The following is a 92,348-nucleotide window of genomic DNA, read 5'->3' as shown; positions in this document are numbered from 1 at the left end:
GTAGGGGTAATGGTTACCACAAACGAGTCTTCAGTAAAACAGCCCAGCGCATTTGTAGCATATACATATACGGTTTGCGTAGTAGTAAGCACAGTACCCGGAGCAAGTGGAGTACCTCCACCCATGGTAGCGGTATAGTAATCACCTATTGTCAGTGCAGGAAGTGTATAGCTGTCGCACGATGCTACATCAGCCGGTTCTGCTACTACCGGTGTGGCAAGTATTGTTACATTAAAACTTGTCTCGGCAGTACAGTTTGGCGTAGTGCCACTGGCGGCGAAAATAAATATTTCCTGACTTGTTGTTATAACATTACCCGCTGTAAGTAAAATGCCTCCACCATTGGTTTCGGTATAGTAAGCATTATTTGCGCTAAGTGCGGGTAGCACATACTCGCCACAAATTGTAACATCAGCAAGGTCATCGGCTACTGGTATAGGGTTAACAATAACAGATGCAGTAGCAGTGCCAATACAACCAGTTTTATCAACAGTAACTTCATAGTCGCCTGCCTCGGTTACGGTAATCTCAGCAGTGTCTTCAGTCATAGGGTCGCCGTTATGTGTCCAGCTGTAGGTTACCTCCCCTGGGGCAAAGTTACCAGGAGTAACCGTTATGGTAGCGGTACTGCCATCGCATATCGTTACATCATCTGATATGGTAAACGTTGGTGGCGTTGTTTGAACAATAAGGTCAAATGGTTTTACACCAATACAGCCCGTAGCAGAGTTAAACGCACGTACATATACTGTTTGCAGGAACTGCACCGTATTTGTATAGGTAAGGTTAAGCGGTGTACCGGTACCTGCAAGGGCATCTGCCTCGGTAGCCCAGTACGTAACCTGGTATATCGAAGTATCAAGGCCTTCAAGCACAACTGCCGTATTCTCAGAAAGGTCAAACTCATCATATCCTGTAGTATTACAGTTAGTAAGGTCTACAGGGTCAGCAATAATAACGCTAACCGGGTCATAAAACTCTACTACTACAGTATCGGTAGTTTCACATGTTGAAGAGAAATAGTGTGCCACAACGGTGTAGGTACCCTCTTCTGTTACGGTAAGGGTAGGGCCGGTTTCACCTTCTATTTCGTCATCGCCGTTATACCATGTAAAGCTGTAGTCGTCAGGGTCAAGGCCGGTGCTAAGAACTGCCTCGCTGCCTGCGCAAAGAGCATTGTTAGCATCTACGGTTAGGTCAAGGCCAAGATCCGGAGTACCGATGTCAAATGGCCCTATGAATACTGCCGAGTCAAGTGCGTTGTCATTACGGTCGGCAATTACCAACTTAATGTGGTAGGTAGCACCTACAGTTACATCGCTTTCAGCAAACATTTTATGGGTAACACCATTATAGTTAATAGGTGCCGATGCCGGTTCTTCGCCCGCGCCGTCCATACCATAATAGGTATCAAACCATTCAGGGTTCTGGCTTTCACAGAAGTCGTTGTATTGGTCGTCCCTTATTGTCAGCACCGATACCGGTATGTCGGTGTCAGGAACTACCGCAAGGTTTGTTGTAGTACCATCCGGGGAGGTAAGGAAGAATGCGAAGGCATCTGAATATGAACATTGGAAGCCACCATATTCGTCAGAGGCAAATATGAAAGGGAATTTCATGTGCCCTGAAAGCGGTACAAAGTCAAACTCAAGTATGGTGGCATCGTTATAATCCTGCAAATCAGGGTCTATGCCGGATTCTTGTATGTAATTAAACAAATCGTCATCGCCACCCCAAATCTCTGCTGTAAAATTAGTGCCAAGGTTAGGGCCTACTGCCGTCATTGCATTACCGCTTACAAGGGCTATACCCTGTTCTAATTCAAAGTTTGAATTACCCTGGGTAAACTTGGCAATACCTGTAGTAAGGTTATTATCATCGCCGCCTGTGCTCCAGGTAACGTTGCTTATTGTGGCGCACAGCGAGTTAACCAATACTTCGGTTACCAGTTCAGGTACCGTATAGGTAGTATTGTCCAGGTCGATAACTGACGGTGTAGCAATACACAGGTCAAAACTTGTAGGTGCGGCAGGGTCGTTAATCCAGGTTACGTAAAGCATTACATAATAGGTTTGGCCCGGTACAAGCCCGGTTACACTGCCCTGGTTGTCAAAGCCGCTGCAATATATCTCTTCAAGTGTACCACACTCGCCGCTGTATACTGTAAACGTGGGTGATGTGCCTACCATATCACTTATCGTGATGCTGTGGGTAGTGTTTGAAGCTGTAAACTGATACCAAACATCGGCTACCGGGGTACTAAACTCCTGGCATGATGGCTGAAAGCCTGACGGCGTACCGCCAGACATGGTTCCGCTTATCGATTCAATACATTCAACACCCGTATTTACAGGTGCTTCTATAGCGCCTTCGCACTCATCGTTAGCAATAAGCGTTATAAAGGTGTGCGGCCCGGCCCAGCTGCTGTTACCGTCTTCGCCACCACATAGGGCACGCACGTAGAACTGGTATGGGGTGCCGGAAAGCAACCCGGTAGCAAGGTATGGGTTGTTATTGGTAACCACGCCCGTATCGGTATCCAGCGGTTCAGGAGAACCGTAAGGGAGTATAATTATTTCCCATTGGCTGGCATCGGCCATTTCATCCCATCCTAATAACGCTCCGGTAAGCGTAATATCAGTTGATGTAAGGTTTTGCGGCCTTGGGCACGGTGGCGGGTCGCATGATGGCACACCTACAAATATGGTTTCGCCAAGTTCTCCGGTTCCCGGTGCAAGGTTAAACAAATCCTCAAGATAAGGAGTATATACATTAAGACCTATATTATCGGTACTCCATCCGGTTTCGTTAAGCACTATCTCTACCTCTATACCCGGGCATAGCGGAATGGTATACTGCATGGAGGCACCCCACGTGAAATCTTCGCCTATTGTAGCTAATTCTACACCGGCCTGAGAGATGGTAAAGGTGTTGTTACTGCCGCCCCAGCCCTGTGAGTTTGTTATTTCAAATGTAAAGTCGCACTGGCTTTCTTCTTCACACACATCGGTATGGAAGAAAAACGGATCTGAAGGTTCGCTGTAGGTACCGCCATCACAAACAAGCCTTACATAATAATCATAATTAGTAGCGATTGTAAGGTTGGTTACCTCAGTAGGGTTAGTTGTAGTGCCCACCCATGCCGAAGCATCAGTAGGTGCTGGAGAACCCGCAGGTAATATTATATATTGCCAGTTTCCGGTAGGCTGGCCTAACCAAGACAATGTAGCCGTTGTAGTACCTATATTGGTAGCTGTAAGGTGTGCCGGAGGTAAACAAGGGGCGGTATCACAATCTACATCCCATGTAAATATTGTGGTGCCTTGTAGGCTTTCACCCGGCTCGTGTATAAATATCTGCTGGCCAAAATTATTAATTACTTCAATGCCTACATCACCACCCCAAAAATCACTTTCATTCCAGAAAAGTTCAAAAGGTACGCCGTCACAAAGTGGTACGGTAACGGTAAGCGGGGCTTCGTTCCAGTTAAGGGCAAGCGTAGCTACGGTAATACCGCTTTGTTTTACGGCAATGGTATTCTCGTTCCATCCGCCACCCCAGGTATCGGTAAGTATAAACGTGTAGCTACACTTGTCTTCCGGGTTACAAATAAGTGTGTTAAATTCTGTAGGGCCGCTCCAGAAGCTTTTATCATCGGGGCCACATATTGCACGCACATATACATGGTATAAAGTGGCCTGCGTAAGCAGTGTTGCCGTATAAGGGTTTTCGGTTGTTACCGTGCCCACAGTAGTATCTGTAGGGCCCGGTTCTGTAGCAGGAACTATATAAACTTCCCATGAGGTTGCCGTTCCCGGCTCATCCCAGGTTATTGTAGCTTCGGTAAATGTAGCGTCGCTTACTGTAACATCTACCGGCTGCGGGCAGGTAATAATGCTGATGTTTAGATTATCAATAGCCCCGGCAGGGTTAGTGCCTGCGGAAGTATCGTTGTGCCACTCAAATATCAGCCTCATGGTTCCGCCTGCAAAGTCAGAGGCATTATATATCTGGTTAAAGGTAGACCATGAACTGTTATCAACAAAATCGCCACCTATCTGCTCAATGCCGTCACCAGGAAACGTCTGGTTGCCTGCTACAGGTATATAAGTTACCGGCGCTGCATACACACGGATGTAGTCAAAGGAGCTTTCGCCTGCATTTCTCCAGTCAAAGCCTATGTTAATGTCGCTTGTGCCTGCGGGTACCGCAATATCCCTGTAGGCGTGCACAACCGAGTTAACATTGTTAGTATAGTTGTTAGATACGCCGTTATCGTTAGTTACATAAAGCGAGTGCGAAGGGCTGTTGCTTACAGCGGTGCCATAAAACCACTGGTTTGTTTCTGTACCGTTTACCAGCGTAAAGCCGTTTTCGGTTTCAAAATCATTAGAATAGTTAAGCGTTGCCGGAATTTGGGTGGTGCTGAATGATAGAGGCCCACTCCAGAAACTCTTATCGTCTGGCCCGCACACTGCCCGTACATAATACTTATAATTAGTTCCGGGGGTTAAATCAGTAATGGTAAACGGGTTTGTACCTGTTGTAAGTCCTGCTGTATCGGGAGTAGGGGCAGGGTCGGTAGAGGGTACCACATATACTTCCCATGATGTAGCAGGGCCTACGTTTGTCCAGCCCAGTATTGCCGAGTTTTGCGTAAGGCCGGATACGGTTAGCGCTTCAGGCTGCGGGCACGTAATAAGCGAGAACGAAACGTTATCTATAGCGCCTGCAGGGTTAGTCCCGAAGCCGCCATCGTTACGCCACTCAAATACAAACCTGCGCGTAGTGCCTGCCCATTCAGATACATCTATATTATTGTTGAAGTTTGTCCAGTTGTTGTTACCTGAAAGGTTGCCGCCTATCTGCACACGTTCTGTATTGGCGGTAGTTTGTGTGCCGGCCACAGGGGCGTAAGAGGTAGGTGTGTTCCAAACGCGTATAAAGTCACTTCCGGTTTCACCTAAGCCTTTCCAGTCAAAATTCAGGTTTATCTGTGTGGCGCCAGCCGGGATATTAATATCGCGGTAAGCCTGTACTACAGATGCTGAGTTATTTGTATAGTTGTTAGACACGCCCCCGTCATTAGATATATATAATGCATGTGTGGGGCTGTTAAATGTAGCAGTGCCCAGTACCCATTTATTGGTTTGGGTACCGTTTACAGTAGTAAAGCCGTTATTTGCGGTCTCAAAATTAGTGGCAAAATCAAGGTCAGCCGGCACCTGTGTAGTGCTGAATGAAAATGGCCCTGCCCATCCGCTGTTGTTGCCGTTAGGGCTACAAAGTGAACGCACGTAAAACACATAAGATGTGCCTGTCTGCAATGTTGTAACGGTATATGGGTTTGTAGTAACCACTGTGCCTGTGCCGGTAGGCCCTTGGGTAGCCGGTACAATCTCTACCTCCCACGATGTAGAACCGGCAGGGTTAGCCCAGCCCAGCGTGGCAGAAGTTGCGGTAATGGCAGTTGCTGTTAGTGTGGTAGGTGTAAAACACTGCTGAAAAACACCTACATTATCTATCAGCCAACGGTCGCCATTGTTGCCCTGCATTACAAAAGCTATAAAACGCTCCTGGCCGCTTTGCGTGGCGGGTATGTTAACCACTTTTTCTACATACTCATCCTGAACGGGGTTAAGGGTAAGCTCGGTCCAGCTTTGTAGTTCTGTAAAGGTAGTAAGGTCGTTCGCATTAGTACCTATCATTACTTTATATGTACTCAACTGGTCTAACGGCAGGGTAAGCCGTGAGAAAAAGTGGAGTTGTGCATTAGTTGGTACCGTAAACACCTTCGTTATAAGCCAGTCTTCAGTAACTTCGCCTACGGCTACAGTTTCCCTGTTAAGATATGCAGCCTTAGTGCCCTGGTAGGCAGGCTGTGCAGAACCGCCATTACCCTGTATCCATGTTTGAGCCGGTCCGGCCACATTGTTAATCGTCCACCCGGTGGGTGGCCATGATCCTTCAAATCCTTCTGTAGGCAGCTGGGCATAACCCATCAGCGAGACAAGGGACATGAAAATCATTAAAGTAATTCTTTTCATAGAAATCGAAAATTAGTAGTTTATGTTTATGCATCCGAAAATAAGAAAAAATCTTAATGAAAAAGAACAATTGTTAAACATAATGTAACTTTTAATTAAAAAAAACAAAATAGTAATTTTTTGTTAGAAATTTTACCCTTCAATGGCACTGGAATCAATGTGTTGATTTCTTAAATTATTATCAGCATTTACTTGCTATCTTTGTAGTACCAATACCTTTTCATGGATAAAGCCCTTACGATATATTTTGCATCCGACCAGCACTTTGGCGCGCCAACTGCTGAACTCAGTTTTCCCCGCGAACAGAAATTTGTAGCATGGCTCGACCGTATAAAAGAAGATGCGGACGTGCTTTTTTTGCTGGGGGACCTGTTTGATTTTTGGTTTGAATATAAAACCGTTGTTCCCCGCGGCTTTGTGCGCGTGCTGGGCAAACTGGCCGAGCTGAAGGACCGTGGCATAGCCATCCACTTTTTTACCGGTAACCACGATTTATGGATGCAGGGCTATTTTGAGAAAGAACTGGGCATACCCGTATACCACCGCCCAAAGGAATTTACCTTTAACGGTAAAACGTTTTTAATAGGCCATGGCGATGGCCTGGGCCCCGGCGATAAGGGTTACAAACGTATGAAAAAAGTGTTTGTACACCCGTTTTCTAAATGGCTCTTCAGATGGCTGCATCCGGATATAGGCGTAAAGCTGGCGCAATACCTGTCCGTTAAAAATAAATTGATATCAGGGGATGCCGACGTGAAGTTTTTAGGTGAAGATAACGAGTGGCTGGTGCTGTACAGCAAACGCAAGCTGGAAAACAAACATTACAATTATTTTGTTTTTGGCCACCGCCACCTGCCCATGACCATTAAGGTAGGCGAAGACTCTTATTACATGAACCTGGGCGACTGGATAGGCTATTTTACATACGCTGTTTTTAATGGTGAAACGCTGGAATTGAAGGAGTATAAAGACTAGCCCAATGTGCTGTGCCAGGGGAGTAGTTTATCCTTAACGGGTTCATTGTAAAAATCAACTACTAAAAACGGTAACAGTAAAAAGAGTTAGTGGGAATAAGTTTACAACTGGCCTTTCTCCCTTTCGGTAAACACGCCAGACTGTTTTATATACGCCCTTGCAAACGATTTAAGGTCTTCCGGCTGGGCGGCAAAGTTTTTAAGCAAAAATGCTTTATCATCTTTAATATCGCCGGTATAGCCGGTTATCCACGGTACATTATCCTGTATGTTAAGGCGTATAAGTCGGGCTTCAAAGTTAGTAGGGTCCTTTTTGATTACCGATTCCAGTAAATTTGTGCCCCGGTTAAATAAGCGGGTTTTGCTTATAAAATTACCTTCATACTTTGCCATCAACACTATGCTTGCAGCCTTATAGGCAAGCAGCGTGTTATCGGCATGGGTGTCGCTTACGGATGAGAATGATTTATGGAAATTCCCCGCGCTTTCTTCGGATATCGCTGCCTCTATATATTGGCGGCGCAATGCTGAAAGTTCGGGCACCGACATGACAAACAGCGACAAAAAACCAAAAAATAACAGCTTCATATAGTAAGGTTAAAAGTTTAGGGTAAAGCAAATATACTGCTTTACCCTTTTATATCAAGCCCTATGCCCTTAGTTTACGAGATTGTTTTTCTTCCGGGCACTTAGTGCCCTTATAGCAATACAATGGCGGGCAATTATGTTAACTACCCCAACAATCATCCGGGCAACGCGAAAATCATACCAGGCTTTCGCAATGATTACTTGGCTAAAGGTGCAAACCCTTTGGGTATATATTACCAAATTGTGAAGATTGCGCCAAAAATCCTAAAATTTTATTAAGGCGTTTCCTGATAACGGGCAAACTTTATAATTTTAAGTAATGAATTAGAAAAACAATTAATTAACCAAAAAAAGTACCGCCATGCACATCTCTATCTTTCGCACATTTTATAAAAACGTAATGGACAACAAGCGTATTGAGCGCTTACTGGGCAGGCACAATATTGCCTTTGAAAAAACCTTGACTGATAAAGGCTCACGCTACAAAATCAGTACTGACGATGAAGCCGCCATCAGGACGTTTAAACAACAGCTGAACAGCATCTATCCGCAAATCGCGCTATAAAAATTACTTTATGAAAAGGCTCCGCTAAATGCGGGGCTTTTTTTATGGAGAAAAGTTTTAAGGGAAAACGGATTCACGGAAGTTTTAATGAGATTTCTCTTTACACCTGTGAAACCTCCGTGTACTGCTGTATAATACTATCACATTTATTATATTTGTAAAAACAACTTACACTATGCTTTCTTTCCTTAAAACACTTTTTATAGGGGTAACTATGCTTTTATTTGCAGGTACAGCCTACGCCCAGCAAGCAAAAACCATACAAACGGCTACCATAAAAACAGCCATTTACTGCGACCACTGCAAGGCCTGCGAAACCTGCGGGAAAAAGTTTAACAGCACACTGCTGCGGGAAAAAGGCATACAGATGGTGGTGCTTGACGAAAAAGCCATGACTATAAAAGTTACGTATAACTCAAAAAAGACCGACCTTGCTGCCATAAAACAAGCCATAAGCAAACTTGGTTATGATGCAGACGATGTTAAGGCAGAGACCGTAGCATATAATGGGCTGGACGATTGCTGCAAAAAAAGCTGATTATTTCCAGCGGCTCTCGCGCCAGGCTTTTTGCTGCTCCGGGGTAAGCAGCGACCACGCTACTATGCGGGTACTTTTGTTGCCCGTACCCATAGGGATGGTTTTTACCCGTGTAGCTTTAATTTCATCAAGCGCTTTATAAATCCCTTTAAGGTTAGACTGCTTTGAGACCAGCGTGGTAAACCAAAAGCACTGGTTAGCAAACAACTTACTTTCGGCAATCATTTTGTGTATGAAGGCATGCTCGCCACCCGGGTAAACCAGTTCATTACCTGCACCCGCAAAGTTTAGTTCAGGCGTTTTTACCCGCTTGCCCGATAGCGAGCTTACCTTGCGTTGTGTGCCTTTGGCGGCATCGGCGGCGCTGGCATGAAACGGCGGGTTGCACATGGTTATGTCTACCTGTTCGGTATCATACAGTAATTCGTTAAAAATATGTGCCGGGTTTTCCTGCTGCCTGAGTTCGATCTTATCGGTTAGTCGCGGATTAGACGTGATAATCTTTTCGGCCGTAGTAAGGGAATCCGCATCAATATCAGCAGCTACAAAATTAAAGCCATATTCCATCACCCCTAATATCGGGTAGATGCAGCTTGCGCCCGTGCCGATGTCAAGCACGGTAATTTTTTCAGCTGCGGGCATGCGCCCAAAATTGGCCTCAATAAGCAAATCGGCTATGTAGTGTATGTAGTCTGCCCGGCCGGGAATGGGCGGGGTTAAGTTGCTGTCAGGAAACACCCAGTTCTCTACACCGTAGTAGTGTTTCAGCAGTGCGGTATTGAGCAGCTTTACCGCTGCCGGGCTCGAAAAATCTACCGAATCATCTCCGTATTTATTGGGCTTTACGTGGTCGGCGAGTTCGGGCATCACTTTAATAAGTGCCGCCAGGTCATACCGCTCGCGGTTTTTATTGCGCGGGTGCAATGTTGTTTTTTCCTTAGAGGCTTTATCTGATTGCATAATTTAGTATGGTTTTAAAGGCGCTGTGATTTTTGCAATTAGCGGCTAACTTGAAGTAGTTTAAAGGCTTCCGCCAGATTTACCCGTCTATAAAAACTTCCTTAAACTTTTGCATTACTTTTTGCGGGGAAAATTCATCAGAATACGCGTCCCAGTTTTTTGAAGTATCGGGGGTAAAGGTTGTCAGCAACTGCTCCAGGCCTTTTTTATCCTGATACAGCAGGGCTTTATCGCCCAGTATATCAATATGCGATTTTTCGCGCGACCCCGTCCAGGTAAGTACCGGCTTATTACACACCGAAAATTCGCCTATGGCTATGCCAAAGCTTTCTCCCTGCTTTCGGGCGTGCAGGTAGGCATCGCAGGTATTTATAAACTGTGCCTTATACGTCTCGTTTAAACTTGCGGGTAAAAAGATAATGTTTTTGTACGGCCTGAAAATCCACCTGAACACAAAGCTATCGGTACCCATAAACAAAAAATAAATGTCTTTCCGTTTTCGCGCCACCTGCTTTACCACCTTTTTTACAAAAGGGATGTCAAAGGTGTTGTTGCCGCCGTGCCGCCCAAATACAACAGCATCCGGGGGTATATTTAATTCCGCCCTCAAATTCCCTGTATTGGGCTCCACATAAATCATGTGGGGTACAAAAGGGGCTGTACCGTTAGTCATTTCCTGGCTAAGCCATTTTGATACATAGGCATATACAACGCCATGGGGGTCGTTGTTTTTAAATACGGTATGGACGCCCATTTTACAGTTGCTTACTATTACCTCATCCTTGTGGCCGGCTTTAATAGCATAAAGTAAATCGGCACCTTCACGTGCTACAATGCCTTCCAGCTCGGTTACCGAATCATAGCCTATTACCTTAAAACGTGCCTTAAAGCGGTCTATAGCCGGCTGAAAATTAGCTTTATTTGTACGGTCGTGCACAATGACCGACTCGTTGCCCAGCAGTTCTTCGTTAAAAAGGGCGTAGTTATATACCGCATTAGAGGTGCCGCGGTAACTGAGCTGGTTTTCGTGAAAGATAATTTTCATGCCGATGGTTTAGGGGTACAAAAATAAAACTCCTGCCGGTTAAACAATAGGCGGGTAATAAACTTTTAAAAGGATACTTACTGCAACCATTGTCTTAGGTAGGGAATACTACTTTGTAATAACGATTTTTTTATACGAGATGCTGTTGCGGGCTACCATACGGGCAATGTATACCCCTGCCGGTAACCGGCTTATATCAACGCTGGTTTGTGTACCGTAAACAGCCTGGCTCAAAAGCTGCTTGCCACATACATCTACAAAGCTAACAACCCCTGAAACGGCAGGATTTTTTAAATTTATGTACAGCAGCGATGAAGCGGGGTTAGGGTACACGCTAAACAAATCGCGGGTAGCCTGTGGTGCAGCCATGGTAGCCGTAACGCCATAGCGGTAACCGTTAAGCACGGTGTCATCGGTTATGGTTACGGTAAATGTATTGTCAGAACCATTAATTGTCCAGCCTTCAGGAACCTCAATGGCAAACGTATAAATGCCTACGCTGAGGCCGGTAATACAATAGCTGCCGTTTTCATCGGTAGTTGCATATTGAAATAAGTCCTCCGATTGGGGACCACTGAACATCACAATCATTATGCCGGGTACTCCGGGTTCGCCTTCGTTAAGTATGCCATCGCCATTAACGTCGTTAAATATTGTGCCACAAACAGCGCCGTTTTCCTGGGCTTGCCCTTGCAGGGCCGCAAACGTAAAAAGTAGTGTGAAAAGTAATTTTTGTATCATGATGGTTTGGTTTATAGAAAATTATAAATTTAAATACTAACTTAACCTTATTTAATTATCCCTGCTATAATGTTAACCGTTAATGCTACAATTATGGTGTTAAATACAAACGAAATAAGGCTGTGCAGCAACACAAAGCGCCGTACGGTTTTTGAGGTAATGGTAACATCTGACACCTGGAACGTCATGCCTATAACAAAAGAGAAATAGGCAAAATCTATATAATCTGGCGCTTCACCACCGGGAAAGTCGATGCCGCCGTTTTCGTCTTTTTTGTCCAGTCCGTGATAACTGTGGTACAGGTGGGCATAGCGTATGGTAAACAGTGTATGCAGCAGTATCCAGGAGGTGGTAATAGCCGCTATGGTGCAGCCGGTTTCAAGCCCCTTATCAAAGGCAGGTTCTTCGGTATTGAGTATCAGTAGCACGGTGGCCAGCAGGCTTACACATACCGCACTGAGCACTATGGTAAAGATTACCCGTATATCATCATCCTGGCGCTTCACAATGTCGTGCAGCTGCGCGGCTGTGGCACTATAAAACAGCAGCAGGTTAAGGCTTATCATTGAGAGGGCAAAAGCATCCCAGCCTATGATAAAACGCAGGCTGTTGCCCAAATCAAGCAGGTATGTTGCCGCAAATGCGCAGCCCGCCACAAGAAGTGAAATAAGCAATTTCTGGTAACCGCTTGTGCGGGCAATCCATTTTTGGGGCCTGGTGTTTGATGGCATGTTCCTACAATACGCTATTAGGCAGCGTAAACGCTACCCAAAGATAGCGTAAAAACATGAATTCCCGGCCGGTTTCATTTCCTGAAATTTGACGGATTAGTTGCCTTCCACGTATTCCTGTAGCATAGCCGCGGCCGCACTGTTGTGTTGCTGGTGGGCAATATCAAGGGCGGTGAGCCCCCTGTTGTCTTTAATAGTGGTATCGGCGCCGTTATTAACCAGAAGGGAAATCATATCGTTTCGGCCAAACATTACGGCAAACATTAATGCAGTTCCGCCGTTGCCGTGCGCAGCGTTTACATTAGCGCCATTGCTTATAAGCAGCTGCGCTATTTCCGCGTAGCCTTTAAAGCAGGCCCCCATAAGGGCGGTATTGCCGCTGGCATCCGTAGCGTCTATCGCCGCACCCGCATCCAGCAACGCCTGAACAGCCCCGGCTTGGTTATTATAGGCCGCAATGATGAGTGGGGTAAAACCACGCTCATCAGTTACATCTACATTATTTATAATGCAAAAAATTTCTTGTAAAACCGCCACATTGCCCTGCCTCGATGCCGAAAACAGTGCGTTTGTAATATCATCCATGTTGATTGTAATGTTTTTGAATTTATAAAATCCCCTGCTATACCTGCTTTAATCACCGATAGCCGTTATATATAAGATAAGCTAACATTAGTCTTTGCCATTGCCCAGGGCTTTGTAAGTAGGTACAGCAAATAGCGTAAAAATAATATGGGCAATAAACAGCTGCCTGTAGTAGCCGCGGCGGTAATTGCTGGGTGCATTATTGTGGTGCGCAAACATAAACTTCCATACGGCAATACCAAACGCGCCGCTTAGCGCACCAAGAACAAGCACTTTAAAAAAGGTGGGCTTGACGAGTGCTTTTTCCCACAGCAGGTAGTAAGCCGCCATAAAGCCTATACCGGTAGCATAGTGCAGCATATAGCCCGAAGCATTACTATGGTTATCATCAATTTCAGGCAGGTTAGCCGAATTATCTATCAGCTTGTTTATCATCACGGGCTCTACATACTCCTGGTGTTCTTTCCTGGCTTTCAGGTAGCTGTATAGCGTCATAAAGGTAGTGCCCACTATGCCCGCCACTACTATTTTTTCAACTGTCTTCATAAGCTGTTATTTAAAAAGGGAAGCTGTTGCCTCCCTTCGTCATTAATTTAATAAAATCCTCACCCCCAGCCCCTCTCCGAAGGAGAGGGGAGCCAACTGACGGGTACAGTTTGGTAAAAAGAATATTTTAAACCAATGCTAATCAGTAGTCAAACATCCGAGTGAAGCTACCCCCTCTCCTTCGGAGAGGGATGGGGAGAGGAATTCCTACTCCGAAATTTTAGGCTCGCGTTCCCATATGCGGTGCCTGCCCATCTGCGTGGTAAAATCGTCGGTAAAGCCTTTAGCGCCGTTGTTTATAAGTATGCCCGGCAGTGCAGTGTCCTTGCCGCCGGCCAGTTTATTGCCTATCGTGGTTTTTTCAATAAGCGCATCAAGGCCCGAATCAAAGCCGATTACCTTACAATGCCTGTAGGCATCGTTTATAAATTCAACAACATTATCGTTCTCTCCCAGTGCCGCATTGTTTTGCGACCCCGGTACGTATACCGCATCAAACAATACCGATGACGATGAAAAGAACGCGAAGTCAACTTTAATGGCAGTACCTGCATCGCCTGTAATGGTACCGGCATGCGGCCCAACGATTTTAGCGGCAGCACCTTTAGCTTCCAGGGCTTTTTTAAGCGCGTTGATTGATTTTTCGCTCACACCTTCCGCGCATAAAAAGGCTACCTGGCGTGTTTCTATACTATCTGTTGTAGTAGGGTTCTTTACCATACTTAAAGACGGGGAAGGCTCATAGCTTTTATCCAGTGGTTTAGGCTCGTGCTTATTTGGGTCGGCATCAGCGCCTACGCCGTGGTTCATGGGTTTTTCAGGCTGCGCGGGCACTGTAAGCCCCAGGCCTGAAGCCACTTTTTTAGCAAGGGTTTTATCTACCTGGCCCAGCAGCCCCAGCATACGCTCGCGGATGGCAACGGTTTCTACCTTACTCAGTTCAAAGCGCAGCGCCTTGATAATATGGTTTTGCTCAGGCTCTGTCTGGCTTTTAAAAAACAGGGCCGCCTGGCTAAAATGGTCGGCAAAGCTTTCGCTGCGTTCACGCACCTTATGGGCTTCTATACGCTCATAATGGCTTACAAACCCGCCTTCGGCCTCTTTAGCCTGTGCTGGGTAGCCATCGTTTAGCGAGTTAGGGCTGTAGCTTACGCGTCCCACGTTTATTTCCTGCCTCATGTGGCCGTCGCGCTGGTTGTTGTGCATGGGCGCTATGGTGCGGTTAATAGGGATTTCATGAAAGTTAGGGGTGCCCAGCCTTGACAGCTGTGTATCGGTATACGAAAACAGCCTGCCCTGCAATAGCGGGTCGTTGCTGAAATCGATTCCCGGCACTACATGGCCCGGGTGAAACGCCACCTGCTCTGTTTCGGCAAAAAAGTTATCGGGGTTGCGGTTAAGCACCAGGCGGCCTATTTTAGTTACCGGCACCAACTCTTCCGGGATAAGCTTTGTAGGGTCAAGCAGGTCGAAGTTAAACTTGTGCTCGTCTTCTTCCGGTACCAGCTGTACGCCAAATTCCCATTCGGGGAAGTTGCCCATTTCTATATTGTCATACAGGTCGCGGCGGTGAAAATCAGGGTCGTTACCCGAAATCTTCAGGGCTTCGTCCCACACTACGCCGTGCGTACCCAGCTTGGGCTTAAGGTGGAATTTTACAAACGTTGATTTCCCCTCTGCATTTATAAAGCGGAAGGTATGTACACCAAAACCTTCCATCATGCGGTAGGAACGGGGTATGGCCCGGTCGCTCATGGCCCACATAATCATGTGCATACTCTCGGGCATTAGTGAAATAAAATCCCAAAAAGTATCGTGTGCCGATGCCGCCTGGGGTATTTCGTTATGGGGTTCGGGCTTCACGGCGTGTATAAGGTCAGGAAACTTCATGGCATCCTGTATAAAAAATACGGGTATGTTATTACCCACCATATCAAAAATGCCTTCCTGGGTATAAAATTTTATCGAAAACCCGCGCACATCGCGGGCAAGGTCGGTAGAGCCGCGAAAGCCTGCCACGGTAGAGAAACGCACAAACACAGGTGTTTTAGTGGTAGTATCGTTAAGGAAACCGGCCTTTGTATATTCACCCACATTGCCAAAGGCTTCAAAAAAACCGTGCGCACCGGAGCCGCGTGCATGCACAATGCGCTCAGGGATGCGCTCATGGTCAAAATGCGTAATTTTTTCACGCATTATAAAGTCTTCAAGTAACGATGGGCCGCGCTCACCCGCTTTAAGGCTGTTGTGGTCGTTATTTATTTTAACGCCATGGTTTGTGGTTATAAACTCGCCGCCACTGTACTCCCTGTTTTTTTCAAGGTACTGTAGTTTGGCATTGTCGGTAGGGTTTACAGGTGTGTTGTTTTTTTTCATCGGTAGGTGCTTTTTTTAGATGCAGCATTAAAAGTACCCATTTAGCGGCAGCCGCTCTCCCTGATTAAGAAAACTTTAGCATCCATACTATCCTTATTATTAATGTGTGTTACCAGCCCTTAAAACCGGGTAAGTAAAATACTGCCAATTAACCGTGGCAACGTTTAACATAAGCTTACCACATCTTAACAAGTTAGTATTTAGTGGATAAGTAATTTTATAATCGTACAAAAACGTATAAACAAATAAAAACTATAACTATGTCAGTAATTCAAAACGACCATTCTGAAGGGCCTGTTGCAAAGGCTATCGAAAAACAGACTTCTAAACTTCCGTCCGATCTGTTTTTATGGGCGGCATTAGGCTCTATGGCGGCATCGGCCACATTAAAAATCCTTGCCAAAGATAAAACGGCGCTATTTGTAGGCCAGTGGGCAGCACCCTTTTTACTACTGGGCTTATACAACAAAATTGTAAAACTGGAAGGCAGTGATAAAAAGGATAAAGACCTTGATGCCGGTTACGGGTTTGATTCTGAATTTGAGGAGCACCCTATAAGCGATTATGCTGACCCCAACAGCGAATCGACATTTTAAGATATAAAGGCCGGCACGTTCCGGCCTTTATTATGCCCTTTCCGAAAAACCCTGATTTTCCCACTGTTTTATTGATAACGCATTTTATTGACAAATAAGATTGTAATTCATAGTTCAAATCCTGTCCGGCTCAACCTAAATTCATAATTTTGCAATCGCTAACTGTAATTGTATGTTCCGGAAAATACTCAGGTTCTTTTATAAAGTAATGTTGTGGTTTTTAGTGCTATCGGTTTTTTCGGTACTGCTGTTCCGCTTTGTCCCCGTGCCTTTTACCCCGCTGATGATAACCCGCGCCATTGAGCAAAAGGCCGCAGGGAAAGAAATGTACTGCAGCCACGACTGGGTGCCCATCGAAAAAATTTCGCAAAACCTCCAAAAAGCTGTTATTGCCAGTGAAGACGCTACGTTTTGCAGCCACCACGGCTTTGATTTCAGCGCCATGGCAAAGGCCTACAAAAACAACAGCAGGGGCAAGCGCATAAAGGGGGGCAGTACCATAAGCCAGCAAACCACAAAAAACGTATTCCTTTGGCAGGGGAGGAGCTACCTGCGCAAAGGGCTCGAAGCATATTTTACAGTATTGATAGAACTGCTTTGGAGCAAAGAACGTATAATGGAAGTATACCTTAACAGTATAGAAATGGGCGATGGCGTATATGGCGCACAGGCTGCGGCAGAACACTGGTACCAAAAAAGTGCCGGCAACCTTACCAGGTATGAGGCGGCGGGCATAGCGGCCATTTTGCCCAACCCGTTTAAATTTCGTGCCACGCGCTCATCGGGCTATACCGAGCGGCGCAAGAACCGTATAGTGCGGCACATGCGCTATGTAAAACTTGATTATTAATGCTGAAAAAATTGCTATTGCTGCTGTGTTTTTCCGGTGCTGCGGGCTTTGCCCAAAAACCGGCTGAAATAAGCATAATAAGCGATAATGATTTGTATACCTCTATACACAACGACCAGTATTATACTAACGGGCTCGAAATTATTTACCGCTACCTAAGCAACCCAAAGCGCGACAATATAGCCAAAAAAATTACCGCGTTCAGCGCCGGGCAATACATATACAACCCGCAAAGCCCGGAGACTCCCGAGGTAAACACACAAGACCGCCCCTTTGCGGGCTACCTTTTTGCCAAAGCTGCCATTACTGCTTTTTATACCAATGAAAGTGTACTTAAGGTAAGCGGTTCGGCAGGGGTTGTAGGGCCGGAAAGCGGCGCGGAACAAGCCCAGAAACTCTTGCACCGTATAATAAATTTCGGTAAGGTAGAAGGCTGGGACTACCAGATACGCACGGTACCCGCAGCCCAGCTTGAGGTGCTGTACAGCCATAAGGTTTTAAGGGAACGCTTTCATGAAAAAGTAGATTTTCACCTGATGGGTGAAGCCAGCCTCGGTACGATATGGCTTAGCGGGTCGGCAGGTGCAATGATGCGCATCAGCCTGGCAGGTAATTTAAAGCCCATGTATGAAAGCGCCCTGCACAACGCTACCCTTGCTAAAGGCGATAACCCCTACGATGGCCGTCGTGAGTGGCTGCTGTTCCTGAACCCCTCACTGCAATATATGCGTTTTGACGCTACCATACAAGGCAGCCCGTTTGATGATAAAAGCCCGGTAACCTTCCCTCTTATCCCTTTCCGGTTTAATGCCCAGGCGGGTTTAAAATACGGCCGCAATAAGTGGAACTACGCCTTTGTGTTTAACTACCGGGGCAAAGAACTCACTAATAATGTTGTTACCAGCTATTACTATGGGTCGGTACAGGTGGGGTATTTATTAGCCCCCTAACCCCCCGAAGGGGGAATAGCTACACTCGTGCTTTTTTAGGTGGGCACTTTTACTCCCCCTTCGGGGGCAGGGGGGCTTTCATATTAAACAACGTAAATGCCAGTACATCGGCCTGCTCTGCAATAGTCTGCGCGGTCGATTTTCCTGCGCCGTGGCCGGCATTCGTCTCTATGCGTATTAAAACCGGGGCGGGACTGGCCTGGCTTTCCTGTAGCGTAGCGGCAAACTTAAAGCTGTGTGCCGGCACCACCCGGTCATCATGGTCGCCGGTGGTAACCAGGGTTGCCGGGTAGTGCGTGCCTTTTTTGAGGCTCTGCACAGGAGAATAGGCTTTTATGTATTCAAACATTTCTTTGCTGTCGTCGGCAGTGCCATAGTCATAAGCCCATCCGGCACCCGCGGTAAACTTGTGGTAGCGCAGCATGTCCATAACGCCTACCGCCGGTAAGGCTACTTTAAACAACTTCGGGCGCTGGGCCATGGCGGCGCCCACTAAAAGCCCGCCGTTACTGCCGCCGCGTATGCCAAGAAAATCTGAAGATGTATATTTATTGCCGATGAGGTATTGTGCCGCGGCTATAAAATCGTCAAACACATTTTGCTTTTTCAGTTTGGTGCCCGCATCGTGCCACTTACGGCCATACTCTCCGCCGCCGCGCAGGTTAGGTACGGCATAGATGCCGCCGTTTTCCATCCACACCGCGTTAGAAAGGCTAAAGGCAGGGGTAAGGCTCACGTTAAATCCACCGTAACCATACAGTATGGTAGGGTTTTTACCATCGCGCTTCAGGCCTTTTTTATAAGTGATGATCATGGGCACCTTTGTGCCGTCTTTACTGGTGTAAAATACCTGCTCTGATGTATAATCGTCGCTGTTAAAGCCAATCTTCGGTTTTTGATATATGGCAGATGTACCTGATGTTACCTCAAACGAATAAATGGTTCCCGGCGATATATAATTGGTAAAAGAGTAATAGATGGTATTCTCTTCTTTCTTTCCGCCAAAACCGCTTACTGTGCCAATGCCCGGCAGCGCAATTTCGCGCACAAGCTTACCGCTGTAGTCATATTGCTTTACCTGCGATATGGCATCCTTCATATACGTAGCAAAAATATAACCCCCGCCATCTGAGGCCGACAGCACATTTTCGGTTTCAGGTATCAGGTCTTTCCAGTTGGCCTGCTGCGGAGCTGCCGCATCTACAGTCACCACGCGGTTATTCGGGGCTTTATAATCGGTTTGTATATATAGCGTACTACCCTGGTTGTCAATCACAAAACTGTTGTTGTCATAATTATCAACCATGGCAACAATAGGGCTGTTTGCTTTGGTAAGGTCTTTAATATACAATTTGCGGCCCGATGTGCTGTTTGCCGCCGTTATTATAAGGAAGCGTTCGTCTTCGGTAAGGTAGCCGCCTACATAGCGGTTTTTTTCGCTGCCGCCAAAGATTACGGTATCGTCTTTCCGGGGCGTGCCCAGCTTGTGGTAATACAACTTGTGCTGGTCAGTCTTTGCCGAAAGCAGGCTGCCCTCGGGAGTATCATAGGTGCTGTAATAAAAGCCGTCGCTGCCCTTCCAGGCCATACCACTGAATTTTACATTTTCTATGGTTTCGCCCAATGGTTTTTTAGTAATCGCGTCCATCAAAAGTATTTTGCCCCAGTCGCTGCCCCCTTCGGATATCATGTAGGCTGCCAGTTCGCCTTTTTTTGTAAAGCGTACCCCGCTAAGCGATGTGGTGCCGTCTTTGCTAAAGGTATTTGGGTCGAGGAACACTTCTTCGGTACCGTTTTTATCCTTGCGGTACAGCACGCTCTGGTTTTGCAGGCCATTGTTTTTATAATAATATGTATAGCCGCCCTCATTAAACGGGGCAGATATGCGCTCGTAATTCCACAGTTCCTCCAGGCGTTTTTTTATAGCATCGCGAAAGGGTATTTGCGCCAGGTAGGCATCGGTAACTGCATTTTGGGCGGTAACCCATGCAGCGGTTTCGGCGCTGCGGTCGTCTTCCAGCCAGCGGTAGGGGTCGGGCACCGGGGTGCCAAAATAGGTATCAACGGTATTGTCTTTGCGGGTTTCAGGGTATTTAAGGTCTTTCATTTGCGCGGAGGTTCCCAGGCCGGTGGCCAGGGTAAGTATGAGTATGGAATTTTTCATTTAGCGTGTGGGTTTACACAAAAATAAGCAAACAAACGGTTATAAGAAGCCGCTGGGCTTTGCGTTTCTTAAAAAATGTTTTCTGTGCGCCATTTTCCGCTTTAGGGTAACATGGCGGAGCATAAATAAAAATCATGAAAATAACATACCCATTGCTTTACGGGATATTAATTTTAACGCCGGTTATGGATTGGCTGTTTAATACGCCTCCCTGAACAGGGGAATATAGCTGCGCCTGTGCTTGTAAAGCAGTATGCAATTTAAGCCCACCACGATAAGGGCCGGGGCTATGCCGGGAACATCGAGGAACAGGTGAAACAGCAGTATGTTTAACGAAATGGGAACCAGTACCAGTAACGAAAAGGGTACATAGAGTTTAAGCAGCAGCATAACGCCAATGCATATTTCTAAAATGGCCACTACGGTAAGCATATAGCCGGTATCCATTAAAGAATGCAGGAAGCCTGCGGCATTTTCCGGAAGGTCTGGCAACGGGATGAAGGAGTAAATTTTGTTGGTTCCAAAAACTATTAATATAATCCCTAAGATTATTCGTACAGCATTAGTAAATTTTGAATTCATAAACAGTTCATTTATAGTGGCTCAATAATTCCTTACCTAAATTACTATAAATAATTTATTTTTTAACAAACATTTATGAGAAATTCACATTTATGAATAGTTTTATTAAAATTATAATTTTATGTATATTCTTTAAAATAAAATATATAACTGTTCTTTTTTTGAAGAAATGCCATTATAAGCGTTTATTAATAAATTAGTGTACCGCCCTCATGTTGAAAGCGGTACACATTTAGAACAGTTTTTATTGTATGGTAACGTTGTACGTAACCTCTGCATCGGTAGCCCCGCCTGCATTGGTTATATCGCCCGCAGCCACATTAGCCGCTGATTTATTCGGCAGGTGCCTCAGGGTAACGGTAAGCGTGCCTGTTGTGGGTGCAGCCGCCGCAGTATAGGTAAAGGCCAGGCCTATGGGTTTGCCGTCGGCATCGGCATCGGTATAGGTAAACGTGCCCAACCCGCTTTGCTGGAAAAACACCTGGTGGTCTTCGCCTTCTTCTTCTACCTCTTCGGTAATATTATCTGCCGGGCTGCTAAGTTCATTTAAAAAAGTTATGGTTCCGTTATAGGCAGTACCGGCTGTAAAGCTGCCGCTCGCGGTTACCACGGGCGCGTCGGGGCCATCGCCGTCAAGGTCGCGGCTGGCAAGGGTTATTGCACTGCCGCCGCCCTGGGGGGTAAAGGTTGCGGTAACGGTAGTTATCACTTCTTCTTCGTTTACCGGCTGTGCAGTGTCGTCATCGCTGCATGCCGATAAAGACACGATGGTAAAGGCTGCGATAGCCATTAATTTAAGGTTTTTCATTGTAAAAAGATTTAAATATAATTAATAACTGAACTTTAATTGTAGCTGTATGTTGCGGCCCACCTCATCGGTATACAGGCGCTGGCGGTTGAGGTAGTCCCGGTAGGATGTGTTTAAAACATTGTAAACCGAAAGATGTATCCCCAGGCTGTTTTTGCCAACGCTAAACTGCGTACCGGTACTAAAATGCAACAGGCTGTAACCTTTTGGCGGGGTGCTTATGTTTACATAGGTGGGTACTATAACCCCGTTTTGCGGTACGTCGGCATAAAAGTTATAATCGGGGTAGCGCTGCTGCGTAAAAACCGACTCGCTGCGTATTTCCGCAAAAAAGCCGTGCCACTGGCTGAGGGTATACCGCACGGTATGCGCAAGGTTGAGCGGCGGCATATCAATTAGCGCGATGTTATCGCTGGTGTTTTGTCCGTAAACATACGCGCCGTTAAAACTGTAAGAGAAGTTTTGGCTAAAATTATACCCCACATGCACATCGGTACCGGCCATAAGCGCATTGGCCTGGCGGTACCGGTATACCGGGAAGCTGCCGCGGATGGTATACTCCACGCCTGTAGGCTGCAGGTATATAAAATCGTGGATGGCGTTTATATAGGGGGTAGCCTCAAATGTAACATCCCCCTCAGTTTTTATCAGCGTAGCCGATGCCTTTACCGACCGCTCTTTCTTAGTCCGCAGGCTGCCCAGCTCTATGGTGGCATTGCTGTGGTGCAGGCCGTCGCTAAAAAGTTCGCCGGGGTTAGGGTTACGCATGGCAAGGCCCAGGTTGCCTAAAAGGTCCAGCCCGGCGGCCAATTGCTTCCGTACCCCCGCGCTTGCCGAAGTGTTATGGTAAGTGAATTTAGGGTTGGTAAGGTACTGGCTGCCCAAATCTTCCACGATAATGTGGTCTAACGAACCGTCGTTATAGCCCAGGTCATTCCACCTGCTTACCTGGTAGTATTTAGAGGCATCCACATGGCTAAAATCATACCGAACACCGGCCTCCGCTGTAAGGGTGTTGCTAAAGCGGCGGGTAAAAATGCCGTATGCCCCGGCATCGGTTTTGTTGTAGTTAGGTATCAATGGGCGTATGCCGGTTTCGGGGCTGGCGTTGTTATGCTGGTAGGCCCCGCTTATACCTGCGGTATAGGTGTTGTTTCCGGATAGTTTTTTCCAGTCGGCATTCGCCGAATGCGTTGCGAGCGTAAGGTCGAGCGCGGCTACATCCTCTAAGGCACCGCGTCGCAGGTCAAACTCCTTGCGGCGGTTCAGCTGGAAGGCATATTGCAGCGACAGTGTTTCATCATCACTCAGATTACGCAGGTAATTTACCTTGCCTATATGGTGCTGCACCTCCTGTCGTGGCACACCTATAGTGTAGGTAAACGGGCGAACCACACTTGGCTCCCGGTTGTTTATGGCGCGCACCAGGTCGGCCACATTGCCTATGTGGGTAGCCTGGGCTATGCCTACGGTGGCATTGTAAAAACTATAGGAAGCCCCCAGGGTGTACCTATCTGCCAGGTACTTTACATCACCCGAAAAATTTCCCTCCCGGTTGCCTGTGTTAGATAATACATAACCGGGTGTTTCCCTATCTCCATAATATTTAAAAGTACCCTGCGCATTCCAGGCCCAGCCTTTTTCGGCACCCTTACTCAGGGTTGTAGCCAATGACCCGCCGCGCCCGTTGCTGTCGGCCGTCAAGATGGTCTTCCCCATAAGCGTATCTTTTAATATCGATGGCGGCTCTACAATAACCAGCCCGCCCACGGCATCGCCGCTGTATTGCAGCCCCGCCGCCCCTTTAATAACCGATACTTTCCCGGCCGCGTTTACGTCGAGGTTAGGGGCGTGCTCCGTACCCCACTGCTGGTCTTCAAGCCGCACGCCGTTTGTAAATATGGGCACACGGCTGCTGTGCAGGCCGTTTATTACCGGCTTTACTATAGTACTGCCGGTGCGTAACGAACTCACTCCCGCTATCTCCCGCAGGGCATCGCCCAGGGTGGCGCCGCTGTATTTTTCCAGCGTTTCGGTTTTTAGCTTTTGCGAGCCTGTAGCATTATTAGCTACCACGCTTTCGGTAAGCACTACTTCTTCAAGCTGGGTAACCTTTGGCTTCAGCTTTATGTCCATCACCGTTGTGCCGTTAATGTTTATTATGGTGTCTAAGGCATAAAAGCCTATATAACTGGCTATAACGCGCTGGTTGCCCGCGGGTATATCGGGCAGCAGGTAACTGCCATCCGGCAGGCTTTCGGCGTGGAGTGCACCTATATGTATGTGGGTGCCTTCGAGCGGGCGGTTTTGGCTGTCAGTAACATTCCCGCTAAGGGAATTCTGGCTGTACACAAAGCCGTTTGCAGCCATTAGGGCCACAAGGGTATAATAAATATGCATGGTAAAGAGTGGACTTAGATAACATTAGTCCCCAGAGGCTGTAAGCAGGCTGTAAGCACATAGTGCTACAGGGCCGCATGCGGCTGTGCATTTCCATTGGGGAAAGAAATAGTAATTAGGCTAAGTCAGGGCAGGGGGCGCGCGAAGCGCAAAGAGGCTGCCGGTAAACCCGGTAGCAGTAAGGGTAGTGCCGCTTAAGAATGGTATAGCCTTAAACGGGAAGTACAGCCGTAGGCAAAACTGCGGCGGCGCGGTAAAACAATCGAAGTGAAAATCGCATACCGAACAATTATCGGCTTTGTTAACCGATGCTACGTTGGCCTTGTGCTTGTTAGTAACGGTTGTATGGCTTTCGCTTATGTGCGTATGCGTAAAGGCATGAAAAGACTGGTAGGCTATGGCAAACTGCACAATAGCCATCAGGGCCAGGTTAAATAAGGCAAACTTTCTTTTCATTGTGGCAAAAGTAGCAACAAATATTTTGCCGCGAAGTTAAAAGTTTAAAAAAGTTAATTTTATTTAGAATGAATATAAATAAATAATATATTTGTGGTGGTGCCAACACTAATGATTATGGATGAAGTAAAGCAATTATACTATAATACGTTTGGAATTTCTTTTTACTGGGTAAAAGAGGGTAAACCCCTGAGCCAGCGCATACAGGTAGTTTTTAGGGATACCGGCCTGTACCTCACCCCGGAGCAGGTGGTTGAATTTGCCGGGCTTATTAAAAACTGCGGGGGTAGCAAATGTGCCTCATGCAGCATGAGTAGGTACTGCCCTAAGTTTTTGCTGAAAACTCCTGTACCCGAAATAGACCTTGCGGTAGATTATAACGAATTTCTCCAAATTAAAGACCTGATAGACGGTACGTTATTCAAAATTGATTTGTTTAATTATCTTGATAGAGCGTGCCTTAACTGAGTCGAAAGTTCCTTTCCTCAATACTGTTACATACGGGTAATCTATTCCACTTCCTTAGTATAGTATTTGGATGAGGTTTATACTTCTTTAATAATTGTACTCCCCCATTAAAAATGGATAGGTAAATACCGGGGCCGGTCGCCCGGTTGTTATCATATCCTTAAACCAGGTGCGCCCTCAGCTCGTGCCGGTATTGCGAGGCACTCTTACCCGTAATCTCTTTAAACGATTTATTAAAGTGGCTAAAGTTGTTAAACCCGCTCTCATAGCACACTTCGCTTATGGGTATAGGTTTCTCTGCCAGTAGCTTACAGGCATGTACTACACGGTACTCGTTTACAAACTGTACAAAGGTTTTGCGGGTCATCTTTTTAAAGTAGCGGCAAAATGATGGTACGGTCATTGTGGCTATAGTAGCCATTTCCTCAAGGGCTATAGGCTCCTGGAAATTATCCTTTATATAGTTAAAAACCATATTTATACGGTCGTTATCCTGCATCTGGGTTTCGAGCGCAAAGCCTTCGGCGTTCAGTACTTTATAATCTTCGGCCTGTTCCAGGTCGTGCAGTACGCTTATCAGGCCCAGCAACCGCTCAAAGGGGTGCTGCCCGGCCATGGCTTCCATACGCCCGCCTACCAGGTAGCGGGTTTCAGTGCCAAAGGCAATACCACCCTTAGCCTTTTCAAACAACGCGTTTATATTTTTAGTTTCCGGTAGCCCCAAAAAGGATTCGCCCAGAAAATCAGGCTTCATCTGTATTACAGTTTCGTTCTTATTGCCCGTGGTATCATCGGTAAAGCCGCAATGGGGCAGGTGGCTGCCTATAAGTATAAGGTCGCCCTCAGTATAGTAGGATACGTGGCTGCCTATTTGCCGCTTGCCCGACCCGCCGTTTACAAACACCAGCTCTACTTCGGGGTGGTAATGCCATACGTGCGACTTAAGGTTAGTGTTTTTTGGGTAATGGGTATAGGTAAACGAACTGCCAAAAGAGGGTTCGATTACTTCAAAAGAGGGGCGCAAAGTTTTCATAAAATGATGCGATTTTCATGGCAAAGATAGCAAGAATAACTCAATATTCGCCTATTTTAACCAAAAAACGTTTTCGTAAGGTTAATATAGCATATAAATGTGAAAATATTGATGTAACTATTTCTGTATAACAAATGTAATTTAGCACCATAGAAATAAATGAATAACCAAAAAGGTTTAAGAGTATGAAAAATCTAATGAAATTCGCAGCAGCCCTTGTAATGTTTGCCTCAGTTGCAACTTACGCTAACGAGAATGACTTTAATGTAACAGTTAAAGAAGGCGCAGGTAAGGCCATCAGCTTTACAATGAACGACACTAAAGATGTACATGTTTCGCTATATGCCCAGGATGGTACCGGCATTTTTGACGAAGCAATTAAGAATAAAGAAGGCAAAATCAGCAGGACGTATGACCTTAACGCACTACCTGCGGGAACCTACTTCCTTGAAACTGAAACCACTGCTAAAGTAGCCCGTTACCAGATAACTGTTGAAGGCGCTAAAGCTGTAGTAAGCGAAGACGTTACCGAAATTTATAAACCGGTAGTGCTTAGCAAAGATGGTATTGTAACGGTAAGCATAGAAAACAATGCTACACCGGTTAAAATAAAAGTATACGACGATAGCAACGAAGAGGTTTATAACGAAACATTTGAAGGCGCAACCGTGGCAAAACGTTTTGATATGAGCAGGAGCATCGCGAAAAATTTCACGCTGGTTATGATCTACAACGACAGGCAATTCGTTGAGACTGTGGCCGCGAGATAAATGAGGTTTGGTTATAGCAGAAAAGCTCCCGCTTGCGCGGGAGCTTTTTTCATTTACAGAGGGTGGCCGTGTCTTATATATTACCTGATATCTTGTCCATAACCCAGTTAGTATGTGTTCCCGTTTCGCCGGTAGAGGGATGCTGACTCCTGCCTTCCAGGTGGTTACGCATGTTTTCTACATGGTGCAACTGTATGTTTTCCGGGTGCGGTATGGTAACTTCCTCCCGCGCGTCACCACTACTCAGCACTAACGGCACTTCATCAAAAACGGCAAATGTAATAGTGCCCTTGCTGCCATAAATTGTTACAGTATCTTCATATTTATCGGCGCCAAAATTCCACGTCCCGGTGCCTGTAACGCCCCCCTCGTGCAGCCAGCTAGCGGCAAGCGCATCTTTAGCGCTGTATAGCCCTTGCTGGTTGAGGCCCACGCCATTAACGGTTGTAACCTTGCCAAAATAGTATATAAAAAGGTCGAGCCCATGGCTTGCCAGGTCGTCAAAATAACCGCCTGTGGCTATAGCCCCGTCGGTACGCCAGTTGTATGCGCCGCTAAGGTCAACCGCCGAGGGCTGCTTGGTTAAGTGCCAGTGGATGTGGCGCACGGTGCCTATCTTGCCCAAATCTATCCATTCCTTAACCTTTAAAAATCGCGGCAACGACCGCCTGTAGTAGGCAACAAATAACGGAACTCCTTTATTTTCAAAACATTGTGTTATCTCTACGCATTCCTGCCATGTGGGTGCCATGGGCTTTTCTATACAGCAGGGCTTTCCGGCAGCGGCCACCTTTAGGGCATATTCCTTATGGCTATCGGGCGGGGTGGCTATATATACGGCATCAATTTCGGGGTCGTTTATAAGGGCGTCGGCATCGGTATACCATTTTTCTATGTTATGGCGGCGGGCGTAGTCTTCTGCTTTAGCGGCATTGCGGCGCATAACTGCTTTAAGTTCAAAGCCTTCAGTCTTTTGGTAGGCCGGGCCGCTCTTGCGTTCGGTAACATCGCCGCAGCCTATTATGCCCCAGCGGATGGTGTTTGTTTGGTTGTCCATGCAGTCTTTTTGGGTTTACGTACCGAATGTACATATTTTTTCTAAAACAGCTTTCCGGGGATGTTATTCCAAACAGAAAACAGCCGTATTTTGCCTAAAAACCACTATTTTGTGATATTTTTACATTGTTGATTTTCAATTGGTTGAATTTTTTTCTTACACAATCGGTAGTTTTTTTTCAAAAACATGTGTAATATGGGTGTCTGATTATCAGGTAGTTAAAAATGATACTTTACAATTGGTACTTTTTTTTAGGCTAAAATTGTGTAAAATCGCCACTGAACGGATGCCTTCAGTACAGGGTACCGTTAAATTTTGTATGTCGGAACTTAATTTACCACAAGCAATATTTGCTATCTTAGTTTTTCTAAAAAACGAAAATTAACCCGTTCCAAAATTATAAAAATAACTGCTTTACCTGCCCGATATGATACCGCAAACCCAACCCTTTTTTAAGCTCTCGCTCGCGCAATGGTCGCTCCACAAAACCATCCTCGAACACAAAACGCTCAGCCTTTATGATTTTGCGCTGCGGGCAAAACAGCTGGGCTTTGACGCGGTAGAATATGTAAGCCGCTTTTACCCTGTGGGAGATGGCGGCATCAACGCCTGGATGCGGCAGTTTACAACCGAAATTGCAACACGCAGCAGTGACGCGGGCATTACCAACCTGCTGATAATGGTAGACGGCGAGGGCGACCTGGCGGCGGCTAACAAAGCGGAGCGCGACACCGCCGTGGCCAACCATAGCAAATGGGTAGCTGCCGCGGCCGCACTGGGCTGCCACAGCATACGGGTAAACCTTTCCGGTGCAGAGGATTATGATGTTTGGAAGGATACTGCCCCCGAAGGCCTGGCAGCGCTTTGTGATTATACTTCAACATACGGCCTTAACATTATTGTAGAAAACCACGGCGGGCTCAGCAGCGACGCGGGCAAGCTGGCTGGGGTAATTAAAAAAGTCAATAGGGAGAATTGCGGCACCCTGCCCGATTTTGGTAATTTTTGCATACGCCGGGGTGGCGACGGCAAATGGCCAAACGAATGCCTTGAAGCGTATGACCGCTACAAAGGCGTGGCTGAAATGATGCCCTTTGCCAAAGGCGTAAGCGCCAAGAGTTACAATTTTGATGCAGAGGGTAACGAAACCACTATTGATTACCTTAAAATGCTGGGCATTGTAAAGGCAAGCGGCTACACCGGCCACATAGGCATTGAATATGAGGGCCAGCGGCTGGGCGAGGAGGAAGGGATTTTAAAGACGCGGGAGTTGTTGTTAAAGGTAGCGGGGATGATTTACTAACCTGCGTTGCACTAAAGCCACCCGTTCCGCTGCGGCGAACACCCCTCCGAAGGAGGGGAATCCGGATATGTGCTACGTGCGTCTTATCCGAAGGAGTATCATTTCACCTGTTGATTTACAGTAAGACGGTTGCGCTAAAATAATTTATATATTTGCCTTTATCATCATCAATCATCAAATCATCATGAGATACGTAATTGCATTTTTCCTGCCGTGGCTGTCACTGTTTTTGCAGGGAAAAATTTTAAGCGGCATCATCTGCCTTATTTTACAAATTACCATAATAGGCTGGTTACCCGCATTTATATGGGCGGTAGCGGCGCTAAACCGCATGTATGCCGACAGGCGGACTAATAGGATAATCAGGGAAATGAGAAGGGCTTAGGAGCTGCAATTTTAGATTGTTGATTCCAGATTTAAGATTGAGCTTCACTCCCGGCTAACAGTACGAATTTGGATCGGCTGGCGTACCGGGTGAAGCTCAAATCTTAAATCTGCATTCTTAATTCTTAAATAATTTCAATCGATAACAACACCGTTTTCATCAAGCGGGTGGATGCTTACTACCCGGTCGCTCAGGTACCAGCGCCCACGGAACACGATGGCATTAGGCACCACAAACGCATACTGCTTTCCGGCTGAAGTAAAGTAGAGCGAAATGATTTTATTATAAACAACCCCCACTTTTTTACCTGACTTCCTGATTTCAATATCATTTTCTACCGCCTCGCTTTTGCCAAAAACGATATCCTTTGGGTTAATGCCAAATTCTTTTATAGCTCTGGGAAATAAGGCGTAGCCAAACCGCGCGCCCTCTTCGCCCTTAGGGTATACCTGTTTTGTAACTTCCTTAGGGAACTCCTTTTTTGCATCAACCGACCTGAAAAAGGCTTCCTGTACTTCTTTTTTAGGGTACAGGTTCATAAACACTTTTTCCTTTTTGGTAAGGCAGGCGGCAAAAGCCTTTCGGGCAAGTTCCTCGGGCGTTTTTTGCGCAATGCACACAACTGATATAAAAAAGCATAACATGATATAGAGCGCCTTCATACAGTAAATAATTTTCAGGTTTTAAAATTAAAACGCCCGCCTTATTAAAAGATTGCAATGCAAGTTAACAAAAAATCCTGTAAACGGCATTTACAGGATTTTTGTTAACTATTTATTTTTTTAAGGGCAGCACTATTGCCGTGTGGCAGTGCACCGCTGCTTAAAAAGCGGTGGTTATCTGTAATGATACCCCGGTACTTTCCGGTACAAAGCGGCACACGCCACCCACACATACAAGGCCGCCGCGCTGCCGCCCGTAGTTAGCGGCAATACGTGTAGCGCCTATGCGGTATGCCCCGCCCGCGTTGTAGTAATGCGTGCGGTTATCGGGGTTATCGTTGCCATAGTTATAGATATCCCACACGTAAAACGAATATTTATCGTCTATGTTTAGCTCAAGCGTGGCTCCGGCCCAGTTTTTTTTATCGGCATCGGCCCACATGTGCTCGCCCTCCAGGCGAATGCTGCGGTTAGGCGTAAAATTGTAAGTAGCCTCACCGGTAACAATATTGGTATTTACCCTGTCGCCTCCTTCTATCCAGGCTTTGTTATAAAATTGCCTTATATAGTACAGCGCAGTGTGCAGGGTTTCGCTAAACTGCTTGCGTATTTCAATGTTATAATCGCTAAAATATTTTTCGCCTACGCCTAAAAATTTAGTTTCATAATAGGCCGGGCTAAGCCTGTAGGTGCCGGGCAGGTTGTACCAGCTGCTCAGGTTTACTGCCAGTTTGGTGCCATATTTGCCGCCTATGGGCGTTTCTTTTGCAAAATCATAAAACAGGTCAATCTGCCCGCCGGTTTCGCCGGCTTTCATAATTTCGGTAGTGGTATAGTCTACCTTGGTTTGTGCCTGGTATACATATATGTTAGCCAGGTTGCTGTGGTGCTGCTTGGTAAGCGCGGGGGTAAAGTTAAGCACCCGGTCGTTATAGTTAAGGCTTGATGAGCTTATATCATAGTTTACAGGCTCACGCTCGCTAAGGAACTTAAAGTTCTCGGTACGGCGCACCGTGGCATCTATGCCCAGGCCTTCTTTGCTGTAGCCAAAGTTAAGCAGCACGGCATTGCCCGGTTTTACAAAATTATAGTCAATAAGGTTCTGTACATTAAGCACGCCGTCCTTTTGCTTATAGTCAACTTCGCCGCTTAGGTAAAAGGCATTATGTATAAAATTAAAGCGTGCGCCCACGGCATTGGTAAGTTCATCAAAACCGGCGTTTTCTACGGGCAGCGCTTCATAGCGCCCCACATAGCTTGCCCCAACGGAGAGGTCAGACTGCTCAAAGCCCAAAAGCTTATTCAGTATAAAATCGGCATCAAAGCCGTAGATATCGCCCCTGGCAACATTAAAGCCGGTGCGCTGGCGGCCGTATAGCGCGGTAAGCCGTGTATTATTGCTAAGGCGGTACAGCACGCGCCCACCCCTCAGGGCGGTGTTTATGCCCAGGGCACGGTCTTCCCAGGCGCGCAGCAGCATACCGCTGCCAAACTGCTCATAAAAGTAGCCTCCGGTAATTTCGAGTTTACTGGTTTTGTAAGCGGCATACCAGGTGCCCACATCAGTGCCGTCAAAACCCGGGTTGTAGTTAAGGAGGGCATCGGGCGCATAAGATTCTGCCTGTATACCGGCGGTAAAGCCTTTGTACTGGTAGTTAACCAGCAGGTAATTATTAGAGCGCAGGGGCTTGCCGTTTATGGGCGTTGCATCCTGGTTAATGCCGGTACCCTTATCGTTAAGGTACCACTGGGAGTTACTCTCAAAGCCTCCGTATACACGCCCGTAATCTTTTTTTTGTTCAGGTATACTGTCGTTTTCCTGGGAAAAAGCGGGGGCAAAAGATAAGAAAGGCAGCAGCCACAATAGTTTTTTCATTATATTAAAGCTGCTTCAGTTTTTCATATAGTTCATTTTCGGCGCCCTGGCTGTAGCCGTTGTGCACATATAACACCTTTTTATTTTTTACCACAACGGTATAGGGTGGGTTAGCCACGGCCAGTGCGCGCTTAAGGTCCTGGTTGCCGTCAAGCAGTACCTCATACGGCCATTTTTTGCCGTTAAGCAGCGGCTTTACCCTTTTTTGGGTGCGGCTGTCGTCTATGCTTATGGCTATAACTTCCATATTAAGTTCTTTGCTCCATTCGGCATAATGCTCGTTTATGGCATCAAGTTCATTAATGCACGGCACACACCAGGTAGCCCAGAAGCAAAACACGTACAGCTTGTCTTTTTCGGCAAAGTCGTTCTTTACATTAAGGCTTTTATTGCTAACAGATTGTATTGTTACATTGGGCATTTCTTTTTGCGCGGAGGCAGCGGTTACCGCAAGTAAAAAAAGCAGGACAAGTTTTTTCATCGAGTTGTGTATTATATGTAAAAATGTTGCGTGGCAATATTAAAAAAAATTAAAGTATAAGCCCAGTAAATAGTGAAAAATATAATCCTATGGAGTATATAGGTTTTGTGGATATCACAATAATACTGCGTATATCATATTTTTTAAACATAATTCGTGCCAAAACGTTAATAATGTGTTTGTGGTCAAACATTTTTAGTTATTTATTTTTTGATAACATTTTTTTTACATAATTTTCGCTGCTGGTTATAAAAAACTAAATATAAAAACTATTACTCTACATGAAAAAAACTTTACTTTTAGGCTTGTTCCTTGCTGCGGGCTTTACCGCGCAAGCGCAGTTGCCGGACGGCAGCCAGGCCCCTGACTTTACAGCTATTGACCTTAGCGGTAATGAGCACCACTTACAGGAGTACCTTGACGAAGGTAAAACGGTAATCATAGATTTTTCTGCTTCATGGTGCGGCCCGTGCTGGAACTACCACAACAGCCACGCACTCGAAGATCTTTATGATACGTATGGTTTTGGCGCGTCTGAAGAGGTTGTTGTATTGTTTATAGAGGCAGACCCGGGCACATCGGTACAAAGCCTTTACGGAACCAATACACCCAGCGACCAGAGCACCACACAGGGCAACTGGGTAGCAAACACCCCATACCCTATTGTAGACGATGGAAACGGATCGATATCAAATGCTTATGATGTACCCTATTTCCCTACAATATACAGGATATGCCCTGAAGGAGACACAAAATTAATGAACCCTGAGGGTGTGGGAGCGCCATCATTTAATACACTTAAAAGTAGTATTGCTGCTGATTGCCAAACACTTAATGGTGTTATGAACCACCCTAGAATCACTGCCCCTACATTAAGGCTTTGTGAGAATACAGGAATTGTAAAGGCTAAAATGAAAAATTTTGGTTCTAACCCAATCCAAAGCGCTACGATTGTGGTGGAGCAGGGCGGCGAGATAGTTGCCACTAAACAGTATACCGGTAACCTTAACCAGTTTTCTACCGCTAATATCAACTTTGATACGGCTACCTTTGACGAGTCGCAGGATTATACCGTAAAAGCTACCGTGGTTAACGGTGCCACAGCTTTTAGCCCCGAGATGGCTGAAGAGGCATTTGATGTAAGTGTAGCGAACACTACAGGTAATAATATATCGATACACGTATATACTGACAGCTACCCGGGCGAAATGTCCTGGACGTTACGTAACAGCAGTAACGCGATTGTAGCATCAGGCGGTCCTTACCAGGGCAATGGGCAAAACGCCGGCGGAGCTGACGCTAACCTTATAAAAATTACTAACCTTACTTTGCCTGTAGGTACTATTGATTGCTACAAGCTTGTAATGAACGACAGCTATGGCGACGGATGGGCCCTTAACAGCAACGCGCAGCCTTTTACAGGGATAAGGATTTATGATGGTATAGGCGCCCTTGTAGACGAATTTACCGGCGACGTTAGCTTTAGCACACAGGAACTGGCAGGTGCTTTTAAAACCACCGGCCTGCTAGGCACGGCAACACCATCGCTTAGTAAATTTGCGCTGTACCCTAACCCTACAACAGGCGTGCTTAACTTTAGCACTACAGAGCCGGTTAGTATAACAGTTACTGACCTTACCGGCAAAACAGTATTTACTGCTGCTAATGTAGAAAACGGTAACAGCATTAACCTTAGCAGCCTGCAAAAAGGTATGTATATTGCCCAGGTTAAAGGTGCTACTACGCAAACCGTACAAAAAATTGTTATAGAATAATCGCCACAACGATTTAACAAATATAATATTACAAAAAAGCTATCGGATGCGGCGTGCCGCATCCGGTAGCATTTTTTACTTAAAAACAAATTGCACTAAATTACGATTACCATGAAAAAAATTATCCTATTAGCAGTACTTGCCCTTAGCGGCATTGCACAGGCGCAGCAAATTAAAGTAGTAAGGCCGGGCGGGGGCGAATTAACCGATGGCGCTACCTTTACAACAAACATACTCTCAGACGACATATCGGCACCAAACAGAATGCGCTTTAAAGTAACTAACCTTACCGATGAAACCATGATAGTGGGCGCAAAAGTACTGGGCTTTAGCGACAATGTAGACGGTACAGATTTACAATTTTGTTTTGGCGTATGCCTTACCAGTATAACTCCCGGTATCCTTATCCCGGGTTCAGGCATTGATCCCGGCGCAACTACCGATGCAGATGATGACCATTTTCAAAACAATAACCCCGGTACAGGCGGGCCGGTAAGTTACCACCTTGCTTTTGTAAAACTGGAGCAAAATGAGGATGGAGATTATATTGAGACAGAGGAGTTACTTGATTTTTACTACGTGTATGATGCTACAGCAGGTGTAACAGGTTTTGACGGCTTACAAAAACTTGGACTTACTATAGAGAGCACCATAGTTAAAAACAGCCTGAATGTAAACGCTACACAAAACGCGTCGCTACAGCTGTTTGATACTACAGGTAAACTTGTAAAAATGGCAACTATTAAAAGCGGCAGCCAGGCGGTAGAGCTTTCTGCTGTTAGTACAGGTATTTATATGGCAAAATTTACCACTGCCGATAATAAAACGGCAACTGTTAAAGTTGTTAAAAACTAAGCAGTTACCCCAATATTTTACCACGTCCGGCGTTTTACCGGGCAGATAAGCACTATAATGAAAATAAAAAGAATATTTGCGCTGTTATTTGTTTCGGCCCTTATTGTTTTGGGCTGCGCTTCAGATTATGAGATACTGCAGTCGTATGACTCGGTTATCCTTACTGCCGACAGCTCTAACAAGCTTGCCGGGCAAACCATAACCTTTACCGTAAAAGACAATAACGGTACAGACCACACGCAGGACGCGCGCTTTTTTGCCGATGGCCAGGAGATAGATGGTAACACGCTTACCTCTAACGAACTAAAATCGTTTGTAATAACGGCAGAATTCGGCGGGCTAACGTCTGAACCGCTTACCGTTACCTTTGGCGACGGCTCTGAGCTTAACTTCCGCAAGCGTGTGCTGATAGAAGATTATACCGGTACCTGGTGCGGTTACTGCACCCGTGTGGCCTATGCTATAGAGTTGGTAAAGGCACAAACAGATGATGTGGTGCCCGTAGCCATACACAGGCCCAGCAGTAACGAGAACAGTTCTGATTACGATCCTTATAATTATGATGCCAGCGTGCTGGAAGCTACCCTTAATGCCGTAGGTTACCCTAAAGGCTACCTTAACCGCCGCCGCCGCTGGAATAACCCCGAGCCGAACAACGTGGCACAGGTAATAGCCCTTACACAGGGCGAAAACCCTAAACTGGGACTTGCCCTTAGCCCTACGGTGGCAAATGGCAACATTACGCTTGATGTAAAAGTAAACTTCAGTAAAGATTTTACAGGGCTTAAACTGGTGGTGTATGTTCTTGAAAACGGCCTTCATTATGAGCAGCATAACTATACCGAGTACTATGACAGTGTAGATGTTATTGAAGACTGGGAGCATGAACATGTGCTTCGTGCCTGCCTTACCGATATTATGGGCGATGCCATAAGCAACGACCAGACCGCTATTTACAATACGTACACACGCAGCTTTAATGTACCCGTTCCTGCTAATGTAGCTAACGCCGCAAACGTGGAGTTTGTAGCCTTTATAGTAGATGAAAACGGCAGGGCGGTAAACGTGCGCAGCGCCCGCAGCGGCGACGTGCAGGAGTTTGAAATGCTGTAAATAATCTTTTATTATAAAATTTAGAAAGCCATCCGGAAAGGGTGGCTTTTTTGTTTAATCTATATTCTAATGTGCTTCTGTGTCAGATTACCATAACCCCCAGGTCGCGGTACGGCTGTAGCTTGGCGTTATCGCTGTCGGCTTCGGTTATCAGTACATCCACTTTAGTGATGGGGCAGATAAAAAAAGCCTCAGCTGTATCAATTTTTTCAAGCGTGGAAAGTGCAATAATCTGCTGTGCGTTTTCTACCATGTTACGCTTTACCAGGCTGTCTTCATAGCTGCGGGCGGTGAGGCCTATGGTGTGTATGCTGCTTACACCAAAGAAGTAAATATTGGCGCGCACGTTGCGTATCGTGTCTATAGCCTGCTGGCCTATGGTGGTAAAGGCGGTTTTATAAAGGCGGCCGCCGGCAAAAATCATTTCGGCATTGGGGTGGTCTTCCAGCGCCTCGGCCACGGGGAAACTGTTTGTTACCACCTGTATCTTAAGGTCTTTTGGCAGCATTTGCGCCACCGCGAGTACCGAGGTGCCCCCATCCATAAAAATGGTTTGCCCGTTTTTAATGTAGGGTATGGCTTTTTCGGCAATGCGCAGTTTATGGCTTATATCATATTTTTCGCGGTCGCGGTAGTGCTGTGGTATGGTAGAGTTAGCAATGGCGCCGCCACGCACGGCTTTTAAAAGCCCCATAACATCAAGCTCCTTAATGTCGCGCCTTACCGTATCTTCAGAAACGTTTAGCAGCCGGCTCATTTCGGCAAGCTGTACCTTATTGTCGCGGGTTAAGTGTTGTAGTATCAGCTGCAAACGCTCTTCTTTTACCATAGTGCAGATATATTTACGGCAAATATACAAAAATTTAATATTGCAAAACTTTGCAAAAATGTTGCAATATGTTGCAAAATATTTCTATCTTTGCTGCAAAATAATGCAACCATGAATACCTCAGTAAGAACAAGAAAATCTATTGCAATCGATATGGACGGTGTCCTGGCCGATGTAGAACCACAATACCTTGACTGGTATGAAAAAGAATATGGTACCCGCCCGCTGCGCGAAAGCATGCTGGGCCTGATGGAATGCGACGCGCTGCCCAACAACGCCATCGCTAAATTTTTAACAACCCCCGGGTTTTTCCGCACGTTGCCGGTGATGGAAGGCGCGGTAGAGGCGGTAAAAGACCTGATGAAAGATTTTGACGTTTACATAGTGTCGGCAGCTATGGAATTTCCGCTTTCACTTTACGAAAAAAAGCAATGGCTGGAAGAGCACTTTCCGTTCATACACTGGAGGAACATTATCTTTTGCGGCGATAAAAGTGTTATTAGCACCGATTACCTAATAGACGACCACCTGAAAAACCTTGATAACTGCAAAGGGAAGCCGCTTATGTTTACGGCGTTTCACAACATAAACCACGATCACCACCAGCGGGTAAACCACTGGAAGGAGATTCCGGGGTTACTGCGCGACCTTACCGAAGTGCGCCGCAAGCTGGAGGCACTGCCGCCGCTGCCCGCACAGGACAGGCCACGCTGGTAAGATTTCTGATTTTTTTATTTCCATTCCCGCTACGGCGGGTTTTTTTATGCCCTGATATCACTTAAATACGTATTTTTGGTATAAATCAGCACCTATGTTTTCGCTAGTATCTGCCATGCCGGAATTTTATGCCAAGCGTTCTGTGCAATGGCACCTCGCGCTTTTCTTTTTAGGGGTAGCGTTCTGTTTTGTGTTGCCTATGGCAGAGAATCCTATGGCATATTATTTTGTGGCGTTAACACTCCTTACGGCACTTTTTAACCTCATTCTTATAGTGCTTCTTTTTATCAGGCGGCCAAAGCTATACCTGCTGTATTGCTTATTTTTAATTTTGTTTCCCGTTATTTTAGGGTACTTTAGTATGATGGTTATACTAATCACTTCGGGATTTTCCTGCTAATGCCCAATGAGCCTTAAATTAAAACAGCAGCACATCCGCCCGGCCATAGTTATACTTGCAATACTTTGCGGGGTTGCAATGTATGTTATGCCGCAATATGCCGGTTATTTTCCATTGGCGCTTTTCCCGTTTTTCGCACTATTGGGAGTTAAAACGTTCTTAGTTGGCCGGGAATTGTACACCTATCTTGAGCGTAATTTCCCGGAGTATTACAACCGGCAGAAACTCTTTAATGGCTCAGTACCCGATGTATGGATGCTTTCCGAAAAAGAAATCCGGATGAAACTCGATGAAACTGTTTTAGGGTTCGTTAAAAAAGGAAAATTTTACTTAAAAACAGCTTTCATGGTATTTGCAATAATCCCCATACTTTGCGTTAGTTTAATTATCACCAAATGGTAACTTTGAATAATAATGCCGACATAAAAACCGCCCGCAACCTGCTGATTACCGAAGTGGTGCTCATTGCCGCTTTTGTGGGCCTGACGTTTGTAATTGATAACCTGCTGTATATGGTATGTGGCATAATAACAGTATCAATTCTCGCAAATTTGTTTTGGGGCATACGGCTGCTTATCAGGAAGCCACAGTACTATAAACTATATGCTGCGTTACTGCAATTACCGCTACTGATTATAATAGTGCTTTTTCTTATTATTTTAAGTGCCCTTAGTGGCGTAACATGTTAGGTATATCAAATGACAGAAACCACTAAACTTACGCTTGTAGGTAAAACGCTGTTACTTGAGGCACTGGCCTTCTTCCTGGGCTTGTTTTTTGTTATAGAGCCTATTGCGGGAATTTATTATTACCTGCTGTGGTTTAGCGTGGTAGTAGTGCTAAATGTTGTACTAATTGTCCCCCAGCTTACAAAACGCCCACCGGAATATTTATGGAATATAGCAGGATTGTTGTTGGCACCATTAGTTGCCGTGTTCATATTGTGTGGCGTTATCAGTATGATGATGTAGTACTGCCCACATTCTTCCGCTGCCACACCACCGTATACACTATAGCGATAACCACTGCAAAAGCAGCGAAATAAAACACCGCGGGTATACGCTCCAGCATATCGGCATAGTACCAGCCCGCGATGGCCGCGCCAAAGCCTATACCGGCTTCCATGGCCATATAGCCCGTAGCCACGGCTTTGCCACGGTGTTCGGGGCTGCTGAGCTCTACCATCCAGGCATTAATGGCCGGCGAGAGTATGCCCTGCGCTATGCCATACGCCCCTGCGGCTACCATAAAGAGGGTAGGGGTATTGGCATTGCCGGTAACCACCAGTGCTATGGTTAAGGCTACAAGCCCGTATTGCAATACCCGCACACGCCCGTAACGGTCGCTGGCCTTTCCGGCCAGGAAACGCATTACGAGGGAAGTTAGCGTAAGGATCATAAAAAATGTACCCTTATTATCTATACCCAGCGCTTCCGATTTGTCAGGCACCAGCGTAAGCATGGCACCGTAGGAAATACAGATGAGCAGGTTTACAAACGCGGCGGGCAGTGATTGCTTTAGTATAATATCGCGGCGGTTTATTTTAAGCAGGTGGGGGCGGAATTTTTCGCTGCCTGCAAGGGTCTCTTTCATGTTCATGATGATAAGGATGCTGCCCAGCGCCAGCGCCGACGATACATAAAACAGCACATCGATATCAAAATACAGCGTAATATACCCTCCCAGTGCAGGGCCCAGCGCCATACCGGTGCTAAAACACAGCCCGTGGATGCCCAGCGCCTCGCCCCAGCGGTCTTTAGGGGCTATGTCGGCCACATAAGCCGCCGTTGCAGTAGGCTTAAACCCGGTAGAAAACCCGTGAATGAGCCTCAAAAACAAGAACCCGGCCACCGATGTAAGCACGGGGTACAGCAGCCCGCACACCACACATACTATAGAGCCTATGGCCATAACGGGTACACGGCCTATGGTATCGGTCAGGCGGCCGCTAAAGGGGCGCGATATACCGGCGGTTAGGGTAAACAACGCGATAATAAGCCCTTTATATTCGCCACCCCCCAGGCTGCTCAGGTAGGCGGGCAACTCGGGTATGAGCATATTAAAGCTGGCTGAGAACAGTAGCGAACTAAGGCACAGCAGCCCAAACTGCAGGTTGTAAATGGGGTGTGGGGATTTTTTCATCTGTCCGGCAAAAATACTTCTTTATGTCGAAAGCTACAAGGAAGTGGTCAGTGATCAGTGGTCAGTCGCAGTTTGAAGTTTGCAGGTTTGAGTGAAGCTGCTGTAAACTGACCACTGCGTACTATCTTTGAGTAAAGCTCCTGAATACTGAAATATTGCGACTGAACAATAAATTTCACGATTGCAATATCTCCAGAAACTCTTCCCTTAAAATTTCCCGTGCACCCAGGCTTTCCAGGTGGTCGTTGTGCACCTGGCAGTCCAGCAGGCGGTAATTTTCGCGTTCAAGTTTTTGGGCCAGGGCTATAAAAGCCATTTTGCTGGCATTAGGCACTATGCTAAACATGCTTTCACCGCAAAATATATGCCCAAGGTCTACCCCATACAGCCCGCCCACCAGTATGCCGTCCTGCCATACCTCTACTGATTTTGCTATGCCCAGTTCGTGCAGGCGGCAATAAGCTTTTGTCATGTCATCGGTTATCCAGGTGCCGTGCTGCCCGTGGCGGGGTATGTCGCGGCAGTGGGCTATAACATCGGCAAAGGCGGTATTCCAGGTTATGGTAAAGCAGTTGCGGTTAATAATGTTGCGCATGCTCTTAGAGATTTTAAGCTCCGGGAAAAAAAGCACCATGCGTTCCGGCGGGCTCCACCACAATATGGGTTCGTCGTCTTCAAACCAGGGGAAAATGCCACTGCGGTAAGCCAGCATAAGGCGCTCGGGGCTAAGGTCGCCCCCTATGGCCACTATACCATCCGGTGACGATCGGTGCACAGGCGGAAAATAAAGCTCTCTTGAAAGGAAATACATAAAACGTAAAACAAATATCAACTGCCAAAATTACTGATTTTAGTTCTATAAGCATGAAACGCTCCTTTTTTTTATAAAAATACCCCTTAATGGGTATTTTTTAGCACTATTTTATAGGATAGATTTGCGGGTATGACAACAGTGTAGTTTTTTATTTTTTTAGTATTTTCTTTTTATTATTATGTTAGTTCGGCACCAGGCCCCGTTTCCCCAGACGGGGCTTGTTTGTTTTAGCAAGCAGGGTAATTCCCATAAAAACAAAACCCCCACTCATAAAATCAGTGGGGGTTTTTATAAAAATTATAATTTTCAAACTAAATTCAGATTTACGAGTGAAGCTCAATCTTAAATCTCATTCAAAAATCTTAAATCAATTAGTACCTGTAATACTCCGGCTTATACGGCCCTTCAACCGGCACGCCTATGTAGGCAGCCTGGCCTTCGTTAAGTACTTCCAGCTCTACACCCAGTTTGGCAAGGTGCAGCGAAGCCACTTTTTCGTCAAGGTGTTTCGGCAGCATATACACTTCGTTGCCATACGCCGCGCTGTTTGTCCACAGTTCTATCTGGGCAAGCGTTTGGTTAGTAAACGAGTTACTCATTACAAAGCTTGGGTGCCCGGTGGCACAGCCCAGGTTTACAAGGCGGCCCTCAGCCAGGATAAGGATGTCTTTACCGTTAATGGTATACTTATCAACCTGCGGCTTGATTTCGATTTTTGATGCGCCATGGTTGCCGTTAAGCCATGCCATGTCAATCTCGTTATCAAAGTGGCCTATGTTGCACACTACGGTTTTGTCTTTCATTTGCTCAAAATGGCGGCCTACCACAATATCCTTATTACCGGTAGTAGTAATAATAATATCGGCAGTAGCTATAACCGTATCAAGCCTTTTTACCTCATAACCGTCCATGGCAGCCTGCAGGGCACATATAGGGTCTATTTCGGTAACGGTAACTATAGAGCCCGCCCCACGGAACGATGCCGCGGTACCTTTGCCCACATCGCCATAACCGCATACAATAACGCGCTTACCTGCAAGCATAAGGTCGGTAGCACGGCGCACCGCGTCTACAGCGCTTTCTTTACAGCCGTATTTATTATCAAATTTAGATTTTGTAACACTGTCGTTAACGTTGATGGCCGGCATTACAAGCGTGCCGTTTTTCATGCGCTCATACAGGCGGTGCACTCCGGTAGTAGTTTCTTCGCTAAGGCCTTTAATGCCGGCGGCAAGCTCAGGGTAGCGGTCAAACACCATATTGGTAAGGTCGCCACCGTCGTCAAGTATCATATTAAGCGGCTGGCGGTCTTCGCCAAACCAAAGCGTTTGCTCTATACACCAGTCAAACTCCTCTTCGTTCATGCCCTTCCAGGCATAAACCGGTATACCGGCAGCGGCTATGGCAGCGGCGGCATGGTCTTGTGTAGAAAATATGTTGCATGAACTCCAGGTAACCTCTGCGCCCAGGGCTTTAAGGGTTTCTATAAGCACGGCAGTTTGTATGGTCATGTGCAGGCAGCCTGCTATGCGGGCGCCTTTAAGGGGCTGGCTGGCGCCATATTCTGCACGCAGTGCCATAAGGCCTGGCATCTCTGCTTCTGCAAGTTCTATTTCTTTTCGTCCGTATTCCGCAAGCGAAATATCCTTTACCTTATAGGCCACATACGGCGCTGTTGTTGTACTCATTGCTTTTATTGTTGTATATTTGTATTAGCAAAATCTCTGCAAAGGTAAGAAATAGAAAATTAATTTTTGCTTCAACATTTATTAAATGCCTTTATATAAATCGCTTATCATAGATGCCGATACTAAGCTGCTGGTGTGGCAAAACACCGAGCCGCTGGAGGAACTGTACAATGCGGTAAACCTTAAGGATGTTTGCGAACAAAAGCTGGCAAAAATGAAGAGCGAGCAGCACCAGAAAGGCTTCCTGGGCGTGCGAAAGCTTATGCAGCACATAGGGTATACTGATTTTGACCTGTTTTATGACCCTAATGGCAAGCCGCATTTAAAAGACGGCAGAAACATATCGATAACACATTCATATGCCTACAGCGCTATACTGGTAAGCAGCAGGCAGGCAGGCATAGATATGGAAATGCAGCGTGAAAAGATAATTACCATTTCAGCCAAATTTCTTGATAAAGAGTTTGCGTTTCTTGATACCACGCATAAGGATTATATCCGTATGCTTACCGTACTGTGGGGTGTAAAAGAATCGGTATATAAAATGGTGTCGCGCAAGGGGCTTAGCTTTAAGCGCGATGTAGAAGTATTTCCGTTTGAATTAGAGAGCGGCAGGGGCGAAACCGCCTTTTCGTTTGAAGACGTGAAGGCACGCGTAACGTTCCATTTTTTAGAAATGGAAGGCTTTACCCTGGTATACTGCCTGGGGCTGTAATTTTTAACCGTTATTTAATGCACGACGTATTCAATTTTTTATTCAGGCAATATAAAGATTATACTTTTGCCCAGGTTTTATTAGAAAGCATAGGCGTTATTACGGGCATTATAAGCGTGTGGTATAGTAAAAATAATAATATACTGCTCTATCCTGCTGCCATTATAAGTTCGCTAATATACATCTGGCTGTTATATGACTGGCAGCTGTATGGCGATTTGATTATTACCGTCTATTATTTTTATATGGGGATATACGGATGGGTTTTATGGGGGAAACGATATGGAAATAGCAATGAAACTCTAAAAATAACAAAAAATTCGTATAAGGATTATTTAAAATCGTTATTTATTTTTATAATTTCTATTATATTTGTCTCAGTAATTTATATCGTTTACAATAAGTTTGACCGGTGGTGGGCCTATGCCGACATCGTTATGACAGGGTTGCTGTTTGTGGGGACGTGGCAACTGGCTAAAAGAAAGCTGGAAAACTGGCTTTTTTTAATAGCAGGCGATATTATTGCTATTCCGCTTTTTTACCTTAAGGGCTACACCCTTACAAGTATTTTAAACTTATTTTTAACAGTAATTGCCATTTATGGCTATTTAGCATGGAAGAAAACTTTACCCGCCAAAGAGTAAACACGGTAGCTTTTACCGTGTATGCACTGAAAGACAGCAAACCTACAGCTGCCCGATTAAATGAAGAACCTTTTTCTCAGGAAAAAGGCAACAGGAAAATAAACTTTAAGGCTAAAGACATAGAAGCTGTAAGCAGCCCTAAACCGTCTGACCTTGCCATTGTTATAGCGCCCGAAGACAACCAGGCAGCAAACGAGCTTGCCGATAAGCTAAGGCAAAACGGCAACCCCCGCATACGGGTTACAGACGGGTATGATAATGTTTTTGAAAAAATATCAGAAATAGCGTCAGAGCTGGAAAAAGCCATAGACATGGGCCTTACCATTGCCGATTTTATTCAGGTGTACCGCAAGGGCATACCTATGGAAAAGGTAGAAAACCATGTAAAAATATTTAGCGACGGCATTATAAAAATAAACCTGGACAGGCCGGCCGTTATAGGCGACGGCATTACACTGCTGCAAAAAGAAGAAGCGCTTAACCTTGCCGGCTATTTCGACAGCAGGGCAGATAATTACAAACTTAAAAAGTTTGTACCGGCATCGGGCGCGGCAACCCGGATGTTTAAATTCCTGCACGATTTTATAAGCGGGTACAACCCTGAAAAAGAAACCATAAACGGCTATGTAAACCGTGTTAAGGATAATTCGCTACAGGTGTTTTTACTTGGCCTGGAGCGCTTTCCGTTTTATGATGCTATTATAGCCGAATCAGACAAAAGAATAAAATGGGCTGATAAGGATAATGAAAATGTGCGCGAAGACGAGCGCAACTACAGCTTTATTAAAACCATGATGGACCCTGAGCATTTTGACTATGCCAATAAGCCTAAGGGTATACTGCCGTTTCACAGTTACGACGGTAACAGTGTAACACCCGTGCACGAGCACCTTAAAGAAGCTGTTGCCTACGCCGTGTCTAAGGGAGAAACCCACGTGCACTTTACCATATCCGAAGACCACCTTAACGGCTTTTTAGATGCCATTAACGATGCAAGGGCAAAGGTAGAGGCAGAGAGCGGCGTTAAAATACACTTTAACTTTACGTACCAGCACCAGGAAACCGATACCCTGGCGGTAGATATGGACAACAAGCCGTTTCGCGATGAAAAAGGCAAGATACTCTTCCGCCCGGGAGGCCACGGCGCGCTTATAGAAAACCTTAACCGCCTTGATGCAGATATTGTGTTTATTAAAAACATAGACAATGTAAGGCATACCAAGATGGAAACCATTGCCACGTATAAAAAAGCGCTGGCAGGTATTTTGATAAAACTGCAGGAAAAAGTGTTCCAATACCTGGAAGATATAGAGAGCGGTAAAATTAACGAAGCCGAACTTGATGAAATAATAAAGTTTGCAGAGCAGGAACTGAGCCAGGATATATCGCCTGACTTTGATAAGTTTACGCTCGAGAACAAGTACCTGTATGTAAAAGAAATGCTGGACAGGCCCATACGCGTATGCGGCATGGTAAAAAACGAAGGCGAACCCGGTGGAGGGCCGTTCTGGGTAAAAGGCCGCAGGGGCAGGCTTTCGCTGCAAATTGTAGAAAGCTCGCAAATAGACCTTGACAACAAGATACAAAGCCACATATTTAGCCAGAGTACCCACTTTAACCCGGTAGACCTGGTGTGCGGGCTTAAAAATTTTAAAGGCCAGAAATTTAACCTCCGGGAGTACGTAGATGCAAATACCGGCTTTATTGTACAAAAAAACCGCATGGGCAAAGATGTAAAATCATACGAATTGCCCGGATTATGGAACGGCGCCATGGCCGGCTGGACAACCGTATTTGTAGAGGTGCCGCTTAAAACCTTTAACCCGGTAAAAACCGTTAACGACCTGCTGAAACCGGCCCACCAGTTACCGGTTTAATTTATAGTTTTGGATACAGAAAAGTTACTAACAGAGCCTGAATACAGGGCGGTGCGCAGCAGCGGGGCCGGCGGGCAAAATGTAAATAAGGTAAGTAGCAAAGTAGTGCTTGCCTTTACACCGGCCACCAGCCAGGCCTTGTCTGATGACGAAAAAGCGCTTATTGCGGCAAAGCTTGCCACACGCCTTAACGCGCAGGGGCAGCTTGTACTGCAATGCGACGAAGACCGCAGCCAGCTGCGCAACAAAACCATTATAAAAAGGCGGTTTATTAACCTTTTAGAAAATGCGCTTACCGTGCAGGCCGAACGCAAGCCCACTAAAGTGCCGCGCGGCGTTATTAAAAAACGCATAGAAAACAAGCGCAGGGCATCTGAGAAAAAACAATCGAGGCGAAGGCCGGATGTTTAAGGTTTAATGTTTTTTTACATTCAAACAATTAATATAAATGCATAAGGGCTGCCATTTGGCAGCCCTTACTTTTTTGGGGATGTACTATACCTGGCCGGTTTTTATAACCTGCCGGTATATAGTATTAGTTTATACTTCCTATAAGCGTACCCACTGCAAAATCGCTCTGGCTGCAGCCATCGGTGCCAAAAAGGCCTTCGCTGCCTTTGCAGGCAGGGTAGTTCCAGAACGCCCTGTCGCGGTAAAGCGGCCCCTTGCCCGGGCTGCCCCAGTTGCCGTTAAAGTTAAACTCTGATTTTTGGCAGCTCATGGCCTGCAGGTTGTTCCAGGTGCTGGCCTCATCGCTGGCGTCGGCCGGGTTGCGGTAGTCGCCATAATAGGTACATGCGTAGCCTATAAAGCTTACCGTGTTTTTAAAATGGTACATGCCATGCGCATATTTGCCCACAAAGGCGTTAATGCGGGTGCCCTGCGCTACATTGCGCCAGTCTTTAGTATACCAGCCGGCATGCTGAAAATAAGTAACCGTAAGTATCTTGCTGGTCGATTTTTTAAACTGCACCACTATATGCTCCAGGTCATAATCATGGGCGCCCTGCCCCGCAGAGCACGGCTCCTGGCGCTTGTATACAAACCAGTACTCTACAAAGGCCTTGTCGGCATCGGTAGGGTGGTTTTGCACGTCATAATAGGTAGGGAAGTTAAGGCTTTGCGGCGCCGTGGCGTTAGTAAGTTGTAGTGTGCCGTTGCACACTATGCTGGCGGGGTTGGTGCTGGCCCATATATCTTCTACAGATGTAGGGTAGTCCGGCGCGGCGCGGTCAAATTTTACCAGCGGTGCAAAGGCGGCGGCATAGCCTGCGGCGGTGCTGCCGGTAACTTTTGTGGGGCTTTCGGTACAGTTGCAGTTTAAGAATGGGTTAGTATTGGTTACGGCTGCTTCACGGGCCGTGCTTTTATCAAAAATGCTGTCGCTGCCGTCTTCAAGCGATGGCGCAGAACATGCCGCGAAGAGCAGTATGCCCGTAACGGCAACTGCTGATAAGAATTTTGTTTTCATTCCCTGAGAGGTTTTTAGTTGTTGTTACAAATGTATTTAGAGCGTAGCTGTACAACTACTATAGGGTCGCGACCATTGCAAAGTACCGCATTACAGCTTACAAAGTGGGTTTCTAAACCGTTTTAAAATGGTAAGCCAATGTTTAACCAATTGTTAGGTTTGTTTTCTTTTGGTTAGCAAAGCGTTGCGATAGTTACAGTATAGATTAACATAGGTATTTAGTGTTTAAAAAGCGATTTTATGATTAATGGGTAATTCGGAAAGACGGAGAGATGACAGATGTGAGATGATAGTCCGGGCCATCCGGTTTTTAGGCTGTGATATTTTTACCAGGGAGCAAAAGGCTTTTTTCACAGCGAATACAAAGCGATATGAGTATTATTCCTAAAAGGGCACGACGCTTGGTAGCTTTCCGCCAAAGGCATTATCTATCGTCTATCACCTCTCTGTCCTATCTGCAAGTAAAAAAATCTGAAATCTAAAATCTGAAATCTGAAATTATTGTCTACATTTGCCCCGTCTCAAAGGGGTGCCCAAAACAATCGGGCTGAGATCATACCCAAAGAACCTGGGCGGGTAATGCTGCCAAGGGAATAAAAGGCAACAGCGCGGAGTGCACGCCGCTACTGTGCCAAAAAACAAGTTTAACTAAAAAAAGAATAATTCCCCCTTTTATTCGTAAAACCATTTACGGATGAAACAATTATTTAAAAAAGGTACTGAGGCGCTTAGGTGCATAGGTATTAAGGAACTTCTCCTGTTTTCCACAACTTTTTTTACAGGCCTTGCCTTCGCGCAGCAACCTACAACCACACAGCAGGACAGTATTAAAAAACTTGATGAGGTGCTGGTGCAGGCCGTGCGTGTAAACGCCACTGCGCCGGTAACCTTTAGCAATGTTTCTAAAGAAGAGCTTGCCCCGCGCAACCTGGGCCAGGACATTCCCGTATTGCTTAATTATTTACCAAGTGTAGTAACTACTACCGATGCGGGTAACGGCATAGGCTACACCGGCATTAGGGTGCGTGGCGCCGATGCCAGCCGCATTAACGTAACGCTTAACGGTATACCTTATAATGATGCTGAATCACATGGTACTTACTGGGTTAACATGGGCGACTTTGCCTCAAGCGCAGAAAATGTCCAGCTACAGCGCGGTGTGGGTACCAGTACTAATGGCGCGGGGGCCTTTGGCGCCAGCCTTAACGTGCTTACCGATGCGTTCCGAAAAGAGGCCGGGGGTGAGATATCAAACTCCTTTGGCAGCTACAATTCGCGCAAACACACCGTTAAGTTTAGCAGCGGGTTGATAAACAACCGTTTTGAAGTAGCGGGAAGGCTGAGCAACATAGAGAGCGATGGCTACATCGATCGTGCGTCTACAAGCCTCAAATCCTATTTTTTGCAGGGTACTTACGTGGGCGAAACCACACTTATAAAGGCCATTGCCTTTGGCGGAAGCGAAAAAACCTACCAGGCCTGGAACGGTATTGATGCCGCTACCATGGCTACAGACCGTAAGTACAACTACTCGGGCTATTATACCGATGAGGCAGGCAATGTGCGCTTTTATGACAATGAAACCGATAACTACTGGCAGGACCAGTACCAGCTGCACTGGAACGAAAAGTGGGGTGCAAACTGGAGTACTAACCTGGCCGGATTCTATACTAAAGGTAAAGGCTATTATGAAAACTACCGCGACGATGCCGAACTGCCTGCGTATGGCATACAGCCGTTAACTTTAGGCGGCGAAACCATAGCCTTTGCGGATGTTATTACCCAAAAATGGCTGGATAACGACTTTTATGGCACTACATTTTCTGCCGTATACAACAAGTCGGGATTTAACTTTACCCTGGGCGGTGGCGCTAATAAATATGAGGGCGCGCATTTTGGCAAGGCCATCTGGTCGCAGTACTCCGCTACTACAAGGCCGGATGATTTGTATTACAACAACAGCGCCAGCAAAACCGACTTTAATATTTTTGCCAAGGCAAATTACGCCATCGGCAGCAGCCTGAGCCTTTATGGCGATTTGCAGTACCGCAGGGTGCATTACAAGGCAGATAACGTTACCGAAGATAATGAGTACGTTATACCGGCGGATGATACCTTTAACTTCTTTAACCCTAAGGCAGGTATAACCTATACTATTGATACGGAATACAGTGTTTACTTTAGCTACGGGCGCGGTAATAAAGAGCCACGCCGCAGCGATTATGAAAACGGCAGCGTAAAACCGGAGTCGCTTAACGATTTTGAGCTGGGCTGGAGGTATAAAAAAGGCAGCAACAGCATTAGCTTTAACGGCTACTACATGCGCTATAAAGACCAGCTGGTACTTACCGGCGCTATTAACGATGTAGGATCGCCCATATATGCAAACAGCGGCGACAGCTACCGTGCGGGTATTGAGGCAGAGGCCAGCATCACGGCGGCTAAGTTCCTTACCATACGCCCCAATATATCATTAAGCCGCAACAAGAACCTCGACTTTTTTAACGAAACGGAAGACGGGCCTATGAATGTGGGCGATACCCAGATTGCGTTTTCGCCATCGGTAATCGCGGCAAACCAGCTGATATTTACCCCGTTTAAAAACTTCCAGGCCGCATTGCTTTCTAAATATGTGGGCGAGCAGTATATGGATAACCTTGAATCGGATAACAGCAAGCTGAAAGATTATTTTATAAACGACATTAACCTTAGCTACGAGTTTAAAAACGTATCGGTATTTAAATCGGTTGTTTTAAGCGGGCTTATAAACAACATAACCGGCAAAGAGTATATTTCTAACGGCTATATGTGGGGCGACCCGTACTATTACCCGCAGGCCACCCGCAACTTTTTAGTGGGGGCAACGTTGAAGTTTTAAAGAGAGCTTCTAAGCTTCTGAGCAGCTTAGTAGCTTAAAAAAAATCCTGCTTTGGAGACAAGGCAGGATTTTTTTGTTTTTGGATCATTTCGCAAAGTCCCTCAAAGTTCTGATGTCCATTTTCAGGTCACGCATTCCCCTCCTTCGGAGGGGTGCCCGTAGGGTGGGATGGGTATTCTCATTTTTTGGTTAGGCCCACCCCGGCTTTCAGCCACCCCTCCGAAGGAGGGGAATAGCTCCACTCGGATGTTTTGGTTATGGATTAGCCGGTATATAGTATTTGCTGCCGGACTGTACCCGCCTGTTGGGGAGAGGATATAATGTGCAAATTTTTCTCATCTTTGTGTTACACAACACAAACTATGAAACTACAGCTACTCGCCGCAACACTGCTATTTTCCCTTTTTGGTTACAGCCAGAAGGCAAAGAAAAACTACCAGTACGTCAACCCGCTCATAGGTACCCAGCGCATGGGGCATACCTACCCCGGTGCAACGGTGCCTTTTGGCAGTGTGCAGCTGAGCCCGGAGACCGATACCATTGCCTACGAACTCAATAAAAAATACAATGGCAAGGTGTATGAGTACTGCGCCGGTTACCAGTATGAAGACAAAACCATAGTAGGCTTTAGCCATACGCACTTTAGCGGAACCGGGCATTCTGACCTTGGTGATTTCCTGCTGATGCCTACTACGGGAAAATTACAGCTTAACCCCGGCACAGCCGATAAACCGGGCAGCGGCTACCGTTCGGCGTACAGCCATGCCAATGAGGTGGCGCAGGCCGATTACTATAAGGTAAAGCTGGACGACCACAATATTACTGCCGAACTTACCACCAGCCAGCGGGTAGGCTTCCACCGCTATACATTTTCGAAAGCAGAAACCGCGCACATTATTGCTGACTTTATGTACGGTATTTACAACCACGAGAATAAGAACGTGTGGACGTTTGTGCGTGTGGAGAACGACACGTTAATTACAGGATATAGGCAAACGCGCGGCTGGGCACGCAACCGTACGGTATATTTTGCCATGGCCTTTAGTAAAGCGCCCAAGAACTACGGTGCGCAGACGTATGATACCGATAACATTTACAACGGCTTTTGGCGCCGTTTTGACCAGACAAAAAACTTCCCCGAGCAGGCGGCGCAAAACCTGCGCATGTATTTTGATTTTGATGTGGCGGCAGGGGAGCAGGTACAGGTAAAGTTCGCACTATCCCCGGTAAGTACCGAAGCGGCTGTAGCCAACATGCAAAAGGAGATTCCCCATTGGGATTTTGAAAAGACCAAAGCCGAAGGTCAGCAGCTTTGGGAAAAAGAGCTCGACAAGATAAAAGTAGAAACCCTTACCGAAGGCGATAAGGTTAATTTTTATACCGCCATGTACCACGCGTTTATTAACCCTACGGTATATATGGATGCCGACGGGAAGTATAAAGGCCTCGACCAGAATATACACACCGCTGATGGTTTTACAAACTATACCACCTTTTCGCTTTGGGATACCTACCGCGCGCTGCACCCGTTATTCAATGTTATACAACCAAAACGGAATGCCGACATGATAAACAGCATGTTAGCGCATTACACCCAGAGTGTACACCATGCCCTCCCGGTATGGAGCCATTATGCTAACGAGAACTGGTGCATGATAGGCTACCACGCGGTATCGGTTATTGCCGACGCGGTGGCAAAGGGTAATACCGGTTTTGACACTAAGCTGGCGCTGGAGGCGTGTGTAAGCTCGTCGAACCTAAGTTATTATGATGGTATTAAATACTACGAAAAACTGGGCTATGTACCCGAAGATAAAAGCGGGGCATCGGTTTCTAAAACCTTGGAATATGCTTATGACGACTGGTGCATTGCCCAGATGGCAAAGAAGCTGGGCGAAACCAATACGTTTATTAAATACAGTACCCGTGCCGAAAACTATAAAAACGTTTGGGATAAAAGCTCCGGGTTTATGCGGGCAAAGTTGGCCGATGGCACGTTTATAAAGGAATTCGACCCGCTGGAGACTTCGCAGGCGGGGTATATAGAAGGCAACGCGTGGAACTACAGCCTCTACGTGCCGCAGGACCCGAAAGCGCTGATTGAGTTGAACGGCGGTAAGGAAAAATTCACGCAGCACCTTGATTCGCTTTTTACCATGCAGCTCCCCGATAAGTATTTTGAGCATACCGAAGACATTACCCGCGATGGCATTATAGGCAACTATGTGCACGGCAACGAACCCAGCCACCACGTTGCCTATTTATACAACTGGGTGGGCCAGCCCCACAAAACCCAGGCGCGCGTGCGCATGATACTCAACGCCATGTACAGGCCCACCCCCGATGGCCTGGGCGGTAACGATGATACCGGCCAGATGAGTGCCTGGTACATCTTCAGCAGCCTGGGGTTGTACCCGGTAGCGCCGGGCAGCGATGAGTATGCGTTAGGAAGCCCGTTGGTTAAAGAAGCCACGTTAAAATTAGAAAACGGCAAAACCTTTACCATAACTGCAAAAAACCAGAGTGCCAACAACGTTTATGTAAAGAAAATAGAACTGAATGGTAAGCCTTTAAACAGCACCACCATAAAGCACAGCGATATTATGGAAGGCGGTACACTGGTGTTTTATATGAAGAAGTAGCTTAGGTGCTTAGTACCTAAGGCCCTTAGCGCCTCAGTACCTCACATCAATTATACACCCTGATAACATTCTGGCTTACTACCGCAACCCGGTACGGCTTTAGCGGAAACTCTACCGGCGTGGTGGCCTGCCCGGTAAACAGGCTGTATGCTACCTCATCGCAGGGGCATACCGCGTTTACACCGTTTACGGTAAGGCCGGAGCAGCTGCTCAGTTCCTGGTTAGGGCAGCTGGCCTCCCATGCGGCATACCCGCTGCCGGTATTCATTACAATAACCCCGTTTATGCCTATGCCGGCTACGGTTATCTTTTTGGCATTACCGGTATACAGCAGGTCGGTATACAGGGGCAGGCTCATGTCTATATCTATACTAAAGTTATAGTTAGGCAGGTAGCGCGTGGTATAGCGGTAATCATCATTGCTGCACGCCCAGAAAACCGGCGTTAGCAAAAGGAGCACAAGGAATTTTTTCATGGCAATTTTAAAAAGGGATGTAAAAATTATGATACAAATTTAATTTAATTAACTTTGGTGGCTGCAATAGCAGAATAAAAAACAGGTTTAATAAAAATATATTATCTTTGAATAAAGAAATCCCGCGCTGTTGGGATTTTTTCTATTTATATAAACGACGAAGTTATGAGTACAGTATCGTATTACACCGCAGAGGGGTTAAAAAAATTGAGGGATGAGCTGGACCAGCTAAAAAGCATAGAACGCCCTAAAGCCAGTGCGGCCATAGCCGAGGCAAGGGATAAGGGCGACCTTTCTGAAAATGCAGAGTATGACGCCGCGAAAGAGGCCCAGGGCCTGCTGGAACTTAAAATATCTAAGATGGAAGAGCTGGTGTCTAATGCCCGCCTTATAGATGAATCGCAGTTAGATCTTTCTAAGGCATTGGTGCTTAGTACCGTAAAAATAAAAAACCAGGCAAACGGCACTACCATGACCTATACGCTTGTAGCAGAAAGCGAAGCCGACCTTAAGTCAGGCAAAATATCGGTTACATCGCCCATAGGCAAAGGCCTTTTAGGCAAATCAGTAGGGGAAGTGGCCGAAATAACAGTGCCAAACGGCACCCTTAAGTTTGAAGTACTTGAAATATCAAGGGCATAATTATACATACTCCCATGAGCACCATATTTACTAAAATTATAAACGGCGAAATACCGGCCTACAAAATAACCGAAGACGACCGCTACCTGGCGTTTTTAGATGTTAACCCCAATGCTAAGGGGCACACGCTGTGCATACCCAAGCAGGAGGTAAACAAAATTTTTGATATGGACGAGGAAGATTACCTGGGCCTGATGCGGTTTAGCCGTAAGGTAGCCATAGCGCTCGAAAAAGCTGTACCGTGCAAAAGAGTGGGCGTTGCCGTGGTAGGATTAGAGGTGCCGCACGTGCATGTGCACCTTATACCGCTAAATACTATGGACGAAATGCGCTTTATTGATAAGGTAACGTTATCAAAAGATGAATTTGAAGCACTGGCGAAACAAATAAGTGCAAATTTATAGCCACAATTGTGATAAAACCGTAAAAAGCCGGCATAGCCGGCTTTTTTGTTTGCTTTTGTGCAAAATAGATATAGATTTGCGGTAGATATTACTAACCAATTTTTTTAATTCAAACTAACCATGAAAAAAATTCTTGGCCTTGCTATGGCCGCAGCCCTTCTTATGTCGTGTTCAGATGATGACAAAGGATCTTCAGTAGACATGTCTAAACTTACAGCCGGTAAGTGGTATTACAGCAGTTCTAAAACTGTAGCCGCAGGGCAGGAACTTTCAAATGAAGTGTATGATCACGATTGTGCTACATCAAAAGATTATGTTACTTACACGGCCGGGGTGTATACTGATGTATACCACTACAGCGACTGCGAAGCGGATTCAGATGTAGGAACGTATACCGTAAGTGGTAATACAGTTACTACTGTTCTTGATGGTACTACTGATGTTGCTACTGTAGAAACACTTGATGCAAGCACGCTTGTTTTAAAGTATCAGGAAACATTAAACGGTGTTACCTTTACAACTACTGATACGTATAAATCTAACTAATAGGTTTGTAAAAAATTACTGAAAAGGGCAAAGCTGTTTGGTTTTGCCCTTTTTTGTTTTCTCTAATTTTATACTTTTGCGGTAGTGACAACTAAATAAAAACCAACCATGAAAAAACTATTAGGCCTTGCTATGGCGGTGTTACTATTCGCATCATGCTCTGATGATAACAATAATGAACCTGCAGTTGATGTATCTAAACTAACCTCTGGCAAGTGGTTTCGCAGCAGTACAAGATACCCTGACAATGGCCAGATGTACCTTCATGATAACTTGTGCCCTACTTCTCGGGATTACGTAGTTTTTAACACCGATGGCACGATTACATCTGTATACTATTTCGAAGATTGTATTTTTCATTCCGATAATTCGGGTACCTATACCTTAGTGGGGAAAAGGCTTACCATCGGCGGTTCAGAATCTCTCATAATAACAAAACTCACATCTTCCACCCTTGTAGTTTCAGGATATGATATGGACGGAGATGGTGTAAGCAGTAATAGTATCGAATTTACTTATACAAGGTAGTCAATTATATTGCTATCCCAACCTTGTTCTGATGGCAAAGCTGTTTAGTTTTGCCCTTTTTTATTTACACCTTTTGCAGGCTTACCTGCATGGTAGTACCTTTGCCCAGCTCGCTGTGGGCGACCTTAATGCGGCCCTTGTGGTACTCTACCACGATACGCTTGGTAAGCGATAATCCCAGGCCCCAGCCGCGCCGCTTGGTGGTAAACCCGGGTTCAAACACCTTACGGAACTGTGCCTTGGGTATGCCCTTGCCGGTATCGGTTACTTTTATTTTTACATAGGTTTCGCGCTCCTCTATGCTCACGTCAAGGCTACCCTTGCCCTTCATGGCATCAATGGCGTTTTTTACAAGGTTCTCTATTGTCCAGCTGTGCAGTTCGGGGTTAAGCAGTACCGGCACCGGGTGTTTTGGCGCGTTAAAAGTAAAGGCTACCTGTTTGCTCGCCCTGCTTTTAAGGTACTCAAACGAGCGCTCGGTCTCGGCCACTATGTCGCGTTCCTCCAGCAGCGGCTCGCTGCCTATCTTGCTAAAGCGGTCGGCTATGGTTTGCAGGCGCAGTACATCTTTTTCTATCTCACTTACGGTGGTTTCATCTACATCATCGGCCCGCATTATCTCTATCCACCCTAAAAGTGATGATAATGGCGTGCCTATCTGGTGTGCGGTTTCCTTAGCCATACCGGCCCACAGGCGGTTTTGGGCGCCTGCCTTGGTAGCCCGGTAAAAGTTATAGATAACCGCGCCAAAAAGCAGTATTATAATAGCCAGGGCCAGGGGGTAGTACTTAAGTATCTCCAGTAAAAAAGAATTGCCGTAATAGGCATACTGAAATTCGCCCGGCAGGTATTCTATAGCCAGCTTGTTTTCGCCCGACTTAAGTTCGTCCAGCAGCGTGTAGGCCTGTACCGAGTCTTTCATTACGCGGTCGTCTATATTACGCCAGGAGCTTATTTTTCCCTCACTGTCGGTAAGTATTATGGGTATGGTAGTGTTGTTGTTTATAATGGTACTAAGGGCTATAAGCGCCTTGCCGTCTGCCTCGGGCAGCGACTCGGTGGCGTTTGCCCACAGCTCCATCTTGGTACGCTCCTCCTCTTTAAATATCTGGAACAGGTAGTAGGTGTTCCAGATGATAAAAACCACCGTTAAAAATGAACCTCCTATAATAATCCAGCGGGTTAAAGCCCTCTTGTCGGTAATTTGCATACAACGTTATTTACGCCCTAAAGATAGTAAAAGTATAGGTGTTGTAAGGCGGGTTACAATAACGGCAAAAATGCCGCCTTTATTTTATTAACAACCTGCGTTAAATACTACAACGCTTTAGTTAGAAAAAGTATCTTTGCTAAAACACACACAATATAGATGCTTACCATAGACCCGAAAGAAACCCCTACGCCTAAGCTCCATGGTTATTTGCAGGGTGCGGTAGGGCCCAGGCCCATAGCGCTTGCCAGTACGGTAGATAAAGACGGGGTGCCTAACCTCTCACCCTTTAGTTTTTTTAACCTGTTCAGCACTAACCCGCCCATACTTATTTTTTCGCCGTCGCGAAGGGTGAGGGACAACACGGTAAAACACACGCTGCTGAACGCGGAATTAAACAGGGAAGTGGTTATTAACGTGGTAAATTTTGACATGGTAGAGCAAACCTCGCTAAGCAGTACGGAGTATGCTGCCGGGGTTAACGAATTTGAAAAAGCCGGCTTTACCATGCTGCCCAGCCATATGGTGGCCCCGCCACGCGTGGCCGGGGCCCCGGTGCAGTTTGAGTGCCGTGTAAATGAAATTATTTCGCTGGGAAATGAAGGCGGCGCCGGTAACCTGGTGCTGTGCGAGGTGCTTAAAATGCATATAGATGAAAGCATACTCGACCAAAACGGCGCGATAGACCAGTATAAGATAGACCTGGTTTCGCGGCTGGGTGGTAACTGGTACTCACGCTCGCGCGAGGGGCTTTTTGAAGTAGAAAAACCACTTACCACGCTGGGTATAGGTGTAGATGCCATACCGGATTATATAAAGCAAAGCCCTGTTTTTAATGGGAATGACCTTGGCAGGCTGGGCAATACCCAAACCTTGCCTACCGATGAAGAAATAGCTATATTTGTAGAAGGGAGCTTTGAGGCAAAAGCGCTTTTAAGCGGTGATGATGAGGAGAAGAAGCTGCGCCGCGCCAAGCAATACCTTGACGATAATGAGGTGGCTACCGCATGGAAGCTGCTGCTTGCAAAAAAAGATTTTTAAATAGTAGATAGTAACGATTGCTGCCTGTGTGGCAGAAAAAACAAAACAAAATTATGGAAGTTTCAGGAAGGATCAGGATGATTGACGAAACCAAGGCTTTTGGGGCAAACGGTTTCAGGAAAAGGGAATTGGTAATTACCACAGATGAGCAATACCCGCAGCACATAATGATAGAATTTACCCAGGACAAGTGCGACCTGCTAAACAACTACCAGGTGGGCGAGCCCGTAAAAGTTTCTATTAACCTTAGGGGCCGTGAGTGGGTAAACCCACAGGGCGAAACAAAATATTTTAACGCCATACAGGGCTGGAGGATAGAAAGGGGCGGCGACGCGCCACAGCAGGGTTACCAGCAGGCACCGCAAGGCTACCAGCAGGCGCCGCAGCAGGGCTATGGCCAGCCGCAACAAGGTGGATACCAGCAGCCGCAGCAAAATTACGGACAGGCACCGCAGCAAAATTACGGACAGCAGCCTGCAGCACCTAAAGACGCTTTTGAACCGGCGAACCACTATAAGGAAGAAGACCACGACGATTTGCCGTTCTAAATCCGGTAAAGCATTATATAGAGGTCCCGGGGTTTTGCCCCGGGATTTTTTTTTGGCAGCAAGGATACGACAGCATTTTTTGCAGCGAAAAAACGGCGGCGTGTTTTTACAATCCATTGTGTTTTTAATTACATTTGTAACCTGATTATAATACACTTATTAATTTAAAAAGTATACCGATATGAATTTTGCAAAAAAACTTTCGCTTATAGCTGCTGCTGCCCTGGTATTTGCCAGCTGTAAAGACACCGCTAAAGACGGTACTATAGAAACCAATGAACAACTGGTTACAGACAGCGCCCAGGTAAAGGAAACCGCGGCAAATGCTAAAACCGAAACCACTACCTTTAAAATTGACGGCATGACCTGCCCGATGGGCTGCGCCAAAACCATAGAGCAAAAACTAAGCGATATGGAAGGGGTAGAAGATGCCAAGGTAGACTTTGACAGCAAAACCGCTACCATTTCTTTTGACCCTGCCGTGCAAACACCCGAAACCTTTGTGCAAACCGTTGAGAAAATTGCCGATGGCGCTTATAAGGTATCTGATGTAAAAACGTCTGGCGATAAAGCGTTTTTTGATGCAAAGGCTTTTGGCGATAAAGACAAAGGCAAAAAGAAAAAAGCGGCAAAAGAAAGCAAAGCCGACAAAAAGGCTACCGCTACTGAAGGCTGTGCCAAAGATAAAAAGGCAGGCTGCTGCTCAGGCCACACCGAAGCTAAAAAATCATGCCACGCAGAAGGCGGCAGCATCTAAATTTTTTTACAATACAGCATTAAAAAAGCAGCCTGTTAAGGGCTGCTTTTTTTTGGATTAAACTCAACTCAAATTATTTGCTTACAATAAAGCTGTCAATAATTGTATCTACTTCTGCCTGTGTGGCATCGGGCTTAAGGTCAAACAGGTAAGAGTACAGCGTTTTGTTTTTAACCTTCGCGTTAAGCACAATGTCTTTATCCTTATCGGCTACCGTTTGCCATTTGGTACGCACTTTTTTCCAGAGTTCCTTGTTTTTAGCCCACCAGTTTTGCGCTATCAAGCATTTGCTGTCGGCCACTTTTTTATATTTATCAAGGCCTTTTTCCTGGGCAAGCACCACATCGTTTCCGTTATCGTCGCGCACCAGCTTATCGTTATCCTGCTCGTGAGACCAGCCATAGGGGGTTATGGCGTGTATGTTACGGCGTTTTAAAACATTATAATCCTTGCGTATGGTGTGCTCCCGGCGCGGCAGGGGCGCATCGGTTATGTTTGTCCATGATGTTACGCCATCTATATAGGCCCATGTAGCGGTACCTTCATAGCGCGGGCTGTCGTCTACCTGGTATACCTTTTGTGTCCACTGGCCTTTTACATCCTTCGCGTTTAGCTTTTTATATTTCCAGGTCTGGCCTTTATCATAAGCCAGCAACTCGGTGTTTTCATATATCCAGTCCTGGCGCCAGTGCTTTACAATATCGTCCGGCCCTTCGCCCACTATAAGCAGGTGCTGCAGTACCAGTTTGTTTGGGGTGTCTTCCACCAGTTCTACCCACTCCAGCGCATGCTCGTGCTTTGTAGGCGATTTTTGGTACCCGGCACTGTCTTTGGCATACGCAAAGGTTTCGGTAAAATTAAATTCCACTTCATAGCAGCCACACATCGATTTGATGGCCTTAATGTCTTCTTTTTTGTTTCCCTGGCTGCTGGCCGTAAGCGCGCACACTAAAGCCGTAACCGACAGGAGCATTTTTTTGTTCATCATGTTGTTATTTAAAGGTTGTAATAATCGGCTACAAAAATATTAATTTTATTTAGAACAAATAAAAATAGAAGTTATATTTGCAAAAAATAATTCATAATGCTTCTAAATAAATTTCTGGCTATAGGCATACCCCTGCTTTGTTTTGGCGCGTTTGCGCAGGAGCAAAAACAGGACAGCATAAAGCCGGAAGCCCTGCACGAAGTATTTATTACAGCAACCAGAACAAACCGCAACCTGCAATCGTTACCGCTGCCCGGCGCCGTTATCGACTCTGCCACCATAATGCGGGCGGGGGTAAACCGCCTTAGCGAACTACTGGCTGAGCAAACCGGCCTTGTAACCGTGCCTGATTTTGGCGGCGGCGAAGGCCTGCAGATGCAGGGGCTCGATTCGGCCTACACCCTTATACTTATAGACGGCGTACCCCTGGTGGGCCGCAGCGCCGGAACGTTTGACCTTAGCCGTATAACCGTGGGCAATATAGAGCGTATCGAAATTGTAAAAGGGGCATCGTCATCGCTATACGGCTCTGAAGCGCTGGCCGGGGTAATAAACATTATTACAAAAAAGCCTGAAAAAGAGGGTGTAAACGGGGCGGTGTCCTACCGTTACGGCGCATTTGAAACCCACGACGGCAACGCTACCCTGAACTTTAAAAGAAAAAAGCTTTACGGTACGGTGTTTGCCAACCATTTTGCCACAAATGGCTACGACCTGGTGAATACAGATGACACCAAGACCGTTGAAGCCTATAATAACACGACCTTGCAGCCCAAGGTGTTTTACGATTTTTCTGGCAACGTAAAACTTACCACCTCGGTGCGCCTGTTTAACCAAAAACAGGATTACAATCAAACGGTTGAAGGCATTTATTATACAGGTGATGCCGAAATTGATGAAGTAAACGCACAGCTACGCCTCGACCAAAAGTGGAGTAGTGGCTTTCGCACCGAATATGAACTGTATACCACAAATTACCAAACCCACCAATACCTGGAAAATTATAACGGCCAGCCCTATGATGAGGGCAATACGTTTTACAACCAGTGGCTTTTGCGCCCTGAATTTCGCGGCATGCTTAACCTGGGCAGGGGCCTGCTTACCACCGGTGTGGGCATGAATTATGAAACGCTGAACCGCTCTTATTTTGCAAACCGGGCCATATTCAACAGCCAGTATGTGTATACCCAATACGACTACAGTCCTACCGATAAATTAAATGTACTTGCCGGCGCGCGGTTTGACAACCACAACAGGTACAGCTCGCAGCTTAGCCCTAAGCTGGCCGTGCGCTATGACGTTAGCGGTAATTTTTCGCTAAAAACATCTATGGGCTACGGCTATAAGGCACCCGATTTCAGGCAATTGTATTTTGATTTTAACAATGCTGCGGTGGGCTATACGGTGCTGGGCTATAATGTTGCAGAGGAGAACCTTGATAAGCTGGAGGCACAGGGATTATTATCAAGCCGCCTGCCCCTGGATTTTAGCACCCCGCTTAAAGCCGAAAGTTCAGTAAATTACAATTTTGGCGGAAGCTATAAAAAGGGCAGTTTTAGCGCAGAGGGTAACCTTTTTTATAACACCATTTCAAACCTTATAGATACCCGTATAGTTGCCGATAAAACCAACGGCCAGAATGTATTTAGCTACTATAATGTAAACAAAGTGAATACCTACGGCCTTGAGGCCAATGCCACTTATAAGCTTGCCGGTGATTTTAGGGTTACGGCAGGCTACCAGTACCTTATTGCCAAAGACCCGGGGGTTATAGACAGGATTAAAGCAGGGGAGGAATATGCCGTTAACGGCTCCAGCGGCAGTGTACTGCTTAAAACTTCCGACTATTTTGGGCTGCCTAACCGTTCAAGGCATTCGGCTAACCTGAAACTGTACTATACCCTGCAGCCCTGGAAAACCGACTTTTCATTACGCGTTGTATACCGGAGCAAATACGGCCTTGCCAGTACAAACGGCAACGATTATATAGACAAGTATGACAATTTTGTAGCAGGGTATTTTATAGTAAACCTTTCGGCAATACAGCACATTGGCAAAAATTTCCTGGTACAGGCGGGGGCAAACAACCTGCTCGATTTTACAAACGAAGCCCAGATAAGCAACATTTCCGGGAGGCAGTGGTATGCTAAAGTACAGTACAACTTTTAATAATTAAACACACTATAAAACCATGAAAAATATTTTTATAACCGCGTTCCTGGCCGCATCGGCACTATTAGTTTCATCGTGCAGTGGTGATGACGATGTTGCCGCCCCCGCAGGCCCCCAGGCGGTAGAAACTGTAACCGTTAGCAACTTTTTTGCTAACCAGACCGGCGGCCAGGGCGGTGCTTCGGGCGGTAGTTTTGCCAAATTCAGCTTTTCGCAAAACGCTGCCGTTACCGGAGACGACTGGGATATTGCCTTTAGGGGTACCACACTGCTTATAAACGGCGGCGATAAAATAGGTATTGATGATGAGCCTGCGCGCACCGGTACCGGCGCGGCAAGTATTGTTACCGGTACGTATAATTCGGTAACACAGGTGCCCGCAACGGCCGTTTTTACACAGGATGGGCCGGATACTTATGCCATACCCATAGGCAGCGACAACGGATGGTATATTTATGACAGCACAAACCATTTGATAACCCCTAAGGCCGGCCGGATACTGCTTATAAAAACCCACGACGGAAAGTATGCAAAGATGGAGATACTAAGCTATTACCAAAATGCACCGGCTAATCCTACAATCGATTCGCCATCGCGCTACTTTACCTTTAAGTTTGCCTACCAGCCGGATGGCACTACATTTTAAACCACAAAACCATTATAGTTGGGCCTCCCTTGTGGGGGCTTTTTTGCATTTTTAAAGGCTATATATAGAATAGCGTATCATACAAAAGGAAGATATTTATTGGCGTACCCAATAAACACAAACGGTTTGCTACCTGTATAAATCTTGATTTAGCGGAATAGGATAATCGCCTACATCTCCATCAGCAGGCGCTCAAATTCCTCATCATCATTAATTTCCATTTTCTTTTTGATGCGGTATTTTTTGGTAATGGCGCTTTCGTGGCTTATCTGCAGCAGCGAGGCTATTTCTTTGTTGCTGAGGTTCAGTTTGAGGAGCGAGCAAAATTCTACATCATTTTTAGTGAGCTTGCTAAAGCGCATTTGCAGCGATGTGCCAAATTCCGGGTGAACATTGTTAAAGCGGGTTTCAAACTGCTTCCAGTAATCTTCCTGTTTGGCCAGCAGTTGCAGTTCCTTTTTCATATCTGCAATTTTATTTATTTCGCCGCTGCTGCACTTTTCTATTATCTGTGTTACCCCATCCTGAAAACTGGCCATACGCAGTGCCGTGCTGGCAAGTTCCCGCTGTTTTTCGTCAATTGTTTCGCGCTGGGCGTTTATCAGTTCCTGCTCATGCTGGTGTTGCTGCTGTATCATGTTTTTTTCGGCGGCCAGCGTTTTCAGCTCCTCATTTTGCAGGCGGTTTTTAAGGCGGAAGCTCCGCAATGCCAGCAATACCGTTATAATTATGCTCAGCGCACCTATAACATACAGCAGTGCCAGCGTACGTTCGGTTTTCAGGTCTTTTTCAAGCACTTTGTTGGTAGCTTCCAGCGACACGTTTTTTTCGCGCTGCAGTTCGGTCTGGAATTTTGCCTGTACCTCCCGTATGGCCATTTGACGCTCTGTAGCGGCTATAGAGTCTTTTAGCCTTATTGTTTCCTGGTAGGCTTTTATGGCAGCCTCGCTATTGTGAGCCCCGCTATAGGCATCGCCTACCGATTTTTTGTAGAGCATACGGTCTTCGTCAGGGCTGATACCAAACAGGCCTGACCCGTCTATACGGGCCACCATATCCAGCGACTGGCTGTAGTTTTTGTCCTGGTTAAGCAAATCAAGGTATTCTGATGCTATGCGTAAAGTGCGGTTAGATTTGGCTTCCAACAAAATATCGATACCCTTTTTATAGGCTGCGAGCGCCTGCGGGTGGTGCTTTAGGTTTTGCTCGGCATTACCCAGCTTGGCATAGCAAATGCCTATCATGCTTTTATCGCCAAATTCTTCAAGGCCCTTTATGGCTTCGGCAAGCGAATTTTTTGCGCCGTTATAATCGTCAACATGAATTTTTGCCTCCGCGAGGTTTACCAGCGTGAGGTAATAATTTTTCATTTGCCCCTGCCGTTTAAAATCCTTCAGGCACTCTGTATACAAATCTATGGCAAATTTAAAATTGCGCTGTGCCAGGTAGGTATTGGCCAGTTTTTGCTCCAGGGCTGGCAGTTTTTCCTGTTTTTTTTCTTTTTTCAGTATCTCAATGCCCTTAAGGAGGTAACCAATAGATTTTTCATAGTTAGACATGGTGTTGTACACACTGGCTATTTCGCCGTAATCTACCGCAATACCCACATTGTTTTTAATACGCCGGTTAATTTCGAGCGCCAGGTTAATGTGCGTTAATGCCGACTCAAAATCCCCTTTATTACGGTACCCTATGCTTAGGTTTTTAAGGCTGCCGGCCTTTAGCTCAGGATATTCTTCAAGATAGGAAATCGATTTTTTCTGGTAGTAGATAAGCGAATCGTTATTACCGCGCATACCGTAGTAAATGCCATAAATATTATACATGGCACCATAAACGCTGTCGTGTACAGACTGCTGCGCGAGTGTTTTTTTTATAATGGCAAGCGCACTGTCGGGCTGTATACTTACAAGTTTGCGCGCATTTTTTTCGGCTTTTGCAAAATCATAAGTGTTTTGGGCAAAAGCAAGTGTGCTGAACAACACAAGTATAAGGCTAAGGACGTATTTCATAATAGTATTATTCATGGTTAATAAAACACGGAATAATATTTTGCTAAATTAACAAAAAATCACGGTTTTATTAATCATACAAATAATTATTTGCTATTTGGATAACTCTTGTACCTTATCAAATATCAGGTTGCTTTCATAACCTTTGCGCAGTAGCGCGTCTAAAATCTTTTTTTTCTTTTTAAGCAACTGGGTTTCGCGGCTTATCTCCCACAGATGGCCCGCAAGTTCATTAAAGGTCGCTATATATTCTTCATCGTTTATCTCCTTAAGCGCAGCCTCAATGTTATACCGTGATATGCCCCGCAGCTTGAGTTCCTGAACTATGCGGCGGCGGCCCCACTTTTTAATGCGGAACTTACCCCTGGCAAACGCACGGGCATACCGCTCTTCGTTCAAAAAATTGTGTTCCAGCAGGTGGGCTATAATGGCATCAATGGCCTGCGGTATCATGTTAAGGCTTTTCAGTTTTTGAAGCACCTCTTCGTGGCAGCGTTCCTGGTAGGCACAGTAGCTTTCCAGTTTTTGGGTAGCCTGGGCTACGGTATACGATTTATAAAACTCGTTCATGCCATAAATGTAAAAAAAATCCCGTTTAATAAAACGGGATTTTTTTTACTCCCTCTGCGGGAAATATTTTTTTATAGATGCAGGGCAGCATCTGGTTATTTAGTTTTTTACTACTATAAAATCGGTACGGCGGTTTTGCGCGTGTTCCTCATCAGTACAGTTTTCGCCGCATTTAACCAGGGGCTCGCTTTCGCCGTAACCCTTACCCGAAATCCTTTCCGGTGCGATACCCTGCGAAATTACATACTGCACGGTAGCCCTTGCGCGCTCGTCGCTAAGCTTAAGGTTATACTCCTCGCTGCCGCGGGTATCGGTATGCGCCTTCAGGTCGATAACCATAGTAGGGTTTGTTTGCAATATCTGCACCAGCTTGTTAAGCTCGGTAGCGGCATCCTGGGTAATAAAGCTTTTGTTGAACTCAAAGTAAATGGGCTTAAGCAATACCTTGCCGTTTACAATAAGCTTGCTGAGGGGGGAGAGGTTTGCCGTAATATCTACCGTACCGCCTTTGCTGGATGGCAGCGTTACCATAGATGTTTCATAGCCCGTGGCATCGGCCTTCAGCTTAAAGGCTTTATTACAGTCTACACTATAGGTTAATACCCCATCTGCCGATGTTTCGCGGGTTTCTATCACATTATTCTTTTCGTCTAATATCGCTACTTTAGCGGCAGGTATAATTTTACCGGTTACTTCGTCCTTAACGGTAACCACGGCTTCTACGCCACATACGGGTATGGCCAGGTACAGGTTGTCCTTCCCGGCTTTGTTGCTGCTAAAAAAGCCTATGTTCTGGGTGGTGTTAAAGGTAAACGCAAAATCATCCTGTGCCGAGTTTACGGGCTGCCCCACATTTAAAGCCTCGCCGTTGTGCACCAGGTCTATCATAAAAATATCGAGCGCGCCAAAGCCCTTGCGTCCGTCTGATGCAAAAAACAGCTTGCCGTCATCGCTTATAGAAGGAAAGTTTTCGCGGCCTTCAGTATTAATTTTAGGGCCCAGGTTTTCGGGTTCGCCATAGCTGTTGGGGCCTTTAACGGCTACCTTCCATATATCGGTACTGCCTCCCATGGCGCCTTTGCGGTTACTGGCAAAGTACAATGTTTTGCCATCCTTGCTTATGGCCGGGTTGCCGGTGCTCCAGGTTTTCCCGTTAAAGGGCAGGGGTTTTATATTGGTCCATTTACCGTCTTTCTTTTCGGCACGAAACAGGTGTATCAGGCCGGTGCGCTGGCCTGAATCGTCTTTCTCAAAGGTGCCGTTTACATAGCTTTCGCTCGAAAAATACATCACGTTGCCATCGCCGGTTACCGCTGCCGGGCCGTCGTGCCACTTAGAGTTAATATCGGTTATGGCTACGGGTTCGCCCAGCTGGCCGTTGCTGTAAGCAGCGCTGTACATATCAAGGTAAGGCTCTTCGTTACGGCCGTATTTTTTACGTAAAACATTACGCGAGCTGGCAAAGTAAAAGGTATTGTCATTAGCCAGTATACCACCAAAGTCGGCATACTTTTCGTCGTTTATGGCCAGTATTTTTTCGTCATACAGCTTTACCTGGCTGCGCAGCTTGGGCAGGTAGTCAGGATCCTGGTTAAAGGTTACCGCACGCTGGTCGGCCGGGGCCAGCTTTGCAAACTTTTGCATCTGGGTATTCGCCTCTTCATATTTACCTTCGGCTTTCAGCATCTGCGCGTAGCGAAAATAGCTTTCCGCATCGGGCTTTGCTTCTACCAATTTGGCATACCATTTTACGGCTTCTTTAGAGTTAAATACATTAAAGTAGCTATCGGCAAGCTGCTTGTAAACATAAGGGTCTTTTTTCTTTTGGGCCAGCTTAAGGTATTCCTTGGCCGCATCAACATATTCAAAACGCGCAAACAGCTTATCGGCTGCCTCGGTTTCCTTAGTTTGCGCAAAAGATGCATTAGCGGCAAAAAGCAGCGCCAGGGCTATATAAAGGCTTTTCATATTTTTGTTTTTAATCGTTGGTTTACGCGGAGGCTAAAGGTAAAAAAAAATATGAATTAACGTTTATTTAAGAAAATAAATTACAGTTAAGCAAGTAGAAAGTATAAAAGTGGTAAAGTCAACAGCAAAACCAATAAACCTATAAAAAAACCCGCTCTTAAAAGCAGGTTTGTTGTTTTAATTTGGCTACCGTCTCTACAGGGTCATTGGCCCGGAACACGTAGTTGCCCGCCACCAGCACATCGGCACCGGCCTCTACCAGCTGCACGGCATTCTTGTCGCTTACCCCGCCGTCTACCTCTATAAGGGTGCTCGCGTTGTTGCGCACTATAATTTCTTTAAGGGTGCTTATTTTATCATAGGTACGCTCTATAAAGCTCTGCCCGCCAAAGCCAGGGTTAACGCTCATAATGCACACCACGCCTATATCGTTAATTACATCTTCCAGCAGGTGTACGGGTGTGTGCGGGTTTAGCGCCACGCCTGCTGTCATTCCTTCTGCCTTTATGGCCTGCAGTGTGCGGTGCAGGTGGGTGCAGGCCTCATAATGCACGGTAAGGTTATTAGCTCCCAGCTGGGCGAAGGTCTTAATATAAGGGTCGGGGTTTACAATCATCAGGTGCACATCGATGGTTTTTTTTGCATGGCGCGCAATGGCCTCCAGCACCGGCATCCCAAAGGATATGTTCGGCACAAAAACGCCGTCCATAATGTCTACATGAAACCAGTCGGCGGCACTGTTATTTATCATTTCCACGTCGCGCTGCAGGTTAGCAAAATCTGCCGAAAGCACTGAAGGGGCAATTAATGTGTTTTTCATTACCGTGTGTGTTGTTTTTAGTAGCAAAGATAAGATTTAGCGAGGTATGTACAAGTTTTTGGCAGGGGAAACCTATCGGCTTACATAGGTTATCAAATCGATAATCCGCGACGAATACCCTATCTCATTGTCATACCAGCCCACTACCTTAACCATTTTATCTATAACCGACGTAAGCAGCGCATCAAAAAGGCACGAGTTGCGGTTACCTATCACGTCTACCGATACTATAGGGTCTTCGGTATACGCTAAAATGCCTTTTAGCGGGCCGTCGGCAGCGGCTTTAAAGGCGGCGTTAATCTGCTCGATCGAAACTTCCTTGCGCACATAGCAGGTAATGTCAGTAAGCGAGCCATCAGGCACGGGCACGCGTATGCCGCCGCCGCCTATTTTGCCCACAAATTCCGGGAAAATCTTGGTCAGCGCCTTGGCAGCCCCGGTTGTGGTGGGCACTATACTTTGCGACGCGGCACGGGCACGGCGCAGGTCTTTGTGTGGCTGGTCGTGCAGGCTCTGGTCGGTAGTATACGAGTGCACGGTGGTAATATAGGCCTGCTCTATACCGCACAGCTCATTGATGATTTTCATCATCGGCGCGGCGTTGTTTGTGGTACAGCTGGCGTTGCTAATTATGGTTTCGGTACCGTCCAGTATGTGTTCGTTTACGCCTAACACCACGGTCTTGATGCGGTCGTCTTCAGGCGGGGCAGAGAGTATCACCTTTTTGGCTCCTGAATCTATATGCTGCTGGGCGTCATCAAGGGTTTTGAACCTTCCGGTTGACTCTATAACAATATCTACATCATGCGCCGCCCAGTTGATATCTGCAACGTTTTTCTGCCGGATATAAGGGTAGGGGATGCCGTTTATTAAAATAGATTCTTCGGTATGCGAAACTTCAAAAGGCAGCACGCCGTGTATACTGTCGTATTTTATAAGATGCGCCATAGTGCGGGCATCGGCAATGTCGTTTATGGCAACCACTTTGATAGTGGGGTGGTTTAAGAGCAGCCGGAACAGGTTGCGGCCTATGCGCCCAAAACCGTTGATGGCTATTTGTGTTTTTTTCATTTTTTCTGTAGAAAAATAAGGACTCAAAGGTACTAAATTAAGGATTAGATTATGCCTGAATATTTTTACAACAAGGTCCGCAAAGATTTTCACAATGCGCACAAAGAACACCGCTTTTAGCGGAAGGACACAAAGTTTTACTTCGTCAGTTCGGTCTTCGTCCTCGGGTGTGTACTAATGGTGTACTTTATAACCGAACAGCTTAGTGTTCTTAGTGAAACCTTTGTGCCTTTGTGGTAAAATTTCCTAAATTAAATTATATTCCCATTTCAGCAGCGAAAACATAACTGAATCTTCCATTACGCCATTCACCAGGTAATGCTCGCGCAAAAGGCCTTCCTGCACAAATCCGAATTTTAAAAGCATATTAATGCTGGCCATATTATCGGTAGCGGTCATGGCCTCTATGCGGTGCAGGTTCATCTCGTTAAAACCGTAGGGAATAATAGTGTTTAGCGCTTCGGTCATGATGCCCTGTTGTTTATAGGCATCGGAGTGCAGGCCATAGAACATTTCGGCGCGGTTATGGTCGGTATACCAGGTGTGGTAGCCGCAATAGCCTATAACCTTGCTCGTACTTTTATCGGCCAGCATAAAATATAAAATTGACTTATTAAAGGTAGTAAGCCCGTTAGTATGCCTGTAACGCTCTTTTTCCATCGCTTCGGGAGCGGTGTACCCAAAGAACTCCATAAGTTGCCAATCCGCATAACTGGCAAAAATATAGTCCAGCACCTGCGGGGTAACGAGGGTAAGGGTAAGGCGCTCGGTATGTAGTTGTGGGATTTGCAAGGTGGTTTTATAATGATGAAGCCAAACGTATATCCATATCGGCACGGTGCCTGAAGTCTTTTGCCAGGTACCAGGCTACCATATCGCCAAAAGTAAGGTCGGTGGTTTTGGGGTAGTTTCACTGTCCCAATAACCCGGAGGCGGCAGCAGATTTATTTTTCCGAAAGAAATTAATTTGATGATGTAAAGCGGTAGTAGTAGTAAATGAAGGAACATAGTGCCTGAATTGAATAATTCGCCTTCTGAAAGGAAGTGGGTACTGTAATCAAAACCATCTTCTTCAAGTTGATATTTGTCTATGAACTTTATGAGCATGTAATAATTGTCATCACCGTAAAGGCCGAGGTCATTTTCTACTGTAGTAGATAATGATTTTACATTCTCCCAACTTTCTTCTTCAAGAAAGCCTTTTACTTCAAGGTATGCTTTTTTCAGTGTGGCAAAGTCTGCCGTATACGTTTTACGTTCCATAAAGTAATTGTTTTAATTTATGATATTAGCACGACCAGGATGCCACTTAGGGCCGAGTGAAGCTGCTCCCTCTCATTTGGAGAGGGCTGGGGTGAGGCCTATTAAACAAATTTACAGAATATGCTTTTGGGCTTTGTATGATGAACGTACCAGCGCGCCGCTTTCTACGTGGCGGAAGCCCATTTCAAGTCCGATAGTCTCGTATTTCTTAAACTGGTCCGGCGTGATGAATTCTTTTACCGGAAGGTGTTTTTTGCTCGGCTGCAGGTACTGGCCTATGGTAAGCACATCAAGGTTTACGTTGCGCAGGTCTTCCATGGTTTGCAGTACTTCGGCTTCAGTTTCGCCAAGGCCCAGCATAATGCCCGACTTAGTACGGTTAATGCCGCTTGTTTTAAGGTAGTTTAATACCTCAAGGCTGCGCTCATACTTGGCCTGTATGCGCACTTCGCGGGTAAGGCGTTTTACGGTTTCCATATTGTGTGAAACTACCTCGGGGTGCACCTCTATAATACGGTCGATGTTGCGGGTTACGCCCTGAAAATCGGGTATAAGGGTTTCAAGGGTAGTGGTGGGGTTCATCCTGCGTATGGCCTTAATGGTCTCCGCCCAGATGATAGAGCCCATATCCTTAAGGTCGTCGCGGTCTACACTGGTTATAACCGCGTGCTTTATATTCATTATCTTAATAGAACGTGCCACTTTTTCGGGCTCATCCCATTCTACGGTTTCGGGCCTCCCGGTTTTTACGCCGCAAAAGCCGCACGAGCGCGTGCACACATTGCCCAGTATCATAAAGGTAGCGGTGCCCTCGCCCCAGCATTCGCCCATATTAGGGCAGCTGCCCGATGTGCATATCGTGTTAAGCTTGTATTTGTCTACAAGCCCGCGCAGTTCGGTATATTTTTGGCCGGTGGGTAGTTTTACCCTTAGCCATTTGGGTTTTTGTGTAAGCAGGCCGTTTTGTGCTACGGGCCTGTTGGTATCTAAAACAGTTTCCATACAGTCAAAATCAGGATACAAAGATACTACATATTGTAATAAATAATTCGGCCAAACAGTAATGAAAATTTTTTAATCATTTAACAAGATGTTTCTTTAAATTTATTATTTTTGAAGTGATGGATGTTGCCTTATTGTGTTTATTTTCAGATGGATATAGTTGGGCTTAGTGTTGAGTATTTTTAATGTTTTAATTAAAATTTTATAATTTATGGCCTCAAAAAGTTCAACTCAAATAATTGTTGCGATTATTGGTGCTATTGCAGTTGTTATTGGCGCATATTTTCATTCTGTTTATAAAAGAAATGATGATTCTAATGACGAGCATCATCTTACATGTGGAAGAGTTGTAGACTTAAATGATAGTCCTATTGTTAATGCAAGAGTATCTATAGTTAACACTCCAAGAAGTGAAACAACAGATGCAAATGGAGAATTCTGTTTTACATTTCCTGATAAAGCGGATTTTTTCATACTTAGAGTTACCCATCAGAATCACACAGCACATGAAGAAACCTTTTCAACTAAAGGTGATATAAAAATTATGATTCCATAAAAAGGCTAAAAAATATCTATCATGAAATTTATTATTTATTTGATATTACTTTTTAATAATATCTATGGATTCGCTAAAATTTTACAAAGTAGCGAAATTTTGTATAAAGGCTACGTTTATGATTCATCAACAAATAAACCAGTTAGTAATGCGAAAATAACTATATCAAAAACTATAAGTAAATATAATATATCAACAGATGATACTGGTTATTTTACTGCAAGAATTACTATAAAAGCAACAGATAAATTGAAATCTATGAGCGTTATAATCAGCCATCCTTTATATAAAACTAAAACTGAGATAAGGCCTATTCAGCCTGACGTTCCTGATAAATTTTATTTAGTTAAACAACCCATTTCTGAAAATAAAGAGGTAAATAAAATTAAAACAGTAAGCAAAAGAAGTAATACTATTACTCTAACCACTATACTATTTGATTCACTATCTAATAAATCGATTATAAATGCAAAAGTCTTTATTAATGAAGCCCAAGCTATTTCTAACAATAGTGGATATGTAAGATTAGAAATTAATAATCCGACCTCAAATTCAGTTTTTGTTCAGATACAAGAGCCAAGTTTGGGGATATCGTATGGGAAGTTATATAATAAAAACAAGTTTCCAAGCGTAATAAAACTTATAGTTAGAGATAAAATTGGAGGAGTAAATGATGAGAAGGTTACAACGAATGGTAATTTTATAGATAACGAGGATTTTATTTTTGCAATTAAATCAATGCTCCTAAAGGTAAAGTTTAATAGCTCAATAGAACAAATATTGTCATACGAATTTAATAAATCAGATATGATATTTGATTATGAGAAATTGCCAGAGGCAATAGAATGTTCAAATGATTCTTCAATAAGATATTATTGGAGGTACGTACAGGATTCAAGGATGTTTCAAGAGATTTATTCATATTTACATTCACATAATCTTGATCAGTTAGTCACTATTGGCAGCTATATAATTTATTATTTTAAAAACAACAAATTAATGGCTGTAGGCTTAAGGATTATTCCATCCTCTAAAGATTTTGATAAGCTGTTTTTTGGGTGTCTGACAGAAAATAAATTAGAATATCAATCGCATGTTCAATCAAGTTTTAATGGGGTTCACTATATTTTTGGTTCTTCTTTCACCGACTATAAATATTCTGAAATTGTAATTAACAATCAAGTAGGATATGAATCGTGTATACATGACTGGTGGTATATTGATTAGAAATAATTGAAAGATTCGGGTAGGGTATAAAACGTTTTAGTTGTTTTTAAAAGAAAAATTCTTACATTAACCATTTAAATTTAAATCATTTGCTATGAAAAAAATTGTGCTTTTTGCTGCTTTGGCTTTTGCCGCTACCGGCTGCCAGGATGATGGGGCTAATACCCTAACTACCGACCCTGTTGCCATTGAATTTTCCCAGGTGGGGAAAAGTGATTTATACGGTAATGGCGCCGAGAATATTGAGGGCGGCAACCTTGTTATAAATGCTGATGCCGATTGGCAGGCCTTGCTGACCCAGATGGCTGCGGTAAACCCGCTGCCGGAAGGTTTTAATGCCGATGTAGACTTCTCGCAGTTTACCGTAATTGCCGCTTTTGACCCTATACGCCCCAACGGCGGGCATTTTATTGATGTTGTTTCGGTAGCCACAACCGGTGCAGCGGTAACGGTAGATGTAAACAGCAGCGGGCCGGAGGGCGGCAATGCCACCACGGTAATGACGCAGCCTTACCACATTATTAAAATACCTAAAACTACACTGCCTGTAGCGTTTGAATAAAGAAAAGCTGATTGAATAAGAGAAGCTGAACGTTATAAAAAAAGCCCCGAAAGGGGCTTTGCTATTTAAATATGGTGGGTTAGTGTATGGTAACGGTTATGGGAAGGGTGTAAGCGATGCGCACCGTCTTGCCGTTTGCTATGCCGGAGTTTCATATAGATAAATGTATACAGCAGCATTATTAAATACCCCTAAGTTTAAGCTTATTCAGGAATTTATCTATACGCCTTTTGTTTTGTTGTTGCAGCAGGGAGGGGTACAGGTTCATGAGTATATTAACCGCGGTAATGACTGCCGCAAATATAAATTCGCCCTTGATTATTTTTAGCAGCGCCAGCACACATACCGAGCAAAATGCCGTTAGGTGGCTTATTTCTGAAAAGGTCATTTCGGCGCGAAGTTCTTCCAGGCGTTGCAGTTCCACCTTGTTTTTAAGGGTCAATTTGGGGTTGAAATATTTAAAAAACGTGTTTTTAACAACCCACTTAAACGCGTCCAAGCCCAGGTATTTGTTTGCTTTTTCGCTGGTAATGTAGTTAAGGTTTGCCAGTTTGTGGTATTGCCCGCTTCTTTTTAGTATTTCAGTAATAATCATACCTGCAATCCAGGAAATAAAAGCTGCTGCAATACTAAAGGTTAGGTATTTTAAATGCATTGTTGGTTTTTAAGCCAACCAAAATACAAAAATAAACCGTATGTATACCTATTTTTCTATCTATAAAAAGCCCCGCGAGGGGCTTTAGTTTTTAGTGTATGGTAACAGTTATGGGAAGGTTGTAAGCGGTGCGCACCGGCTTGCCGTTCTTTATGCCCGGCTTCCACGAGGCCTTCATGCTGTTAAGTACACGTAGGGCTTCTTTGCCCAGGCCGAGGCTCTGGTTAGGGTCGCGCAGTATCTTTACATTGGTCATGCTGCCGTCTTTCTCTATTACAAACGATACATAAACTTTAGCCGTCATGGGGTCTGCATCCGGCACCCGGTACTTGCGGCCTATTTCCCTGTAAAAAGCCTCCATACCCCCGGGATATACCGGCATTACGTCTACCATATTTGCATCGGTAGTACCTTCCGGTTCTACGGCTTTAGGGTTGTTACCCGTACCGCCTTCAACACCCGGGCTTACACTCATAGGGTTTCCGCCGGGTTTTCCTTCCAGGGTTTCCGGGCCGGGCCTGGCGTTTTTAAAATCGTCAACATGCGGAGGGTCTGGTACCGGTTCGCTGGTGGCTACAAGTTTTTCGTTAAACTTTATGGTGTTTTCTGCCGGTGGCGCGGGGGCAGCGGCCTGTTCTATAGGTTCGGGCTTAGGGGGTTCTACTTTAGGCGGCTCGGGTTGTACAAAAATTTCTTCTTCCGGAAGATTATCTACCTGTATGATTTTGTCTTTTGAGTCTATAACATCTGCCTGTGCGGTGGGATTGAAATAATTTATCCCCACCGGAATTGCCGCCGCCGTAGCCATAAGTGCAATGCCGCTAAAAAGGGCAATCATGGTGGTTTTAGAATCGTTTTTGCGCAGTTCGTAGGCGCCGTAGCTTTTGTTGCGCCCCTCGAATACGAGGTCAATCCAGCCTTTATCGAATACATTTATTTTTGACATAATACAAAAGGTTTTAGGTTTGTAAATTGTTTCACTATTTATTGTAATGGGTGATGATTACATAGTAAAGGTACCCCGCTTATTAAAACCTTTTTTGCAGAATGGGTAAAACGGGTAGTTGACTTGGTGAAAATGGCGGGAAAAATGTGTACCTAAAAACAGCTTGACGGCGATGTTTGTTAAAAACAGCTGACATTGCACAAACTGTTTTCACATTGTGGAATATAGTGAAAGTAAAGTGGAAGATAATGGTAAGAAAAGTGGAATATAATGAAAAATAAAGTGGAATATAAAATTACTTTTTAAGTATTTCGAGCAACAATTTTTTTGCCCGTAGAATTTTTACCTTAATGTTGTTAAGCGGCTCATTGAGCTGGCTGGCTATTTCCTGGTAACTCATTTCCTGGAAATAACGCAGCTGTAACACCTCCTGGTACTGGGGTTTCATCTGCCTAATACAACCCAAAAGCCGCGACAGGTTTTGCTCCTTAATAATTTCATCCTCGGCCGTGGGGGAGCTGTCGGCAATATTGCGGGCGCTGCGCTCCTGCTCTTCGGTAGTTTCTACAAAAAGCGACGATTTCTTTTTGCGCAGCAGGTCGATGTGCACATTTTTTGCAATGGCAATGAGCCAGGTATTAAAAGCGTATTCCGGATTATAGGTTATAATACGGTCAAAAGCCTTGGCGAAGGTTTCTATCACAATATCCTCGGTATCTGTTTCGTTCTGGGTGCGCTTCAGCATAAAGGCATATACTTCGTTCCAGTAAAAATCGAGCAAAAAGGTAAAGGCAACCTGGTCGCCTGTTTTAGCTTTTTCTATGTTTTCCTGAATACGCTGGGAGTTTATTGCCAATGTGCCTTTTTTGAAAATGCGTTAACCATTACTACATAAAGTTGTGTGAAGATAAGCAATATTTCCATAAACGGAAACCAGTAAATGGTGTCTTTTTCATTAAGTTTTGCCGCGCTTTGCGCCATTACTATCCAGCACAGCAGGTAGCGGAAGGCAATTACCGGCACCAGTATCATCCAGTTAAACTGCAGTATGAGCAGTGTTGCCATTAGTATAAAAAAAAGTGCCTGTAGCCACACGAATATTTTCAGTTTTACCTGGTCGGCGGTTTTAAAGAACGAAAGCGTGTAGGCAGTCTTACGTTTCTCATGTATCCAGCTGCTAAACTTTGCAGGGGCATCGCCGTGGGTAAAGCTTTCGGGCGTGTAGCACACCGCGGTATTTTTAGGTGTGGCGGCTTCGTTTATAAAAAGCGAATCTTCGCCCGTGCGGATGTTCATGTGGTTGATGTAGCCGTTTCGCGAAAAGAACTCTTCTTTCTTATAGCCCAGGTTGCGGCCATCGCCGCTGTAGGGCGCGCCCAGCTTAGCCCAGGCAAAGCATTGTGTTGCGTTAATTAGCGCATCAAACCGGATGAGTTTGTTTAACAGCGAATTTTTTACCAGCCTGTAGGCACTAAAGCCCAAAACAATAGTTTTATTTAGGGTAAATTGCGATGCCATGTGCATAATCCAGTCAGATGAGGCGGGCTCATATTCCGCATCAATAAAAAGCAGGTATTCTTTGCGGGCGGCTTTGATGCCCAGGGTATACGCGTATTTTTTATTGCCCCAAAAGGCCTCGTTGTTTTCTACTTTTATGAGGCGCACATTGGTATGCTCTTTTTCAAGTTCCTCAAGCGCGTCGATGGTTTCATCGCCCGAAGCATTGTCGATTATCACCACTTCAAAATCAGGGTAATTTTGGCTTACCAGCTGCGGAATGAGTTTTTGCGCGCTTTTGTGGTTGTTTTTAACCAGTACCAAAACCGAAACGGGAAGTTTTTTCTGTGTAACCTGCTGCTGCCCGGAAAAGATGAATTTACCAAATATGCCCAGGTAATAAGCAAGTTGCAGTATTATGACACAGACAAAAACATAAAAAATAATTATTGTCATACAGGCAATTTAATTTTGCCGCAAAATTAGTTAAAAGTATTCAGTGTACAGTGTTCGGTTTGCAGTTTTATTTGTGCCCGGTTTTGGCTGTTTATGAGCTGAAAGGGTAAGGAGGCAACCGAAAACTCAACTTAAACCACATTAACCTCGGCCTCGATAGCAATCCCGAACGTATCAAGAACCGTATCCTGTATTTTTTTAGAAAGCGCCAGTAGTTCAGCGCCGGTAGCGTTACCATAGTTAACGAGTACCAGTGCCTGGCGTGCGTGTACCCCGGCATCGCCATAACGGCTGCCTTTAAAACCGCATTGCTCTATGAGCCATCCGGCAGGTACTTTCACTTCAAACTCATTTAGGATATAATGTGGCATCTGCGGGTGCTTTACGTACAGTTTCTCAAACTGCTCTGCCGAAATAATGGGGTTTTTAAAGAAGCTGCCGCTGTTGCCCAGTTCCTTCGGGTCGGGTAGTTTGCTTTGGCGGATGGCGGTTATGGCCGCCCCCACATCTTTAATAGTAGGTACATTAATACTATGTTTAGCCAGCTCGGCAGCTATATCGCCGTATGAGGTGTTTATTTTATGGTGGGTCCTGGTGAGGGCAAACGTAACCGACGTAATTACATACATCCCTTTAAGCCTGCCTTTAAAAACGCTTTCGCGGTAAGCAAATTCGCATTCTTCATTTGTAAACGTGGTAAGCTGCTGCGTTGCGATGTTCATACCCTCGCAGCTTACCATGGTGTCTTTAATTTCGGTGCCGTAGGCGCCTATGTTCTGTATAGGGGTAGTGCCCACGTTACCGGGAATGAGCGACAGGTTTTCAATACCGCCGTAACCCTTACTAATACAGTACTGCACAAACCCGTGCCAGTTTTCACCGGCCATGGCTTTAATATGCACCGTGTTCTCGTCCTGCCAAACAACCTCGATACCGTTTATATTAATGTGTATTACCAGTGCGTTAATATCCTGCGTAAGGAGCATGTTGCTGCCGCCGCCTAATATAAAAAGTGGTTTGCCCGCGTTCTCTTTCAGCACTTCGGCAAGTTCAGCTACAGAGGTTACCGACACAAACTCTTTTGCAGCGGCGGCAATGCCAAAAGTATTGAGGTGTTGTAGCGGGTAGTTTTTCAGGATTTCCATTGCGGGGATACAGTTTAATTGCGGGTGCAAAAATAGGGTTTTACCCTTCGGTAGTAAGGGCGCGGTTTAAAAATTCTATAAGCGGTTTCAGTACAATCAGTTTTTTAGACGTATCCTTCACGAAGTCTTTGCTCAAAAGTTCCTTATTGCTTATCTGGGTTGTAGCCAGGAAGCTTTTAAATTTCAGGAACTCAATAGCCGGATGGTCCTTGTCAAAATCCTTGGGTGCCGATTTCAGCACCATACCTTCGCCTTTCTCAAAACCGCCGTAAATTTTTTTAAATTCCGGTTCGGCTACTATTGCTTCAAGTTCTTCATAAAAGCCGTCTATCTCGCGGCGCACCTTTTTAAGGTCGGCCGCTTCAGGGAAATACAGCCCGCCCCCGGCAAAGGCAGTACCGTTCTCAATATGCACATAGTAACCTGCCATGTTAGTATTCTTTTTGCCCTCACACATCCATATACCCATGTGGGTTTTATAGGGTGTTTTATCTTTGCTGAAACGGATGTCGCGGTTAATGCGGTACGAGCAGTCTTTAAATTCAAGCTGCTCCAGCGTATCGTCCAGCGGTTTCATTTCGGCCAAAAATTCGTCAACGGTATCGCGGTAATCGGTTTTATAGTGCTCATAGCGGTCCTGGTTGGCCTGGAACCATTCGCGGTTATTATTGTTTTTCAGGTCTTCAAGAAACTGAAGGGTATCTTTTGTTATCATGGTTTTACTTCCACTTTTGGGGATTAAGCGATGTATGTATTACGGCAAGTATTGTGATTTGGTTTCTATCAGGCTCAATGTCATAATGGATCATGTAAGGAAAAATAGAAACAACTGCTGTATGTATTGTTTTGTATCTTGCGCTATATGCATCAGGATTCTTACTTATAAAGTCCATTTCCTTAAAAATGGCCTGGGCAAAACGCTTGCCTAAGCCTTTTTGTTTTTCATTGTACCATTCGGAAGCTCCCCGAATATCTTTCCGGGCTCTTTCGGTTAGTATTAATTTCAATCCTCAAGCTCTTTTAAAATGTCATTCATAGCTTCATTATAATCATGAAATTGTTCATCGCCATTTTTTATAGCCTCAAGCCTGTGGTCGAGTTCTTCTTTGTGCCATTCAGGTATGTCACTATCATCAATATCTATATTTTTAAATTTCTTTTTGAAAGAAAGCCATTCTTGTATCGGAATAAAAACCCCTGTAGTTTCTCCTTTACCATCTAATATATATTGCAAATTCATTTTGAAAGAGTTTATTACGAAGTTAGTGAATAATATTATAACTTAAAAACGCTGTAACTCTCGTGGGTTTGACGTACAATAGCCTCGGTACGCTCGTTATGCGTATCGCTTATAAATATCTGTCCGAAAACATTATCATCTATCATCTGTACAATCTTAGCCACACGGGTTTCGTCGAGCTTATCAAAAATATCGTCGAATAATAGTATAGGCAATACGCCGCCCTGCTGTTTTATAAACTCAAACTGCGCCAGTTTCAGTGCTATCAGGTAGCTTTTTTGCTGCCCCTGGCTGCCAAATTTCTTTATGGGGTGGCCGTCTATTTCAAAAAGCAGGTCGTCTTTATGCACGCCCACACTGGTATATTGCAGCACACGGTCGCGCTGCAGGCTTTCCTCCAGCAAGGCAGAGAGGTTATCCTGGTGCAGGTGGCTTTCGTAGGCCAGGCTTACGTTTTCGGCGGCGCCCGTTATGGCAGCATGGTGCTTGTTAAAAATAGGGGTAAAGGCATCGAGAAACATTTTCCGCTTTTCAAAAATATGCTGCGCCATGCCATCCAGCTGGGCATTATATATATATAAGGTGTCGCGGTCAAAAGTGTGGTTAAGGGCAAAGTATTTAAGCAGGGCATTACGCTGCTGCAACACCTTCTGGTAATTAATGAGTTCCTGTAAATAAACCGGGTCTAATTGAGATATTACACTGTCAAGGAATTTGCGGCGGGTTTCGCTGCCTTCCGTTATCAGGTCGCTGTCGTAAGGCGATATAATAACCAGCGGGATAAAGCCCACGTGTTCGCTAAATTTATCGTATGCCTTACCGTTGCGCTTCAGCATTTTTTTCATGCCTTTTTTAAGGCTGCACACCACCTGTTCGCTGCGCCCGGTTTTTTCAAACGTGCCGTCTATTACAAAAAACTCTTCGCCGTGGCGTATGTTTTGCACCGCAAGCGGGTTAAAATAGCTTTTTCCGTAAGCAAGGTGGTATATGGCATCGAGCACATTAGTTTTGCCCACTCCGTTTTTTCCTGTAAAACAGTTTATCTTAGGGTCAAACTGATAGGTAGCCTCAGCTATATTTTTGTAGTTAAGGAGGGATAAACTTTGTAAATACATACTTTTAACAGGCCTGAATATGAAAATCTTCCAGTGTTTAGGAGTATTTTTTATATAAGCCGCAAATTATTGAAAAATATCGACACAAAGGCCTTTTGTTTTTAAATAAAAATTTTATTTTTGCGCACACTAAAATATAGTAAATGGCAACATATAATAAAAGAGGCTATAAAGCGCCAAAACCAGAAGTAGAAAAAGATGTGGTAGAAGTGCAGCCTGTTGAAGAAACGTTTGAAGGGCACAGCACAACTGCCGATGTATTTAATACGCTGGATCAGGGAGCCTCTAAAACCGAAGCATGGGTAGAAAAAAACCAGAAGCTTATATACATAGTTATAGGCGCCGTTGCACTGGTAACCATAGGCTACTTGTTTTATGACAAATTTGTAGTTACCCCTAAAGAAGAAGAAGCCGCTAACGAAATGTTTCAGGCAGAGCAGTACCTTGCACAGGCGGTTACAGCACAAAAATCTCAGGACTCTTTATACAACCTAGCCCTTAACGGCGGCGAAGGTAAATTTGGGTTTCTTGCAATAATTGACAAATACAGTGGTACCGATGCGGCTAACCTTGCAGAATACTGCGCGGGTACGGCTTATCTTAACACCGGTAAATATAAAGATGCCGTAACACACTTTGAAAACTTTAGCACTAAGGATGAAATACTAAACGCATCTAAACTGGGTGCTACCGGCGACGCGTTTGTGCAGCTGGGTGGTAATGAAAACCTTGAAAAAGGCCTTAAGTACTATATTGACGCTGCAAAAGCAAGCGATAACAACGTGTATACCCCGCGTTTCCTGTTTAAGGCAGGGCAGGTAGCACTTGGCCTTAATAAAAAAGAAGACGCGCTTAAATACTTTAAAGAGATTAAAGAAAAATATGAAACATCTCAGGAAGGGATGTCTATAGATGCTTACATAGCCGGTTTAGAGTAATATGGCAACAGAAAATAAAAATTTATCCCATTACGATAAAAACACAATCCCAAACGCGAAAGATTTTCGGTTTGGGATTGTTGTTTCAGAATGGAACGAAACCATTACAAACGGCCTCTACCAGGGCGCGCTTGATACGCTTATGGATAATGGCGTACCGGACGAAAATATCATTACCCTTAGTGTTCCCGGCAGTTTTGAACTGGTATATGGCGCTAAGAAAATGATTGAAACAAAAAACGTTGATGCCGTTATAGCAATAGGCAGTGTGATACAGGGCGAAACCAAACACTTTGATTTTGTATGCGAAGCCGTTTCACAGGGAATTAAAGACCTTAATGTACTAACCGGCGTGCCGGTAATATTTTGTGTACTTACTGATAATAACTTGCAGCAGGCTATAGACCGTAGTGGGGGTAAGCATGGCAACAAAGGCACGGAAGCCGCTGTTGTGGCAATGCGCATGGCTGCAATTAAAAACACGTTTTAATTCTTACAGATTTTATTTACAATACATCATAAAACCATTTTTACGCAGAATGGTTTTTTTTATTTAATTAAACTTTAACTTTTTTACTTAATTTTTAACTTTATAATTGTAAGAAATTACATCTTTATTTAAATTATAAATAATATATACCGTTAAAAATCTTAATATCTGTTGAAATTTTTCAAATATATGTGAAAATTTAGTTAATTCGTAACTTATTTGTAAAATACCTGTTAATGGGTATTTTTTATTACCCAATCTTTTAATAAGTTTACTCTTCCTAAAAAAGAAATGCTTTTTGGAAAAATTTTATCTGCTGACCACAGGTAAAAACGCTTTATTTAAATCGACTTACTATATGAAAATTATTACCCCCATGTTTAAGTGGCATTTTACCATTTTGGTATTGTGTGCCTTGTTCTTAAAATCATCTTTGCTTTCAGCCCAGGCAACAATCGACCATCAAACCTTTAGCGGAAATGCCATTCCGGCCGGTTGGACTGCAACTAACGTTGCTCCGTCTTCGGGTTATGTAAGTTTTACGGCAGTAAATGCATCGCTAACCTCACCGTCGTACAATTTATCTGGCTTTAACAGCGTAAGCTTAACGTTTGAACTGGCAAATACCGGTATAGAGAACGGAGGCCCCCTTACAGTAAGCATATCGGGCGATGGCGGCCTTACCTGGACCGCACAGACCTTTAATTCTGCTACCCCGTCGGGAACCACGTTTGCCGTTAATGGCCCTATAGCCATTACAGTGCCGGGCACTGCGGTAAAAATTAACTTTACAAGGCTGGGAGGTACCGGCCCGCTTAAATTCAGGCAGTTTAATTTGCAGGGTGTTTACGAGCCTGTACTTTCGCTATCGGGCAGCCTTACAGAAGATACACTAAATAACAGTGTAATAGTTGCCGAACTGTCTGCCGGGCATTTCGCCCCGGTGCTTGACCAAAGCCTTTTTAGCCTTAGCGGTGCGCCTGCTGGTACGTTTATTGCGTCGGTAATACGCAACAGCGATATAAAGGCTACCATAACCCTGGGATATAACGGTACCGACTTTGATACTAACGCCAACCTCGGCATTTCGGCAGCTGCCAGCCAGTTTGCACAAAACATTGCGGTATCATCTGCAAATACGCTGCCGCTTACCGCCCATGTAGAAACTATTAGCGCCACACCTCTAATAAGGAATGGGTTAAATTATTATACAGGCGCGGGACCGTCGCTTGCTAAGAGTTTTACGATAACCGCTACCTCCCTTGCACCCGGCAGCGGTACTCTATCAATAATAGGCAACACCCACTACGAGGTGTCTACCACAAGCCCTTCTTCAGGTTTTGCAACTAACGGAAGTATTAACTTTAATAATAATACGCTGGCAGCAACCACCTTTTATGTAAGGCTTAAAGCCGGGCTTGCCGAGGGCGATTATACTAACGAGGCAATAGCCATATCGGGAGGTAAGGCCCTGCTTTTAGTAGTTGCCAACGGTAAGGTATTGGGCAATACGGCCACTAACGACCTTTGCGCTAACCAGGAAAGCCTTGATGTAACAGATGCTGCTGTGGCGGGTACACTGACAGGCGCTACTTATACAGCCATAACAGGCGGCGACGGTAATCCGGATGTGTGGTACAGGTTTAACGCAACATGTGCCGGTACATACACTATTGCACTTTCCGGTTTTAGCGGCGATGCAAACCTGTACCTGTTTCAGGGCAGCTGCCCTTCTTCGGCGGCAAGTGCTGTTGCATCAGCACAAACGGCTAATGCAACCGAAACTATAGAATATCTTATAACACAACCCGGCTTTTATTATATAAGGGTGGCTGCGGCCGATGTGGCTGCGCAGGGCGCTTTTAGCATCAGCCTGAGCAAGCCCGACGAAGCCCCGTATGCCAGCCAGGTTAGCCTTTCTGCTATAACGCTTAATAGCGTAACCATAACCGGAGTGCCTCAAATTGCCTGCGGTACCACAACATACGGTGTAGAATACAGTACGGTGAGCAATTTTACACCCGGCACAGGTACATCTGTTGCAGGAGGCGCGCTTACGGGTGGTGCCTATACAATATTGCTTAACGGCCTTGCCAATGATACAACGTATTACATAAGGGGATGGGAGCAAAATGCAACCGGTACAGGGTATACTACCGAACAGCAGTTTACCACGTTACAGCCGGTATTGGGCAGCTATGCTGTTGCCCCTCCGGTAGGGCAGCCCGCTGCAAATGCCGCTATGTCAGGTTTTACCTCAAAATGGTTTAAAGACGGCGAACATAATTTTGTGGTAAATGTAAGCACTTCGCCTGCCTTTGATACTACTGTCTTTAGTGAAGGCTTTTCCGGGTTTTCCGGCGATGGCACTACGGAAATAACTGCTCCCGATACATTTTTCGGCCAGGCGGGTTGGGATGTTTTAAACACCTATGAGGCAAATGACCGCGCCCTTGTGGGCAGCACCGGCCAGAATGGCTATATCGCTTCGCCTGCCATAGACCTTTCGGGCACAGGAGATACATTTATATCTTTTGATGTACAAAAATTTGAAAACCAAAATACTGTTGTGCAATTTTTATATGATGCAAACGGCGATGGCAACTGGGTACAGCTTGGCGCTGATATCGCCTTGCTGCCGCAGGTTCAGGTATTCAGCTTTGCCATTACGGGCGGTACCGCAACGTCTAAATTTAAAATACAATCTGCAAGTGCGGCGCCGGGCAAAAGGTTTTATGCCGGCAATATTGCTGTAAAGCGCTTTAGCGGCACCAGCCAGTATATAGATTATGCAACCGCACAGGCAACTGCACAGGCGTCAACCCTAAACAGTATAAACGGCTATATATACAGCAAAGCCCAGTCGGGCCTTACCGCCGGTACTACTTATTATTATAGGGTGCGTGCCGAGGCGCAGGGTATTTATTCGCTGCCTTCAGAAACCATAACTGTAAGCACGCTTACGGCAAATATACAAGGCGGCAGGCTGTATGTGAAAAAAGGTGGTGCAGGTACAGGCGAAAGCTGGGCCAGCGCCATAGGCGAGGTTGCCGAGGCATTGCACTATGCCAAAACGCTAAATGCCCTTGCTGCGGGTACTGTGAAAGAAATATGGGTAGCGGGCGGTAAATACAGGCCTTTTTATACAGCCGATACCGATAGTAATGCAAACCCTGACGACCGGAACAATGCCTTTGTGCTCTTAAACGGGGTATCGCTTTACGGCGGGTTTAACGGTACTGAAACGTCGCTTGATGCACGTATGAACATGCCCGCAGCGGGTAACGGCCTGGAGACCGTACTTACAGGAAAAATAGGTACCGATTCTGATAGTGATAATACCTACCATATAGTTATTGCCACGGATATAACCGATGCCGAAACAGTACTTGATGGTTTTGTAATACGCGATGGCCGTGCAACCGGTACCGGCGAGATAGTAAGCAATGGCGTAACCATTCCACAGCACAGCGGCGCGGGTATTTACAACCATAACAGTAATTATAAATTAAAAAATATCTTACTGGAGTATAATATTGCCGATAGCACAGGCGGTGCGGTATATAACATACAGTCCGGCGCCGCGCTCGCTTTTAAAAGTATAGAGATAACCGCTAACCAGGCCGCAGTTGGTGCGGGAGTGGCAAATATAGGGGCCAGCCCCGTTTTTAACGATGTCCTTATAAAAAGTAATATTGCTACAACATACGGTGGCGGGTTATTTAACAGCAATTCGTCGGCGGCATTAAAAGATGTAAGGATACTATTAAATTCCGCACAAAAAGGCGCGGGTGTATACAGCCAGCTTTCTACGAGCAACATATTTACTAATGTAAGCATAAGCAATAACACGGCAACCTTATTTGGGGGCGGTATTTATATAGAAAGCGATACAGCGGCGGAGTATAAAGGTGCAGATGTTTTTACAAACTGTATTTTTAATACCAATACAGCCGGTGAAAAAGGTGGTGCCATCTACTATTACAATGGCGCAGGCAGTATAGGAAATGAAGGGCCTGTGTTTACAAACAGTACCTTTTCCGGCAATGGGGCTACAACACAGGCTAATTTTTTATACTATGAGTATAGTGCAGCCAGTGTAACCGCGATGCAGTTTAGGAACAGCATCATAATAAATCCGCAAACGGGCAGCTTTATTGCAGGCAGCGCAAATTCAGGTATCGACCAGATGGTTTTCCAGAAAGTGCTTACAAACCAGTTACACCTGGGCACTAACTTTAATTCGGGCAACAACCAGTTTTCTGCCGATCCTTTATTTACAGATGCGGATGCCGGCGATTTTACGCTAACACCTGAAAGCCCTGCAATAAACAGGGGCGCTGCGGAATATTATAACGCGGGGATTTTGCCTAACCTGCATGCCATCACATTTGACTATAACAATAATGACCGTATATATGATGGTATTATAGATATGGGCGCTTATGAGTGGCAGGGTTACCAGCCGTGTGAGCAAACAACAACCTGGAACGGTAACGAATGGAGTAACGGCGAGCCTTCTACAGAGTACTCTGCCATTTTAGAAGCAGATTATACAACGTCGGGTAACCTTGTGGCATGCAGCCTTTATGTAAATTCAGGCACATTAACAATACTACAGGGACATACATTTACCGTTAAAAACGAAGTTAATGTTGCCGAAGGCGCAGCAATGTATGTACAAAATAACGCCGCCCTGGTGCAGGTAAACGGCGAACAAAATTCAGGAGTAGCACATGTGTACCGTAACTCTAACCCACTTTTCAGGCTAGATTATACGTTATGGTCTTCACCGGTTTCCGGCCAGTATTTAAGAACATTTTCTATGGCTACATCTAATAACAGGTTTTATGAATATAAGTATGATTATAATGGTACAGGCTGGGTAGAAGGCTACTGGCCGGTAGACCCGGTAACCACACAGTTTGAGGCAGCAAAAAGCTACCTTATACGCATGCCGAACGTCTTGGATGTACCAGGGTATAATGAGGGGCAAACCGCGGTTCCCTTTGCCGGTGATTTTGCCGGCACGCCAAACAACGGAACCATAAGCGTACCGCTTTCTACAGAAAACAACCGGTATTCGGCAGTGGGTAACCCTTATCCGTCGCCCATAAGCATCGCTGCTTTTTATGCTGCAAACACTGCTGCCCTGCAAGATGGCGCTGCACTGTACTTTTGGAGGAAGCGTAATAATGGCGAAGCCACCTCATACGCTACTATTACACTTTCCGGCTTTGTGGCAAATCCTGCCATAGGAGGAGGCTCTGAACAGGCGGGGTACTTTACAGGGCCTTCATCTAACTGGGTGCTTTCACCGGGGCAGGGCTTTATAGTGCAGAGCAACGGCAATGCTGCCAGCCCGGTACTTGTGTTTAACAATACCATGCGCAGGAACGCTGCAAATTCGCAGGCGTTTTTAAGGCAGGCACCCACTCAGGCATCTCGGTGGTGGCTTAACATAACGGCTCAAAACGGTACCGCGGCATCCCAAATGGAAGTTGCTTACCAGGATGAAGGTACCCTGGGCCTTGATTACGGTTATGACGGTAAGCTTATTGGCGAAAGCAATACATTAAAACTATATTCTTTTGTGCAAAATACACCGCTTGCCATACAGGCAAGGCCGGGGTTTGACAGTGCAGATGTAGTGCAACTGGGCTATACAGCTGCCGCGGCAGGTGAATATACTATAGCAATAGACCACGTAGACGGCGTATTTGCAGAAGGGCAGCAAATTTATCTTAAAGATAATGTTACAGGCACTATTACAGAAATTCTTGAAAATGCCTATACTTTTACTACAGAGGCAGGAACATTTGAAGGGCGTTTTGAGGTGCATTATCAAGCAAGCGCACTGGGTGCCGGTACGCCGTTTATAGATGCTGCATCTGTTATTGTGTATCAAAACGGTGATATAGTTACGGTTAATGCGGGTGATACGCTTATTAACGCCGTTACCGTTTACGACATCCGCGGCAGGCAACTGTACAGCCACGATAGTATTAATACCACCGAAATTAGCATACACAACCTTGCTGCTGCACATCAGGTGCTTATTATTGAAATTGCCACCGAGAAAGGTAAGATTTCAAAGCGCATTGTATATTAAGATTTATAACTGCTACTCCCTTTTAATTATAAGCCCCGGTATTAATATCGGGGTTTTTTTGTGCATAGCCCGTTTAAAAAATGTGAAAAAAAAATTATTATGTGATATTTAATTTTTTTCTATTAAAAACGTGGGGTTTACGAATAATAAGATGTTTACATGGCACGATAGTATTGTTTTATATTACAGATTAACATAATTTTAATGCCAAAATATCATTTTAATGAAAAAGATTACCCAGCTGTTAGTATTGATTGCCCTAAGTGGTTGTTTATCAGTATCTGCAGCCGATAAAACGCCCCATAGAGCTTCCGCTAATATATATGCGCCGGTCAATGATAACTGTGCTAATGCTACAAACCTTACGGTTAACGGTGCAAATGGGTGTACCGCAACCACTACAGGTTTAACAACCGCGTCATTTACTGCGGCTACGGCTTCGGGCATTGCAGCATCTTCCTGCGCTAACCCGGGTGTTACGGGATTAGATATTTGGTACCAGTTTACCGCTACCGCTACCTACCACGCGGTTTCACTTTGGAATGTACTTCCAAATGGATCCAACGCAGGTCAGGAGATAATAATGTCGTTATATTCAGGTGGCTGTGGCGCCCTTACAGAAGTAGCCTGCTCTAAGGTAAATTACCTTAAGGCGTTTAACCTTACCGTAGGGCAGGTGTATAAGCTAAGGCTGTACTATAATGTGGCAAACCCCGTGCTAACGGGTTCATACGGTATATGCGTGTCTACACCGCCATTATCTCCCGGTTGCGAGAATGTGTGTATAAACGGCAGTTTTGAAGACCGGGTTATTACCGGTAATTTTAATGCCAGTTTTAACCACTGGGCACTCCAGGGATGGCGCACGCTTGCAACTTTTAATGAGGTGGAATACTGGCCTACAACATCAGGTTTTGCAACGGCTCAAAACGGTAATAATTTCCTCGAATTATGCTCAAACGGTAATGGTGAACAAACCATTTACCAGGAATATAAAACCGCGAACCCTACCACATTTACCATTGATTTTTGGCACAGGGCACGCGTGGCAGCAGGCGGTTTCAGTACAGACAAATGCGAACTTTTAGTAGGCCCTCCGGGTGGCCCTTATACCGTTTTAAGGCAGTTTGAAACCAATACGAACGCATGGGTGCACTATGGCGATGGCACTGCAGATCAGCCATTTCTTCCGGGTAATGCAATTTCAGTTCCGGACCCGCTGCTTACCTATACATCACCGGCAAACCAGCCGGTTACACGCATTATGTGGCGGTCGGTACAAACAGCCAGCAACCAGGCAGGGCAAGCTGTAGGGCCCAGTACAGGCAATCTTTTAGACAATATTAGCATTTATATGACTAATGACATTGTAACGCCCACCACAATTGTAGATTGTAATAACCCGTCTGCATACATAGAAGCAGTAGGTTACGGCACATGGACCGCACATGCTAATAATCCCGGAACGGTTACTATAGACAATCCCGGAGCCAATAATATAACCATATCTGATTTTACCGTTCCCGGTATCTATCATTTTGACTGGGGCAGGCCAAACTGTATGGACACTGTGGAAATTGTCTTTCAGGATCCTACCCCCGCAGCACCTACTGTGGCACCGGTTACCTATTGCCAGGGGCAAACAGCACTGCCGCTTAGCGGCACGCCTGATCCCGGAAATACCCTGGTTTGGTTTTATAACGGTGGCGAATATGTGGGTACGGGGCCGGTGCCCAGTACAGCAACAATAGGGGTGTTTGACTATTTTGTGGTTCAGAGGAATGCCCTGGGTTGCGATGGTATCGCCGTAGCACAGCAGGTAACGATAAACAGTGGCGCAGCCCCTGTAACCGATTTTACACTTCCGGCTACCGTTTGCGAATGGGCAGGAAACGTAACACCCACCCTGGCAACAGGCTTTACCTCAGGCGGAACCTTTGCAGCAGCACCTGCCGGGCTTTCTATAAATGCGGTAACGGGAGAAATAGACCCTGCGGCGAGTACGCCCGGCGCTTATACGGTTACCTACGCTATTGTAAATAATCCGCTAAACTGTGCTGTGGCAGGTTCATCTTCAGATGATATAACCATAGAGGCAGCCCCGCAGCTCTTAAACGCTACGCCGCTAACCACCTGTGATAATGATTATGATGGCCTCGCTACGTTTAACCTTACCACGGCAGGTACACAGGTTGCAAACGGCCAAACAAACCTTACCATTACCTACCACACATCGCAGGCTGATGCGGAAAATGCCGGCGGTACGGGTATTGCCGCGCCTGCTGCATTTACCACTACGGCGCCTGGTACACAAACGGTTTATATTCGCGCTGTATTTACGGGTTCGCTTAGTAACTGCTATACAATTAAACAATTGGTGCTTACAGTTAACCCAAAACCTGCCGCGCCTGTAGTAAGCAACTATGTACTGTGCGATGATCCTGCTACTACAGGAAACGTTGCAACGTTTGATTTAACCACTAAAAATGCCGAAGCCACTGCTAATGTTGCCGGGCTAACGGTAACATATTATACTACCCAGGCCGCTGCTGATTCAGGTACAGTTTTTATTACTAACGCTACTGCATATAACAATACAATCTCGCCGCAAACCGTTTGGGTGCGGGTACAAAACAGCTTTGGCTGCTACAGCACAGGGTCGTTTAACCTTATTGTTAACCCGTTGCCTGTAGTTAACAGCAATGTGGCGCCGTATCAGCTATGCGATGACGGAACCGGCCAGGCTACATTCATCCTTTCCTCAAAAAATAATGAAGTCACTAATAATACGCCCGGATATACCGTAACCTATTACGGCTCTCAGGGTGCTGCAAATAGCGGGTTAGCCGGTGCGCTGCCCGATAGCTATTACACTGCTGCCACTACGGTTTATGCAAGGGTGGTTAACACCGCTACAGGGTGCTTTGCAACTACAAGCGTAGCGCTTCAGCCGCTTTCAAGCCCTACGCTTTCTACTGTAGCCCCGCTGGAAGCTTGTGCCACAGATGTTTCCGACACGGCCGTGTTTAACCTTGCTCCCGTGGCCTCTCAAATTGTAGGTGGGCAGCCGGGCTATACAGCAACATTTTATACCTCTCAGGCTTTCGCCGACGCAGGCGGAACTGCCGGTCAGATTACTAGCCTTAATAATTATACCAGTACAAATGCTACTATATATGTAAGGGTCGTGGCTACCGGCGTTAGCGGTAACTGCTACTCCGTAGGCCCTGTTGACTTACTGGTAAACCCGCACCCTGTTATCCCCACCCTTTCCGACTATGTAGTCTGCGACGACACTGCCCCTGCGCAGGACGGCGTTGAGACATTTGATTTAACGAGCAAGAATGCTGAGGCTACGTCTGACCCTACGGACACGGTAACGTATTATACGGATAACGGTGATGCGCAGCTGGGCCAGAACGCGATTACCAACCCATCGTCATTCCAGAACACTGAGGATGAGCAAACGATATGGGTACGTGTAGAAACAGTGAACGGCTGTTCGGACACGGGCAGTTTTAAGCTTATCGTAAACCCGCTGCCGCTTGCTGATTTGGGCAGCCCTGTATTCTATGCCTGTGAGGAAACCCCGGGCCAGGGCTTGTTTGACCTTGATGAGATCGACCCGGTTATTACGGGCGGGCAGCCC

The 92,348-nt window shown here is 45.5% G+C and carries 84 protein-coding genes; 40 read left to right on the top strand and 44 right to left on the bottom strand.

The features are described 5' to 3' along the window. Nucleotides 1-6,047, bottom strand: a 6,047-nt coding sequence (locus ACLI09_RS14220; protein ID WP_411420302.1) for a choice-of-anchor L domain-containing protein, incomplete at its 3' end; no start/stop codon positions are given. Nucleotides 6,048-6,269: 222 nt separating this feature from the next. Between ACLI09_RS14220 and ACLI09_RS14215 the strand changes: the two genes are divergently transcribed. Then, entirely contained in the window at nt 6,270-7,022 is a 753-nt protein-coding gene (locus ACLI09_RS14215) for a UDP-2,3-diacylglucosamine diphosphatase (protein ID WP_411420301.1), read from the top strand. 101 nt (nt 7,023-7,123) lie between these two features. Here ACLI09_RS14215 and ACLI09_RS14210 read toward each other — a convergent pair whose 3' ends face one another. After that, nucleotides 7,124-7,609 (bottom strand): hypothetical protein, encoded by a 486-nt coding sequence (locus tag ACLI09_RS14210; protein WP_411420300.1) that lies wholly within the window; start codon nt 7,607-7,609, stop codon nt 7,124-7,126. A 361-nt stretch (nt 7,610-7,970) separates the two neighbouring features. Here ACLI09_RS14210 and ACLI09_RS14205 point away from each other — a divergent pair, with 361 nt between their 5' ends. Both ACLI09_RS14205 and ACLI09_RS14200 read left to right on the top strand, forming a co-directional pair. Next, nucleotides 7,971-8,174, top strand: coding sequence for a hypothetical protein (locus ACLI09_RS14205; protein WP_411420299.1), 204 nt, complete (start codon nt 7,971-7,973; stop codon nt 8,172-8,174). 175 nt (nt 8,175-8,349) lie between these two features. Then, on the top strand, nt 8,350-8,712 hold the full coding sequence (locus tag ACLI09_RS14200; protein ID WP_411420298.1) for a heavy-metal-associated domain-containing protein: 363 nt from the start codon (nt 8,350-8,352) through the stop codon (nt 8,710-8,712). Here the strand turns inward: ACLI09_RS14200 and rlmF are convergent, their stop codons facing one another. The 7 genes from rlmF to ACLI09_RS14165 all read right to left on the bottom strand — a co-directional run bounded on the left by rlmF (nt 8,713) and on the right by ACLI09_RS14165 (nt 15,696). Then, complete coding sequence (gene rlmF, locus ACLI09_RS14195) at nt 8,713-9,672, bottom strand: 23S rRNA (adenine(1618)-N(6))-methyltransferase RlmF (protein WP_411420297.1); 960 nt, start codon at nt 9,670-9,672, stop codon at nt 8,713-8,715. A gap of 79 nt (nt 9,673-9,751) precedes the next feature. Then, nucleotides 9,752-10,717: a hypothetical protein gene (locus ACLI09_RS14190; protein ID WP_411420296.1), complete on the bottom strand. Its 966-nt coding sequence runs from the start codon at nt 10,715-10,717 to the stop codon at nt 9,752-9,754. A 108-nt stretch (nt 10,718-10,825) separates the two neighbouring features. Further along, nucleotides 10,826-11,458 (bottom strand): T9SS type A sorting domain-containing protein, encoded by a 633-nt coding sequence (locus ACLI09_RS14185; RefSeq protein ID WP_411420295.1) that lies wholly within the window; start codon nt 11,456-11,458, stop codon nt 10,826-10,828. Nucleotides 11,459-11,505: 47 nt separating this feature from the next. Beyond that, nucleotides 11,506-12,189, bottom strand: coding sequence for a DUF1345 domain-containing protein (locus ACLI09_RS14180; RefSeq protein ID WP_411420294.1), 684 nt, complete (start codon nt 12,187-12,189; stop codon nt 11,506-11,508). 96 nt (nt 12,190-12,285) lie between these two features. Next, complete coding sequence (locus tag ACLI09_RS14175) at nt 12,286-12,774, bottom strand: ankyrin repeat domain-containing protein (RefSeq protein WP_411420293.1); 489 nt, start codon at nt 12,772-12,774, stop codon at nt 12,286-12,288. Between the two features lie 87 nt (nt 12,775-12,861). After that, nucleotides 12,862-13,320: a hypothetical protein gene (locus tag ACLI09_RS14170; protein ID WP_411420292.1), complete on the bottom strand. Its 459-nt coding sequence runs from the start codon at nt 13,318-13,320 to the stop codon at nt 12,862-12,864. Nucleotides 13,321-13,527: 207 nt separating this feature from the next. Beyond that, nucleotides 13,528-15,696 carry a catalase gene (locus ACLI09_RS14165; RefSeq protein ID WP_411420291.1) on the bottom strand — a complete coding sequence of 723 codons (2,169 nt, stop codon included), beginning with the start codon at nt 15,694-15,696 and terminating at the stop codon, nt 13,528-13,530. A gap of 260 nt (nt 15,697-15,956) precedes the next feature. Between ACLI09_RS14165 and ACLI09_RS14160 the strand changes: the two genes are divergently transcribed. From ACLI09_RS14160 to ACLI09_RS14150, 3 genes are all read left to right on the top strand, one after another. Continuing rightward, complete coding sequence (locus ACLI09_RS14160; protein ID WP_411420290.1) at nt 15,957-16,292, top strand: hypothetical protein; 336 nt, start codon at nt 15,957-15,959, stop codon at nt 16,290-16,292. Nucleotides 16,293-16,464: 172 nt separating this feature from the next. Further along, nucleotides 16,465-17,142 (top strand): monofunctional biosynthetic peptidoglycan transglycosylase, encoded by a 678-nt coding sequence (mtgA, locus tag ACLI09_RS14155; protein ID WP_411420289.1) that lies wholly within the window; start codon nt 16,465-16,467, stop codon nt 17,140-17,142. Beyond that, nucleotides 17,142-18,092, top strand: coding sequence for a lipid A deacylase LpxR family protein (locus ACLI09_RS14150; protein ID WP_411420288.1), 951 nt, complete (start codon nt 17,142-17,144; stop codon nt 18,090-18,092). The genes mtgA and ACLI09_RS14150 overlap by 1 nt, the downstream gene beginning before the upstream one ends. Before the next feature lie 49 nt (nt 18,093-18,141). On the opposite strand, the gene ACLI09_RS14145 is transcribed toward ACLI09_RS14150, so the two are convergent. The 5 genes from ACLI09_RS14145 to ACLI09_RS14125 all read right to left on the bottom strand — a co-directional run bounded on the left by ACLI09_RS14145 (nt 18,142) and on the right by ACLI09_RS14125 (nt 24,502). After that, complete coding sequence (locus ACLI09_RS14145; RefSeq protein WP_411420287.1) at nt 18,142-20,256, bottom strand: prolyl oligopeptidase family serine peptidase; 2,115 nt, start codon at nt 20,254-20,256, stop codon at nt 18,142-18,144. 198 nt (nt 20,257-20,454) lie between these two features. Then, nucleotides 20,455-20,838, bottom strand: coding sequence for a DoxX family membrane protein (locus ACLI09_RS14140; protein ID WP_411420286.1), 384 nt, complete (start codon nt 20,836-20,838; stop codon nt 20,455-20,457). 244 nt (nt 20,839-21,082) lie between these two features. Then, on the bottom strand, nt 21,083-21,646 hold the full coding sequence (locus tag ACLI09_RS14135) for a type 1 periplasmic binding fold superfamily protein (RefSeq protein WP_411420285.1): 564 nt from the start codon (nt 21,644-21,646) through the stop codon (nt 21,083-21,085). Nucleotides 21,647-21,667: 21 nt separating this feature from the next. Further along, entirely contained in the window at nt 21,668-24,046 is a 2,379-nt protein-coding gene (locus tag ACLI09_RS14130) for a TonB-dependent receptor (protein WP_411420284.1), read from the bottom strand. A 120-nt stretch (nt 24,047-24,166) separates the two neighbouring features. Further along, on the bottom strand, nt 24,167-24,502 hold the full coding sequence (locus ACLI09_RS14125; RefSeq protein ID WP_411420283.1) for a hypothetical protein: 336 nt from the start codon (nt 24,500-24,502) through the stop codon (nt 24,167-24,169). Nucleotides 24,503-24,619: 117 nt separating this feature from the next. Here ACLI09_RS14125 and ACLI09_RS14120 point away from each other — a divergent pair, with 117 nt between their 5' ends. Then, on the top strand, nt 24,620-24,970 hold the full coding sequence (locus ACLI09_RS14120; RefSeq protein ID WP_411420282.1) for a hypothetical protein: 351 nt from the start codon (nt 24,620-24,622) through the stop codon (nt 24,968-24,970). 160 nt (nt 24,971-25,130) lie between these two features. On the opposite strand, the gene ACLI09_RS14115 is transcribed toward ACLI09_RS14120, so the two are convergent. Next, complete coding sequence (locus ACLI09_RS14115; RefSeq protein WP_411420281.1) at nt 25,131-26,003, bottom strand: AraC family transcriptional regulator; 873 nt, start codon at nt 26,001-26,003, stop codon at nt 25,131-25,133. A gap of 197 nt (nt 26,004-26,200) precedes the next feature. Here ACLI09_RS14115 and ACLI09_RS14110 point away from each other — a divergent pair, with 197 nt between their 5' ends. Then, nucleotides 26,201-26,773 carry a hypothetical protein gene (locus ACLI09_RS14110; RefSeq protein WP_411420280.1) on the top strand — a complete coding sequence of 191 codons (573 nt, stop codon included), beginning with the start codon at nt 26,201-26,203 and terminating at the stop codon, nt 26,771-26,773. A 73-nt stretch (nt 26,774-26,846) separates the two neighbouring features. Here ACLI09_RS14110 and ACLI09_RS14105 read toward each other — a convergent pair whose 3' ends face one another. Beyond that, nucleotides 26,847-27,830 carry a Gfo/Idh/MocA family protein gene (locus ACLI09_RS14105; protein WP_411420279.1) on the bottom strand — a complete coding sequence of 328 codons (984 nt, stop codon included), beginning with the start codon at nt 27,828-27,830 and terminating at the stop codon, nt 26,847-26,849. Between the two features lie 427 nt (nt 27,831-28,257). Here ACLI09_RS14105 and ACLI09_RS14100 point away from each other — a divergent pair, with 427 nt between their 5' ends. After that, nucleotides 28,258-29,133, top strand: a complete 876-nt coding sequence (locus ACLI09_RS14100) for a sugar phosphate isomerase/epimerase family protein (protein WP_411420278.1) — start codon at nt 28,258-28,260, stop codon at nt 29,131-29,133. A 184-nt stretch (nt 29,134-29,317) separates the two neighbouring features. Then, the gene (locus ACLI09_RS14095; RefSeq protein ID WP_411420277.1) at nt 29,318-29,518 is read left to right on the top strand and encodes a YqaE/Pmp3 family membrane protein; all 201 of its coding nucleotides are present in this window, start codon (nt 29,318-29,320) and stop codon (nt 29,516-29,518) included. Nucleotides 29,519-29,652: 134 nt separating this feature from the next. Here ACLI09_RS14095 and ACLI09_RS14090 read toward each other — a convergent pair whose 3' ends face one another. The 3 genes from ACLI09_RS14090 to ACLI09_RS14080 all read right to left on the bottom strand — a co-directional run bounded on the left by ACLI09_RS14090 (nt 29,653) and on the right by ACLI09_RS14080 (nt 32,537). After that, a complete protein-coding gene (locus tag ACLI09_RS14090; protein WP_411420276.1) occupies nt 29,653-30,180 on the bottom strand; it encodes a hypothetical protein in 528 nt (175 codons plus the stop codon). Nucleotides 30,181-30,340: 160 nt separating this feature from the next. Next, nucleotides 30,341-32,056: a DUF6029 family protein gene (locus ACLI09_RS14085; protein ID WP_411420275.1), complete on the bottom strand. Its 1,716-nt coding sequence runs from the start codon at nt 32,054-32,056 to the stop codon at nt 30,341-30,343. A gap of 4 nt (nt 32,057-32,060) precedes the next feature. Next, nucleotides 32,061-32,537, bottom strand: a complete 477-nt coding sequence (locus tag ACLI09_RS14080; protein WP_411420274.1) for a TlpA family protein disulfide reductase — start codon at nt 32,535-32,537, stop codon at nt 32,061-32,063. A gap of 281 nt (nt 32,538-32,818) precedes the next feature. On the opposite strand from ACLI09_RS14080, the gene ACLI09_RS14075 reads away from it, so the two are divergent. From ACLI09_RS14075 to ACLI09_RS14065, 3 genes are all read left to right on the top strand, one after another. After that, nucleotides 32,819-34,312 (top strand): T9SS type A sorting domain-containing protein, encoded by a 1,494-nt coding sequence (locus ACLI09_RS14075; protein ID WP_411420273.1) that lies wholly within the window; start codon nt 32,819-32,821, stop codon nt 34,310-34,312. A 111-nt stretch (nt 34,313-34,423) separates the two neighbouring features. Continuing rightward, the gene (locus ACLI09_RS14070) at nt 34,424-35,167 is read left to right on the top strand and encodes a T9SS type A sorting domain-containing protein (RefSeq protein WP_411420272.1); all 744 of its coding nucleotides are present in this window, start codon (nt 34,424-34,426) and stop codon (nt 35,165-35,167) included. Nucleotides 35,168-35,224: 57 nt separating this feature from the next. Beyond that, nucleotides 35,225-36,280 carry an Omp28-related outer membrane protein gene (locus tag ACLI09_RS14065; RefSeq protein WP_411420271.1) on the top strand — a complete coding sequence of 352 codons (1,056 nt, stop codon included), beginning with the start codon at nt 35,225-35,227 and terminating at the stop codon, nt 36,278-36,280. 82 nt (nt 36,281-36,362) lie between these two features. Here the strand turns inward: ACLI09_RS14065 and ACLI09_RS14060 are convergent, their stop codons facing one another. After that, on the bottom strand, nt 36,363-37,109 hold the full coding sequence (locus ACLI09_RS14060; protein ID WP_411420270.1) for a DeoR/GlpR family DNA-binding transcription regulator: 747 nt from the start codon (nt 37,107-37,109) through the stop codon (nt 36,363-36,365). A gap of 111 nt (nt 37,110-37,220) precedes the next feature. Between ACLI09_RS14060 and ACLI09_RS14055 the strand changes: the two genes are divergently transcribed. From ACLI09_RS14055 to ACLI09_RS14035, 5 genes are all read left to right on the top strand, one after another. Then, the gene (locus tag ACLI09_RS14055; protein ID WP_411420269.1) at nt 37,221-37,826 is read left to right on the top strand and encodes a 5' nucleotidase, NT5C type; all 606 of its coding nucleotides are present in this window, start codon (nt 37,221-37,223) and stop codon (nt 37,824-37,826) included. A 94-nt stretch (nt 37,827-37,920) separates the two neighbouring features. Continuing rightward, nucleotides 37,921-38,226, top strand: a complete 306-nt coding sequence (locus ACLI09_RS14050) for a hypothetical protein (RefSeq protein ID WP_411420268.1) — start codon at nt 37,921-37,923, stop codon at nt 38,224-38,226. A gap of 6 nt (nt 38,227-38,232) precedes the next feature. After that, nucleotides 38,233-38,628 (top strand): hypothetical protein, encoded by a 396-nt coding sequence (locus ACLI09_RS14045; RefSeq protein ID WP_411420267.1) that lies wholly within the window; start codon nt 38,233-38,235, stop codon nt 38,626-38,628. Continuing rightward, nucleotides 38,622-38,915, top strand: coding sequence for a hypothetical protein (locus ACLI09_RS14040; protein WP_411420266.1), 294 nt, complete (start codon nt 38,622-38,624; stop codon nt 38,913-38,915). Before ACLI09_RS14045 ends, ACLI09_RS14040 begins: the two co-directional genes overlap by 7 nt. Nucleotides 38,916-38,924: 9 nt before the next feature. Continuing rightward, nucleotides 38,925-39,197, top strand: coding sequence for a hypothetical protein (locus ACLI09_RS14035; RefSeq protein ID WP_411420265.1), 273 nt, complete (start codon nt 38,925-38,927; stop codon nt 39,195-39,197). Here the strand turns inward: ACLI09_RS14035 and ACLI09_RS14030 are convergent. The 3 genes from ACLI09_RS14030 to ahcY form a co-directional block, all read right to left on the bottom strand. Next, the gene (locus tag ACLI09_RS14030) at nt 39,181-40,368 is read right to left on the bottom strand and encodes an MFS transporter (protein WP_411420264.1); all 1,188 of its coding nucleotides are present in this window, start codon (nt 40,366-40,368) and stop codon (nt 39,181-39,183) included. The two genes, ACLI09_RS14035 and ACLI09_RS14030, sit on opposite strands and share 17 nt — an antisense overlap. Nucleotides 40,369-40,543: 175 nt before the next feature. Beyond that, nucleotides 40,544-41,179, bottom strand: a complete 636-nt coding sequence (aat, locus tag ACLI09_RS14025; RefSeq protein WP_411420263.1) for a leucyl/phenylalanyl-tRNA--protein transferase — start codon at nt 41,177-41,179, stop codon at nt 40,544-40,546. Nucleotides 41,180-41,553: 374 nt separating this feature from the next. Then, on the bottom strand, nt 41,554-42,870 hold the full coding sequence (gene ahcY / locus ACLI09_RS14020; RefSeq protein ID WP_411420262.1) for an adenosylhomocysteinase: 1,317 nt from the start codon (nt 42,868-42,870) through the stop codon (nt 41,554-41,556). Nucleotides 42,871-42,955: 85 nt separating this feature from the next. Here ahcY and ACLI09_RS14015 point away from each other — a divergent pair, with 85 nt between their 5' ends. Genes ACLI09_RS14015 through arfB form a run of 4 tightly spaced genes read left to right on the top strand, consistent with a single transcriptional unit; the run spans nt 42,956 to nt 46,517 of the window. After that, the gene (locus ACLI09_RS14015) at nt 42,956-43,585 is read left to right on the top strand and encodes a 4'-phosphopantetheinyl transferase family protein (RefSeq protein WP_411420261.1); all 630 of its coding nucleotides are present in this window, start codon (nt 42,956-42,958) and stop codon (nt 43,583-43,585) included. A 17-nt stretch (nt 43,586-43,602) separates the two neighbouring features. Next, nucleotides 43,603-44,229 (top strand): nicotinamide riboside transporter PnuC, encoded by a 627-nt coding sequence (gene pnuC, locus ACLI09_RS14010; RefSeq protein WP_411420260.1) that lies wholly within the window; start codon nt 43,603-43,605, stop codon nt 44,227-44,229. Then, a complete protein-coding gene (locus tag ACLI09_RS14005; protein ID WP_411420259.1) occupies nt 44,199-46,106 on the top strand; it encodes a DUF4301 family protein in 1,908 nt (635 codons plus the stop codon). Before pnuC ends, ACLI09_RS14005 begins: the two co-directional genes overlap by 31 nt. A 9-nt stretch (nt 46,107-46,115) precedes the next feature. After that, on the top strand, nt 46,116-46,517 hold the full coding sequence (gene arfB / locus ACLI09_RS14000) for an alternative ribosome rescue aminoacyl-tRNA hydrolase ArfB (RefSeq protein ID WP_411420258.1): 402 nt from the start codon (nt 46,116-46,118) through the stop codon (nt 46,515-46,517). Between the two features lie 124 nt (nt 46,518-46,641). On the opposite strand, the gene ACLI09_RS13995 is transcribed toward arfB, so the two are convergent. Continuing rightward, nucleotides 46,642-47,577, bottom strand: coding sequence for a hypothetical protein (locus ACLI09_RS13995; protein WP_411420257.1), 936 nt, complete (start codon nt 47,575-47,577; stop codon nt 46,642-46,644). 694 nt (nt 47,578-48,271) lie between these two features. Here ACLI09_RS13995 and ACLI09_RS13990 point away from each other — a divergent pair. Beyond that, nucleotides 48,272-50,455, top strand: coding sequence for a TonB-dependent receptor (locus tag ACLI09_RS13990; RefSeq protein WP_411420256.1), 2,184 nt, complete (start codon nt 48,272-48,274; stop codon nt 50,453-50,455). A gap of 362 nt (nt 50,456-50,817) precedes the next feature. Continuing rightward, nucleotides 50,818-53,097, top strand: coding sequence for a GH92 family glycosyl hydrolase (locus tag ACLI09_RS13985; RefSeq protein WP_411420255.1), 2,280 nt, complete (start codon nt 50,818-50,820; stop codon nt 53,095-53,097). Nucleotides 53,098-53,143: 46 nt separating this feature from the next. On the opposite strand, the gene ACLI09_RS13980 is transcribed toward ACLI09_RS13985, so the two are convergent. After that, nucleotides 53,144-53,572: a Rieske (2Fe-2S) protein gene (locus ACLI09_RS13980; protein WP_411420254.1), complete on the bottom strand. Its 429-nt coding sequence runs from the start codon at nt 53,570-53,572 to the stop codon at nt 53,144-53,146. A 165-nt stretch (nt 53,573-53,737) separates the two neighbouring features. Between ACLI09_RS13980 and greA the strand changes: the two genes are divergently transcribed. From greA to ACLI09_RS13960, 4 genes are all read left to right on the top strand, one after another. Further along, nucleotides 53,738-54,214 (top strand): transcription elongation factor GreA, encoded by a 477-nt coding sequence (greA, locus tag ACLI09_RS13975; RefSeq protein WP_411420253.1) that lies wholly within the window; start codon nt 53,738-53,740, stop codon nt 54,212-54,214. A 14-nt stretch (nt 54,215-54,228) separates the two neighbouring features. Continuing rightward, nucleotides 54,229-54,618: an HIT family protein gene (locus ACLI09_RS13970; protein WP_411420252.1), complete on the top strand. Its 390-nt coding sequence runs from the start codon at nt 54,229-54,231 to the stop codon at nt 54,616-54,618. A gap of 120 nt (nt 54,619-54,738) precedes the next feature. Further along, nucleotides 54,739-55,164 (top strand): lipocalin family protein, encoded by a 426-nt coding sequence (locus tag ACLI09_RS13965; RefSeq protein WP_411420251.1) that lies wholly within the window; start codon nt 54,739-54,741, stop codon nt 55,162-55,164. A gap of 108 nt (nt 55,165-55,272) precedes the next feature. Then, complete coding sequence (locus tag ACLI09_RS13960; RefSeq protein ID WP_411420250.1) at nt 55,273-55,692, top strand: lipocalin family protein; 420 nt, start codon at nt 55,273-55,275, stop codon at nt 55,690-55,692. 64 nt (nt 55,693-55,756) lie between these two features. Here ACLI09_RS13960 and ACLI09_RS13955 read toward each other — a convergent pair whose 3' ends face one another. Further along, the gene (locus ACLI09_RS13955) at nt 55,757-56,902 is read right to left on the bottom strand and encodes a sensor histidine kinase (protein ID WP_411420249.1); all 1,146 of its coding nucleotides are present in this window, start codon (nt 56,900-56,902) and stop codon (nt 55,757-55,759) included. A gap of 159 nt (nt 56,903-57,061) precedes the next feature. On the opposite strand from ACLI09_RS13955, the gene ACLI09_RS13950 reads away from it, so the two are divergent. From ACLI09_RS13950 to ACLI09_RS13940, 3 genes are all read left to right on the top strand, one after another. Continuing rightward, nucleotides 57,062-57,943 carry a flavin reductase family protein gene (locus tag ACLI09_RS13950; RefSeq protein WP_411420248.1) on the top strand — a complete coding sequence of 294 codons (882 nt, stop codon included), beginning with the start codon at nt 57,062-57,064 and terminating at the stop codon, nt 57,941-57,943. Between the two features lie 53 nt (nt 57,944-57,996). Next, nucleotides 57,997-58,491 carry a DUF3127 domain-containing protein gene (locus ACLI09_RS13945; RefSeq protein WP_411420247.1) on the top strand — a complete coding sequence of 165 codons (495 nt, stop codon included), beginning with the start codon at nt 57,997-57,999 and terminating at the stop codon, nt 58,489-58,491. Nucleotides 58,492-58,672: 181 nt separating this feature from the next. Beyond that, nucleotides 58,673-59,248, top strand: coding sequence for a heavy-metal-associated domain-containing protein (locus ACLI09_RS13940; RefSeq protein ID WP_411420246.1), 576 nt, complete (start codon nt 58,673-58,675; stop codon nt 59,246-59,248). A 73-nt stretch (nt 59,249-59,321) separates the two neighbouring features. Here ACLI09_RS13940 and ACLI09_RS13935 read toward each other — a convergent pair whose 3' ends face one another. After that, entirely contained in the window at nt 59,322-60,236 is a 915-nt protein-coding gene (locus tag ACLI09_RS13935; protein WP_411420245.1) for a DUF6607 family protein, read from the bottom strand. A 96-nt stretch (nt 60,237-60,332) separates the two neighbouring features. Between ACLI09_RS13935 and ACLI09_RS13930 the strand changes: the two genes are divergently transcribed. Together ACLI09_RS13930 and ACLI09_RS13925 are read left to right on the top strand one after the other, a co-directional pair. Next, nucleotides 60,333-62,405 (top strand): TonB-dependent receptor plug domain-containing protein, encoded by a 2,073-nt coding sequence (locus ACLI09_RS13930; RefSeq protein ID WP_411420244.1) that lies wholly within the window; start codon nt 60,333-60,335, stop codon nt 62,403-62,405. 22 nt (nt 62,406-62,427) lie between these two features. After that, entirely contained in the window at nt 62,428-63,054 is a 627-nt protein-coding gene (locus ACLI09_RS13925; protein ID WP_411420243.1) for an HmuY family protein, read from the top strand. Between the two features lie 170 nt (nt 63,055-63,224). On the opposite strand, the gene ACLI09_RS13920 is transcribed toward ACLI09_RS13925, so the two are convergent. The 8 genes from ACLI09_RS13920 to lipA form a co-directional block, all read right to left on the bottom strand. Continuing rightward, entirely contained in the window at nt 63,225-65,081 is a 1,857-nt protein-coding gene (locus ACLI09_RS13920; protein ID WP_411420242.1) for a tetratricopeptide repeat protein, read from the bottom strand. Between the two features lie 78 nt (nt 65,082-65,159). After that, nucleotides 65,160-65,636 carry a regulatory protein RecX gene (locus ACLI09_RS13915; RefSeq protein WP_411420241.1) on the bottom strand — a complete coding sequence of 159 codons (477 nt, stop codon included), beginning with the start codon at nt 65,634-65,636 and terminating at the stop codon, nt 65,160-65,162. Between the two features lie 99 nt (nt 65,637-65,735). After that, nucleotides 65,736-67,604 (bottom strand): OmpA family protein, encoded by a 1,869-nt coding sequence (locus ACLI09_RS13910; protein ID WP_411420240.1) that lies wholly within the window; start codon nt 67,602-67,604, stop codon nt 65,736-65,738. Between the two features lie 157 nt (nt 67,605-67,761). Next, the gene (gene rpe / locus ACLI09_RS13905) at nt 67,762-68,424 is read right to left on the bottom strand and encodes a ribulose-phosphate 3-epimerase (protein ID WP_411420239.1); all 663 of its coding nucleotides are present in this window, start codon (nt 68,422-68,424) and stop codon (nt 67,762-67,764) included. A gap of 72 nt (nt 68,425-68,496) precedes the next feature. Beyond that, a complete protein-coding gene (gene gap, locus ACLI09_RS13900) occupies nt 68,497-69,495 on the bottom strand; it encodes a type I glyceraldehyde-3-phosphate dehydrogenase (RefSeq protein WP_411420238.1) in 999 nt (332 codons plus the stop codon). Between the two features lie 246 nt (nt 69,496-69,741). After that, complete coding sequence (locus ACLI09_RS13895; RefSeq protein ID WP_411420237.1) at nt 69,742-70,287, bottom strand: GNAT family N-acetyltransferase; 546 nt, start codon at nt 70,285-70,287, stop codon at nt 69,742-69,744. A gap of 75 nt (nt 70,288-70,362) precedes the next feature. Beyond that, entirely contained in the window at nt 70,363-70,758 is a 396-nt protein-coding gene (locus tag ACLI09_RS13890) for a hypothetical protein (RefSeq protein WP_411420236.1), read from the bottom strand. A gap of 111 nt (nt 70,759-70,869) precedes the next feature. Continuing rightward, a complete protein-coding gene (gene lipA, locus ACLI09_RS13885) occupies nt 70,870-71,760 on the bottom strand; it encodes a lipoyl synthase (protein ID WP_411420235.1) in 891 nt (296 codons plus the stop codon). Nucleotides 71,761-71,971: 211 nt separating this feature from the next. Here lipA and ACLI09_RS13880 point away from each other — a divergent pair, with 211 nt between their 5' ends. The 3 genes from ACLI09_RS13880 to ACLI09_RS13870 all read left to right on the top strand — a co-directional run bounded on the left by ACLI09_RS13880 (nt 71,972) and on the right by ACLI09_RS13870 (nt 74,105). Continuing rightward, entirely contained in the window at nt 71,972-72,316 is a 345-nt protein-coding gene (locus tag ACLI09_RS13880) for a carboxypeptidase-like regulatory domain-containing protein (RefSeq protein WP_411420234.1), read from the top strand. A gap of 21 nt (nt 72,317-72,337) precedes the next feature. After that, nucleotides 72,338-73,543 (top strand): carboxypeptidase-like regulatory domain-containing protein, encoded by a 1,206-nt coding sequence (locus ACLI09_RS13875; RefSeq protein ID WP_411420233.1) that lies wholly within the window; start codon nt 72,338-72,340, stop codon nt 73,541-73,543. A 94-nt stretch (nt 73,544-73,637) separates the two neighbouring features. Continuing rightward, nucleotides 73,638-74,105 carry a protease complex subunit PrcB family protein gene (locus ACLI09_RS13870; RefSeq protein WP_411420232.1) on the top strand — a complete coding sequence of 156 codons (468 nt, stop codon included), beginning with the start codon at nt 73,638-73,640 and terminating at the stop codon, nt 74,103-74,105. A 181-nt stretch (nt 74,106-74,286) separates the two neighbouring features. Here the strand turns inward: ACLI09_RS13870 and ACLI09_RS13865 are convergent, their stop codons facing one another. From ACLI09_RS13865 to recF, 9 genes are all read right to left on the bottom strand, one after another. Next, on the bottom strand, nt 74,287-74,760 hold the full coding sequence (locus tag ACLI09_RS13865; protein ID WP_411420231.1) for a hypothetical protein: 474 nt from the start codon (nt 74,758-74,760) through the stop codon (nt 74,287-74,289). A 91-nt stretch (nt 74,761-74,851) separates the two neighbouring features. Further along, complete coding sequence (locus tag ACLI09_RS13860) at nt 74,852-75,706, bottom strand: energy transducer TonB (protein WP_411420230.1); 855 nt, start codon at nt 75,704-75,706, stop codon at nt 74,852-74,854. Nucleotides 75,707-76,001: 295 nt separating this feature from the next. Then, nucleotides 76,002-76,562 carry an RNA polymerase sigma factor gene (locus ACLI09_RS13855; protein WP_411420229.1) on the bottom strand — a complete coding sequence of 187 codons (561 nt, stop codon included), beginning with the start codon at nt 76,560-76,562 and terminating at the stop codon, nt 76,002-76,004. Then, nucleotides 76,553-77,659 carry a glycosyltransferase gene (locus ACLI09_RS13850; RefSeq protein WP_411420228.1) on the bottom strand — a complete coding sequence of 369 codons (1,107 nt, stop codon included), beginning with the start codon at nt 77,657-77,659 and terminating at the stop codon, nt 76,553-76,555. The genes ACLI09_RS13855 and ACLI09_RS13850 overlap by 10 nt, the downstream gene beginning before the upstream one ends. 131 nt (nt 77,660-77,790) lie before the next feature. Beyond that, the gene (murB, locus tag ACLI09_RS13845) at nt 77,791-78,804 is read right to left on the bottom strand and encodes a UDP-N-acetylmuramate dehydrogenase (RefSeq protein ID WP_411420227.1); all 1,014 of its coding nucleotides are present in this window, start codon (nt 78,802-78,804) and stop codon (nt 77,791-77,793) included. Between the two features lie 40 nt (nt 78,805-78,844). Beyond that, entirely contained in the window at nt 78,845-79,519 is a 675-nt protein-coding gene (locus ACLI09_RS13840; RefSeq protein ID WP_411420226.1) for a DUF2461 domain-containing protein, read from the bottom strand. 4 nt (nt 79,520-79,523) lie between these two features. Beyond that, nucleotides 79,524-79,811: a type II toxin-antitoxin system RelE/ParE family toxin gene (locus ACLI09_RS13835; RefSeq protein ID WP_411420225.1), complete on the bottom strand. Its 288-nt coding sequence runs from the start codon at nt 79,809-79,811 to the stop codon at nt 79,524-79,526. Next, the gene (locus tag ACLI09_RS13830) at nt 79,808-80,044 is read right to left on the bottom strand and encodes an addiction module protein (protein WP_411420224.1); all 237 of its coding nucleotides are present in this window, start codon (nt 80,042-80,044) and stop codon (nt 79,808-79,810) included. Before ACLI09_RS13830 ends, ACLI09_RS13835 begins: the two co-directional genes overlap by 4 nt. A 35-nt stretch (nt 80,045-80,079) precedes the next feature. Further along, complete coding sequence (recF, locus tag ACLI09_RS13825; protein WP_411420223.1) at nt 80,080-81,159, bottom strand: DNA replication/repair protein RecF; 1,080 nt, start codon at nt 81,157-81,159, stop codon at nt 80,080-80,082. A gap of 143 nt (nt 81,160-81,302) precedes the next feature. Between recF and ACLI09_RS13820 the strand changes: the two genes are divergently transcribed. From ACLI09_RS13820 to ACLI09_RS13805, 4 genes are all read left to right on the top strand, one after another. Continuing rightward, nucleotides 81,303-82,097 (top strand): tetratricopeptide repeat protein, encoded by a 795-nt coding sequence (locus ACLI09_RS13820; protein WP_411420222.1) that lies wholly within the window; start codon nt 81,303-81,305, stop codon nt 82,095-82,097. A 1-nt stretch (nt 82,098) separates the two neighbouring features. Further along, entirely contained in the window at nt 82,099-82,587 is a 489-nt protein-coding gene (gene ribH / locus ACLI09_RS13815; protein WP_411420221.1) for a 6,7-dimethyl-8-ribityllumazine synthase, read from the top strand. Between the two features lie 358 nt (nt 82,588-82,945). Then, nucleotides 82,946-88,699 carry a T9SS sorting signal type C domain-containing protein gene (locus tag ACLI09_RS13810; RefSeq protein WP_411420220.1) on the top strand — a complete coding sequence of 1,918 codons (5,754 nt, stop codon included), beginning with the start codon at nt 82,946-82,948 and terminating at the stop codon, nt 88,697-88,699. A gap of 223 nt (nt 88,700-88,922) precedes the next feature. Beyond that, nucleotides 88,923-92,348: hypothetical protein (locus tag ACLI09_RS13805; RefSeq protein WP_411420219.1), on the top strand; the 3,426-nt coding region annotated here is incomplete at its 3' end.

This window comes from Flavobacterium sp. RHBU_24 (genome assembly GCF_046613695.1).
Classification (GTDB): Bacteria; Bacteroidota; Bacteroidia; order Flavobacteriales; family Flavobacteriaceae; genus Flavobacterium.
This window is presented reverse-complemented; position numbering and strand designations above follow the sequence as displayed.

What these genes read in the sequence shown, in the direction of transcription:
- ACLI09_RS13960 (WP_411420250.1), top strand. Translation starts at nt 55,273, where the DNA reads ATGAAAAAACTATTAGGCCTTGCTATGGCGGTGTTACTATTCGCATCA.
- ACLI09_RS14135 (WP_411420285.1), bottom strand. Translation starts at nt 21,646, where the DNA reads ATGAAAAACCTTAAATTAATGGCTATCGCAGCCTTTACCATCGTGTCT.
- ACLI09_RS14080 (WP_411420274.1), bottom strand. Translation starts at nt 32,537, where the DNA reads ATGAAAAAACTTGTCCTGCTTTTTTTACTTGCGGTAACCGCTGCCTCC.
- ACLI09_RS14100 (WP_411420278.1), top strand. Translation starts at nt 28,258, where the DNA reads ATGATACCGCAAACCCAACCCTTTTTTAAGCTCTCGCTCGCGCAATGG.
- ACLI09_RS13920 (WP_411420242.1), bottom strand. Translation starts at nt 65,081, where the DNA reads ATGAATAATACTATTATGAAATACGTCCTTAGCCTTATACTTGTGTTG.
- ACLI09_RS14005 (WP_411420259.1), top strand. Translation starts at nt 44,199, where the DNA reads ATGGAAGAAAACTTTACCCGCCAAAGAGTAAACACGGTAGCTTTTACC.
- ACLI09_RS13990 (WP_411420256.1), top strand. Translation starts at nt 48,272, where the DNA reads ATGAAACAATTATTTAAAAAAGGTACTGAGGCGCTTAGGTGCATAGGT.
- rpe (WP_411420239.1), bottom strand. Translation starts at nt 68,424, where the DNA reads ATGAAAAACACATTAATTGCCCCTTCAGTGCTTTCGGCAGATTTTGCT.
- ACLI09_RS13980 (WP_411420254.1), bottom strand. Translation starts at nt 53,572, where the DNA reads ATGAAAAAATTCCTTGTGCTCCTTTTGCTAACGCCGGTTTTCTGGGCG.
- ACLI09_RS13925 (WP_411420243.1), top strand. Translation starts at nt 62,428, where the DNA reads ATGAAAAATATTTTTATAACCGCGTTCCTGGCCGCATCGGCACTATTA.
- ACLI09_RS14150 (WP_411420288.1), top strand. Translation starts at nt 17,142, where the DNA reads ATGCTGAAAAAATTGCTATTGCTGCTGTGTTTTTCCGGTGCTGCGGGC.
- ACLI09_RS14035 (WP_411420265.1), top strand. Translation starts at nt 38,925, where the DNA reads ATGACAGAAACCACTAAACTTACGCTTGTAGGTAAAACGCTGTTACTT.
- ACLI09_RS13985 (WP_411420255.1), top strand. Translation starts at nt 50,818, where the DNA reads ATGAAACTACAGCTACTCGCCGCAACACTGCTATTTTCCCTTTTTGGT.
- aat (WP_411420263.1), bottom strand. Translation starts at nt 41,179, where the DNA reads ATGTATTTCCTTTCAAGAGAGCTTTATTTTCCGCCTGTGCACCGATCG.
- ACLI09_RS13945 (WP_411420247.1), top strand. Translation starts at nt 57,997, where the DNA reads ATGGAAGTTTCAGGAAGGATCAGGATGATTGACGAAACCAAGGCTTTT.
- ahcY (WP_411420262.1), bottom strand. Translation starts at nt 42,870, where the DNA reads ATGAGTACAACAACAGCGCCGTATGTGGCCTATAAGGTAAAGGATATT.
- ACLI09_RS13890 (WP_411420236.1), bottom strand. Translation starts at nt 70,758, where the DNA reads ATGGAACGTAAAACGTATACGGCAGACTTTGCCACACTGAAAAAAGCA.
- mtgA (WP_411420289.1), top strand. Translation starts at nt 16,465, where the DNA reads ATGTTCCGGAAAATACTCAGGTTCTTTTATAAAGTAATGTTGTGGTTT.
- ACLI09_RS14210 (WP_411420300.1), bottom strand. Translation starts at nt 7,609, where the DNA reads ATGAAGCTGTTATTTTTTGGTTTTTTGTCGCTGTTTGTCATGTCGGTG.
- ACLI09_RS13915 (WP_411420241.1), bottom strand. Translation starts at nt 65,636, where the DNA reads ATGAACGAGTTTTATAAATCGTATACCGTAGCCCAGGCTACCCAAAAA.
- recF (WP_411420223.1), bottom strand. Translation starts at nt 81,159, where the DNA reads ATGTATTTACAAAGTTTATCCCTCCTTAACTACAAAAATATAGCTGAG.
- ribH (WP_411420221.1), top strand. Translation starts at nt 82,099, where the DNA reads ATGGCAACAGAAAATAAAAATTTATCCCATTACGATAAAAACACAATC.
- ACLI09_RS14185 (WP_411420295.1), bottom strand. Translation starts at nt 11,458, where the DNA reads ATGATACAAAAATTACTTTTCACACTACTTTTTACGTTTGCGGCCCTG.
- ACLI09_RS14105 (WP_411420279.1), bottom strand. Translation starts at nt 27,830, where the DNA reads ATGGACAACCAAACAAACACCATCCGCTGGGGCATAATAGGCTGCGGC.
- ACLI09_RS13875 (WP_411420233.1), top strand. Translation starts at nt 72,338, where the DNA reads ATGAAATTTATTATTTATTTGATATTACTTTTTAATAATATCTATGGA.
- ACLI09_RS14205 (WP_411420299.1), top strand. Translation starts at nt 7,971, where the DNA reads ATGCACATCTCTATCTTTCGCACATTTTATAAAAACGTAATGGACAAC.
- ACLI09_RS13830 (WP_411420224.1), bottom strand. Translation starts at nt 80,044, where the DNA reads ATGAATTTGCAATATATATTAGATGGTAAAGGAGAAACTACAGGGGTT.
- ACLI09_RS14115 (WP_411420281.1), bottom strand. Translation starts at nt 26,003, where the DNA reads ATGAAAACTTTGCGCCCCTCTTTTGAAGTAATCGAACCCTCTTTTGGC.
- ACLI09_RS14075 (WP_411420273.1), top strand. Translation starts at nt 32,819, where the DNA reads ATGAAAAAAACTTTACTTTTAGGCTTGTTCCTTGCTGCGGGCTTTACC.
- ACLI09_RS14170 (WP_411420292.1), bottom strand. Translation starts at nt 13,320, where the DNA reads ATGAAGACAGTTGAAAAAATAGTAGTGGCGGGCATAGTGGGCACTACC.
- ACLI09_RS13810 (WP_411420220.1), top strand. Translation starts at nt 82,946, where the DNA reads ATGAAAATTATTACCCCCATGTTTAAGTGGCATTTTACCATTTTGGTA.
- ACLI09_RS13930 (WP_411420244.1), top strand. Translation starts at nt 60,333, where the DNA reads ATGCTTCTAAATAAATTTCTGGCTATAGGCATACCCCTGCTTTGTTTT.
- ACLI09_RS14215 (WP_411420301.1), top strand. Translation starts at nt 6,270, where the DNA reads ATGGATAAAGCCCTTACGATATATTTTGCATCCGACCAGCACTTTGGC.
- rlmF (WP_411420297.1), bottom strand. Translation starts at nt 9,672, where the DNA reads ATGCAATCAGATAAAGCCTCTAAGGAAAAAACAACATTGCACCCGCGC.
- ACLI09_RS13880 (WP_411420234.1), top strand. Translation starts at nt 71,972, where the DNA reads ATGGCCTCAAAAAGTTCAACTCAAATAATTGTTGCGATTATTGGTGCT.
- ACLI09_RS13935 (WP_411420245.1), bottom strand. Translation starts at nt 60,236, where the DNA reads ATGATGAACAAAAAAATGCTCCTGTCGGTTACGGCTTTAGTGTGCGCG.
- ACLI09_RS14175 (WP_411420293.1), bottom strand. Translation starts at nt 12,774, where the DNA reads ATGGATGATATTACAAACGCACTGTTTTCGGCATCGAGGCAGGGCAAT.
- ACLI09_RS14145 (WP_411420287.1), bottom strand. Translation starts at nt 20,256, where the DNA reads ATGAAAAATTCCATACTCATACTTACCCTGGCCACCGGCCTGGGAACC.
- ACLI09_RS13965 (WP_411420251.1), top strand. Translation starts at nt 54,739, where the DNA reads ATGAAAAAAATTCTTGGCCTTGCTATGGCCGCAGCCCTTCTTATGTCG.
- ACLI09_RS14110 (WP_411420280.1), top strand. Translation starts at nt 26,201, where the DNA reads ATGAAATTCGCAGCAGCCCTTGTAATGTTTGCCTCAGTTGCAACTTAC.
- ACLI09_RS13970 (WP_411420252.1), top strand. Translation starts at nt 54,229, where the DNA reads ATGAGCACCATATTTACTAAAATTATAAACGGCGAAATACCGGCCTAC.
- ACLI09_RS14065 (WP_411420271.1), top strand. Translation starts at nt 35,225, where the DNA reads ATGAAAATAAAAAGAATATTTGCGCTGTTATTTGTTTCGGCCCTTATT.
- ACLI09_RS13850 (WP_411420228.1), bottom strand. Translation starts at nt 77,659, where the DNA reads ATGACAATAATTATTTTTTATGTTTTTGTCTGTGTCATAATACTGCAA.
- ACLI09_RS13950 (WP_411420248.1), top strand. Translation starts at nt 57,062, where the DNA reads ATGCTTACCATAGACCCGAAAGAAACCCCTACGCCTAAGCTCCATGGT.
- ACLI09_RS13955 (WP_411420249.1), bottom strand. Translation starts at nt 56,902, where the DNA reads ATGCAAATTACCGACAAGAGGGCTTTAACCCGCTGGATTATTATAGGA.
- ACLI09_RS14040 (WP_411420266.1), top strand. Translation starts at nt 38,622, where the DNA reads ATGGTAACTTTGAATAATAATGCCGACATAAAAACCGCCCGCAACCTG.
- ACLI09_RS13865 (WP_411420231.1), bottom strand. Translation starts at nt 74,760, where the DNA reads ATGCATTTAAAATACCTAACCTTTAGTATTGCAGCAGCTTTTATTTCC.
- ACLI09_RS14190 (WP_411420296.1), bottom strand. Translation starts at nt 10,717, where the DNA reads ATGAAAATTATCTTTCACGAAAACCAGCTCAGTTACCGCGGCACCTCT.
- ACLI09_RS14200 (WP_411420298.1), top strand. Translation starts at nt 8,350, where the DNA reads ATGCTTTCTTTCCTTAAAACACTTTTTATAGGGGTAACTATGCTTTTA.
- pnuC (WP_411420260.1), top strand. Translation starts at nt 43,603, where the DNA reads ATGCACGACGTATTCAATTTTTTATTCAGGCAATATAAAGATTATACT.
- ACLI09_RS14030 (WP_411420264.1), bottom strand. Translation starts at nt 40,368, where the DNA reads ATGAAAAAATCCCCACACCCCATTTACAACCTGCAGTTTGGGCTGCTG.
- murB (WP_411420227.1), bottom strand. Translation starts at nt 78,804, where the DNA reads ATGGAAATCCTGAAAAACTACCCGCTACAACACCTCAATACTTTTGGC.
- ACLI09_RS13870 (WP_411420232.1), top strand. Translation starts at nt 73,638, where the DNA reads ATGAAAAAAATTGTGCTTTTTGCTGCTTTGGCTTTTGCCGCTACCGGC.
- ACLI09_RS14060 (WP_411420270.1), bottom strand. Translation starts at nt 37,109, where the DNA reads ATGGTAAAAGAAGAGCGTTTGCAGCTGATACTACAACACTTAACCCGC.
- ACLI09_RS14090 (WP_411420276.1), bottom strand. Translation starts at nt 30,180, where the DNA reads ATGAAGGCGCTCTATATCATGTTATGCTTTTTTATATCAGTTGTGTGC.
- ACLI09_RS13860 (WP_411420230.1), bottom strand. Translation starts at nt 75,706, where the DNA reads ATGTCAAAAATAAATGTATTCGATAAAGGCTGGATTGACCTCGTATTC.
- ACLI09_RS13995 (WP_411420257.1), bottom strand. Translation starts at nt 47,577, where the DNA reads ATGAAAACAAAATTCTTATCAGCAGTTGCCGTTACGGGCATACTGCTC.
- ACLI09_RS13840 (WP_411420226.1), bottom strand. Translation starts at nt 79,519, where the DNA reads ATGATAACAAAAGATACCCTTCAGTTTCTTGAAGACCTGAAAAACAAT.
- ACLI09_RS13910 (WP_411420240.1), bottom strand. Translation starts at nt 67,604, where the DNA reads ATGAAAAGCCTTTATATAGCCCTGGCGCTGCTTTTTGCCGCTAATGCA.
- ACLI09_RS14050 (WP_411420268.1), top strand. Translation starts at nt 37,921, where the DNA reads ATGTTTTCGCTAGTATCTGCCATGCCGGAATTTTATGCCAAGCGTTCT.
- ACLI09_RS14015 (WP_411420261.1), top strand. Translation starts at nt 42,956, where the DNA reads ATGCCTTTATATAAATCGCTTATCATAGATGCCGATACTAAGCTGCTG.
- ACLI09_RS14070 (WP_411420272.1), top strand. Translation starts at nt 34,424, where the DNA reads ATGAAAAAAATTATCCTATTAGCAGTACTTGCCCTTAGCGGCATTGCA.
- ACLI09_RS14055 (WP_411420269.1), top strand. Translation starts at nt 37,221, where the DNA reads ATGAATACCTCAGTAAGAACAAGAAAATCTATTGCAATCGATATGGAC.
- ACLI09_RS14120 (WP_411420282.1), top strand. Translation starts at nt 24,620, where the DNA reads ATGGATGAAGTAAAGCAATTATACTATAATACGTTTGGAATTTCTTTT.
- ACLI09_RS14180 (WP_411420294.1), bottom strand. Translation starts at nt 12,189, where the DNA reads ATGCCATCAAACACCAGGCCCCAAAAATGGATTGCCCGCACAAGCGGT.
- ACLI09_RS14165 (WP_411420291.1), bottom strand. Translation starts at nt 15,696, where the DNA reads ATGAAAAAAAACAACACACCTGTAAACCCTACCGACAATGCCAAACTA.
- ACLI09_RS13940 (WP_411420246.1), top strand. Translation starts at nt 58,673, where the DNA reads ATGAATTTTGCAAAAAAACTTTCGCTTATAGCTGCTGCTGCCCTGGTA.
- greA (WP_411420253.1), top strand. Translation starts at nt 53,738, where the DNA reads ATGAGTACAGTATCGTATTACACCGCAGAGGGGTTAAAAAAATTGAGG.
- ACLI09_RS14095 (WP_411420277.1), top strand. Translation starts at nt 29,318, where the DNA reads ATGAGATACGTAATTGCATTTTTCCTGCCGTGGCTGTCACTGTTTTTG.
- ACLI09_RS13820 (WP_411420222.1), top strand. Translation starts at nt 81,303, where the DNA reads ATGGCAACATATAATAAAAGAGGCTATAAAGCGCCAAAACCAGAAGTA.
- lipA (WP_411420235.1), bottom strand. Translation starts at nt 71,760, where the DNA reads ATGGAAACTGTTTTAGATACCAACAGGCCCGTAGCACAAAACGGCCTG.
- ACLI09_RS14140 (WP_411420286.1), bottom strand. Translation starts at nt 20,838, where the DNA reads ATGAATTCAAAATTTACTAATGCTGTACGAATAATCTTAGGGATTATA.
- ACLI09_RS14085 (WP_411420275.1), bottom strand. Translation starts at nt 32,056, where the DNA reads ATGAAAAAACTATTGTGGCTGCTGCCTTTCTTATCTTTTGCCCCCGCT.
- ACLI09_RS14045 (WP_411420267.1), top strand. Translation starts at nt 38,233, where the DNA reads ATGAGCCTTAAATTAAAACAGCAGCACATCCGCCCGGCCATAGTTATA.
- ACLI09_RS14125 (WP_411420283.1), bottom strand. Translation starts at nt 24,502, where the DNA reads ATGAAAAGAAAGTTTGCCTTATTTAACCTGGCCCTGATGGCTATTGTG.
- gap (WP_411420238.1), bottom strand. Translation starts at nt 69,495, where the DNA reads ATGAAAAAAACACAAATAGCCATCAACGGTTTTGGGCGCATAGGCCGC.
- ACLI09_RS14130 (WP_411420284.1), bottom strand. Translation starts at nt 24,046, where the DNA reads ATGCATATTTATTATACCCTTGTGGCCCTAATGGCTGCAAACGGCTTT.
- ACLI09_RS14160 (WP_411420290.1), top strand. Translation starts at nt 15,957, where the DNA reads ATGTCAGTAATTCAAAACGACCATTCTGAAGGGCCTGTTGCAAAGGCT.